Origin of the sequence: Aquitalea magnusonii (assembly GCF_003202035.1) — a bacterium.
Classification (GTDB): domain Bacteria; phylum Pseudomonadota; class Gammaproteobacteria; order Burkholderiales; family Chromobacteriaceae; genus Aquitalea; species Aquitalea magnusonii.
Map to the genome: position 1 here is coordinate 1 of NZ_QJKC01000005.1, position 113193 is coordinate 113193.

The 113193-nt window shown below is 59.0% G+C and carries 118 protein-coding genes, 6 tRNA genes and 1 riboswitch (1 of these 125 only partly in view); of the genes, 51 read left to right on the forward strand and 73 right to left on the reverse strand.

Annotated elements, in window-relative coordinates; all coding sequences use genetic code 11:
- Window positions 1–466 precede the first annotated feature (466 nt).
- Window positions 467–2047: an L-aspartate oxidase gene (nadB, locus tag DFR38_RS06405; protein WP_059287580.1), complete on the forward strand. Its 1581-nt coding sequence runs from the start codon at window positions 467–469 to the stop codon at window positions 2045–2047.
- Window positions 2048–2091: 44 nt separating this feature from the next.
- On the opposite strand, the gene DFR38_RS06410 is transcribed toward nadB, so the two are convergent.
- Complete coding sequence (locus DFR38_RS06410; RefSeq protein ID WP_244909890.1) at window positions 2092–4389, reverse strand: PAS domain-containing sensor histidine kinase; 2298 nt, start codon at window positions 4387–4389, stop codon at window positions 2092–2094.
- Between the two features lie 159 nt (window positions 4390–4548).
- Here DFR38_RS06410 and DFR38_RS06415 point away from each other — a divergent pair, with 159 nt between their 5' ends.
- The 6 genes from DFR38_RS06415 (at window position 4549) to DFR38_RS06440 (ending at window position 11328) form a co-directional block, all read left to right on the forward strand.
- A complete protein-coding gene (locus DFR38_RS06415) occupies window positions 4549–5553 on the forward strand; it encodes a TRAP transporter substrate-binding protein (RefSeq protein ID WP_199052147.1) in 1005 nt (334 codons plus the stop codon).
- Between the two features lie 65 nt (window positions 5554–5618).
- Window positions 5619–6212 (forward strand): TRAP transporter small permease, encoded by a 594-nt coding sequence (locus tag DFR38_RS06420; protein WP_059286264.1) that lies wholly within the window; start codon window positions 5619–5621, stop codon window positions 6210–6212.
- On the forward strand, window positions 6212–7540 hold the full coding sequence (locus DFR38_RS06425; protein ID WP_059286265.1) for a TRAP transporter large permease: 1329 nt from the start codon (window positions 6212–6214) through the stop codon (window positions 7538–7540). The genes DFR38_RS06420 and DFR38_RS06425 overlap by 1 nt, the downstream gene beginning before the upstream one ends.
- Before the next feature lie 147 nt (window positions 7541–7687).
- A complete protein-coding gene (locus tag DFR38_RS06430; protein WP_059286266.1) occupies window positions 7688–9973 on the forward strand; it encodes an NADP-dependent malic enzyme in 2286 nt (761 codons plus the stop codon).
- Window positions 9974–10049: 76 nt separating this feature from the next.
- Complete coding sequence (locus tag DFR38_RS06435; protein ID WP_059286267.1) at window positions 10050–10301, forward strand: PhaM family polyhydroxyalkanoate granule multifunctional regulatory protein; 252 nt, start codon at window positions 10050–10052, stop codon at window positions 10299–10301.
- A gap of 106 nt (window positions 10302–10407) precedes the next feature.
- Window positions 10408–11328, forward strand: a complete 921-nt coding sequence (locus DFR38_RS06440; protein WP_059286268.1) for a VirK/YbjX family protein — start codon at window positions 10408–10410, stop codon at window positions 11326–11328.
- Window positions 11329–11398: 70 nt separating this feature from the next.
- On the opposite strand, the gene DFR38_RS06445 is transcribed toward DFR38_RS06440, so the two are convergent.
- Window positions 11399–12001, reverse strand: a complete 603-nt coding sequence (locus DFR38_RS06445; RefSeq protein WP_059286274.1) for a flavin reductase family protein — start codon at window positions 11999–12001, stop codon at window positions 11399–11401.
- 150 nt (window positions 12002–12151) lie between these two features.
- On the opposite strand from DFR38_RS06445, the gene dnaE reads away from it, so the two are divergent.
- The 9 genes from dnaE to DFR38_RS06490 all read left to right on the forward strand — a co-directional run bounded on the left by dnaE (window position 12152) and on the right by DFR38_RS06490 (window position 24365).
- Window positions 12152–15586 (forward strand): DNA polymerase III subunit alpha, encoded by a 3435-nt coding sequence (gene dnaE, locus DFR38_RS06450; RefSeq protein WP_059286269.1) that lies wholly within the window; start codon window positions 12152–12154, stop codon window positions 15584–15586.
- Between the two features lie 298 nt (window positions 15587–15884).
- The gene (locus tag DFR38_RS06455; RefSeq protein WP_059286270.1) at window positions 15885–17672 is read left to right on the forward strand and encodes an ABC transporter ATP-binding protein/permease; all 1788 of its coding nucleotides are present in this window, start codon (window positions 15885–15887) and stop codon (window positions 17670–17672) included.
- Between the two features lie 211 nt (window positions 17673–17883).
- A complete protein-coding gene (locus tag DFR38_RS06460) occupies window positions 17884–19503 on the forward strand; it encodes a methyl-accepting chemotaxis protein (protein ID WP_059286271.1) in 1620 nt (539 codons plus the stop codon).
- Window positions 19504–19757: 254 nt separating this feature from the next.
- Window positions 19758–20360, forward strand: a complete 603-nt coding sequence (locus DFR38_RS06465; protein WP_059286272.1) for a DJ-1/PfpI family protein — start codon at window positions 19758–19760, stop codon at window positions 20358–20360.
- A gap of 88 nt (window positions 20361–20448) precedes the next feature.
- Complete coding sequence (locus DFR38_RS06470) at window positions 20449–21552, forward strand: PfkB family carbohydrate kinase (RefSeq protein ID WP_110313164.1); 1104 nt, start codon at window positions 20449–20451, stop codon at window positions 21550–21552.
- Window positions 21549–22475 carry a pseudouridine-5'-phosphate glycosidase gene (locus tag DFR38_RS06475; protein ID WP_059284559.1) on the forward strand — a complete coding sequence of 309 codons (927 nt, stop codon included), beginning with the start codon at window positions 21549–21551 and terminating at the stop codon, window positions 22473–22475. Before DFR38_RS06470 ends, DFR38_RS06475 begins: the two co-directional genes overlap by 4 nt.
- Before the next feature lie 87 nt (window positions 22476–22562).
- Complete coding sequence (locus tag DFR38_RS06480; protein WP_059284558.1) at window positions 22563–23246, forward strand: HD domain-containing protein; 684 nt, start codon at window positions 22563–22565, stop codon at window positions 23244–23246.
- Between the two features lie 139 nt (window positions 23247–23385).
- Entirely contained in the window at window positions 23386–23829 is a 444-nt protein-coding gene (locus DFR38_RS06485) for a VOC family protein (protein WP_059284557.1), read from the forward strand.
- Window positions 23830–23993: 164 nt separating this feature from the next.
- Window positions 23994–24365 carry a VOC family protein gene (locus tag DFR38_RS06490; protein ID WP_110313165.1) on the forward strand — a complete coding sequence of 124 codons (372 nt, stop codon included), beginning with the start codon at window positions 23994–23996 and terminating at the stop codon, window positions 24363–24365.
- Window positions 24366–24467: 102 nt separating this feature from the next.
- Here the strand turns inward: DFR38_RS06490 and DFR38_RS06495 are convergent, their stop codons facing one another.
- The 37 genes from DFR38_RS06495 to DFR38_RS21845 form a co-directional block, all read right to left on the reverse strand.
- The gene (locus tag DFR38_RS06495) at window positions 24468–25277 is read right to left on the reverse strand and encodes a MetQ/NlpA family ABC transporter substrate-binding protein (protein ID WP_059284555.1); all 810 of its coding nucleotides are present in this window, start codon (window positions 25275–25277) and stop codon (window positions 24468–24470) included.
- Between the two features lie 83 nt (window positions 25278–25360).
- On the reverse strand, window positions 25361–26047 hold the full coding sequence (locus tag DFR38_RS06500) for a methionine ABC transporter permease (RefSeq protein WP_059284554.1): 687 nt from the start codon (window positions 26045–26047) through the stop codon (window positions 25361–25363).
- Window positions 26047–26784, reverse strand: a complete 738-nt coding sequence (locus tag DFR38_RS06505) for a methionine ABC transporter ATP-binding protein (RefSeq protein WP_059284553.1) — start codon at window positions 26782–26784, stop codon at window positions 26047–26049. Before DFR38_RS06505 ends, DFR38_RS06500 begins: the two co-directional genes overlap by 1 nt.
- A 350-nt stretch (window positions 26785–27134) precedes the next feature.
- Complete coding sequence (locus DFR38_RS06510; RefSeq protein ID WP_110313166.1) at window positions 27135–27881, reverse strand: endonuclease/exonuclease/phosphatase family protein; 747 nt, start codon at window positions 27879–27881, stop codon at window positions 27135–27137.
- A gap of 198 nt (window positions 27882–28079) precedes the next feature.
- Window positions 28080–28562, reverse strand: coding sequence for a hypothetical protein (locus tag DFR38_RS20920; protein WP_146215931.1), 483 nt, complete (start codon window positions 28560–28562; stop codon window positions 28080–28082).
- Window position 28563: 1 nt separating this feature from the next.
- Window positions 28564–28830, reverse strand: a complete 267-nt coding sequence (locus tag DFR38_RS06520; protein WP_110313167.1) for a hypothetical protein — start codon at window positions 28828–28830, stop codon at window positions 28564–28566.
- Window positions 28831–28839: 9 nt separating this feature from the next.
- A complete protein-coding gene (locus DFR38_RS20925) occupies window positions 28840–29424 on the reverse strand; it encodes a transglycosylase SLT domain-containing protein (RefSeq protein ID WP_146215932.1) in 585 nt (194 codons plus the stop codon).
- Between the two features lie 17 nt (window positions 29425–29441).
- Complete coding sequence (locus DFR38_RS06525) at window positions 29442–29741, reverse strand: hypothetical protein (RefSeq protein ID WP_110313168.1); 300 nt, start codon at window positions 29739–29741, stop codon at window positions 29442–29444.
- Window positions 29742–29959: 218 nt separating this feature from the next.
- Entirely contained in the window at window positions 29960–31279 is a 1320-nt protein-coding gene (locus DFR38_RS06530) for a hypothetical protein (RefSeq protein ID WP_146215933.1), read from the reverse strand.
- A 6-nt stretch (window positions 31280–31285) separates the two neighbouring features.
- Window positions 31286–32377, reverse strand: coding sequence for a hypothetical protein (locus DFR38_RS06535; protein WP_059284548.1), 1092 nt, complete (start codon window positions 32375–32377; stop codon window positions 31286–31288).
- A gap of 10 nt (window positions 32378–32387) precedes the next feature.
- The gene (locus DFR38_RS20930; protein ID WP_146215934.1) at window positions 32388–32726 is read right to left on the reverse strand and encodes a hypothetical protein; all 339 of its coding nucleotides are present in this window, start codon (window positions 32724–32726) and stop codon (window positions 32388–32390) included.
- Window position 32727: 1 nt separating this feature from the next.
- Complete coding sequence (locus DFR38_RS20935; protein WP_153010707.1) at window positions 32728–33330, reverse strand: hypothetical protein; 603 nt, start codon at window positions 33328–33330, stop codon at window positions 32728–32730.
- Window positions 33331–33361: 31 nt separating this feature from the next.
- Complete coding sequence (locus DFR38_RS06540) at window positions 33362–34048, reverse strand: hypothetical protein (protein ID WP_059284546.1); 687 nt, start codon at window positions 34046–34048, stop codon at window positions 33362–33364.
- Between the two features lie 12 nt (window positions 34049–34060).
- Window positions 34061–35368, reverse strand: coding sequence for a hypothetical protein (locus DFR38_RS06545; protein ID WP_059284545.1), 1308 nt, complete (start codon window positions 35366–35368; stop codon window positions 34061–34063).
- 79 nt (window positions 35369–35447) lie between these two features.
- Entirely contained in the window at window positions 35448–35771 is a 324-nt protein-coding gene (locus DFR38_RS06550; RefSeq protein ID WP_193394261.1) for a hypothetical protein, read from the reverse strand.
- Between the two features lie 5 nt (window positions 35772–35776).
- Window positions 35777–36166 carry a hypothetical protein gene (locus DFR38_RS06555; RefSeq protein WP_059284543.1) on the reverse strand — a complete coding sequence of 130 codons (390 nt, stop codon included), beginning with the start codon at window positions 36164–36166 and terminating at the stop codon, window positions 35777–35779.
- A 2-nt stretch (window positions 36167–36168) separates the two neighbouring features.
- Window positions 36169–38184 carry an Ig-like domain-containing protein gene (locus tag DFR38_RS06560; protein WP_110313170.1) on the reverse strand — a complete coding sequence of 672 codons (2016 nt, stop codon included), beginning with the start codon at window positions 38182–38184 and terminating at the stop codon, window positions 36169–36171.
- A 219-nt stretch (window positions 38185–38403) separates the two neighbouring features.
- Window positions 38404–38916 (reverse strand): hypothetical protein, encoded by a 513-nt coding sequence (locus DFR38_RS20940; protein WP_146215936.1) that lies wholly within the window; start codon window positions 38914–38916, stop codon window positions 38404–38406.
- Between the two features lie 35 nt (window positions 38917–38951).
- Entirely contained in the window at window positions 38952–42119 is a 3168-nt protein-coding gene (locus DFR38_RS06565; protein WP_059284541.1) for a tape measure protein, read from the reverse strand.
- 117 nt (window positions 42120–42236) lie between these two features.
- Complete coding sequence (locus DFR38_RS06570) at window positions 42237–42584, reverse strand: hypothetical protein (protein WP_110313171.1); 348 nt, start codon at window positions 42582–42584, stop codon at window positions 42237–42239.
- 46 nt (window positions 42585–42630) lie between these two features.
- The gene (locus DFR38_RS20945) at window positions 42631–43311 is read right to left on the reverse strand and encodes a J domain-containing protein (RefSeq protein WP_146215937.1); all 681 of its coding nucleotides are present in this window, start codon (window positions 43309–43311) and stop codon (window positions 42631–42633) included.
- A 78-nt stretch (window positions 43312–43389) separates the two neighbouring features.
- The gene (locus DFR38_RS06575; protein WP_146215938.1) at window positions 43390–43917 is read right to left on the reverse strand and encodes a hypothetical protein; all 528 of its coding nucleotides are present in this window, start codon (window positions 43915–43917) and stop codon (window positions 43390–43392) included.
- 57 nt (window positions 43918–43974) lie between these two features.
- Window positions 43975–44394, reverse strand: a complete 420-nt coding sequence (locus DFR38_RS20950) for a hypothetical protein (RefSeq protein ID WP_059284538.1) — start codon at window positions 44392–44394, stop codon at window positions 43975–43977.
- Window positions 44391–44879 (reverse strand): HK97-gp10 family putative phage morphogenesis protein, encoded by a 489-nt coding sequence (locus DFR38_RS06585; protein ID WP_158527700.1) that lies wholly within the window; start codon window positions 44877–44879, stop codon window positions 44391–44393. Before DFR38_RS06585 ends, DFR38_RS20950 begins: the two co-directional genes overlap by 4 nt.
- Window positions 44857–45192, reverse strand: coding sequence for a head-tail adaptor protein (locus tag DFR38_RS06590; protein WP_158527701.1), 336 nt, complete (start codon window positions 45190–45192; stop codon window positions 44857–44859). The genes DFR38_RS06585 and DFR38_RS06590 overlap by 23 nt, the downstream gene beginning before the upstream one ends.
- Window positions 45185–45739, reverse strand: coding sequence for a head-tail connector protein (locus DFR38_RS06595; protein WP_059287571.1), 555 nt, complete (start codon window positions 45737–45739; stop codon window positions 45185–45187). Before DFR38_RS06595 ends, DFR38_RS06590 begins: the two co-directional genes overlap by 8 nt.
- Window positions 45740–45791: 52 nt before the next feature.
- Window positions 45792–46214: a hypothetical protein gene (locus tag DFR38_RS20955; RefSeq protein WP_146215939.1), complete on the reverse strand. Its 423-nt coding sequence runs from the start codon at window positions 46212–46214 to the stop codon at window positions 45792–45794.
- A 56-nt stretch (window positions 46215–46270) separates the two neighbouring features.
- On the reverse strand, window positions 46271–47473 hold the full coding sequence (locus DFR38_RS06605; protein ID WP_110313177.1) for a phage major capsid protein: 1203 nt from the start codon (window positions 47471–47473) through the stop codon (window positions 46271–46273).
- Window positions 47474–47540: 67 nt separating this feature from the next.
- A complete protein-coding gene (locus DFR38_RS06610; protein ID WP_110313178.1) occupies window positions 47541–48332 on the reverse strand; it encodes a head maturation protease, ClpP-related in 792 nt (263 codons plus the stop codon).
- Window positions 48295–49560 carry a phage portal protein gene (locus DFR38_RS06615; RefSeq protein WP_059286204.1) on the reverse strand — a complete coding sequence of 422 codons (1266 nt, stop codon included), beginning with the start codon at window positions 49558–49560 and terminating at the stop codon, window positions 48295–48297. The genes DFR38_RS06610 and DFR38_RS06615 overlap by 38 nt, the downstream gene beginning before the upstream one ends.
- Complete coding sequence (locus tag DFR38_RS06620) at window positions 49560–51170, reverse strand: terminase large subunit (RefSeq protein ID WP_059286207.1); 1611 nt, start codon at window positions 51168–51170, stop codon at window positions 49560–49562. Before DFR38_RS06620 ends, DFR38_RS06615 begins: the two co-directional genes overlap by 1 nt.
- Window positions 51171–51262: 92 nt before the next feature.
- On the reverse strand, window positions 51263–51760 hold the full coding sequence (locus tag DFR38_RS06625; protein ID WP_239688678.1) for a P27 family phage terminase small subunit: 498 nt from the start codon (window positions 51758–51760) through the stop codon (window positions 51263–51265).
- A gap of 800 nt (window positions 51761–52560) precedes the next feature.
- A complete protein-coding gene (locus DFR38_RS06635; protein WP_059286203.1) occupies window positions 52561–53058 on the reverse strand; it encodes a hypothetical protein in 498 nt (165 codons plus the stop codon).
- Between the two features lie 119 nt (window positions 53059–53177).
- Window positions 53178–54134 carry a hypothetical protein gene (locus DFR38_RS06640; RefSeq protein WP_059286202.1) on the reverse strand — a complete coding sequence of 319 codons (957 nt, stop codon included), beginning with the start codon at window positions 54132–54134 and terminating at the stop codon, window positions 53178–53180.
- Window positions 54134–54391 carry a hypothetical protein gene (locus DFR38_RS06645; RefSeq protein WP_059286201.1) on the reverse strand — a complete coding sequence of 86 codons (258 nt, stop codon included), beginning with the start codon at window positions 54389–54391 and terminating at the stop codon, window positions 54134–54136. The genes DFR38_RS06640 and DFR38_RS06645 overlap by 1 nt, the downstream gene beginning before the upstream one ends.
- 180 nt (window positions 54392–54571) lie before the next feature.
- A complete protein-coding gene (locus tag DFR38_RS06655) occupies window positions 54572–55060 on the reverse strand; it encodes a hypothetical protein (protein ID WP_059286199.1) in 489 nt (162 codons plus the stop codon).
- Window positions 55061–55267: 207 nt separating this feature from the next.
- Entirely contained in the window at window positions 55268–55456 is a 189-nt protein-coding gene (locus tag DFR38_RS21845) for a helix-turn-helix domain-containing protein (protein ID WP_082693466.1), read from the reverse strand.
- A gap of 48 nt (window positions 55457–55504) precedes the next feature.
- On the opposite strand from DFR38_RS21845, the gene DFR38_RS06665 reads away from it, so the two are divergent.
- Window positions 55505–55882: a helix-turn-helix domain-containing protein gene (locus tag DFR38_RS06665; protein ID WP_110313179.1), complete on the forward strand. Its 378-nt coding sequence runs from the start codon at window positions 55505–55507 to the stop codon at window positions 55880–55882.
- A gap of 261 nt (window positions 55883–56143) precedes the next feature.
- On the opposite strand, the gene DFR38_RS06670 is transcribed toward DFR38_RS06665, so the two are convergent.
- Window positions 56144–56515 carry a helix-turn-helix domain-containing protein gene (locus DFR38_RS06670; protein ID WP_059286197.1) on the reverse strand — a complete coding sequence of 124 codons (372 nt, stop codon included), beginning with the start codon at window positions 56513–56515 and terminating at the stop codon, window positions 56144–56146.
- Between the two features lie 150 nt (window positions 56516–56665).
- On the reverse strand, window positions 56666–57022 hold the full coding sequence (locus DFR38_RS06675) for a helix-turn-helix transcriptional regulator (RefSeq protein WP_059286196.1): 357 nt from the start codon (window positions 57020–57022) through the stop codon (window positions 56666–56668).
- 644 nt (window positions 57023–57666) lie between these two features.
- Here DFR38_RS06675 and DFR38_RS21215 point away from each other — a divergent pair.
- Window positions 57667–57834, forward strand: coding sequence for a hypothetical protein (locus DFR38_RS21215; protein ID WP_158527702.1), 168 nt, complete (start codon window positions 57667–57669; stop codon window positions 57832–57834).
- A gap of 14 nt (window positions 57835–57848) precedes the next feature.
- Here the strand turns inward: DFR38_RS21215 and DFR38_RS06680 are convergent, their stop codons facing one another.
- Window positions 57849–58067 carry a hypothetical protein gene (locus tag DFR38_RS06680; RefSeq protein ID WP_059286195.1) on the reverse strand — a complete coding sequence of 73 codons (219 nt, stop codon included), beginning with the start codon at window positions 58065–58067 and terminating at the stop codon, window positions 57849–57851.
- A gap of 120 nt (window positions 58068–58187) precedes the next feature.
- Between DFR38_RS06680 and DFR38_RS21685 the strand changes: the two genes are divergently transcribed.
- The 15 genes from DFR38_RS21685 to DFR38_RS06740 all read left to right on the forward strand — a co-directional run bounded on the left by DFR38_RS21685 (window position 58188) and on the right by DFR38_RS06740 (window position 65439).
- Window positions 58188–58316, forward strand: a complete 129-nt coding sequence (locus DFR38_RS21685) for a hypothetical protein (RefSeq protein ID WP_275576149.1) — start codon at window positions 58188–58190, stop codon at window positions 58314–58316.
- A 31-nt stretch (window positions 58317–58347) separates the two neighbouring features.
- On the forward strand, window positions 58348–58701 hold the full coding sequence (locus DFR38_RS06685; protein ID WP_059286194.1) for a hypothetical protein: 354 nt from the start codon (window positions 58348–58350) through the stop codon (window positions 58699–58701).
- Between the two features lie 113 nt (window positions 58702–58814).
- Window positions 58815–59117, forward strand: a complete 303-nt coding sequence (locus DFR38_RS06690) for a hypothetical protein (RefSeq protein WP_059286193.1) — start codon at window positions 58815–58817, stop codon at window positions 59115–59117.
- On the forward strand, window positions 59110–59352 hold the full coding sequence (locus DFR38_RS06695) for a helix-turn-helix domain-containing protein (protein WP_059286192.1): 243 nt from the start codon (window positions 59110–59112) through the stop codon (window positions 59350–59352). Before DFR38_RS06690 ends, DFR38_RS06695 begins: the two co-directional genes overlap by 8 nt.
- A complete protein-coding gene (locus DFR38_RS06700; RefSeq protein WP_059286191.1) occupies window positions 59349–59621 on the forward strand; it encodes a hypothetical protein in 273 nt (90 codons plus the stop codon). The genes DFR38_RS06695 and DFR38_RS06700 overlap by 4 nt, the downstream gene beginning before the upstream one ends.
- Complete coding sequence (locus DFR38_RS20960) at window positions 59618–60220, forward strand: hypothetical protein (RefSeq protein WP_146215940.1); 603 nt, start codon at window positions 59618–59620, stop codon at window positions 60218–60220. Before DFR38_RS06700 ends, DFR38_RS20960 begins: the two co-directional genes overlap by 4 nt.
- Window positions 60221–60230: 10 nt before the next feature.
- Window positions 60231–60881 carry a ParA family protein gene (locus DFR38_RS06705; protein WP_158527703.1) on the forward strand — a complete coding sequence of 217 codons (651 nt, stop codon included), beginning with the start codon at window positions 60231–60233 and terminating at the stop codon, window positions 60879–60881.
- 107 nt (window positions 60882–60988) lie between these two features.
- A complete protein-coding gene (locus DFR38_RS06710) occupies window positions 60989–61243 on the forward strand; it encodes a hypothetical protein (RefSeq protein WP_059286189.1) in 255 nt (84 codons plus the stop codon).
- A gap of 70 nt (window positions 61244–61313) precedes the next feature.
- On the forward strand, window positions 61314–62234 hold the full coding sequence (locus DFR38_RS06715; protein WP_059286206.1) for a DNA cytosine methyltransferase: 921 nt from the start codon (window positions 61314–61316) through the stop codon (window positions 62232–62234).
- On the forward strand, window positions 62231–62491 hold the full coding sequence (locus DFR38_RS06720) for a DUF2786 domain-containing protein (protein WP_059286188.1): 261 nt from the start codon (window positions 62231–62233) through the stop codon (window positions 62489–62491). Before DFR38_RS06715 ends, DFR38_RS06720 begins: the two co-directional genes overlap by 4 nt.
- A 42-nt stretch (window positions 62492–62533) precedes the next feature.
- Window positions 62534–63304, forward strand: a complete 771-nt coding sequence (locus DFR38_RS06725) for a hypothetical protein (RefSeq protein WP_146215941.1) — start codon at window positions 62534–62536, stop codon at window positions 63302–63304.
- Window positions 63301–63561 (forward strand): hypothetical protein, encoded by a 261-nt coding sequence (locus DFR38_RS20965; protein ID WP_059286186.1) that lies wholly within the window; start codon window positions 63301–63303, stop codon window positions 63559–63561. The genes DFR38_RS06725 and DFR38_RS20965 overlap by 4 nt, the downstream gene beginning before the upstream one ends.
- Window positions 63554–64009 carry a hypothetical protein gene (locus DFR38_RS06730; protein ID WP_110313181.1) on the forward strand — a complete coding sequence of 152 codons (456 nt, stop codon included), beginning with the start codon at window positions 63554–63556 and terminating at the stop codon, window positions 64007–64009. Before DFR38_RS20965 ends, DFR38_RS06730 begins: the two co-directional genes overlap by 8 nt.
- Before the next feature lie 73 nt (window positions 64010–64082).
- Window positions 64083–64367, forward strand: coding sequence for an excisionase (locus tag DFR38_RS21850; protein ID WP_082693463.1), 285 nt, complete (start codon window positions 64083–64085; stop codon window positions 64365–64367).
- A complete protein-coding gene (locus DFR38_RS06740) occupies window positions 64324–65439 on the forward strand; it encodes a phage integrase Arm DNA-binding domain-containing protein (RefSeq protein ID WP_082693462.1) in 1116 nt (371 codons plus the stop codon). Before DFR38_RS21850 ends, DFR38_RS06740 begins: the two co-directional genes overlap by 44 nt.
- Window positions 65440–65728: 289 nt before the next feature.
- On the opposite strand, the gene DFR38_RS20970 is transcribed toward DFR38_RS06740, so the two are convergent.
- A complete protein-coding gene (locus tag DFR38_RS20970) occupies window positions 65729–65947 on the reverse strand; it encodes a hypothetical protein (protein ID WP_146215942.1) in 219 nt (72 codons plus the stop codon).
- Here DFR38_RS20970 and DFR38_RS06745 point away from each other — a divergent pair.
- The gene (locus DFR38_RS06745) at window positions 65946–68105 is read left to right on the forward strand and encodes a methyl-accepting chemotaxis protein (protein ID WP_244909891.1); all 2160 of its coding nucleotides are present in this window, start codon (window positions 65946–65948) and stop codon (window positions 68103–68105) included. The two genes, DFR38_RS20970 and DFR38_RS06745, sit on opposite strands and share 2 nt — an antisense overlap.
- A gap of 4 nt (window positions 68106–68109) precedes the next feature.
- Here the strand turns inward: DFR38_RS06745 and DFR38_RS06750 are convergent, their stop codons facing one another.
- Window positions 68110–68403, reverse strand: coding sequence for a metal/formaldehyde-sensitive transcriptional repressor (locus DFR38_RS06750; RefSeq protein ID WP_059286205.1), 294 nt, complete (start codon window positions 68401–68403; stop codon window positions 68110–68112).
- Window positions 68404–68477: 74 nt separating this feature from the next.
- Between DFR38_RS06750 and DFR38_RS21690 the strand changes: the two genes are divergently transcribed.
- A complete protein-coding gene (locus DFR38_RS21690) occupies window positions 68478–69647 on the forward strand; it encodes a HoxN/HupN/NixA family nickel/cobalt transporter (RefSeq protein ID WP_110313182.1) in 1170 nt (389 codons plus the stop codon).
- Window positions 69648–69715: 68 nt separating this feature from the next.
- On the opposite strand, the gene DFR38_RS06760 is transcribed toward DFR38_RS21690, so the two are convergent.
- A complete protein-coding gene (locus DFR38_RS06760) occupies window positions 69716–70318 on the reverse strand; it encodes a phosphatase PAP2 family protein (RefSeq protein WP_059287596.1) in 603 nt (200 codons plus the stop codon).
- A gap of 154 nt (window positions 70319–70472) precedes the next feature.
- Between DFR38_RS06760 and chrA the strand changes: the two genes are divergently transcribed.
- On the forward strand, window positions 70473–71807 hold the full coding sequence (gene chrA / locus DFR38_RS06765) for a chromate efflux transporter (protein ID WP_110313183.1): 1335 nt from the start codon (window positions 70473–70475) through the stop codon (window positions 71805–71807).
- Between the two features lie 7 nt (window positions 71808–71814).
- On the opposite strand, the gene nudB is transcribed toward chrA, so the two are convergent.
- From nudB to DFR38_RS06800, 7 genes are all read right to left on the reverse strand, one after another.
- The gene (gene nudB, locus DFR38_RS06770) at window positions 71815–72267 is read right to left on the reverse strand and encodes a dihydroneopterin triphosphate diphosphatase (RefSeq protein ID WP_059286721.1); all 453 of its coding nucleotides are present in this window, start codon (window positions 72265–72267) and stop codon (window positions 71815–71817) included.
- Window positions 72257–72892 carry a response regulator transcription factor gene (locus DFR38_RS06775; RefSeq protein WP_059286720.1) on the reverse strand — a complete coding sequence of 212 codons (636 nt, stop codon included), beginning with the start codon at window positions 72890–72892 and terminating at the stop codon, window positions 72257–72259. Before DFR38_RS06775 ends, nudB begins: the two co-directional genes overlap by 11 nt.
- Entirely contained in the window at window positions 72889–74196 is a 1308-nt protein-coding gene (locus DFR38_RS06780; RefSeq protein ID WP_059286719.1) for a mechanosensitive ion channel family protein, read from the reverse strand. Before DFR38_RS06780 ends, DFR38_RS06775 begins: the two co-directional genes overlap by 4 nt.
- Window positions 74197–74223: 27 nt before the next feature.
- Complete coding sequence (lolD, locus tag DFR38_RS06785; RefSeq protein WP_059286718.1) at window positions 74224–74913, reverse strand: lipoprotein-releasing ABC transporter ATP-binding protein LolD; 690 nt, start codon at window positions 74911–74913, stop codon at window positions 74224–74226.
- Window positions 74906–76153 (reverse strand): lipoprotein-releasing ABC transporter permease subunit, encoded by a 1248-nt coding sequence (locus tag DFR38_RS06790; protein ID WP_059286717.1) that lies wholly within the window; start codon window positions 76151–76153, stop codon window positions 74906–74908. The genes lolD and DFR38_RS06790 overlap by 8 nt, the downstream gene beginning before the upstream one ends.
- Before the next feature lie 13 nt (window positions 76154–76166).
- Window positions 76167–76379 carry a hypothetical protein gene (locus tag DFR38_RS06795; RefSeq protein ID WP_059286722.1) on the reverse strand — a complete coding sequence of 71 codons (213 nt, stop codon included), beginning with the start codon at window positions 76377–76379 and terminating at the stop codon, window positions 76167–76169.
- 75 nt (window positions 76380–76454) lie between these two features.
- A complete protein-coding gene (locus DFR38_RS06800; RefSeq protein WP_110313184.1) occupies window positions 76455–77243 on the reverse strand; it encodes a C40 family peptidase in 789 nt (262 codons plus the stop codon).
- 84 nt (window positions 77244–77327) lie between these two features.
- On the opposite strand from DFR38_RS06800, the gene DFR38_RS06805 reads away from it, so the two are divergent.
- The 3 genes from DFR38_RS06805 (at window position 77328) to DFR38_RS06815 (ending at window position 80213) form a co-directional block, all read left to right on the forward strand.
- On the forward strand, window positions 77328–78986 hold the full coding sequence (locus DFR38_RS06805; protein ID WP_425320048.1) for an ABC1 kinase family protein: 1659 nt from the start codon (window positions 77328–77330) through the stop codon (window positions 78984–78986).
- A complete protein-coding gene (locus DFR38_RS06810) occupies window positions 78987–79766 on the forward strand; it encodes a hypothetical protein (protein ID WP_059286716.1) in 780 nt (259 codons plus the stop codon). It begins immediately after the preceding gene.
- 93 nt (window positions 79767–79859) lie between these two features.
- Window positions 79860–80213, forward strand: coding sequence for a DUF2325 domain-containing protein (locus DFR38_RS06815; protein WP_059286715.1), 354 nt, complete (start codon window positions 79860–79862; stop codon window positions 80211–80213).
- A gap of 49 nt (window positions 80214–80262) precedes the next feature.
- On the opposite strand, the gene DFR38_RS06820 is transcribed toward DFR38_RS06815, so the two are convergent.
- The 8 genes from DFR38_RS06820 to hpnC all read right to left on the reverse strand — a co-directional run bounded on the left by DFR38_RS06820 (window position 80263) and on the right by hpnC (window position 86872).
- Window positions 80263–80442, reverse strand: a complete 180-nt coding sequence (locus tag DFR38_RS06820) for a zf-HC2 domain-containing protein (protein ID WP_059286714.1) — start codon at window positions 80440–80442, stop codon at window positions 80263–80265.
- Window positions 80439–80999: a sigma-70 family RNA polymerase sigma factor gene (locus DFR38_RS06825; protein WP_059286713.1), complete on the reverse strand. Its 561-nt coding sequence runs from the start codon at window positions 80997–80999 to the stop codon at window positions 80439–80441. Before DFR38_RS06825 ends, DFR38_RS06820 begins: the two co-directional genes overlap by 4 nt.
- A gap of 2 nt (window positions 81000–81001) precedes the next feature.
- Window positions 81002–82366 carry a DNA repair protein RadA gene (gene radA, locus DFR38_RS06830; RefSeq protein ID WP_059286712.1) on the reverse strand — a complete coding sequence of 455 codons (1365 nt, stop codon included), beginning with the start codon at window positions 82364–82366 and terminating at the stop codon, window positions 81002–81004.
- Between the two features lie 21 nt (window positions 82367–82387).
- A complete protein-coding gene (locus tag DFR38_RS06835) occupies window positions 82388–82996 on the reverse strand; it encodes a hypothetical protein (protein ID WP_059286711.1) in 609 nt (202 codons plus the stop codon).
- Window positions 82997–83051: 55 nt separating this feature from the next.
- Entirely contained in the window at window positions 83052–83810 is a 759-nt protein-coding gene (locus DFR38_RS06840) for an SDR family oxidoreductase (protein ID WP_059286710.1), read from the reverse strand.
- Window positions 83811–83829: 19 nt separating this feature from the next.
- Complete coding sequence (hpnE, locus tag DFR38_RS06845) at window positions 83830–85134, reverse strand: hydroxysqualene dehydroxylase HpnE (protein WP_110313186.1); 1305 nt, start codon at window positions 85132–85134, stop codon at window positions 83830–83832.
- A 7-nt stretch (window positions 85135–85141) separates the two neighbouring features.
- Complete coding sequence (hpnD, locus tag DFR38_RS06850) at window positions 85142–85987, reverse strand: presqualene diphosphate synthase HpnD (RefSeq protein WP_110313187.1); 846 nt, start codon at window positions 85985–85987, stop codon at window positions 85142–85144.
- A gap of 72 nt (window positions 85988–86059) precedes the next feature.
- Entirely contained in the window at window positions 86060–86872 is an 813-nt protein-coding gene (gene hpnC / locus DFR38_RS06855; RefSeq protein ID WP_059286089.1) for a squalene synthase HpnC, read from the reverse strand.
- A 130-nt stretch (window positions 86873–87002) separates the two neighbouring features.
- Between hpnC and DFR38_RS06860 the strand changes: the two genes are divergently transcribed.
- From DFR38_RS06860 to DFR38_RS06880, 5 genes are all read left to right on the forward strand, one after another.
- A tRNA-Ala gene (locus DFR38_RS06860) sits at window positions 87003–87078 on the forward strand.
- Window positions 87079–87107: 29 nt separating this feature from the next.
- A tRNA-Glu gene (locus DFR38_RS06865) sits at window positions 87108–87183 on the forward strand.
- Between the two features lie 22 nt (window positions 87184–87205).
- Window positions 87206–87281, forward strand: a tRNA-Ala gene (locus tag DFR38_RS06870).
- A 51-nt stretch (window positions 87282–87332) separates the two neighbouring features.
- Window positions 87333–87408, forward strand: a tRNA-Ala gene (locus DFR38_RS06875).
- Window positions 87409–87460: 52 nt separating this feature from the next.
- A tRNA-Ala gene (locus tag DFR38_RS06880) sits at window positions 87461–87536 on the forward strand.
- A 47-nt stretch (window positions 87537–87583) separates the two neighbouring features.
- On the opposite strand, the gene DFR38_RS06885 is transcribed toward DFR38_RS06880, so the two are convergent.
- The 7 genes from DFR38_RS06885 to DFR38_RS06915 form a co-directional block, all read right to left on the reverse strand.
- Entirely contained in the window at window positions 87584–88246 is a 663-nt protein-coding gene (locus tag DFR38_RS06885; protein ID WP_059286075.1) for a hypothetical protein, read from the reverse strand.
- 178 nt (window positions 88247–88424) lie between these two features.
- The gene (gene ribA, locus DFR38_RS06890; protein WP_059286076.1) at window positions 88425–89048 is read right to left on the reverse strand and encodes a GTP cyclohydrolase II; all 624 of its coding nucleotides are present in this window, start codon (window positions 89046–89048) and stop codon (window positions 88425–88427) included.
- Between the two features lie 83 nt (window positions 89049–89131).
- On the reverse strand, window positions 89132–89839 hold the full coding sequence (locus tag DFR38_RS06895; RefSeq protein ID WP_059286077.1) for a GAF domain-containing protein: 708 nt from the start codon (window positions 89837–89839) through the stop codon (window positions 89132–89134).
- 204 nt (window positions 89840–90043) lie between these two features.
- Window positions 90044–91135 carry a polyamine ABC transporter substrate-binding protein gene (locus tag DFR38_RS06900; protein ID WP_059286078.1) on the reverse strand — a complete coding sequence of 364 codons (1092 nt, stop codon included), beginning with the start codon at window positions 91133–91135 and terminating at the stop codon, window positions 90044–90046.
- A gap of 196 nt (window positions 91136–91331) precedes the next feature.
- Window positions 91332–92213: an Hsp33 family molecular chaperone HslO gene (hslO, locus tag DFR38_RS06905; RefSeq protein WP_059286079.1), complete on the reverse strand. Its 882-nt coding sequence runs from the start codon at window positions 92211–92213 to the stop codon at window positions 91332–91334.
- Window positions 92210–92806, reverse strand: a complete 597-nt coding sequence (locus DFR38_RS06910; RefSeq protein ID WP_059285798.1) for an Ntn hydrolase family protein — start codon at window positions 92804–92806, stop codon at window positions 92210–92212. The genes hslO and DFR38_RS06910 overlap by 4 nt, the downstream gene beginning before the upstream one ends.
- Window positions 92807–93065: 259 nt before the next feature.
- Window positions 93066–93968, reverse strand: a complete 903-nt coding sequence (locus tag DFR38_RS06915) for a L,D-transpeptidase (RefSeq protein ID WP_082693416.1) — start codon at window positions 93966–93968, stop codon at window positions 93066–93068.
- 138 nt (window positions 93969–94106) lie between these two features.
- Here DFR38_RS06915 and rlmD point away from each other — a divergent pair, with 138 nt between their 5' ends.
- Together rlmD and DFR38_RS06925 are read left to right on the forward strand one after the other, a co-directional pair.
- Window positions 94107–95696 carry a 23S rRNA (uracil(1939)-C(5))-methyltransferase RlmD gene (gene rlmD, locus DFR38_RS06920; protein WP_059285799.1) on the forward strand — a complete coding sequence of 530 codons (1590 nt, stop codon included), beginning with the start codon at window positions 94107–94109 and terminating at the stop codon, window positions 95694–95696.
- A gap of 407 nt (window positions 95697–96103) precedes the next feature.
- Window positions 96104–96194, forward strand: a riboswitch (cyclic di-GMP riboswitch).
- A 57-nt stretch (window positions 96195–96251) separates the two neighbouring features.
- Entirely contained in the window at window positions 96252–99584 is a 3333-nt protein-coding gene (locus DFR38_RS06925; protein WP_082693417.1) for a putative Ig domain-containing protein, read from the forward strand.
- A gap of 107 nt (window positions 99585–99691) precedes the next feature.
- Here the strand turns inward: DFR38_RS06925 and DFR38_RS06930 are convergent, their stop codons facing one another.
- The 6 genes from DFR38_RS06930 to DFR38_RS06955 all read right to left on the reverse strand — a co-directional run bounded on the left by DFR38_RS06930 (window position 99692) and on the right by DFR38_RS06955 (window position 109675).
- Window positions 99692–101050: a TolC family outer membrane protein gene (locus DFR38_RS06930; protein WP_059285802.1), complete on the reverse strand. Its 1359-nt coding sequence runs from the start codon at window positions 101048–101050 to the stop codon at window positions 99692–99694.
- Complete coding sequence (locus tag DFR38_RS06935; RefSeq protein ID WP_082693418.1) at window positions 101051–102424, reverse strand: HlyD family type I secretion periplasmic adaptor subunit; 1374 nt, start codon at window positions 102422–102424, stop codon at window positions 101051–101053. It abuts the gene before it with no gap.
- The gene (locus tag DFR38_RS06940) at window positions 102421–104178 is read right to left on the reverse strand and encodes a type I secretion system permease/ATPase (RefSeq protein WP_059285803.1); all 1758 of its coding nucleotides are present in this window, start codon (window positions 104176–104178) and stop codon (window positions 102421–102423) included. Before DFR38_RS06940 ends, DFR38_RS06935 begins: the two co-directional genes overlap by 4 nt.
- Before the next feature lie 222 nt (window positions 104179–104400).
- A complete protein-coding gene (locus DFR38_RS06945; protein WP_059285804.1) occupies window positions 104401–106020 on the reverse strand; it encodes a methyl-accepting chemotaxis protein in 1620 nt (539 codons plus the stop codon).
- A 397-nt stretch (window positions 106021–106417) separates the two neighbouring features.
- A tRNA-Asn gene (locus DFR38_RS06950) sits at window positions 106418–106493 on the reverse strand.
- 86 nt (window positions 106494–106579) lie between these two features.
- Window positions 106580–109675 (reverse strand): Rne/Rng family ribonuclease, encoded by a 3096-nt coding sequence (locus DFR38_RS06955; protein WP_110313188.1) that lies wholly within the window; start codon window positions 109673–109675, stop codon window positions 106580–106582.
- A gap of 519 nt (window positions 109676–110194) precedes the next feature.
- On the opposite strand from DFR38_RS06955, the gene DFR38_RS06960 reads away from it, so the two are divergent.
- The 5 genes in view from DFR38_RS06960 to motD are tightly spaced (at most 41 nt apart) and all read left to right on the forward strand, a layout consistent with a single transcriptional unit that may run on beyond the window.
- Window positions 110195–111130: an RluA family pseudouridine synthase gene (locus DFR38_RS06960; protein WP_059286156.1), complete on the forward strand. Its 936-nt coding sequence runs from the start codon at window positions 110195–110197 to the stop codon at window positions 111128–111130.
- Window positions 111130–111789 (forward strand): HAD-IA family hydrolase, encoded by a 660-nt coding sequence (locus DFR38_RS06965; protein ID WP_059286155.1) that lies wholly within the window; start codon window positions 111130–111132, stop codon window positions 111787–111789. The genes DFR38_RS06960 and DFR38_RS06965 overlap by 1 nt, the downstream gene beginning before the upstream one ends.
- Entirely contained in the window at window positions 111765–112124 is a 360-nt protein-coding gene (locus DFR38_RS06970) for a Rieske (2Fe-2S) protein (protein ID WP_059286154.1), read from the forward strand. The genes DFR38_RS06965 and DFR38_RS06970 overlap by 25 nt, the downstream gene beginning before the upstream one ends.
- Before the next feature lie 41 nt (window positions 112125–112165).
- Window positions 112166–113104 (forward strand): S49 family peptidase, encoded by a 939-nt coding sequence (locus DFR38_RS06975; RefSeq protein ID WP_059286153.1) that lies wholly within the window; start codon window positions 112166–112168, stop codon window positions 113102–113104.
- 25 nt (window positions 113105–113129) lie between these two features.
- Window positions 113130–113193, forward strand: the beginning of a protein-coding gene (motD, locus tag DFR38_RS06980; RefSeq protein WP_059286152.1) for a flagellar motor protein MotD. 758 nt of this gene lie beyond the right edge of the window; the window shows 64 of its 822 coding nt (coding positions 1–64); its start codon is at window positions 113130–113132; the stop codon falls past the right edge of the window.

The following is a 113193-nucleotide window of genomic DNA, read 5'->3' on the forward strand; positions in this document are numbered from 1 at the left end:
CCTATCGGTTATTCTGTTTTTTAAAGAGCGGTGCAGGTCGCTGCGTTTCGTTTCCGTCGCTGCGTTGTCTGCTGAGGAGGCGAACTATACCGCCCTGACCCACCCTCGTCAACACTTTGTGCGAAGAAAAGTGCAGATTTTGCTGAAACCCCGGCCCGCTACGCGCTAAGTAACTGAGCAACAAGCAACTATGCCGAGGGGGTTTTATTGCATCGCAGCAGCGATCTGCCCCGCCGTCTCAACCAGGTCGACATTGCGCATCTGCTGCGTCGGCTTGATCGCCCGGATCATCCATATAAAACGGCTGGCTGGGCAGCCTGCGGAGAGACTTAATCGAACCCGGCCATGCCGGGCGGGATGGGCGGACACATATATATAGAGCCAAGGCTGATGCCGCCCGACGACTGTTCTGCTACTCTTTAGCCTTCTGCAAACTGCCCTACTCCGCCTGACGGCGGCATCTGCCATGCTCAAGTTTGATGTTCTGATTATCGGTAGTGGTCTGGCCGGCATGACGCTGGCCCTGCATCTGGCTGCTACTCGCAAAGTTGGCCTGATTACCAAGCGCGATCTGCTGGAAGGCAGTTCGACCTATGCCCAGGGCGGTATCGCCGCCGTGCTGGATACCGAGGATTCGGTTGAGGAGCATATCCGCGATACGCTGATTGCCGGTGCCGGGCTGTGCAATGAGGAGGCGACACGCTTTATCGTGGAGCATTCCAAAGAGGCGATTGACTGGCTGATCGCGCTGGGTGTGCCGTTTACCCGTGACGATACCCACAAGACCGGCTATCACCTGACGCGCGAGGGTGGCCACAGCCATCGCCGCATCATCCACGCGGCTGATGCGACCGGTGCTGCCGTGACTTCTACACTCGGTCAGAAGATCAAGGCGCATCCGAATATCACGGTACTGGAAGATTTCATTGCCATCGACCTGATCACTTCACGCAAGCTGGGCCTGGAGGGCAAGCGCTGCTACGGCGTGTATGCGCTGGACAAGACGCTGGACCAGATCGTCACCATTGCCGCCAAGCACACCATGCTGGCTTCCGGTGGGGCGGGCAAGGTTTACCTCTACACCACCAATCCGGATACCGCGACCGGTGATGGCATTGCCATGGGCTGGCGTGCCGGTTGCCGGGTGGGCAATATGGAGTTCATCCAGTTCCACCCCACCTGCCTGTATCACCCGCACACCAAGTCTTTCCTGATTTCCGAAGCGGTACGTGGCGAGGGGGGCATTCTGAAGCTGCCAGACGGTACCCGCTTCATGCCGGATCACGACCCGCGGGCGGAACTGGCACCGCGTGATGTGGTGGCACGTGCCATCGACTTTGAAATGAAGAAGCATGGCCTGGACTGTGTCTATCTGGATATTTCCTACAAGCCGGCCAATTTCATCAAGGAACACTTCCCCAATATCTACGCTCACTGCCTGGAACTGGGTATCGACATCACGCAGGAGCCGATTCCGGTGGTGCCGGCCGTGCACTTTACCTGCGGCGGCCTGGTGACCGACCTGACCGGCCATACTGATGTAGACGCGCTGTATGCGGTGGGTGAAGTGGCCTGTACCGGTCTGCATGGCGCCAACCGTCTGGCCAGCAACTCGCTGCTGGAGTGTCTGGTGATTGGCAAGGCAGCCGCCGAGGACATTCTGGCCGCACCGGACATCACCCTGCCGCCGATTCCGGACTGGGACGACAGCCAGGTAACCGATACTGATGAAGAAGTGGTGATTTCACACAATTGGGACGAGCTGCGCCGCGCCATGTGGGACTATGTCGGCATCGTGCGTACCAATAAGCGGCTGATGCGGGCACTAAGCCGGATTCGCCTGCTGTCCGAGGAAATCAACGACTACTACAGCAACTTCCACGTCACCAACGACCTGATCGAGCTGCGCAATCTGGTGCAAACCGCCGAGCTGATCGTGCGTTCGGCACTGCTGCGCAAGGAGAGCCGTGGCCTGCATTACAGCCGCGACTACCCTGACATGCTGGAAGAAACACAGGAAACCATCCTGCAGCCCAGTCAACACTAGGTACTGGCTGGCGATGTGACAACGGCACCCACGGGTGCCGTTTTTCATGTGCCGTCGCTGCTGCGCCGTAGCGGCAGAGTGAACCAGAATACGCAGCCGCCCGCCACCGTGGAATTGACGCTGAATTCGCCACGATGAAACTCGACGATGGAACGGCAGATATTCAAACCAATTCCCATGCCATCAGGCTTGGTGGAATAAAACGGGGTAAACAGCTCTTTCTTGATATTGTCGCTCAGGCCAGGCCCGTTATCTGCCACCTCCACCCGCCAGAACGCTGGTCCCACCGTGGTGCGCACCACGATATGCGGCCGCCGGGTTTGCGCCTCGACCATGGCTTCGATGGCGTTCTTCATCAGATTAAGCAAGACCTGCTCGATCAGTACCGGGTCCATGTCCAGCCGGCAGTCTGTGCCGTCCTGCTCGATCACCAGCTGCACGCCGGCCTTGAAGGCCATCATCTCGGCCAATCCTGCTGCCCGCGCCACCACGCGCGCGGGATCGACATTCTCCAGCTGCGGCTCGTGTTTTTTGACAAAGGCGCGGATGCTTTTGATGATCTGCCCGGCGCGTTGCGCCTGCTGGCTGATGGCCGCCACGGCCTCGCGCACGCCGGATGGCAATTCCAGCCGCTCCGGCAGGCGGCGCGCCAGCCCGGCCGAGTAAGTACTGATGGCGGTGAGCGGCTGATTCAGCTCATGCGCCAGGCTGGAGGCCATCTCGCCCATGGCAATCAGGCGCGAGGTAGTCTGGAAGCGCTCCTGCTGCGCCTGCGCCCGCCCTTCCCGTTCGCGCTCTTCGGTGACATCGGTCAGAATCACCAGCCAGGCGGGCTCGCCACTGACCCACTCCAGCCGGCGCCGGTGCATCTGGAACCACTGCGCGCCATCTTGCAGGGTGAACTCGCTGGCCAGATCATCCTGCTCCGGCTCATCGCGCAAACCGGGCAACAGCAGGCAGCACGGCGCATCCGGCTCGTCGGCCAGCCACAAATAGGAAAAGGTGGGATTGCCGTATAACAGCTGCCCGCTGAGCTGGCTGACCACACAGACACCCGCCTGCATGCCGTTAAGCACGGTGAGGAAGCGCTGGTGCGAGGCATTCAGCGCCAGCCGCTGGCGTTTGCGCTCGGTAATGTCGAACAAGGCGGCAATCCAGCCACGATGGCTGCCATCGCGCTCGATCAGCGGCGTGGCATACAGCCGCACCTCGACAAATTCGCCATTCTGGCACTGAAAGCGCAGCTCGAAACCCTGCTCTGGCTGCATGCCGTGCCTGACCGCATCCATGGCCGCACGCATTTGCTGATGATCGGCACTGGGCCAGAAGACATGGGGCGGGCGCTGGCCCACCAGTTGCTCCGGCGCATAACCCAGCATTTCGCAAAATGCGCGGTTGACCCGCAGTATTTCCCCTTCCAGGCTGATGGCGACCAGGCCACTTTTCATGCAGTCCTCGATGGCCTGGCGCAGCGACACTTCGGTGGCCAGCGCATGTTCGGCACGCGAGCGTTCACGCATGTGGCGACGAATGCGCCAGATGGAGTACAGCAGGGCTGCGGCCAGCAGCATGATCAGCCCGGTCAGCACCGGCAGGGTCAGCCCCAGCCCGGAACGATAGCTGACGGCACGCAGATACACGCCAAAGCCTGGCGGGTCGAAGCTGGTCTGGTGGGAAATGGTGCCGGGGTGTTCGGAAGGGTCGAACTTGCTGGCCAGGGTGCGGCCGCCGACATCGACAAAGCTGATGTAGTTTTTCGAGGCGATCCACCACGGCACCTGGCGGTGCAGCAATTGATCGAACTGATACACCAGGCGGATGCTGCCCAGATATTTCTCGTTGGCAATGATGGGCACCGCCAGGTCGAAGCGGTACTTGCCATCAGCACGGCGGTAGGGTTGGCCATAGGACGCGCGGCGCAAGCGCGAGGCCCGCCACACCGCGTCGAACTCGTCGCCATGCAATACCTTGCCGGGAGCGACCTGTCCGTGCTGGTCGCGTATCAGCATGCCGTTCTGGTCGAACTGCTGCACCTGCAGTACTTCCGGGCTTTCCCGCATGAAAAATGCGGCCGAGGGCACAAAACGCTCGGGCTGCAGCTTGCCAGCGGCGATATCCGCCGCCATGCCCTCGGCCCACTCCTGCTGCGCCTCCATGTGCAGGCGCATCGACTGTTCCAGCCACAGCACTTCCTGGATGAGGTTGTCGTGCTGTTCATCCACCCAGTCGCGATACACCAGATAAAACAGCCCCCCCAGCGCCATGACCAGGGCAATGAGAGTCAGCGAGGTGCCCAGCCATAACAGGCGGGGGGAACGGCGGCGGGCAAGCAGATCAATCACGTGCATAAGCGGGTAAGGGAAAACCCCAATGATGAAGTCCCCAATGGCATGTTGTTGGCGCGCCTTCTACTTTACACGGTATTAACAGCCCGCAGACAAGGGCTGTAATACAAAGCAAAAACATTCAACGCAAACGGAAACAGAAACGGAGAGACTCATATGAAACTGAAAATTGCTGCCCTGCTGATTGGCGCTTCCTTCGGTGTGGCCGGCATGGCCCAGGCTGCTGGCGAAATCGTCATCAAGTTCAGCCACGTGGTATCGCCGGACACCCCCAAGGGCAAGGCCGCCGAATACTTCAAGAAGCTGGCGGAAGAGCGTACCCACGGCAAGGTCAAGGTTCAGGTCTACCCCAACAGCCAGCTGTACAAGGACAAGGAAGAGCTGGAAGCCCTGCAGCTGGGCGCGGTACAGATGCTGGCCCCGTCGCTGGCCAAGTTTGGCCCGCTGGGCGTGAAGGAATTCGAAGTTTTCGACCTGCCTTATGTGTTCGACAACTATGACGAAGTGAACAAGGTGATGCACGGTGCCATCGGCAAGCAATTGCTGGGCAAGCTGGAAAGCAAGGGCATCAAGGGCCTGGCTTACTGGGATAACGGCTTCAAGAACTTCTCGGCCAACAAGCCGATCAAGTCGCCGGCCGACCTCAAGGGCCTGAAGATCCGTATCCAGTCGTCCAAGGTACTGGAAGAGGAAATGCGCTCGGTAGGCGCGCTGCCGCAGGTGATGGCCTTCTCCGAAGTGTACCAGGCGCTGCAGAGCGGCGTGGTGGACGGCACCGAACTGGAAGCCTCCAACCTGTACACCAGCAAGGCCTACGAAGTGCAAAAGCACCTGACGCTGACCCAGCACGGCTTCCTGGGCTATGCCGTGATCGTCAACAAGAAATTCTGGGACGGCCTGCCGGCTGACGTGCGTACCCAGCTGGATGGCGCCATCGTCGATGCGTCCAAGTACGCCAACGACATCGCCAAGAAGGAAAACGACCGCTCGCTGGCCGCCATCAAGGCTTCCGGCAAGACCCAGGTCTACACCCCGACGGCCGCTGAACGTGCGGCCTTCAAGAAAGCCATGCTGCCGGTTCACGCCAAGATGGCCGAACGCATCGGTCCGGACCTGCTGAAGGCGATCTACAAAGAAACCGACTTCCACGCCAACAACTGATCGGCCCATGCATGGAGCGTGCGTGCTGCGGCACCCACGCTCCTTTTTGCTGAAAGAGAACAATCATGCTGAAATTCCTCGATCACCTTGAGGAGTGGATGATTGCCCTGCTGATGGGAAGTGCCACCCTCATCACCTTTGCCGCAGTATTGCACCGCTACGGCTCGGGCATCGACGCTCTGCAACCCTATCTCGCCCACATCAACATGGCCTGGGCCCAGGAACTGACCATCTACCTGTTTGTGTGGATGGCCAAGTTCGGTGCGGCCTATGGCGTGCGTACCGGCATCCACGTGGGCGTGGATGTGCTGATCAACCGCCTGTCGGACAAGAACCGCGCCAAGTTCATCATCTTCGGCCTGCTGGCCGGTGCCCTGTTCACCGGGGTCATTGCGGCACTGGGCAGTGATTTTGTCTGGGAAATCGCCCATACCGACCAGACTTCGCCCGATCTGGAAGCACCGATGTGGCTGGTTTACCTGGCCATTCCCTGCGGTTCCACCCTGATGTGCTTCCGCTTCCTGCAAGTGGCCTGGAACTTCATCAAGACCGGCAGCCTGCCCAAACATGATCACGGCCATGTCGATGGCCTGGAAGAAGGTGCCGAGGATCTGGACAATCTGCACCCGCATGACCTGAACCACGGAGGCAAGCACTAATGACCACGCTCATCATTTTCGGTCTGCTGCTGACGCTGATGCTGACCGGCATGCCGATTTCCATCTCGCTGGGTCTGACGGTACTGACCTTTCTGTTCACCATGACCGAAGTACCGATCCAGTCGGTAGCGCTCAAGCTGTTTACCGGCATCGAGAAGTTCGAAATCATGGCGATTCCCTTCTTCATCCTGGCGGGCAACTTCCTGATGCACGGCGGCGTGGCCAAACGGATGATCCGCTTTGCCACCACCCTGGTGGGCCACTGGTATGGCGGCCTCGGTCTGGCTGGCGTGGTGTCCTGCGCCCTGTTTGCCGCCATTACCGGTTCCTCGGTTGCCACCGTGGTGGCCGTGGGTTCCATCATCCTGCCGGCCATGGTCAAGCAGGGCTATCCGCAGCGCTTTGGTGCCGGTGTCATCACCACCTCCGGCGCACTGGGCATTCTGTTTCCGCCCTCCATCAACCTGGTGATGTACTCCATCGCCACCGCCGGCATGGATGTCACCGGCCCGGATGGCTCGCCGGTAAGCACCGCCTCGGTCGGCCAGCTGTTCATGGCCGGGGTATTGCCCGGCCTGTGTCTGTCGGTATTGCTGGGCCTGACCACCTGGTATCGCGCCAAGAAGTTCGACTACCCGCGCCTGCCGCGCGCCAGCTGGGGCGAGCGCCTGCAAGCCTTCCGTGAATGCGTGTGGGGCCTGTTGCTGATCGTGCTGGTGATCGGTGGCATTTACAGCGGCATCTTCACGCCGACCGAAGCCGCTGCCATGGCCGCGGTCTACGCCTTCATCATTGCCGTGTTCGTCTACAAGGACATGGGGCTGAAGGATGTACCGCGCGTGCTGGTCAATGCCGCGTCGATGAGCTCGATGCTGCTGTACATCATCACCAACGCCGTGCTGTTCTCCTTCCTGATGGCATCGGAACAGATCCCGCAAGCCATGGCCGCCTGGATGACGGCACAAGGTCTGGGCATTGTCGCCTTCCTGCTGGTGACCAACATCCTGCTGCTGGCAGCCGGCAACTTCATGGATCCATCGGCCATCGTGCTGATCATGGCGCCCATCCTGTACCCGGTGGCGGTCAAGCTGGGGGTCAACCCCATCCACTTCGGCATCCTGATCGCCGTCAACATGGAAGTCGGCATGTGCCACCCGCCGGTGGGGCTGAACCTGTACGTGGCCTCGGGCATCACCAAGATGGGCATTACCGAGCTGACCGTGGCGGTATGGCCATGGCTGCTCACCATGCTCGGCTTCCTGATCGCAGTAACATATATTCCTGGCATCTCGCTGTGGCTGCCGCGAATGTTAGGTATGATGCAATAACAGCAGGACAGGGCCAGCTACGCGGCAGGGATGAACACCCTCGCCGCGTAGCTTGTCTGACAGGACCATAGCCCCGGTAGAGGGTTAGCCCTTATAATATTGAGCTAAATTCAAAACGACCATAAGAAACCACCCAGGAGTTCACGAATGGACGAGCAACTGCGCCAAGCCGCACTCGATTTCCACCAGTTCCCTCAGCCCGGCAAGATTCAAGTATCCCCGACCAAGCCGCTGGCTACCCAGCGAGATCTGGCCCTTGCCTACTCCCCCGGTGTGGCCGCCCCGTGTGACGCCATCGTGGAAGACCCGCTCAATGCCTACAAATACACTGCCCGCGGCAATCTGGTAGCCGTGATCACCAACGGCACCGCCGTGCTGGGCCTGGGCAATATCGGCCCGCTGGCCGGCAAGCCGGTGATGGAAGGCAAGGGCGTGCTGTTCAAGAAGTTTGCCGGCATCGACGTTTTCGACATCGAACTGAACGAAAACGACCCGGACAAGCTGGTCGACATGATCTGCGCCATGGAGCCGACCTTCGGCGGCATCAATCTGGAAGACATCAAGGCCCCCGAGTGCTTCTACATCGAGAAGAAGTGCCGCGAACGCATGGGCATTCCGGTCTTCCATGACGACCAGCACGGCACCGCCATCGTGGCCGCTGCCGCAGTACTGAACTCGCTGCGCCTGGTCGACAAGGACATTGCCAATGTCCGCGTGACCGCATCCGGTGCCGGTGCGGCCGCCATCGCCTGCCTCGACCTGCTGGTGGCGCTGGGCGTGAAGCGCGAAAACATCACTGTCTGCGACTCCAAAGGCGTGATCTACCAGGGCCGTGACGAAAAGCTGGACGAATCCAAGCAGCGTTACGCCATTGCCGACAACGGCAAGCGCAAGCTGGCCGACGCCATGGTTGGCGCCGACATCTTCATGGGTCTGTCCGGCCCGCGCCTGGTGACCCAGGATATGGTCAAATCCATGGCCCCGCATCCGGTGATTCTGGCCATGGCCAACCCGGAACCGGAAATCCTGCCGCCGCTGGTCAAGGAAGTCCGCCCGGATGCCATCATCGGTACCGGCCGTTCCGACTTCCCCAACCAGGTCAACAACGTGCTGTGCTTCCCCTTCATCTTCCGTGGTGCGCTGGACGTGGGCGCCACCACCATCAATGAAGAAATGAAGCTGGCCACCGTGCGCGCCATTGCCGACCTGGCCATGGCCGAGCAGTCCGACGTGGTGGCTTCCGCCTATGGCGACCAGGAACTGTCCTTCGGCCCGGAATACGTGATTCCCAAGCCCTTCGACCCGCGCCTGATCGTCAAGATCGCCCCGGCCGTGGCCAAGGCAGCCATGGACTCCGGCGTGGCCACCCGCCCGATCCAGGATTTCGACGCCTATGTCGATCAGCTCACCCAGTTCGTGTACAAGACCAACCTGTTCATGAAGCCGGTGTTCTCGCAAGCCAAGAAGGAAAGCAAGCGTGTCGTGCTGACCGAAGGCGAAGACGAGCGCGTGCTGCATGCCACCCAGGAAATCGTGCTGGCCGGCCTGGCCAAGCCCATCCTGATCGGCCGTCCGAGCGTGATTGAAAAGCGTATCGAAAAGCTGGGCCTGAAGATGGAGATCGGCAAGGACTTCGAGCTGGTCAACAACGAATCCGACCCGCGCTTTGCCGAATACTGGAAGGACTACTACAACCTGATGAAGCGCAAGGGCGTTTCGCAGGAACAGGCCCGTCGCCGCGTGATTGGCAATACCACGCTGATCGGCGCGCTGATGGTCCGTCGCGGTGATGCCGATGCCATGATCTGTGGCACCTACGGCACCTACCGCCAACACTTCGAAATCGTGGAAACCGTGCTCGGCTACAACAATGCCGACAAGGTGGCCGGTGCGATGAATGCGCTGATCCTGCCGACCGGCAACATCTTCATCACCGACACCTATGTCAACGCCAAGCCGGATGCCGTGCAGCTGGCAGGCATCACCAAGATGGCTGCCGAAGCCATGAAGCGCTTTGGTATCGCACCGAAGGCCGCCCTGCTGTCCAACTCCAGTTTTGGCACCATCAACGGCGAATCCGCCGACAAGATGCGTACCGCACTGGAGCTGATCCGCGAAGCCCAGCCTGATCTGGAAATCGATGGTGAAATGCAGGGCGATGCCGCCCTGGTGGAAGCCATCCGCACCCAGGCCATGCCGGACACCACGCTGAAGGGCTCGGCCAACCTGCTGATCATGCCGAATGTGGAAGCCGCCAACATCAGCTACAACCTGCTGCGTGTATCGGCCTCCGACGGCGTGACCATCGGCCCCATCCTGATGGGCATGACCAAGCCGGTGCACATCCTGACCCCGATTTCCTCGGTGCGTCGCATCGTCAACATGGTGGCCCTGGCCGCCGTGGATGCACAGGTAGCAGCCAGCAACAGCTAACTGCTCATCTTTGGTCTTATACTGAACGGGCAAGCAGGCGCTTGCCCGTTTTTTTATATGACAAGGAGAGCCAGCCATGAGCGCCGATTTCAATCCTGCCGATCCATTCGCCATGTTCCGCCAGTTCTGGCAAACTGCCACCCCGGCCAGCGCCCAGCCTTTCCTGCCGCCGATGAGCGAGGAGGAAATCGACCGCAAGCTGGCCGAGCTGCGCGTGGTGGAAGGCTGGCTCACCATGAACCTGGGCATGCTGTCGATGCAGATGAAAACCCTGGAAATGCAGCGCGCGGCCATGGTGGCACTCAAGCCGCGTGACGAGAAAAAGTAAGCTGTCACAAACGGTCACCACCCAGGGACAAGCCGGCCAAAGACGCCGGCTCCCGGATCAACAATAATGCTGCTCCGTGCATGAACGGCTTTTAGAAGAACTCTGCGTGAAATCAATCGAATCGGCTTCGGGGCCACACCCCGCCCGCCTGCTGGGCCAACTGGCCAGCGGGACATTCTCCCGCCGCGACTATCTGGACGAAGGCAAAAACCGTATCAAGCTGGCACTGCGCACCCTGCTGACCCTGCCGGCCAGCTACCGCTGGATGGGCTTTCTCGCCAGCCAGCCATTAATGCTCGACTATCTGCGGCTGGCCCCGCGCCTGGCACAAAAGCTGCACCGCCCTTATCTGCACCGCGGACTGGGCAACGCCGCCAAGGCCGCCATGCTGCAGCAACACTACAGCCGGGTGCTGCAACTGCCCGCCGGCTTGCGCGGCAAGCTGCTGTCACTGGACAACCTCAGGCTGGCCAGCGTCAGCGGCAAGGACGACAGCCAGTTTGGCTGGGTGCTGGGCCATAACCACACCTTCGACAAGGAAGGCGAACTGTCGCTGCAGTTCGTCGACGGCCAGCAGGTGGCGCTGGCCACCCTCACCTTCACCCTGTGTCAGTACCAGGGCCAGCACGTGGCGCTGGTGGGTGGCCTGCAAGGGCCGCGCAAGGAATTCGGCCACGAATGCATCCGCACCGCCACCAAGGCTTGCCACGGGCTGTTTCCCAAGCGGCTGGCGCTGGAAGCCCTCACCGTCATTGCCCGCGAAATGGGCTGCCAGCAGGTGCTGGCCGTGTGCAAGGACAGCCATATCTACAGCTCCTGGCGCTATCGGCGCGAATTCCAGGCCGATTACGACAGCTTCTGGCTGGATATCGGTGCCGAGAAAATCAATACCGAATATTTCCGCATCCCCTTCCCCATCCCGCGCAAACCGATGGAAGAGATTGCCAGCAAGAAGCGCAGCGAATACAACCGTCGCTATGCCTTGCTGGACGAGATGGCCAGCCAGATCGTGCAGTCGCTGCACTGACACCAGCCGGAACAGCCACAAAAAAAGCAGCCTTGCGCTGCTTTTTTGCTGGCGGATGCCAGAGCCGCGCTCAGGGGCGGGCCAGGGCGAAGTCCTCATGCACCAGGGTATAGCCATCGCCAGCCAGTTTGCCGATGGGATGCAGGGCCTGCAGATTGATCCGGCCGGCCTGGTATACCGCATCATCCACATGCACATGGCGGATTTCCCCCAACACCAGCGTGCTGCCAGCGGCACCATGGCCCAGATCCAGACAGCTATGCAGGGTACATTCATAGCGCACAGGTGAACGGGCCACGCCGGGCGCTTTCACCAGCTTGCTGCGCACTTTTTCCAGCCCGGCCAGATCAAACTCGTCCACTTCCGCCGGATAAGCCGCACAGGACTGGTTCATTTCCTCCACCAACTCCTGGCTGACAATATTCACTACAAACTCACCGGTGGCGCGGATATTGGCCAGGCTGTCCTTGTCGCTGCCATCCGGCTTTTTCAGGATGGTCACCGCCAGCATGGGCGGATTGAGCCCGGCGACGGTAAAAAAGGAAAACGGCGCCAGGTTGGCCACGCCTAGCAAATCCTGCGTGCTGAGCCAGGCAATGGGACGCGGCAGCACACTGCCAGTCAGTAATTTGTACAGGCTGGTGCCATCCAGCTCCCTGACATCACAATCCATATCGCTCACCGCTTGACTGAGTCTGCAATGCCACCATTCTAATGCTGCGTCGCAACACAAGAAAAGACCCAATGACCGCCCGTTACCGCCCGCGAGGATAATCTTGCCGCGCACATGGTGCAGATGCCGCGCTGCCGGTAAAATGCCGGGATGAACGCACCCCGCTTTATTCATCTTCGCCTCCATTCGGAGTTTTCCATCACCGACGGCATTGTCCGCCTCGACGACGCGGTAAAGCGTGCGCAGAAGGACAATATGCCTGCCATGGGCATGTCGGACCTGATGAATCTGTTCGGCATGGTCAAGTTTTACAAGGCCTGCCGCAGCAAGGGCATCAAGCCCATTGTCTCGGCCGATATCTGGCTGGAAAACGAAGAAGACCGCGACAAGCCCACCCGCCTGCTGCTGACGGTGAAAAACCGCGAAGGCTATCGCCGCCTGTGCGAGCTGCTCACCATGGCCTTCACCCATAACCAGTACCGTGGCCGCGCCGAAATCAAACGCGCCTGGCTGGAACAGGGCGACAACAGCAATCTCTTGTGCCTGTCCGGTGCACAGCACGGCGATGTGGGCGTGGCACTGGCCATGGGCCAGCGCGAAGAAGCCATGCGCCGGGCGCAATACTGGGAAAGCCTGTTTCCCGGCAGCTTTTATCTGGAAATCCAGCGCGTCGACAACCCGCAGGTGGAAAGCGTGCTGCAGGCCACGCTGTGGCTGGCGGGTGAAACCGGGCTGCCGGTGGTGGCCACCCATCCCATCCAGTTCCTCGATCCGGACGACTTCAAGGCGCACGAGGCACGGGTGTGCATTGCCGAGGGCTACACCCTGGGTGACAAGCGCCGCCCGCGCAATTTCTCCGAATGCCAGCATTTCCTGACCACCGAGCAGATGCTGGAACGCTTTGCCGACATCCCGGAAGCGCTGGAAAACACCGTGGAAATCGCCAAGCGCTGCAATATTTCCGTGGTGCTGGGCAAGAACTACCTGCCGCTATTCCCCACCCCGGAAGGCATGACGCTGGATGACTTCCTGGTATACGAGGCCAAGCGCGGGCTGGAAATGCGGCTGGAACAGCTCTATCCCGATCCGGACGAGCGGCTGGCGCGCCGCCCGGAATACGATGCCCGGCTGAAGTTCGAATGCGACACCATCATCCAGATGGGCTTTCCCGGTTACTTCCTCATCGTGGCGGACTTTATCCAGTGGGGTAAGGCCAATGGCTGCCCGGTGGGGCCGGGCCGGGGTTCCGGTGCTGGTTCGCTGGTGGCCTACAGCCTGAGCATTACCGACCTCGACCCGCTGCGCTACGCCCTGCTGTTCGAGCGTTTCCTGAACCCGGAACGGGTATCCATGCCCGACTTCGACGTCGACTTCTGTCAGGAAAACCGCTGGCGCGTGATCGAATACACCCGGCAGAAATACGGCGAAGAAGCCGTCAGCCAGATTGCCACCTTCGGCACCATGTCGTCCAAATCGGTGATTCGCGACGTGGGCCGCGTGCTGGACCTGCCCTTCGGCCTGTGCGACCGCCTGTCCAAGCTGATTCCGCTGGAGGCCAACAAGCCGCTGGGTCTGGAAAAGGCCATGGAGGTGGAGCCGCAGATCGGCGAAGTGATCGAATCCGAAGGCGCGGGCGAACTGATCGAACTGGCAATGAAGCTGGAAGACCTCACCCGCGGCATCGGCATGCACGCCGGTGGTGTGCTGATTGCCCCCGGCCGGCTGACCGACTTCTGCCCGCTGTATATCGCCAGTGCCGATGGCGCTTCGCCGGTATCACAGTTCGACAAGGACGACGTGGAGCAAATCGGCCTGGTGAAGTTCGACTTCCTGGGCCTGCGCAACCTCACCATCATCGAACTGGCCCAGCGCTACATCAAGCAGGTCAGCAATGAGGACGTGGACGTTGCCCACCTGCCGCTGGACGATGCCGACGCCTACAAGATTTTTGCCAGTGCCAACACCACCGGCGTATTCCAGTTTGAATCCTCCGGCATGAAAAAAATGCTGGTGGAGGCCAAACCCAGCAAGTTCGAAGAAATTATCGCCTTCGTGGCGCTGTACCGTCCGGGCCCGATGGACCTGATTCCCGACTTCATCCAGCGTATGCACGGCGCCAAGTTCGAATACCTGCACCCGCTCTTGGAACCGGTACTGGCACCGACTTACGGCATCATGGTGTATCAGGAACAGGTGATGCAGTCCGCCCAGGTGATTGGCGGTTACTCGCTGGGCGGTGCCGACTTGCTGCGCCGCGCCATGGGTAAGAAGAAGGTAGAGGAAATGGTGGCGCAGCGCGCCATGTTCGTGCAGGGTGCCGCCAAGCAGGACATTCCCGAAGCCAAGGCCAACGAAATCTTCGACTACATGGAGAAGTTCGCCGGCTACGGCTTCAACAAGTCGCACGCGGCGGCCTATGCGCTGGTGGCTTACCACACCGCCTGGCTCAAGGCCCACCACTGCGCCGCCTATATGGCGGCCACCATGTCCACCGAACTGGACAACACCGACCAGCTCAAGGTGTTCTACGACGACGCCACCGACGCCAAGAACGGCCTGCGCTTCCTGCCGCCGGACGTCAATCACAGCTATTACCGCTTTGTGCCGGTCAGCCGTCAGGAAATCCGCTACGCGCTGGGCGCGATCAAGGGCAGTGGCGAATCGGCGGTTGATCACATCGTGGCGGTGCGCGAAGCCAGCGGCCCCTACACCAGCCTGTTCGACTTCTGCCAGCGCACCGACAAAAAGCTGGTCAACAAGCGGGTGATCGAGGCGCTGATCCGCGCCGGTGCCTTTGACAGCATCGAAGCCAACCGCGCCAAGCTGTTTGCCAATGTCGGCCTGGCCATGGAAGCCGCCGACCAGGCTCACGCCAATATCAATCAGGGCGGCCTGTTCGACATGTTCGGCGACGATGTGGCGCCGGCGGTGGAAATGGTGGAAACCCGCCCCTGGAACGACGCGGTCAAGCTGGCGGAAGAAAAAGTCGCCATCGGCTTTTACCTGTCCGGCCACCCCTTCTCGGCTTATGCCCAGGAAGTGCGCGCCTTCATCAAGACCACGCTGTCGCGCCTGTCTCCACGCAAGGAGCCGCAGCTGCTGGCCGGCTTTGTCACCGGCATCCGCGTCAAGATGGGCAATCGCGGCAAGATGGCCTTTGTCGAGCTGGACGATGGCAGCGCCAAGCGCGAAATCAGCCTGTTTGGCGACAGCTATGAAAGCAATCGCAACCGGCTGAAGGAAGACATCGTGCTGGTGGTGCAGGGCAAGGTGACGGAAGACGCCTTCTCCGGCGGCCTGCGCATCATGGCCGACCGCCTGTACGATCTGGGCGAGGCGCGCAGCCGCTTTGCCCGCGGCCTGTCCTTGCAGATGAACGGCAATGCCGATGTCGGCAAGCTGAAAACCCTGCTTGGCCCTTACCGCGACGAGGAAAACGGCTGCCTGGTACGCATCAGCTACAGCAATGCCCAGGCCCGTGGCGATGTCGCCCTGCCGCAAGCCTGGGGGGTGCGGCTGGATGACGGCCTGCTGCTGGCCTTGCAGGACTGGCTGGGCGAGCAGTGCGTCAAGATGCTGTGGTAGTCCGCCACTGAGCAGACAGGCCCGGCCATGCCGGGCCCGCTCATCGCTGGCTGGCGCGCCGCGCGCCGCCCGCCGTCTTTTTCCAGCCGCCCGCAGCACTTTTTCATGACTTGGCAGACGAAGGTGATTGGCGTGGTGGCTGGCGCAAAGTATGCTGGGGCCTCGCCATGGCCTGCGGATACGCATGACGGGCCAGGCATGCCGCTGCACCGCCAGACCGGGACAAGATGCTGTAGCGCAGCGCCCGGCCTCCGGCAGCCAGGCATGGGTTGGCTGTGAGTTTGACTGAAGGGGAAACATGAACTGGAATCAGGAACTGAGCAATAGCCTGCTGTGGATTGCCAAAGCCTATGGCCTCACCTGCCTGTTGTTTGTGCTGACGGTGTGGGCGCTGGTACGGCTCACCAGTTGGGGGCGGCAATTCTGGCAACTGAGCGGCAGCTATTTCAGCCTGCGGCGCAGTGCCAAACCGCTGCTGGGATTGGCCTTGATCCTGCTGCTGACCCTGGCGGGCGTACGGCTGGACGTGGTGTTGTCCAACTGGAGCAACGGGCTGTATACCTCGCTGCAGCAGTTGAATGAAAGCCTGTTCTGGAGCTTTGTCCGCATTTTCTGCATCCTGGCCAGCATCCATGTGCTGCGCAGCCTGTTCAGCTTTTACGTCAACCAGAGCTTCTCCATCCACTGGCGCGCCTGGCTGAACGAGCAATTGCTGCAGAAACTGCTGCAGAACGACTCCTTCTACCGCCTGCAATACCTGCCGCAGCGCAGCGACAACCCCGACCAGCGTATCCAGCAGGATGTGAGCAGCTTTGTCAGCAGCTCGCTGGGCTTGTCGATGGGCGTGGTCAGCTCGCTGGTCTCCACCCTGGCCTACACGCTGATCCTGTGGAACCTGTCCGGCCCGCTGCACCTGCTGGGGGTGGACATCCCGCGCGCCATGGTGTTTGCCGTCTTCCTGTATGTGCTGATCGCCACCGTGCTGGCGGTGAAGATCGGTCGTCCGCTGGTGCGGCTGAACTTCCTTAACGAACAGTACAACGCCAATTACCGTTACCTGCTGGTGCGCTTGCTGGAGTATGCGGAAAGCATCGCATTTTATGCCGGTGAAAAAGTGGAAGGCATGCTGCTGCGCAGCCGCTTCGGCCAGATCATCCACAACAACTGGCGCATCGTGTTCCGGTCGCTGAAATTCCAGGGCTTCAACCTGATTGTCAGCCAGACCGCGGTGGTGTTTCCGCTGATCGTGCAGGCGCACCGCTTTTTCTCCAAGCAGATCACCCTGGGCGACCTGATGCAAACCTCGCAGGCCTTTGGCACCCTGCATGACAATCTGTCTTTCTTCCGCAATGCCTACGACGACTTTGCCGGCTACCGTGCGGTACTGAACCGTCTGTCCGGTTATTGCGACTCCATGCAGGAAGCCGCCGCCCTGCCGCGCCCGGACATACGCAGCGACGGCACCCGGCTGGCACTGGAAAACTTCAGCCTGCAAGCCCCGGATGGCCGTACCTTGCTGGAGCAGGTCAATCTGGACATCGCGAGCGGCAGCGCCCTGCTGATCCGGGGCGCCTCCGGCAGCGGCAAGACCACCCTGCTGCGCAGCCTGGCCGGGCTGTGGCCTTATAGCAGCGGACAGATCATCCGGCCACAGCAGGGGCTGATGTTCCTGTCGCAAAAGCCCTACCTGCCGGGCGGCACGCTGCGCGATGCACTGTATTACCCCGCCAGCGCGCCGGCTGCTGCCGCACAGGAAGCCGCCATGGTGCTGCAAACCGTGCAGCTGGGCCATCTGCAGGGCCGGCTGGATGAAGAACGCGACTGGAGCCAGACCCTGTCGCTGGGCGAGCAGCAGCGGCTGGCCTTTGGCCGCTTGCTGCTGAACAAACCGGCCATCGCCTTCCTCGACGAAGCCAGCTCGGCGCTGGATGAAGGGCTGGAAGACGCCATGTACCGCCTGCTGCGCCAGCAATTGCCCGCCACTACCATCGTCAGCGTGGGCCACCGCAGCAGCCTGTTGCAACACCACGGGCTGCAATTGCAAATCCTGGAAAATAGCCGCTGGCAATTGGCCAGTACCCACTAAAGCCAGCGCAGTCCGCCACCCACGCCAGACCGCACCGCCAGATGGTGCGGTCTTTTTTTGCCGCTTGACCGGGCAGGCGCCAGCCCGTAGGCTCTGCCTGCGTGAAAAAACCCTACAAATGTCATGAATCGATGCTATACGTATAGCTACGTAGCAAGAATACTTGGTCGTTGCCACGGCAAGCGGCCCTTAACCTAGCAAGGACTTTCCCATGACCATCATCAGACGCCTCATGCTGACCCTGGCCATCGCCCTGCTCGCCCTCTTGCTGGTGGGTGGCTTTGGTGTGTACCAACAAAAACAAGCCAGCAACCGTTTTGAAGACACCATCAGCAACCTGGCCCCCAGCGTGCGCGACCTGAATGGCATGGTATATGCCTTCATGGATATCAAGAATGCCATTACCAAGCATTCGGTTTCCCATACTCCAGGTGAAAAAGCGGCGGCAGAAGCCATGTCCGGTGAAGCCGACAAGAAACTGGATGACCTGATCAACGACTACGAGAAAAACCTGATCTCGGACGATCACGACCGTCAGCTGCTGCAGGATGACAGGGTCAAACTGGCCGCTTATCGTACCGAACGCAGCAAATTCTTCGAACTGGACAAGGGGGGCAAAGAGGATCAAGCCGATGCCATGCTGCGCGACGGCCCCTTGGCCATCGCCGGCATAGAATTGCGCAAGGCCTTCATTGCCCACACCGAGTACAACCTCAAGCTGGCTTTCGACACGCTGGAAACCAACAAGGCTGCCTACAACAGCGCCTTGCTGCAAACCGGTGGCGTGATTGCTGTTGTCCTGCTGCTGGTGCTGTACATGGGCGTGGTACTGTTCCGCACCATCAGCCGCGGCCTGTCGTCCATCCAGAGCACCATGCAGCAGGTCAGCCAGTCGCTGGACTTCACCCAGCGCGCACCGCAGGTGAGCAAGGATGAAATCGGCCTGACCGCTGCCGCGTTCAACAGCCTGCTGGATGGGCTGCAACGCAATCTGAAATCGATACTGGATGGCGCACGCTCGGTGGCCGATGCCTCGCAAGGCCTGTCGCAGACCGCCACCCAGGTGGCTGCCGCCGCCGACTCGCAGTCGGCCTCTTCCGCCAATATGGCGGCCACCATCGAACAGATGACGGTCAGCATCAACCACGTAGCCAGCCGCGCCAGTGAATCACGCGATCTGGCCCACAATGCCGGCACGCTGGCACAGCAGGGCTCCAGCACCATCTCGCAAACCATCAGCGACATCCGCGAGATTTCCCAGGCGGTGGACAGTGCCGCCGGCAGCATCCGCGAACTGGATACCTACAGCGCCCAGGTGGATACCGTGGTGGGGGTGATCAAGGACATTGCCGACCAGACCAATCTGCTGGCACTGAATGCCGCCATCGAAGCAGCCCGCGCCGGTGAAATGGGCCGTGGTTTTGCCGTGGTGGCCGACGAGGTACGCAAGCTGGCCGAACGCACCAGCAGCTCCACCCAGGAAATCTCCTCGACCATCAGCGCCATGCGTGACCGCTCGCGCCAGGCCACCGAGCAGATGCACTCGGCCGAAGAACTGGTGCGCAACGGGGTCAGCCGTGCCGACCATGCCGATGGCGCCATCAAGCAGATCGGCGAAGCCACCGGCAATACCGTGCACATGGTCAGCGAGATTTCCGATGCCATTACCGAACAGGGCAAGGCCACCAACAATATCGCGGTGCAGGTGGAGCAGATTGCCCAGATGACCGAAGAGTCCTCCAGCGCGGCACAGGAAGCCGCCAGCAGTGCCCGCCATCTGGACGAACTGGCCCGCCAGCAAATCAGCACCCTCAGCCAGTACCGGCTGTAAGCCTCCCCGCCATGGCCGCCATGCTGATGCTGGCGGCCATGTACGCCCCCCGCTGCCACGCAGCTTTATGACCCGATTTCCCGCCCGGCAAGATCTTTATCGCCAACAATCGATAACAGCAGCATAATCCTGTCTCCTGCCCGCCAGACCAACAGCATGCCGCAGCCCTTGGCCCCGCTGACAAAAGCCCTGCGCAGCAATGCCATGTCATTTTGTCAGCGACCGTCCGCCGGCTGCGCGCCTAAGGAGACAGCATGAAAATCGCCATCGTCACGTTTCAGGGTTTCAACGAGCTGGACTCGTTCATTGCCGCCGGCATGCTTAACCGCATGCAGCCACATGGCTGGGAAGCCTGCATCACCAGCCCGAGTGAACAGATCACCTCGATGAACGGTGTCACCGTGCGCGCCCAGCAACCGCTGGAGTTTGCCAACCAGGCCGACGTGGTGCTGTTTGGCAGCGGCGTCATGACCCGTGACTTCGCCAACGACCCGGAACTGCTGGCCCGCCTGCAGCTCAATCCGGCCCGCCAGCTGATTGGCGCACAGTGTTCCGGCACCCTGCTGATGGCCAGGCTGGGGCTGATCGACAAGCTGCCGGCCTGTACCGACCAGCGCACCAAACCCTGGGTGGAACAGGCCGGCATCGAAGTGCTTGACGCACCCTTCCATGCCAGCGGCAATCTGGCCACGGCCGGCGGCTGCCTGGCGGCGCAATACCTGGCCAGCTGGGTGATGCTCAAGCGCAGCAGCGAAACCGCCACCCGCGAAGCATTGGATTACGTGGTGCCGGTAGGGGAAAAGGCCAGCTATACCAACAAGCTGCTGGACACCGTGCGCCCCTTCATCAGCGGCTAGCGCGCGCGGCCAGACCGCCCGGCGGCTTGACCCGGGCCGGTGACTGCGACACAATCAAACAAAGGTTAGCATTACGGACATTTGTTTGATGACACAACGTGAGCAGGAAATCCTGCAACTGCTGCGCCAGAACCCGCTGATCCCGCAGCAACAGCTGGCAGACCAGCTGGGCATCAGCCGCTCGGCGGCAGCCGGCCACATCATGAAGCTGATGCAAAAAGGCCATATCCTGGGCAAAGGCTACATCCTGGCCGAGACCCGCTATGTGGTGCTGCTGGGCGGGGCCAATATGGACATTCGCGGCAGCACGCCGGCCAGCCTGCGCTTTGGCGACTCCAATCCCGGCCAGGTCAGCTGCTCGCCCGGAGGCGTGGCGCGCAATATTGCCGAGAATCTGGCGCGGCTGGGAGCGGATTGCCGGCTGCTCAGCGCCGTGGGCGACGATCTGTATGGCCGCTCGCTACTGGACTCCACCCAGCGCGCCGGGGTGGATGTGCGCCCGGTGCTGGTGCTGCCGGACGCCGCCACCTCCACCTATCTGTCCATCCACGGCCCGGATGGCGACATGGCCATCGCCATCAACGACATGCAGGTGCTGAACCGGCTGGATGCCGCCAGGCTGGCCCCGCAGCGCGAGCTGGTCCGCCATGCCGGCCTGATCGTGGCCGACGCCAACCTGTCACCCGACGCACTGGCCTGGCTGTTTGCCGAAGCCGAACAACAGCCGGTGTTTGTCGATACCGTGTCAGCCTTCAAGGCCGAACGCATCCGCCCCTGGCTGGGCCGCATCCACACCATCAAGCCCAATCGCCTCGAAGCCGCCACCCTGTCCGGCCTGCCACTGGCTGGCCCAGCCGATGCGCCGGCCGTCGCCGACTGGTTTCACCAGCAGGGCGTGCAGCAAGTCATCCTCAGCCTGGCGGGTGACGGCGTGTTCTACAGCAGCGCCGCAGGCCAGGGCTGGAGCCCGGCCCCGCAGGTGGACATCGTCAACGCCACCGGCGCCGGCGATGCGCTGATGGCTGGCCTGGCCTGGGGCTGGCTGCAACAATTGCCGCTGGCCGAAGCGGTATGCCTGGCCCAGGCCTGCGCCGCGCTGACCCTGAGCTGCGCCGCCACCAACAACCCTACCCTGTCGCTGGCCGCCATCCAGCAGCTGTGCCCAACCCTGTCTTACCCGGAGCCATCATGACCCAACACGCTTACCTGGACATCCATCCCGAAGTCGCCGCCGCCCTGGCCGCCGGCCAGCCGGTGGTGGCACTGGAATCCACCATCATTTCGCATGGCATGCCCTATCCGCAGAATGTGGAAACCGCCCTGCAAGTGGAAGCCGAAGTGCGCGCCCATGGCGCGGTGCCGGCCACCATTGCCATCATCAATGGCCGGCTGAAAGCCGGCCTCAGCCGCGCAGACATCGAAGTGCTGGGCAAGAACGGCCGCGAGGTGGTCAAGGTCAGCCGCCGTGACATCCCCTTTATCGTGGCAGCCGGCCAGACCGGTGCCACCACCGTGGCCTCCACCATGATCGTGGCCGCCATGGCCGGCATCCGCGTGTTCGCCACCGGTGGCATTGGTGGTGTGCATCGCGGTGCGCAGCAGAGCTTCGACATTTCTGCCGACTTGCAGGAACTGGCGCAGACCCCGCTGGCCGTGGTGTGTGCCGGGGCCAAGTCCATTCTCGACCTGGGCCTGACCCTGGAATATCTGGAAACCCATGGCGTGCCGGTCATCGGCTATCAAACCACCACCCTGCCGGCCTTCTTCAGCCGCGACAGCGCCTTCAAGGTGGACTACCGCCTGGATAGCCCGGCCGCCATCGCCGCCGTGATGAAAGCCAAGTGGGAGCTGCAACTGCAAGGCGGCATGGTGGTGGCCAACCCGATTCCCGCGCAATACGCCCTGTCCAGCGCCAGCATCGATGCCGCCATCGAACAGGCCCTGGGTGAAGCCAGCGCACAAGGCATTGGCGGCAAGGAATCCACCCCCTTCCTGCTGGCACGGGTATGCGAACTGACCGGTGGCAACAGCCTGGCCGCCAATATCCAGCTGGTGCTGAACAATGCCCGGCTGGCGGCCGCCATTGCCGGCGACTACTGCCGTCTGCACGGCTGAGCCACCTGCCCGCCCCTGCTGCCGCCATGGTTGACGCCGGCTGGCGGCAGGGGTGTAATCAACGGCCCGCCAAACCAATACCCTGCCATGAACGCTCCCTCTGCCCCCCTGCCCCTGTCCGACACCCCGCTGCTGCAATACTGGCAACAACAGCTGATCGCGCTGCTGCAACAGCAAGCGGCCGACGATGATGGCGCGCATGACCTCAGCCATTTCCATCGCGTCTGGGCTGCCGCACGGCACATCCTGCAACAGCACAGCGAGGCCGATGCCCTGGTGGTGCTGGCTGCCTGCTATCTGCATGATCTGGTCAATCTGCCCAAGAACCACCCGCAGCGCGAACAGGCGTCGCGCATGGCCGCCGCCAAGGCCGGCCCGCTGCTGCAGGCGGCCGGTTTTCCTGCCGACAGACTGCAGGCCGTGGCCCACGCCATCGAGGCACACAGTTTTTCCGCCAATATCACGCCACGCACGCTGGAAGCACAGATCGTGCAGGATGCCGACCGCATGGATGCGCTGGGAGCCATTGGCCTGGCGCGCATGTTTTACACCTCCGGCCGCATGGGTCGCCAGCTGGCGCACGCGGATGATCCGCTGGCCAGCACACGCCAGCTGGACGACCGTGAATACGCGCTGGATCACATCGAGGTCAAGCTGGAAAAGCTGCCGGCCATGATGCAGACGGCAGCCGGACGTGCCATGGCGGAAGAACGCCTGCAGCGGCTGCGCACCTTTCGCCAGCAGTTTGTCGAGGAATGGCTGGCCCGCTGAATGCCGTACTTCACCGGATGGGCAGCGCCAGCACTGCGGCGTATGATGGGACAAAAGTCGTCAAGAAAAGAAGCGCCCTGCCCGGCGGTTTTGCATCAAACCACGGCAGGCCATGGCGCTTCCATAGAGGAGATGTCCCATGGAATACCATTACGGAAGACTGCTCGACCATGTTCACCTTGTCGTGTCCGACCTGCCGGCCAGCAAGCGCTTTTACCGCGCCGTGCTGCAGGCCCTGGGACGTGAACTGACCGGTGAAGGTCCGGATTATTTCTGGGCCGACGAACTGTTTGTCTCCTGCGGCAGCCCGGCCAGCCGCAGCCATGTGCATCTGGCCTTCCAGACAGCCGATCCGGGCCGGGTGCAGCGTTTTTATCAGGCCGGGCTGGCCGCCGGCGGCAGCGACAATGGCCAGCCGGGCGAACGCCCCTACCACGGTGGCTATTACGCCGCCTATCTCACCGACCCGGACGGCAACAATATCGAAGCAGTGTTCCACGGCCCGCACTGGCGCAGCGCTGCCTCTATCCAGGTGCAGCCGCGCTGCCAGGATGTGGCGGCACCGTTTACCGTGTGTGAATAAGCCGCCGACAAGCGCAACCGGTTTGGCCTGCGCCGGATGATCAGCGCCTAGTGCCGGCCGGCATGAGACAGACGGCAAGACCAGCCATGCCCATGGCGCAGGCGTTTTCAACGCCGCATCACCGCAGCACAGCAAACGATGAAGGACTTTTTCAGGAGAACATCATGATTGGCTACGTCACTCTCGGCAGCAACGACCTGCAGCGCGCTGCCGCCTTCTACGACACCTTGCTGGCCGGCATCGGTGCCAGCCGCCTGTGGGAAATGGACCGTGGCATCTGCTGGGGCACCCATCCGGAGCGGCCACAACTGGCCATCATGCGGCCATTCAATGGCGAGCCGGCCACGGCAGGCAACGGGGTGATGGTGGGCTTTTATCTGGACAACCGTGCCGACGTCGACAAACTGCACGCTCATGCACTGCAGCTGGGCAGCCAGGACGAGGGCGCGCCCGGCCTGCGCGGTGACGACTTCTACGGTGCCTATTTCCGCGACCTGGATGGCAACAAGCTGTGTTGTTTCACCATGGTCAAATAAAAAAACGGAGGGCCATGCCCTCCGCACAAGTCTTGTAGCCAGGAGTGTTACAAGAAAACCGTATCCGGGCCGCCCACCAGGGCGGCCCTTTGCATGGCCGGCTTATTTCCAGCCCTGCGGGAATTTGTAGCCTACATACTTTTGCTTGGCCCAGTCGCTGAAGGCGCGGGAGTTGTAGGCGGCAATCACATCACGCGCCCACGGCTTGCCGGCATCGGCCGCCCGCACCACACCCCAGTTGACATAGGCATAGCTCTTTTCCTGATAGATGGCCTCGGTCAGCTTGATGCCGGAGCTGGTGGCGTAGTTGCCATTGATCACGGCAAAGTCGACATCATTGCGCGAACGCGGCAGCTGGGCAGCTTCCAGCTGGACAATCTTCAGCTTCTTCACATTCTGGGCAATATCCCGCTCGGAGGCGGTCAGCGGATTGATGCCCGGCTTGAGCTTGACCCAGCCCAGATCGTTCAGCATCACCAGCGCACGGGCAAAGTTGGACGGATCGTTTGGTGCGGAAACCGTGCTGCCATCCTTCACGTCCTTGAGCGATTTGAGCTTGCCCGGATAAATGCCCAGCGGAGCGGTCGGCACCTGGAACACTTCCTTCAGGCTCAGCTTGTGTTCCTTGACGAAGCTGTCCAGGTAAGGCTTGTGCTGGAACACGTTCACGTCCAGCGCGCCTTCCTGCAAGGCCAGATTGGGACGCACATAGTCTGTGAATTCCACCAGCTTCACGCTATAGCCCTGCTTTTCCAGGATGGGCTTGATCGACTGCTTGACCATGTCGCCAAAGTCACCCACGGTGGTGCCAATCACGATTTCCTTCTTGGCCGGGTCGGCAGCCAGGGCAGAACCGGCCACGGCCAGGCCCAGCAGCGAGGCGGCCAGCGCCTTGATGACAAATCTACGCATACGAACTCCTTGCGATATACAGGTAGGGGAAAATGCCGGGCTGGGCTGGACAGGCCAGCCCGCCCGGTCTGGAATCAATCCGCTCAGCGCTTGTCCAGCCGCGCGGCCAGACGGTTGCCGACAAACTGGATGATCTGCACGATCAGCACCAGCAGCAGCACCATGGCCACCATCACGTCGGTCTGGAAGCGGTAATAACCATAGCGGATGGCCAGGTCGCCAATGCCGCCACCACCCACCACCCCCGCCACGGCGGAGTAACTCAGAAAACTGATGGTGAGAATGGTCAGGCTGGAAATCAGCCCGGAGCGCGCCTCGTTCAGCAGTACCTTGACGATGATCTGCAGCGGGCTGGCGCCCATGGCCTCGGCCGCCTCCACCACCCCGCGCGGGATTTCACGCAGGGTTTGCTCCACCAGACGGGCGAAATAGGGAATGGCGGCAAAGGACAGCGGCACGGCAGCGGCCACCGGGCCGATGGTGCTGCCGACGATCAGCCGGGTCAGCGGCACCAGCGACACCATCAGGATGATGAAGGGGAAGGAGCGCACCAGGTTCACCGTCCAGCCCAGCAGGCCATGGACCCAGCGGTTGGCAAACAGCTGCCCCGGCTGTGACAGGTACAACACGATGCCCAGCGGGCCACCCAGGGTAATGGCGGCCGCCAGCCCCACCGCCAGCATCAGCGCCGTTTCGCGGCAGGCCTGCCAGATTTCCGGAGCCATGCTGGCCAGATCAGCCAGCGCAGCGGCAAAAGTCAGTTCTTCCATTACGCGGCCTCCAGCAGCGAGCGCGCCAGCGCCGAGCGGGCATCCACTTCTGCCCCGTTGACTTCCACCACCTCCACCACGCGACCGGCATCCAGTACCGCGGCACGATGGCAGATGGAGCGCACCACATGCATTTCGTGGGTGACAATCACCACCGTCACGCCAAAGCGTTGATTGATATCCTTCAGGCAATCCAGAATGGATTGGGTGGTCTTGGGGTCGAGTGCGGAGGTGGGTTCGTCCGCCAGAATCACCTTGGGCCGCGGCGCCAGCGCACGGGCAATGCCTACCCGCTGCTTCTGCCCGCCGGACAGCTGCGCCGGATAGTGCCCGGCCCGGTCGGTCAGGCCGACAATCTCCAGGCACTCGGCCACGCGGCTGGCGATGTCTGCAGCAGACCAGCCGGCAATTTCCAGCGGAAAGGCGATATTGCCGGCCACCGTGCGATTGGCCATCAGGTTGAATTGCTGGAACACCATGCCCAGTTGCTGGCGCGCCCGGCGCAGGGCCTTGGCATCCAGCGCGGTCAGGTCCTGCCCGGCCACGATGACGGCACCGGAATCAGGCCGCTCCAGCAGATTGATCAGTCGCAGCAGCGTGGATTTGCCGGCACCGGAAAAGCCGATCAGGCCGAACACTTCGCCGGCAGCAATCGACAGCGAGGTATCGCAAACAGCATCAAACCAGCCGCCGTCGGGGCGGCGAAAGCGCTTGCAGATATTTTGCAGATGAATCATTCAAACACTCCAGAATGCAGAAAGCCCGCCAATGACTGCGGCGGGCTGGGCATGGAATCTTTGAATGCTTGGTAAAGATTATATAAGCAGAAGAGAGTGCATCGGGGTCTGCTTACCCACGCTTTAGCTGTTTTACGCCCGCAAGCTGTGTCAAATCGGCGATCAAGTTTGGATGTATTTGAACATGGATTTTCATATTGCGTCAAGCCCAATGCAGCATTCCTGCCATGAATAGACATTTTTTGCAGGAAACCGGCGTTATTACACCAGAATACTCAGGAATCAAGCAGTGATTGATCAATCGGCAATCGCCGATATTCCAATGCGAAAACAGCCCCCCCCACGCCTGCTCAGGCAGGCAACAAGGAGGCGCAGATCGGCAGGTGGTCGGATAACCGCGACCAGGGCCGGCCATGCTGCACTTCGGCACTCACCACCTGCAGGCCGCGCACATAGATGCGATCCAGCGGCAACAGCGGCATGCGCGCCGGAAAACTCAGCGCATAGCGCCCGCTCTTTTGCTGGAACACCTCCTGCAGGCCGGCCTCCTGCAGGCAGTGGCTGGCCTCGCCCTGCCAGTCATTGAAGTCGCCGGCCAGGATGATGGGCACATCCGGCGCAATGGCAGCACCGATGTAATGCACCAGATTGGCATATTGCTTGCGGCGGTCGCGCGCCAGCAGATTGAGATGGGCACACAAGGCCACCACCGGCTGCTGCCAGCCCTTGGGCAGCATCACGCAATGCAGCACGCCCCGGCTTTCAAAGCGGTTGACCGAGATATCGCGATTGCACCACTCGATGATGGGATAGCGTGACAGCAGCGCATTGCCATGGTGGCCATGCTCATACGCCGCATTCAGCCCGTAGGCCACCTTGTGGTCCAGCCGCCGTGCCAGGTAGTGGTGCTGCGGCAGCAGCGGCCAGCCCTCATGACGCAAGGCGCGCAGCAGGTTCTTGCCCTGTACCTCCTGCAAGAACAGCAGGTCGGGGGACAGTGTCTCCAGCGCCTGGGCAATTTCTTCCACGCGCAGGTGACGGTTAAGCGGCGACATGCCTTTGTGGATGTTATAGGTAGTGACCTTGAGGGGATTCATTTAAAAATCAATCACTTAAAACAAAATCACACATGAAAAAGCAGCAATAAAAGAAAAATTTCGTCACTGAAAAATCAAAGACTTAGCAACGAATATCGGGATAAAGATCACCACTGTCACATGAGGTAAGCTCATTAATCTACAGCATTATGGACAAATGAAAGCCCCATTGACAGGGCTTTCATTTTTTAAAAATGTTTAATTGTTAGAATTTTCGCGGCCACTAGAAACCACCACCTGGCATGCCTGCAGCTGCTTTACAACATCATCCGCCTCAGCGGCTAGTCGTAGAGCAGCGTCTCCATGCGCCGCAAGAAAGTCGCCTGGCGCGGATGCATCACGTCGGCCGGAGCCGGCGATAGCTGCGGGCAGCTTCCCGGCGCGGACGGCAGCGAGCTGCTGGTCACGCAGCCGGGCAGCAGCACGCAGCCGAGCAAGAGCGCCATCAAGATCTTTTTTTCCATCACTCAATCCCTTCTGATATTCAGCACTTGCTGCAGCATCACTTGCTGCAACCTTATGCTCGATGACACGCGCATTCTGTACTGCAACAGTTACGCCACGCGCAGCCGAGACATCCGCCTTTGCACTAGCAATCACAGGTCGATCTACTGCACCACGCACCCACACCCCAACACCAACCAGGGCAGCAATAACACCAACGACGATAAATACCCGCATATCAACCACCCTTTAACCGGGCCAGCGTGACGATCCCCGCCCATATCGCCGCCAGCAAACCAACAATCAGCCCCGTAACAAGACTGGTGATGATCTTGTCACTGATGCCATCCACACGCTTTGCCAGGCGAACAGCACCATCAACCCCAGCCTCACGTAGCGCTTTTTCCGCCCCCTGCTTCGCCGCCTCCTCCAGCAACTCAGAAAACTGCTCACGCGGCAGCACAACAACGTCGTTGGGCATTGCGCAATGGTTATCACCGGACATGAAAGACCCCTATTCTTTGAAGTAGATTTTGTATTTGGGACGGCGCACGACCATGACATTCCGGACATGCGTATTTGTGATATCTGCGAATGACTGGCCATAACCAGCTACACGCGACTTGCTTTGCGTACTTGAGCGCTCCATATGGCCAAACCAGCGGCCCGCAACACAACCAGGCATTGCCTTACACTTTGCCCGGCGCTTCATCACTGAGCCCAAACCGGAGTTATAAGCGGCATCCATCATCGCCATACGATCCTCAGGCGATGCCGCCCAGCCTATCGCCCGGTACGATGTGCGATTTTTCAACACCACCGCCGCGAGCTGAAAGCGTGGATCATATGCATTCGCCCACGACCAACCCCGTAATTCAGGATGAGCAGAAGCCAACTCAGCAACTGCATCAAAGCGTACCGAACCATCAGCCCGGTACGCTCGCGTAAATTGCCCCAGGCCGGCACCAAGCTCCCGGCTTGTCCGAAGCGTGGCAGCAGCCTGCCAGCCACTCTCTTGCTCAACCTGAGCCGCCAAAACAGATCTGGCCGGAATATCCGGCCAGTATTGTTGAATCGACGTTGAGAGCAGAGGCAGCAATGCCAACGCACTTGCAGCTATCGGCCCAGCCACAGCACTGTACCGATGATGATTGCGGCTACAAAAATTCGATCAGCCAGTACAACCAGCGCTGCACCAATAGGGCTTGCTATTGCCAGCTCAGCGACAAGCGACATATCGACATGAAACATGATTTTTCTGAGCAGCAAAGATAGGCCAACAACAGCAGGAATAATCAGGAGCAGTGCGCCCCAGGTAGATGCCAAAACTTGATCAAAACACACAAGACCAAGCACAGCAGGAACAATAAGCAGGAAAAGACGCAAATCAACAAATCGGCGAAGAATAATAAGCATGCTGCCTCCACAAATAAAAAAACCCGCGATTGCGGGATATTTAAAAAATAAAATGCTTAACTACCACTCAACATCACCCTTAATTTCAAAGGATGATTTCCTTCACTGACCCAACCAACATATGCAACGTATGTCAGGATCATTTGCCGACTGGCACGGGGCCACTACACTGCACTCCTGGCAGATGACTTCATCGGCGCTCAAAGTGATCATGCATATCAGAACTCCGTTTCCGCATACATGGAGTGTAAATCCAACCCGACTGCAAGCGCTGTGGCGTTATTGCAGCGCCAGGCGCGAGGGGCGAGCAACGTAGCGTTAGCCGGCAGCGTGGCGCCCGCAGTACCTGGACCAACAGACCCTTCCACGAAAGTACCGGTGTCCCTGCGCTCAAGGCGGTAATACACGACCCCATTGGCGCTCGACGGGCTGTATAGCGTGAAATCGTAGATCGGGCCACCCGTGATGCCTGTATTGGACATCGGTGGAAATCCCGTGCCCAAAGCGATTGCCGTTTGTGCAGCACTGCCGCCGTACACGATATACAGCTGAGTGGCATCTGCGGACAGCTGCGCGAGGCCGATAGAGTTTGTAAGCGTATTTGCTTCTACGTTTGTCGGAGGCGACACGTTGCTAGACATGCCCACGAATGCACGCGCCCCAGACACAGCCGCCGGATCAGAGAAATTCAGCCGCCAGGTGAACTGGAAACCACCATAACTGCCATTGCCCAGTGCGTACTGAGCTGTCGCGGTGTAGGTGCCCGACAATGAGCCGGCGGTCGTAGCACTGGTATAGCCGAGCCGGGTAGCCATACCCACCATGGTTCCTGCTGTTACAGTGCGTGGCGTTGCTGCACCCACGCGAGTCTGCGACGGGAAGTTACCGTAGAACACACCGCTGGAGTCCACGTTGCCAGAAATCCAGCCACCTATCTTGCGGTCCCATTGGGCTACTTGTGATATGGCGCGATGACCCATGCTAGGCAGGTTTGCGTCGAGCGTGCGGCCGGCTATCGTCTGCCCGTATGTAAGCGCGCTGCCGGCGGCAGGAGCTGTCGGGATCGATGCCGCAAAGCGCACTGCGGAAGTCGCCGTGCTGCCGTTGACTTGCAGCTTGTCAGTTCCGTTGTCCGTTGCGGTGTTCAGCAATAGATTCCCGCTGGAAGGCAGGGACATTTGCAGCGCCCAGGTTACGGCAGAACCTGCAGCGCCAGGAGCGGAGTAGTACCACGCATGCACGCCGTTAGATACTGAGTACAGTGACGCGGGGTTAGCGGTTTTCAGGGTCCACCCACTCGCCCCTACATAGGCGTTTTGCGATACCTGAAACGAAAGCACATTCTGCGAAATAAATGCTCCGCCTAGCAGTTCCATAGCACCCACGGAACTGCGCCAAGCACTGGCGGTGGTGCCCGCCGATATAGCTCCACTTGCGTTGAGGTTTCCAGCCACCTGCAGCGCGCTGGCACCATCGTCTGATGTGCTGGCACTGCCACCTACAAGCAGGCGGCCCAGCAGCCTTTTTAGTGTGGCCATATCTCGTTACCCGTGGACAACTACGCGCAGCGAGTTAGCTGCCGGTGCGGTGGGGAAGTTGAAAGTGACCACCGAGGTGCCGGTGGCCGTCCAGTCGGCTTCATACGCCTGGTTGGTGCTTGCGTCGCGGATAGACACAGTGATGTCCTGAGTACCCAAGCCGTGTGCAACAGCGATGCTGACAGAGCTGCCATCACCGATAGTCGCCGCGTACTTCCGAGCAGCCACCGCGGCGTCCAGATACACGCCAGTGCTGTCGGACACGATGCCTCCACCAGCTTTGGCGTTTACTGCGAACGATGCACCAGTCAGCGTCAAGCCGTAGCCCGCGCTGTATGCACTACCTGCGCCGAACTGCACGATGGACAGCGAGGTGGTGCCGAGGGTGATAGTACCGGTGGTGCTTACCTTCCACTGGCTCCCCCCGTAGGTAGTGCCCTGTTCAACCAGCCAGAACGCCTGCGGGGTGATAATGTCAACATCACGAGTCCATGCGCCGGCGGCCACCACATACACGCCGTTCTGGGTTGCTGCGGTCTGGCCAACCAGCAGCAGGCGCTGGCCTGCAGTCATCGCCACCCCGTCGACAGTCGGCAGACCAGACAGCGAGGCAATGTTGCTGGCAGCCAGCGCCACAACAGACGGCTTGTTATCGATACCGGCAGCAGATGCTTGAATCTGCGCCTGCACCCAGCTGTACTCAGCTGCATGTCCAGCCGCGGTAGGCGTGGCCAGTCCGGTCAGGGTGAAGCCAGCCATCGGGATGTTTGCAGACGGTGCAGCAAAGTCGCTGAGCTTATACGCTTTGACCGTCGTTGCCAGATCGCTGATGGTGCTCGAAAGTTGAGTGCCGGTATGGTTCGCCCGTGACAGAGGGTTAGTAGCCAGTGCGCTGATCTGGATAGAACCGTCAGTGAGCTGTGCGGCATCCGTGGGGCGCCATGCGGCGCCGCTCCAGACGTATGCCGTGCCAGTTGCAGTATTAGTGTAGACCTGGCCTACACCCGGGCTGGATGGAGCCGACGCAAGCGGGTGCAGCAGCGCGTTCTGCAGCTGCAGCTTGTTCAAATCGACGTGCGCGAGGTACTTGCGAGACATGGTTTACTCCTTAACTAAGATACGCTTCACCGCTGAACGGCGCTGCAAATGAGACGACTACAACTCCAGGCTCGGGATAGGTTACTTCCCCGAAGACTTCATCCCCGGCGCTATCGATAACCCGAACTCCAGGCTTGAACGCAAAATCGTGTGAAATTACCCACTCAGAAAGCAGGCCATCCTGTATGAATCGAACAGTAGATGCTGCTGTACCGGATACCCCAGGATCACCCTGCCTGCCCGGCGACCCCGGCGGCCCCGGAATACCCTCAACCACATGGCAAGGCTCCGGATCATCAACAATTGCAGTAATGACAAGCTCTTGCTCAACAACAACTGGTATATCCATATCAAACCTCTACAACCTCGAATGAACTACCCAATACCGTCCGCACCACTCCATCAGTCCAGCGCAACACCAACTGAAACAGCAAAGGGCCAAGCGGCCACTGCCGTGTATCATCAGCAGACACGGTCACTAGAAATCCACCATCCTGCTGTGCAATGACTGCAGGGACTGCAAGTACCGGCCCACCAGGGCGGAAGAAGCGCGCTGATGCAGTTACACCAGAAAGATCCAGCGGCTGACCAAACTGCACTACCGCACCGCTGGTATATTTCGGCCAACCAATCCCAGAAAGATTGCTCAACTCCAGCCAGTCAGCATCTATTGCCGTTACCTGATGAAAGTCATCACCCAGCGGCGGGCGATTACGGGCAGTCAACCCAGGAAGGCTGACCCCAATGAATGCGACTCTCCAAACCGGAGGCAGCCCATGGTTTGGAATTTTCAACCGCGCACAGTCACTTGAAGCATCCACGCTAATAACTGCTCGTGACTGCAACTTCCCCGACTCCAGTCGAACATGCCGGCGGAAGGTATCTCCGCGAAGATGTTTCATGAGTACCCTTAAATAAAAAAGCCCGCTTTTGCGGGCCTCTAAATAAGACAAAATTACTATTCCATCATGCTAGCCAGCATAATCAACTAGCCACCACGCGCACCTCACTCATGATGTATGCCACACAGTTCATACGATCCAGAAACGCATCAAAGTGCCATGTAACAAGACCGCCCGTACCCATGGTCGGCCAGTTCACTGCACTACCATCCTTCATTTTCCAGCGGCCTGCAGTACCGCCAATCTGAACAGGGCTTCCGCCATTGCGAACCAGGGTCACCCGGAAACGGTCACCCGGAAAAATTGAATCAGGTGACAGCATTAAAAAGACCGGGTCCGGGCTATCGTATGCGCTGAGATCAATTGATTGTGCTGGCCAGTCGATCTGCAGATTGGACTGATACATGCCTGCCCCGACCCAGTGTGGATAACCCATGGCGGCTTGCAACATCGCGGCCGTCACCGTCACAAACACCCGGCAGGGTATGGCGTCCCAGCTGATGGAGTTTTGGTCCACCCAGTTGCCGGACAGCATGACCGGCTCGACCCCACGGATGATCTGGTCTTCAGATACCCGCAGCTCAATGATTTCGCGCTGACTGCCGTCAATGGCTTCAATCGCTACGCGCATCGCGGTATGCCCTACAAGCATCTCACGCGTAGGGCTGGCATTCGGCCACACCGCAGCCACAAAGTTACTAGCGTTGCCAAAGGCCTGCTGATCCAGCCCGGACAGGGTCACATCAGAGTTGTTAAACATCGAAAACATATAAACCTCCCGTTAAACCCAACACAGCTGTTCTGCAAGCGTACTGCCGGCAGCTGGAACACTGACCGCAACTTGCCCGGTAACCGGGTGCTTGCTGGCGTAGACAAACTGAAACTTGTTCCCTTGCTGAAATGACAACCGCTGAGCCTCGCTGAGGCTCCCCTGGTTCAGCTTCTGACCGGTCACAACATCGACAAGCTGCCATTTTGCGGACTCATTATCCGACCACGCTGCAACCAGCAGATCCCGCGCTAGTGAGTAGCACCCCATCCATACAACGGCATCATCCCCATAATTAAGTCCGCCGCCGGCCTGCAGGGGCTTACCATTACTATCGGCATCAACACCAGTCGCGCTCATGACCACCCAGCTGTCCCAAATATCCTTATCCCACACAGCGCTGATGACCTCTGCTCCCCCAAACGTGATCCTTGTAGTCACCCGGCGATGCACCTTGTTGCTGACACGGACAGACCAAAGTTTGGTTTCAAGGTAGGAGTAAGGTACACAGGCATAGTCTTGCGTCAGAACGCTATGGGCCTCGCAGGTGATCGGCTGTGGCTGATCATCCCGGTAGGCATAGCCGACGATGCGACTATAGGTATGATCATGTGGGTAATAAGCGGTGACGTTGGTTGCCATCGGCTGGATAGCTAAGCGATTGGCCGTCATGCCGTATTGCGCATCACAGGAGCGTGCGGGCTGCGTATAGTCCCGTAGCTCAAGTCCACCGCCCTCTACAGGTACAGCTTGAGTGACCGTAAAGCTATTAAACTGCGTGGGAAGGCTGCTCGTATTCGGCAGCTCTGCCATGGATATCTGTGGCGTGCCACCGACTGGCCAGGTCACCGTCATTTCAAAAAAACGGCACTCTGCAGACCACAATTTCATGCCGATGTTATCGCCACCCAATACCGTGCTGGCCGCAAACACAGCACGGTGGCCAGCTACGTCCAATAGTTTCCAATAGAGCGGCTCATTGATTGCCGGAATACCGGTCACACTATGTATTTGTTGCGACGGCCAGATCGTCCACCAGATTGCCTTTATGCCACCACCCGGGATGGTGATCGCAAGATTCCGGTTGGTGCCAAAACTCATGAATACCGCAGCATCACCGCGATAGCCGGGCTCAGTCATCAGCTGCTGGCCATACAGCTGCCCACCCGACACGATGGCATAAGGCAACCAGTAGCGGCCGGCAGCCTGCTCAGTAGCGGCATCGGGATCGGTACCTGCAACAAAGCCAGGCACCGATACGGCATAGCAAAAACCTGTCCCAGGGAAAGCATAGCCATCCTGCTGCAGGCCATTAGCCATGGTGACCGTGCCGTTTTTACACAGCCCGTGTACGGCATGTCCGAGGCGATTAATCTGCAGCGGCAGGGGGCCGCCAAGATCAGGAGGCGGTAGGCTGGGCATAGTTAAACACCACCTCCCTGGCAGATTTATCTTTCATCACAACGCTTTTGATTGGCTGATATGCAATCTGCAGCAGCCCATCCGACGTGACTGCCTGCACAGTCGGCCAGTAGCTTCTGGACTGCTCGGTCAGCGGCGAGTCAATCCCACCGCTGCCAGCCGTACCAGCCGGCTGAGTGGCGGTTCCTTTTGCAGTGGCACCGGGAATCCCTCCCCGCGCCGGCAGCGCCGGTAGCCGCTTGGCTGAGGCAGCCGGCTGCTGCAGCGCCTTGCCGATAATGTCGGCGTCCTGCTTGCTCATCCCGCTCATAGCGACACCTCTTTCACTTCGCTACTGCTGATCGTCAAGCCGGCATGAGAGCCCGTGCTGAGACCAGCACAATCCACCTGCAGCCAGATAGCGACCAGGTCATCCAGTTGGGCAGCCAATGCCAGATCGGCACCCGGCACTGCGCTGCTGAGATCCGCTTGGGTTAGTGCCAGCCGAAACGCGGCAGGCTGGACGTCGCCAGTCGAGACGACAGATAAGCGGATCGGCTGGCCATCCGTCGACATTGTCCGCACGCCAGCAGCCGGGCCAACATACAGCCGCTGCTGGAGTGGACTGGCCAGGGTATCGTTAATACCAGCTAGCGCCAGCTGGGTCACTGGCTGGGTTCGGGCGGCGTCGTAATACAGTGCAAAAGAGAGCGACATAGCTACCTCAGTTCAAAAGGGTCAACCGGTATGGCCACACTGATCTCATAAGACATCGGGCGGTCAATCGGGTCGGTCATGTATGGATGGATAGCATTAGTGGTCAGGGCTACCGAGCGCGGATATTGCGAAGTCGCGTCACCGGTCGCACCCGTAGTCCACGACGTGCCTGCAATCAGGTCGCCTCGCCCTTCCCACGCGCTCGGGACCGGCACCGTAGCCGATTGCGACAGATTGGCCGCGCCGGTAATAACTGGACTCTGCAGCGGTTCATCAGGGGCGGTGCCGACACCCACAAGCGCACTGATGGCCAGCTCGATGTCCGTCTCAGCCCTGCCGCTATCGATTGCGTAGCGCTCGACAAACCGGGCAACTTTGCCGATAGCGTGCAGGTCAGAGGAGTCCACCTGCAGGCGCTGCGATAGATCCAGTGTTGCGCTGGCCACAGTGGTGAATGTCACCCGGCTGGCGCGGTGGCTGGCCAGTATCTGACGGCGTGCTTTTGCCGCCAGGCAAACCAGCGCAGCATCGATATCGGCGCGGGACACCGTCGGCAGACTTGTGTAGTCAGTACTGGCCTTGATGACCGGTTCGACATTCAAATCCTTTTCCCATGCATCGGCATTGAAGTTGCTAGTGGCATCGATAGCAGCCGTTGCCCCTTGGGTTTTGCGAGCGCCGAGAGCCGCGACAGAGTCCGGCGCGGATACTGTGACACGCCAGCGCTCAGTCACCGGCTGAGCAATGCGACGATGCAGCCACAGAGTTGCCGACTCACAGCGCGGATCTGATGCCGGGTCTCCGGTGTACTCGTTCTTGAAGATCAGCATTTCAATGACATCGGCTGCCGGGCCAGGTGCACCATTGATCACGTTGCCATCCCGGTCGATATAGCCAACGACTGCACTACCTTGCTTGGGTGATGTGTATGTCGTCTTGTCGACGATCCAGCCTGACTGACTGGCGGCCGATTCAAAGAGCGAACGTTCTGGCAGGATAAAAGCATGGCCATTGCGACCGAGAACAAGCTCCGGGTAGGAAATGCCCATCGACCACTGGTAAATCGTTTCGGCAAGATGCAAGCGTGGATAGCGGTATTCCAGCGTGCAATCGGTGCTGGCCACTTTTTCGCTGGCTGCAGACGATACTGCCCCTTCGTTCGCCTCGGCAGCTGTGGCCACGGTGAATGAGGTTCCCCATGCCTCCCACGTCCAGCTGCTGGTCACCGTGATATGCGGGGTATGGATACCAGGCGCCAGCGCATACGGGGGCTGCACCGCAAAATAGCCCGTGGCCGATGCCGTGGTAACCACACTCTGACCACCAATCGTCAGAGTGACAGTTGCACCTGGCTCAACCGTTCCGCCGATTAACGGTCTAGCATTTGCGGTCAGGTTATCGGTTGCAGACTTGCCGGTATCGTTTGCGCTGTCGTGAATCAGGCCGCAAATACTGGTCGTTGATACAGCCCCCAGGCCAACGGTGTCATTTGTGACCAGGTTGGTGACATCGCTCAGTGCTACCGGCCGGACCTCCAGCGAACCATCCTTGATATCGTCGTCAGTCACCGTCGCAGCCTGACCAGTCCCGGCCCAAGCAGTTAGTCGTGGATTGCCGTAGGCATCCAGATCAAAGCTGCCCGCGACGGTAGCTAGCCGACCTTCGGCATACTGCAAGCTGTTGGCAGCTTCACCGCCTACATGGTCGGACCAGTACCCACCGAGCATTGCGGCCAGGGCGGCGCGGCTGGATTGCGCCAGTAAATCACGCCGACTATCAGCAGCATGCAAAGTAACCCGGCCCGACTCCAAATCGAACTGGGGCAGCACAATCTGGCCGGTAAATCTGCGGACCCACGCACCATTGGCAATCGGCTGGACATCGATAACGAGGCTTTCCCCACTAAAGCTAGCCAAGCCATCACCGGCGGCAAGGCTTAGCACAACCGAAGCAATACGTGCAGCGCCTTCCTCAGCCTCAATTTCAACAACACCCTCAACTCGATCCGACAGCTCCACCCCACCTACTAATACCCGAACATTCCACCCCTCTGCCGGCAGAGATACCGGTAGTACATTCAGGCTAATTGGTACTGATATAGAGCCAGAAGGTAGCGTAGTAACCGTCAATACAACAGGAACAGAAAGCCTATCAGCCTTCGATATAGGGGAACTGCTACCGGCAGATGCATTGATTGCCGCACTATTTATAGCTGAGCCATTAATCATTACATCCCCTTATTTTTCCTCAAACACTAGCTCCCACCCCCAAGAAGCTGCCATGGGATTGCCAGAACTAGAAGCAGTTACAAAACCCACAAGACGAGGCCAGTAAGTCAACTGATACTGCTGCGCGCCAGCCACATCAGATATCGTGGCCACTCCACCTGAAATAGAAACATCCGCAGGGACAAGCTCACTACCAACAACCGCATGACCACATGGCGTAATATCTAAACGATGTGCTGGAATAGCGATCATTCGAGATGGACTAGCTATAACCCTCGGAACGATACAATCCAGCTCATGCGAAATTGACTGATCTAACTGAGCCAAACCAGCTGGCATCCAGCCCGTACCAGAAAGGGTAGTTTTCAGCTTTATCCAATTTGTTTGCTTTCTTGCAGCCCCGCTCCGCGCTCGAAAGATACTGCTCCCACCTTCTACCGCCGCATAGGTTTGCGATATTTCTAAACCAGCCAGCAAGGGGATAATCAACCCGTCTACATAAACATGATGCTCAGGCGACATATTTCCCCCCAAATAAAAAAGCCCACCGAAGTGGGCTATCCATGTTTTAAATTAAATTTTCGCGCAGCATCTAACAATTGCGAAACAGAACTGCCAGAACCGTGTAGCTTTACCGGATCAGACATCCCGGGCAAATATAGATTTACTGGCGACCCCATCGATACATCCGCAGGCGAAGTTGATAGCGACGGAATATTCAGACTACCGGCAACCGATGGGAAATCAGCGCCAACCAGACCACCCACGTCATACCCACGCAGATCCTGAACAGCCCTCATCCCTCGCGCATGAAAATCCTGCATAAACTCCAGCGCACCTGGCTCACGCATTCTGTATTGCGGCTGAACATACTCGCCACGATGCACAATGCCAGCAGGCTCTTTAACACCTCCATCACCGGTATAGCCACCAGAATCATAGCCAGGCGTCGTAACCCCAACAGCAGCCCGCGCATCTTGCAACAACTTTCCATCGGGCCCAACATACTGCACCGGAATGGTTAGCGGCTTCGTCCGCGCCTTTTCCTCGATCTGCGCCATGAATTTTTCAAGATCAAAAATGCCCTTTTCGGTATCAAAACCAATCGGCATGTTTTTGACTGCATCAGCAGCCCGCTTCAGCGCCTCTACCTTTTCCATGGCCTTCTGCAACTGATCCTTACCAACCTGCTCCCGGCCAGCATCCATACTATCCTGCGATCTACCGGCTTGATCATTGAATAGCTTGAATTCACCTTCAGTGATCTTTCCAGCACTACGCAGCTGGTTGATAACCTCCATCACACGACTGAATGCAGCCTCAGCAGCAGTGGCGTCCCGCGTAGCTTTCTGAAAATCACTATCCAGACCAGTTGCCCCAGCAGTCTTTTGACTATCAGCAGCCTTACGAGAAAGCTCCTCAGCCTTCCTCAGACTCTCGTAATAGTCGGTTACCCCCTGCGGGTCAGTATTTTTCGCTGCTGGATCAACTGCCTTATTGCTGGCCCAGGCATTCTGATGCTTTAGCCGCTCATCAGTCGCTTTTTTTAGATCATCATTAGCCCGGTCATATAACTTCTGCTCTTTAGCCAGATCAACAGCTAAATTTGCAAGAGCGCCATTACGGATAGCATCAACATTCTTATTGAACCGGTCTTCTGCTGCAGTCCTTCGCTGCGCATACCCCGAAAAGCCATCCATGGCTTTTTGATAGGCCAGCATTTCACGGGCCAATTGCCTGGACTGCTGATCTGCCAATACATTTCCACCGGCATTGGCAACAGCCTCAGCATGGCGCTGCAACATCTGCTGTTTATTCTCAAGCGAGCGCTTAAGGTCATCGCCATATTCAGCAATCTGTTCTTTACTCATGCTATTTAGCTGTTCATCAGTCCTGATGCCAACCTCCGTCCTCCCTGACGCCATAAGTGATGAAATTCGTGCCGACTGCGCCATTGCACGTTCAATTCTGCGATTATGCATTTCAAGCTGATCATATGCGACTTTTGCTGCAGCCGCTGCTAAAAGACCAGCTATGCCCAATGTTGCGGCAGTCTTGAAAGTAGCAACCTCAAATGTCAGGGCTTTAATTTTTTCTGATATGGCACCAAGCTTATCTAAAGCGCCCGCACCAAATACCAAATCAGCAATTGTTCCAACAGAACCCAATGCTAACATTGAAATCTTCAATGAATTAAACCCATTATCAACAGCAGAAATCCACCCAATAACAGACCTTAAAATAACCAAACCAGCATAGCTACCTGCCAGCAGCTTGATTGCATCAGCATGCTCACGAATAAAGCCCACTGTTGACTCAACAACAGACCCGATAGCACTGATGATATCGGCCATGCGCCGGCCCATTTTCTCCGCAGTACCGTCAGCCATTGCCGTGCGGATCATCTCAGTGAGCTTAGCAACCTGCTCCTTGGCAACATCCATCAGGCCGGCATCAGCTAGCTGCGCCTTGAACTGCTCCCAGATATCTGACAACTGAGATAATGCCCCCTGCCAGGTAGAAACCTGACTGGCTGCAGCCCCTTTTGCATCAGCCTCCATTGCCTGAATAAGCTTGGTGATCTCATTCCGGCCCAGCTGCCCAGCTTCTGACATTTTCTGTAGATCTGCAGTGGTCTTATTGAGCGCCTTGCCGAGCAAATCCCACACAGGAACACCGGCATTGATCATCTGCAGGATGTCATCACCTTGTAGCTTTTGCTTACTCCAGGCTTGACCAAGTGCCAGGCCAATGCTGGTCAACTTCTCCTGACCACCACCCAGCCTTGCAGACTGATCAACAATTGCTTGCAACGAACCGGCCATGGGATCAAGACCAAAGTTCCGAAGCTGGATATATGACCCAGTCAAATCCTTTACGCCAAATGGTGAATCAAGCGCCAGTTGCTTCATGGCAGCAAATGCATGATTGCCAACAGTTGCAGATTTTTCGACCGCAACCAGTTGCACTTTCAACGTTTCAAACTGCCCCGCCGTATCAAGTACAACATTGGATGCCGAATACAAGGCCGCAGCCAGGGCGGTCAGCGCAGCAACAGCACCAACTACCTCACCACGCATACCAGACAAGAAACCTGCACCAACAGGCGTAGAAGCCTGGCCATGAAGCTCAGCAAGCTTTACACGCAGCTGCTCAGCCGCCTTAGCCTGCTCCTGATAGGATAGCTTCCCACTTGCAAGAAGCCTGTCATATGCCAGCTGTAGCTTTTCGACCTTTCCCTGCATCTCAGCAGGATCAACCAGCCCCAACTCAGCACGCGACGAGGAAACCGACTTCTCTCGAATGGCCCCCACGCTGACATCACGAACTTTGCTTTGTATCTTCTGCTGAGCAGCCGGAAGATTGGCGATATCAACACCTGCAGATGCTAATTCCTTTTTGACATCGCGCCAGGCAGATATCTGCTTCCGCATCCGATCTTCTGCTTTTTTGAGCGCCTTTTCCGTCTTGCCCAAGCCGGCCTCAAGATCAGCAGTTGGCCCAGTAGCCTGACTGATAGCAGTACGGTATCCCTCAGCCTCCTTTTTCAGCCTGAAAAACTCGCCAGACGCTGCTTTCGCATCCTTCTGCAGCTTGCCAAATATTTCCACCTGAGCAGACTGCCGGGCCATACCCTGCAAAGCAGAACCATATTTCTTTTCCGCTGCAGCCACTTCAGATACCCAGCCACTGGCATCACCTTGAAGCGCCAGGCGGATCAGCATGTCATTACTTGCCACTGGATGCCTCCTTGCAGGCTACTGAAAACAGGGAATAGGGATACGTCAAAACATTTGTATGGCCCAGCGTCACCAGCGCACAGATCGCACGATCCAGTGATGCTATTGCACTCTCTCGACTAGCTTTCCGAGACGATCCCGTATTCCGAAAAAAAGCGGATTTACCTCTTTTGCCGCGATGCACAGCATATCCAGATCAGAACTTGTCGCATGCAGTAGATCATCAACCAGCATCCCCGCCATAAATGCCAACTCGCTAAGAGTAATATCCTCAAGAATAAGCGCATCAATATAATCAACAGGCTTAATGCTTAGCAAATTACGAACATCAGAAACATTAAGTTCCTTAAAGACAATTTCACTGCCATGCAAGTTGACAATTTTACATTTCTTTGACATATATTCACCAAATAAAAAAGCCCGGCTTCCCGGGCTTATATTAACTAGCATGTCTATATGGAACTATGAATATTCCACTTATGCGCGCACCACTATTTCAAGGCACAACACCGCCCTGATTAATTATCAACTCCTTCTGCTTAGCGATAACATCACTGACAATCCTGTCAGACCTAACAGCAGGGTAAATAAATAAAAATAGAGAAATTATTGATATAGCAATTGGCATAAACAGCATACCTCTCAATCCATACCGACTTCTGCAAGACATGTACCAAACATATCCAACAGGAAATACCACCATTATTACTAAAAATATTAAAAAACTTGGTAATGGATCATCGCTTTTGCTATTACCATAAAGCTCTCTTGCCGCAATTACTCCAACAATAGCAGACATAACGCCATACATAGCTATTGCAACTGCTTTTGCAATAACCATCAGCGGGCCAATTGCAACAAAAAGCATAATTGGTGCAGAAAGTGCAATTGGCAATGTGACCAACAGTACACTACTGTCAATCCTTCTCAAATCATCTTGGCAGGATATATTCGATATATTTCCATCACTGATTAATTTTTCTCTTTGACGCCGATCATATTCAATTCTTTTTTCTGGGAAAAGTAATATTTCAGCACATAAAGAAAGCATTCTAGCTTGCGTAGCATCAGCCCCATCAGCTCTATGCTTTTCAGCTATAGAGTTAATTGCAGATCTTATTGCCTCAGGAGCTGCATTATTTTGCACTCCTAAAAAATCATATAGTGACTGACTCATGTCATGAACCTTCTTGAAAAATCCATGACATCAGACTATCACATGAACTGCTCCCGGTCGAACCGGGAGCAACACATGCTAGACCTTGGTATCCATCTCGATCTTGAAGTACTGGCTCTTGCCAGCGGGCTTGGACGAATCCGCCAGGATCGCACCCTTGACCTTCAAGGTCGAAAAATCATCGCCGATCAGATCAAGACTGTCCGCTGGAGACACCTTCAGTCGATAGACCTCAACAGTAACAGATGCACCGCTCTGGGCTTCATTCAGACCCTCAAAGCGCAACGAGTACTCTTTCCCGACCTGTGTCAGTGCCTCAATAGAAGCCACCCCAGTTGCATTGTCAACGCTATATCCACCGGATGTAGCCAATGCCAGATTTTCCGGAGATAGCTCACGCAGATCCATTTCAGCTGTTATATCATTGATACGATAAACCGTATTCTGATTACCACCACCGGCAGTTTTATAATTTGCCAGTTTCTTTTCATCGATAGACAACTTAAATGACAGAGAGCTGCAGTTACCCATCGCATGTTCTACTGCCCCATCGATCAGAATAACCATACCCTTACCGATAAAGCTATACTCTTGAATCGTACTCATATCGCCTCCCATTAGGCAAAAAAAATCCTGCCGAAGCAGGGACATTAAATACTGATATCACGGCTCCTCAGCCGCTCGTCGGTGGCGGATACGAATATCCAAATGAATCATGTAAATCATTTCATCTCGATTGAACTGGTAAAGAGTCCTACGCTCCCTCAATGAAATAATATGCAGAACACCATTTAGATTATGAGTTGCAAAAAGCGCCTTACGCAAACGCATTTGATGCGGTCTAATTCTGCTATAAACCTGGCCACCCTCAGCATCAATAAGCGTAGTAATACGCATATCAACCTGATCATTACGAACTGCCATGCCCTCCTTGTCCTCAGGCACAGATTCATCCAGGTGAATAACAGAGGCTGGTTCGCGAATATCCTCAGGCTTCACTACCAGATCACCGACGGTAACGCGATCCCCTAAAACCGAGCCAAGAACCTGCTCAACGGCATAGGCAAGATCAAAATCTTTCACAGCTTTGCCTCCATCAATTGCAACAGCACCATCCGCGCCCCCGCCATTACGGTTTCTGTTGCCTGCTCACCTACACGCTCGACAGATGGAGACATGAAAGGCTCAGCGGCCATTTTCTCAGTCCCCTCTTCCAGAAATCGCCCATAAAATGCCGTCACCACTACTGATGAACGGCCCTTGCTGGCCTTGTCTGCCAAACGCTGAGCTTTTAGCTGGCCGTTTCGCATTCTCTTGGCTCTTGTTGCCACCGTCACAAAACCAGTCAGCGGCGCATCAGTCTTTCTCCAGTTTGTCCACGCAATGATCTGCGACCGAAGAAAACCACTATCACGCGGAGCCAGTTGCTTTGCCTCGCGCTGAATGATCTGCACCCCGGCCAGCAGAGGCTTTGAAAGCGCCCGCCGATCAGATACCGAATCACCCAAGCTGCCAAGCCGTAAAAAAACACGCTGCTGCTGATCGTCAGCCGTTACCTTGATGTCCATGGTCGTACTCCAGTAGCAATTCCATATCCCGGCGCTGGCCATTTTTATCAATAGGCGGTGCAACGATTCGATACGTGCGCCCGCGCCATACAACACGCATGTCAGCATCCACACCATCAACCCAACTACAAAAGCCTCGCGCATCGGCAACATAGTTTGTCGAATCGCCTACCCGCTCCCGACCAGTCAAGTCACGCACATCCATCCAGCGCCGCGGACCGACACGCTGCCAGACATCAACAGATTCACCCGCGCCATTCTTCCCCTTTACCCGCTGCTGAATCTCCCCCTTGCACACACGATCACTACGCATAGCGCCTCCACGGATCAAGCAGGCCATCCACATGCGAACGCGGCAGCATAGCCACCGCAGACGCCCCCTGAATAACCTCCTCCGAATTCCGCAAAGCCGTGGCCACACGGATCAGCACCCATTGCCTGATTGCATCCGGCACCGTGCTAACCGTCCAGGCACCACACGAGAAGGAAACATCCACCTCGACTGCATCAGCAGGCCAGCCGTCAAACAGGATCAAGTCCTTGCCCCGTGCCAGACGCCAAGCATGCATAGGAAGCGGAGTTTCAACACCCGATGCATCACGCGCAACAATAGACGAAACCGCCAGCACATCACTTCGCAAGGCCAGCAGTGCAACACCAACATCATCAAAAGTGCGGCACCAGGACTGAGGCAGAATTGGCCGCTGCATTTCATGCTCTGCCGTGGCCACCGCTGCTGATACAAACAGCGTCAGCAAGCCATCAAGATCAGTCTCATCCTCATCAATGCGGCACTGAGTGCGCACCATCGACAAATCGGAAAACAATGGAGCCGCCGCAGCGACCAATTTTTCACGCATAGTTCACCCCCTCGCTGATGCGGCATATCGCTATGCCGCATCGACCAGGAAATTACTTCTTACTGGAAGCGGCCTTCGCTTCAGTACCGGCTTGTTCATCCGTACTGGCCTGAGTATCAACGCCAGCTTGAGCATCCGCAGTAGCCTGGACATCAGCACCAGCTTGGGAATCAGCTCCATCCTGAACATCAGCACCTGCCCGAATATCAGCACCTGCCTGAGCGTCAGCAGCTGCCTGAACAGCTGGACTCTGCGCCAACAGGTAATCAGCACCGCCCAGGCCACGCGCAAACTCGACACCGGCAGAATCAGTGCAGTACAGATCCGGGCTGGCCAGGATGGTGGACGGATCACCAGTGACAAGATCATTCGGGCGCACCATCACTTCTTTCGGGTCAGGTTCAGCGACCACAAAAGCCATGTGGGAATACAGAACGCGGGCAACCAGCACACCCAGCTTCGATTTAGTTGTCATGCGACACCTCAAAAGAAAAACCCCTCAAAGGAGGGGCTTTCGTGAATGAAGGCCGATTAGGCCGCTGCTTGCTGGAAGGTTTTCACAGCACCACCAATGTCCAGCATATTGCCGTCATGACGAGCCAGCGCATGGAAGCCGACCAGACCTTGCTCGTTGTATTTCGAGTCAGTATTGCGATACAGCACGGTATCCAGCACATCGCGTATCAGATATTTGCCGTGATCACCGAAGCTGATGGTTTTGGCATTGGCCGCAGGAGCTGGCATATGCTGATTGATCTGATACGGATAACCAGACAGAGTATCCGGAGCCTTGACTTCCAGACCAGGCATCCAGAGCGGACGGCCCATACTGTCCTTCATTTTCTTCAGGACACGCAGAGTACTGTCATGCAGCATCCAGCTGGCATTAGCCCGATAAATCGGGTCAACACTGTGCTCCAGATCAACCAGATCATCATAGAGCACAGTTGCAGTCTGACCGGCACCAGCCACCTTGCCCACCGGGGCGGCAGTAATAATGCCCTTCGGCTGGCCAATGCCTGTACCGACAGTAAAGTGGCGGTTCGTGATACGGCCCAAACGCATACCCAACAGCTGAACAACATACGACTCAACATCAAAGGCAGCGTCTTGCAGCAGCTCGATGGACAGGGCAACCGTTTTGCTGGAGTACTTATAGGCATTCAAAGAAGCCTGGCCAAAAGTTGTATCCTGAGCATTTGCCGGGACATTCTCACCAATGATCTCCCCCTCTTCGGAAGTAGCATCGGTAACCGGGAAAAGCAGGCCAGCACCAGTCTGCGTGCTTACCACAGTTGCCAGATTGCGCATCCCGCCAAACAACTTCATTGCTTGAAGGATGGAGCTGTACATCTCATTCGGCACCAGGTAGCCACCGCCAGCCGGAGCTGCAATAGTTTGCGCATTGGTAAAGCGCGGATCTTGTTGCAGAGCACGCACACCATCACGACCATCACGAAGGAAGGCAACCAGCATTTCACGGCGCAGCTCAGCCGCATTCTCCAGGATCACACCACGGAATTGACTGGTAGCCTGGTCATTGGCGGCGATACCTTCCTGAACAGTCAGCGCAGCCTGAATGGCATTGATCTGCTGGTCAATCTGTTCAACTTCGGTTTGCATTGCTACAAACTGAGTCTGACGATCAGAATTCCATACGCCATCAGCATCAACCAGCGCCTTCATCTTGTTGGCGATTTCAACACGCTTTTCACGCAGAGCTTGCAGCTTCATATAGGGTCTCCAGAAATGAAAAAACCCGCCATTGGCGGGTATTAGGGTTTGTCGCGGAAGCCCCGCGTCAGCAATTCAGATTGAGCAGCACCAGTTGGCGCTTGGCAGCCTCACGGCCATCATCAGAAGCAGAGTTTTCAACAGGATCAACAACTGGCTCTGCGACAGGCGCAGGCTTGACTACCGAAGCAGCTGGCGCAGCAGAAGGCTGCAACAGTGCCTTGGGCGCATTCTTGCAAGATGAGAAATCCCAGCAGCTATTATCGACAGCTGCTGAACCAGCACCATCAATCGCATCGACAAAGCCAGCTGCTTTTGCCTCATCTGCTGTGAACCAGGTTTCCGCCTCCATCCATGCAGCAACCTGCTCAGCCGGCTGGCCGGTCTTACGCACGTAATCAGCGCAGATCGTGCTATCGACCTTATCAAGCAGGTCAGCAACCTGCCGCAAATCCTCAGCATCACCAGCAGCGACCGTTGCGGCCTGATGGATCATGAACATGCCACCATCCGTAATCCGCACTTCATCGCAATTCACTGCAATGAAAGTTGCCGCCGAAGCAGCCAGGCCATCGATATGCGCGATCACCTTCGCACCAGAAGCGCGTAAGGCGGCGATGATGGCGCGTGCGCCGAATACGTCACCGCCCGGACTATTGATACGCAGATGGATGGCTTCCACCCCGATCATTGCGGCGATTTCCTGACACAGCTGGCCAGGATCAACGCCGCACCATTCGTCGATAATGTCATACAGCCAGATCGTTGCCTCAGCACCACCCGGCGCAACCTCTGCACGCGGACAAACAGGCCGGGCAGCTTTAGCCTTGGGCCGGATCAGAAGGTTTTTGATTGCCATTCCCACTCCCTGCTTTCACGATTTCCCCCCCATCAGGATCAGGAGGCAGATTCTTGATATGCCGGACTTCATTGATCGTCATCCAGCCCTGCGAGCCCGGCCCACCCAGCGCCTTACTGAAGTACGCAGCCTGGGCGGCACTATCACCCTCAAGCAACGTATCAAGCCCAAACTCACAATAAACACCAGGCTTCACAAACAGCTTGCGATTCGCCTCCTGCTGAATGGCCATGAGATGGCGCTTGAGCGTGAACTTTACAAAGCCCTGCGTCATCGCCTCCAGCCCCGTCCCCCAGCTTGTCGCTTTGTCAGTCGCACCGATCATGTGCGGCGGAACACCGTAGATCCGCGCAATCTCGACCACTGAAAATGCACGCCCTTCCAGCAGTTGCATATCGACTGGAGAAATCTGCAACCGATCAAGCTTCCAGTCAGCACCAGATAGCACCATCGGGCGGCCAACATTCGCCAGCCCGTGCGCTCGCGCCTCAACTTCAGCACGAATATCCCGCTTCTGATCTTCATTCAGCTTTCCAGCAGTGCTGATCAGATACGATGCGCCAGTTCCCTGCCCAAATTGGCGCTCGCTGAACTGCTGCTGGCCAAGTGCAAGGCCGATGGTCTGATTAGCATAGTGACGAACCGGGGAAAGCGAACGAAGACCGTTATAGCCAAGACCAGGAACATGGATGATGTCATCCTCATGCACGCTATGAACCTGCCCAGTAGGTAGCCAGAATGTGTAGCAACGCCAGCCGCCCTGATCAAGCATCCGCTGCACTGTCGTAGCTCGCGGATTCAGCGGCTGGATACCTACCGGATTACCCCGCCTATCACGCATGATCCAGGCAACAAAATCACCGTCCAGCAACCGGGACTGCATCCCGTATTCCCACATAGCTGATGCCGTGTATTCATTCGTCGCAGATTCGTTGAACAGATACCAAAAATCATGATCAATCGGCTTACGGCCAGATGGAGTCTTCTGAAAGAACTGCAGCGGCAGCGTACTGACAATACCGGCGAGCAACTGGACACAGGCATAAACAGCACCAACCTGCATTGCAGTCGTCTCATTGACCGGAACTCCCGTAGCAGACGGCATGCCGAATACCTCGCCAAACCCGCCAGAGCCCTGGCCAAGATTCTGGACAGTAGGCTCTTTTCGCTGCTCAGTATCAGCAGCTGGCGGAGACTTACCCGCCCAAAACCGGTCAAAAAAGCCCATCAGCAAATCACCTCCACCTCTGTTTCATCATCCAGATATGTCATGGCCCGCGTTGCTGCCATAGAAAGCGCCACAATCGGATCAATACGGCCCTGACTACGCTTTTTGTCCGGCTTGATGTTTTCGTTACTGTCCATCAGCAGCGTCACATTCCCAGCGCACCAGCGGAGCAACGGATTTCCACCATGGCGTAGCCGCTTGCTGTAAACCAAGCGCTCAAGATGCTTCGCACCAGGTGACAGACCGGCAAAGTTTTGCGGTAGCTTTACCATCGGCACGTCCTTTTCCAGCAGCTGGTTCGCCAGGTGCGTGCTATTCCATGTGTCGAATGCGATTTCTCGCACATCAAAATCACGGCATGCCTGCTCAATGACTTCCCGAATTGGGTCGTAATCGGTTACATCACCCTCTGTAACGGTCAACCAGCCCTGCTTTTCCCACGCCTTGTAATCAGATCCGTTGTCTTGATCAGCTGCATCGACCTTCGCCTGAGGAACCCAGGCCCAAACCAGTACATACCATTCGCCATCCTCATCGCCAGGCGGCGGCGGGAACAAAAGCACAAAGGCCGTGATGTCTCGCGTACTGGCTAAGTCGAGTCCGCCGAAGCATTCACGGCCTTGCAGCATGCAAGGATCGAATTTCTTCTTTCCCTTGTCCCAAACCAGCATGTCAAACCAGGACAATGAGTCACCGACAAACACATTCAGGTCTTTTGTCAGAAAGTTTGCCCTGGCCGAAGGCATGATCTTCGCCTTAGCGGCCTGCGCTTCCATATATGAGTAGGTTTTTGCAGAACCCAGCGATGGATTGGCTTTTGGCCAGTTTTCCGACGAAAAAGGGTCATCCCCCTCATCAATCGTGTAAATCACCCCAAAAAAGCTGTCATCCTGCACCTCACCGCGCAGAATTCGCACCAAATACGACCGAATTTCGATGCAAATTCCGTCCAAAATGAACCCGGCAGTGGTGATTGCATTGATCAACGGCTGCGTCCGCGCCCCCAGCGCTGACTCCATCACATCCCAAACCTCGCGGGTTTTGTGCGCATGCAGCTCATCAACCAGACAGGCATATGGGTTTAGGCCATCAAGCGACTCCGCATTTGCTGGAAGCGGCTTATAAACGGACTCACCAATCGACATTTTTTCTTGATTGGCACCGTCAAAAATCCTGACTGACTTAGCCAGCCTGGGCGACTGGCGGCGCAGGCGCTTGATATTGTCGAATGCCGGCTTGAACACAGACATGGCCTGCTCACGCGTCGTCGCAATCGAATAAACCTCAGCACCGCCCTCACCGTCCATCATCCACAAGTACGAACCAATCGGCCCCCACCAGGTGGACTTGCCATTTTTGCGGGCAACCTCTTCATAACCCGTCCGGAAGCGGCGGCACCCATCCGATGCCCTCCGCCAGCCGAAGATAACTGCCGTCCAGAACAGCTGCCAGCCATCAAGCATGATCGGCTGCCGGGCAAGCGGCCCTTTGATATGAACAAACCAGCCCTGTACATAGTTGATGACATGCCAGGCATGGCCAGGACTGAAAAACAACCCGCGCTTTGCACCTTGTTGCAGATCACGATAATGGCGCTCAACTGCCAGCATGGTCAGCTGACCAACAACGATTTCACCGCGCAGTACAGGCACACCATAAACCCGATCCCACTCTTGCCAATCAGCCTCAGCCGGAATCAGCTTTAAGCGGCTGACGGGTGGCTTTTTGCGTGACCGACCAGACCGTCGAACAGATCGTCTTGCGGCGTTGCCGCTGGAAGCTTGGCTTTTACCGTCGCCACTGACGGCAGAGTCAGGCAGCATTCCGGTAGCCATTGCAGCAGCTCCTTTTTCAGATTTCGCGCAACATAGAAAATGGCATGCGGCTGCTGGTGACCATTCGGCGTGGTCACCATGTAGGAACCACGATTTTTTTCCATCAGATCCGCCAACTGGTTCTCAGCGTCCTGCCACTGAATCCATGTCCGCACCACAACGCTGATGGCCAGGCCGCCAGTCATGTGCTCGATACCAGCCAGGCGGAGGCTTTCACAGATGTAGTCCCATGCCTTGCGCTCCCGACTATTGAAATTGACACCCGGCGGCGAGGACGGGCTGTCAATTCCATTGCCAACGGCACCAGTTGCCGCCTGTCCACCACCACCAGGAATTACCGTAAAAGGCGGCTTTTCCTGACTCACTACGCGCTCCAATCAGTTGCACATACGAAAAAAGGCCTCCGACACCGTAAAAACGGCTCAGAAGCCTTCCATTTCTTAACCCCCCCCTGCTTAAAAACAGGTGGCCATAAAAATTCGGACTTAGGCACGCGGTTCTGATCGGTCGGCCTTGGACTTTTGGACACCCCCCGCCCAAAAACCGCACCACTTCGGTGCGCCGCACCCCTTTTCCCGACCCATCTCATTCAGCCGGTCGTACGCTTTCGATTGCCGAAACCGCCATCCTCTGCCGCTGTTTTCTTGTCATGACAGCGCTTTGCCATCGGCATCCAGTTTGCTGTATCCCAGAACAGCGCTTGCGCTCGCCGGATTGCCTCAACATCACCGCTATCCAAGGCATCTTTCAGCCGGTGCGGTTTGATGTGATCGACCACCTCAGCCAGAGTCAGAAGCCCTCGACCCTTACAGTCCGGACACTCACACAATGGCCGCTCGCGCAGAAATGTTGCCCGCGCCTTTGCCCATCGCCCGTCATACCCTCGACTAGCAGCAGACCCGCGCCGCTGATCAACCTCTCGCCGACTCTCTCGCAGATGCTCTTTACAGAATCCCTTCCCATCACGCACCAGGACACGGCAACCGCGATGACGGCAGGGAGTTGGTGCAGCTTTAGGCATGGCGAATCCAGAAAAAGAAATGCCCCGACCGAAGCCAGGGCATTTTAAACAAGAGGAGAAATAGCAGAGACAAGCACAAACCGCACCCAGAAATGCAAAAAGCCCTGAGAGTTTCTCAGGGCTTTTAGGCATGACAAAGATGGCTTATGCCACCAGCTTCTCACGCCATACGGCGGGTTCACGACCATGTGAAGCGGATGATAGGCGGTTTGCATTTTCTTTGCAAGCGATCATTGCAGCCAACTGCTCAATCTCTTTCGCTGTGCGCAACAGCTCATACCAGAAAAAACGGCCATCCCGGCCCGATTTCTTTACTAACCTACTTTGGGATATCTGGAAGCAAAAATAATCCCGCAGCTGCAATTTTTCCCGGCTTAGCCGACCGCCGGACTTTACCCAAGCCGCTTCTATAATCTCAGCATCAGCAATATCAACCGCGCCGGACTGCTCAGGCAAGTATCTGCAACTATCGCAAGGGACTTCATCCTCAAAGCAGTATTCACACCTGTTCGATCTGAATTTCCCTTCTAGCCCACCTGCCCGGCCATCCTGTCTGGAGTACGAACTCCACCGGCCCCAATTCTTCAAGCGCGCATAAAGATACTCGGGAAAATCATCCTTTTTTACAATTTCAAACGACATCTTGAATCCTCCGGATACTGTCCTGAAGAATCCCCTAGCCCAGTCAATGCCGGGCTTTTATATGCTGCAATTTTACCACGCAAACCACACCATGCACGCTATGCGAACATGGATAACCACTAGATATTGCTCTTTGCAAACTCCTCATGCCCCTGTCGAGCCAGCCAGGCACGAATGCGGCGAACACCCGCACTGATACCCTGCCGGGTTTGAACAGGAGCTGGCTCAGCTGGCTGTGGCATTGGCGTAGGCCGTGTCTGCTCAATAACCTCAGCAGGCTGCGGCCACCCATGCGATTTAGTCCCCTGCAGACGCTTTTCTATCGTTCCCTGAGCAACCACCCCGACCGCATAGGAAACAACTGATCGCACGCCCCGGATGCGGCGCGCCATCGCAATGCATAGCGACAACTCTTGCTCAGAGACTGGCCGCTTTTTCATGATGTCCGCCAACCGGCCAGCGGCATGCAACAGGCCACAATCCCCCATTTCATTATCAGAAAGCTGTTTTTTCAGCAGTTTGCCCGCCGCAGCAATCCACGGATCAGAGTTATACACAACACTATCAGTGCGCGCCCCTCTTTTATCTATGAATTGCCCCGATGGCTGGGGCTCAGACCCATATCCAGCAGCCAGTTTCCCGGCTTGCTGAACACCCGCATATTCTTTGCTGGCGCGGCTTTTAGCCTGACATCCAACAGACCCAACATTGTCACGATTTACGCGGGGCTCCTCATTTGAACGGACTTTTGCCAGCAGCAGGCGATAGCAGAAAACAAAGCGGGCAAGGCCAGTCCGCACAACACGCTTGATCAGACCGCGGCGCGACAGTCTCGCAATAGAAGCACGCAGAACATCGTCAGAGCGCACCGTCGGCGCTGCCGTCGACCCGCGCTCTCGATGCACCTCCATCCACTCGCGAAACCGCCGATAGCTGATGATCGCGCCCGCAGCACCGCCAACCACGCCAGTGGCCAGATTCATCCACCGGCGCATCAGCACGTACATGCGAAAGTCTTGGTCAGGCAACCCCTCCAGCGCTTCCAGCTCACTACCTGTCAGGTAAATACCTTCCATTACCGCTTTCCTAAAATTTCACGCGCCGCATGCATAGCATCCTGACGACTCATTACCGGCCCGGCGGGCGCTTCGCTAGCTACACCACCATCTGCAAGCACACGCTCAACATTCATCCGGTAGCCCTGGCCATAAAGCTCAGCCAGCCGGCGCAATTCCCGCTGCCGCAGAGCAACACCATTTTTCATGCCACGCAGCGAGGCCAGATACCGGGCATCGGCTGCGGCATCGCCAGACACATGCACCCACTCAATCACCGCGCTCCCTCCTTCTTTCGTCCGCCTGCCGCATCCGCGCATCGAGCAGATCCAGCAGCGCCCGCAAGCACTGCTGACCACGCTCACGCTTTTCTTCGCGGGTGGACCGCTTCACTCGGTATGCCTTGCCGACAGCCAAGCGGAAGCGGAAGGATTCACCAGGCGGGAGCGCCGGCATCATCAGCCACCACGCCCCAGGCGCTGCCGGATGAATACAGCAGCATCCTGATGCGCTGCCGCGCCTTCTTCGATCTCAACAAGCGCCCGCGTCAATTCGTCATGAGTGCAGCGATCAGCCAGCAGCGCAAATGCAGCCATGCCCTCACCGCTTTCCTTGGCCAGCGCCGACATCAGGGCCGCGTGACTATCAGTTACTTCATCAGCCATGCGCAGAGATACATCGATACCAAGCGGCGTAAATGCCTCCACCAGCACCTGCAGGCGTAGGTCTGGCGGCATGACTTGCAGCAGCATCGGGACGAAATTGGCCGACATCAGATTGGTATCTTTGGTCTGGTCATCCAGCCAACGCGTGATGCGCTCACAGTTGGTTTTCATCACGCGTACTACATCACCACCCGGCTCATGCCGATGAAAATCGACCAGCCAGACCACATCCAGACCCTGCTGGTAATAGCGCTGGACGATCTCATTTGCAACGACCTCCATAGACCATCTTTCGCGCTGCCGCCATGTATGCACGGCATCACGAAGAACACCGATCATGGTTTTGTGTGGGCGATTCCGCATGCCATTCATATGACGTCTCGCTATAGTGAAAGCAGATGCTCGACAGGCATCAGCGGTGAATAAAAAGTGCCGGGGACAAGCCGGCAAAAGCCAGCACGGACAAGGTGCAGGCGGGGAAATCAACAACTAGGGAACGCCCAACAAGAACTTCATCGGGATTTTTGTTGCGCGATGAACCGCTGCAATGCAATGCCGGGGAATCGGTCTCTTACCTGTCTCCCATAGCGAATAGCAGCTTTGATTTGTTCCTATGCGCGCAGCAGCCTCCGACTGTGTTAGCCCGCGTCGCTCGCGCCACGTCCGTAGTTTCGTCATGCCGGGAGTTTATTGCGTTACGCAATCAAATACAAGAAGGAAGTGCGCATGCAAATGATTGCAATACATCGATCATTGAGCGCTCAGCGCAACGATAAAATTTTATGTATGGAGAACTGGCAAACCAGAGCACGGCGCGTGATGGCCGAAAAGAAGCTCACCCAACGAAAAGTTGCAGACCTGATGAGCAGGTCTCAAAGCACTTTTGCATGCTGGCTAAGCGGAAGAAACACCCCAAATCTTGACGATATTCAAGCACTATCCAATGCGCTTGGAGTAAGTCCTGCCTGGCTTGTATATGGGGTTCAGTCCAGGGAAAATCCGATAGTTGGCCGCATCCTCAGCGTACTTCAAGAACTCCCCGAGGAGGATGCAGCCAAGTTGGCTGATGTTTTTGAAACATTAGCCGGTGCGACTAAGCAGTAGCTGATCCGGCACTAGCACGAAACAGTGCACTAAACTCACTCATGGCATGAACAATTAAATCCATACTTCCCCCACGCTCCAGCCGAATACTTCCATCCTTCCTAACAGCCATAAAAACAAACGCCGGGAAGTCATCACCAACGATGACAGACGGCCTCGCCTGCCCACATTTCCCACATTTTGCTGTACTCATTTTTTCATCTTTTATGTTAAGCGAAGTGAGGAAATGTTAGTTTTTATGATTACGTGCTGAAATGCGTACTACCGCTTCGGTAACATACGTAATGTGACAAGAGAGTCCTCAAGATTCCGGATTTTTTCACTTGCATTGAAAAATTCAGTGGCAATTTTTAACAGGATGCATAGCTCTGTATCACTTAAATTAACCGCCAAGTCCATCAGCTGCCTTATCGCCTGGCGACGGACATACTCAGCAACACCACCAGCAAGCTGGCCCTCATCAATACCTAGCGCCTCCGCAATATCATGAATATGCTCAGCATTTGGCAATGACTCACCATTAAGCCACCGATACACGGTCTGCCTACTTACATTGCAACCTGATGCAAGATCGGAAACACCCTTATCACTAAGAGCCATCAACCTACGCAGCGTTACCGAAAACTCTTCCACCGAAAAACCCTAAGTAAAATTACTAGGCTTTGGTATGCGTTAACGTAACACTTTTGGCAACTAGACGTGACAGATCAGACACAATTTACCCATGCATCATTTGCCGGATGCATAGCAAGGCAAAACGCATCAAGTAATTGCCAGATAAAACTACTTCGCAGCCTTTGCGGCAATGATTGCCATCAGGCGGCCAATCTCATCAGGGCCTTTCGCAAGGAGCCTATCAGCCAACTCTTCCAACCCTCCAACGGAAGGAAGATAGCCGCCTCCACCGGGCGGCGGATACCTATCACCAGCACCAGTTTTTAGCCATTCTGCACTCACTTTGAATGCACGCACAAAACGGAAAAAAACATCAGTTGTAGTATCTGCCTCACCACTCTCAATCATTGATAGAGTTGATCTAGCAATACCAGCCTTTCGCGCCAGCTGCTCCTGAGTCCAGGAACGACTTTCGCGCTCTTGCCTTATTCGATCACCCATTTTCATCGCAGCATAGTGAGCCATAGGCGCGTCACTATGCTGACGCATACCGTCGGTATACAAGACACAAATTTCTGCCAGAAGCCCCGCCAAATATAGCCATTAGACAATCGGCACTGGTAATTCGATTACCCTGCGCAAACAATGAACCAAAATTATTGCATTTCGCAATTGACATTGATGATTGCGTATCGCAATATTCACTCATCCGCCAGCTCACCGGCGCTGCTCCCTAACAACCTATGAATGCGCCACCGGCTCGCTTAGCCGGGTAACAACGCCATGCATGCGCCCATGCCAAAGGCTGCCACAGCCGCAGCCCAGCAGATGACGACGCAGCCCTGCACGCAATACCGCAGCGCACGCACGGAGAGCCCAACTGATCAGGGTCGTATGGTCAGCATCTCGCAGCGACTCGGAAACGGGGCGCTGCAGGATGAATTCAGCAGGAAAACAGCACGGAGGAAAAACCATGAAATAGCGACCACCACCACACCAAGCCACCGCAGCAAATAGGGGGATGTGATAGGCGAGTTACTGGGCATCAGGCCATCGGCACCAGGTACTAAGGGCATGGCAACCCCTGAACGCATCAACCGGCCCACTTAATGACAGAAGCCATGCCGCCCAGGCACCGGGGCGGCATGGCTTAACAACAGGAATGCACGATGGAACAAACCAATAACACGAACGAAATGCAGCCACTGACAAGTGATGACAAGCAAATGATCAAAGAAGCCATTTGCAGCCAAGCACCAGCGCTTGCCGCTGGCACCGATGCCACTCGCCTAGCCAAATCGCTTATTCAAGCCTTTTCCGTCGTGAACAATACCTAGAGAGTTGGCAATAACTAGGCCCGCTTTAAGGCCGAGTGAATTTGAGCATAAATGACATCGTCAACGATGTCAGCTTGCAGTCGCGCAGACAATTGCTTGATGAAATTAGCCAAGTGATCGGCATTTTCGGCAGGCGTAACTCCGTCCTTGTAAGAAAAAATTGCCGAAACATCATTTTGCAAAATCTGCGTAGCAATCAAAATCGACGTGGCATCTGCATCAAATTTCTTCATTTCATCCCTTTCATGTTGCGCGTTGATTGAAGTTCAAATTTATCCGAATCGCAGCCCTCGAACATCCGCAACAACACCTACAAAACCCCATTACGACACGGCGAACTCAAGGAGAAAGCAATGGGAAAAATCAACTGGCTTAAAGAAGAAGTGATTACCGGCGACATTGGCGAAGCCCTTGCCGCCGAACTGAAACAACGCGGCCACCCGAGGGCGTTTTTTTGGCCTGCCATTATCCGTTTTGGATAGAGACGGGCCAACAAAACCACCGGAGAAAGCCATGCCCAAAACCGACTACGGCCAGATGCTGGCCGATATCCACAAGCAATATGCTTCCTGCATCAAGAAAATCACGCCGGACCTGGCAAGAAATATCAACATGATCGCCATTGAGTTAGGCGGGGAAGTGAAGGCCGCTCCCAAAGGCGACCGACTTGAAATCCAAATCGAAGCAGACGCTGGCCACGATAAGGAAATGCTGCAGCTGATCAGCAACAAGTACATATCTGACATTGAGTATCAGCACGCATGGATAAATGAGAAATACCAGATTCATGCCTGCTCAATCACTACAAGCAATCTTGTTGAAATTCTGGTGACTAGCTACCCCGCAAAGGAAAAGCATGCTGCTTGAAGTCCTCACCCACATTTTCAGCCGCGCCATTCTGATCAGCCTTGGCAGCGCCGCCGCATTTGTCCTGATGGACTCCATCGCCGAAGCCATCAGCCGGATGTAAGGACACTCACATGCAACTGCAAACACCACTCGCCGGCATCGTCCCCCAGCTGCTGCTCTGCCGCATGGAGCCACCCATTGCGGATACCACCCCCACCGGCAAACGGATGCGCCCGACCGCACTGCTGAAAAAACGGCTGGAGACCGTTGGCCAGCGCTTCACGGCAGACGATCTGGCCACGGCAACCGGGCTCACTCGCGAAGGCGCGAAGGGCATCATTTCCGACTCGCAGCATGCCGGACTGATCCGCCGCACGACCAAGCGCAGCTGCCGCGCCGCCGTTTACGAAAAGCTGGAGGCGCTAAATGAATAACCTGCAGCGCCGCCGCGAACTGTTTAGGGCCGGTGATTACGGCCTGCTGCGCCAGCTGCTAGGCATGAGCCAAGCACAATTCTGGTCAGCGATTGGCGTCAGCCAAGCCGCGGGCAGCCGCTACGAAGCTTCCGGCTTCGCACCGGAGACGATCACACACGCACTGCGGCTGACACATGTCGAAAACATCGATTTTCGCACCGTCAGCGCCGACAACATCCGGACTACAGCATGAACCCTGGCACCGCAGAGCAGCTAGAGGCTGCAAAAGAAGATGCCCGGCTCATTCCGTTTGCCACCCTGTTTTCAGTCAACAGTGATGGGGACTGGAAGCACCTGGCCGGCCAGACCGTCACGCGACGGCGCAACGGCGGAACGTGTGAGAAAGAGGCGGTATCGATGATCCTGACCGATTCCAGCACCCATAAAACCATAGCAGCCTCAGCAACCGACCTTGCTGCATTCGGAAAGCCCGGCCAACCCAACTTGGATTTTGAGCCATGACCAAAGACGACCTCTTGAAATTTTGCACCCCAGGAAAAGTCCGCCTGTATCCACACAGCGATGGAGTAAATACCTATTGCAGTAACGGCATATTAGCCATCCGCGTCGCTGAAGCCATCAAGGGAGCCTATACATGCCTACCAAACGAGTCCCCAATTCCTGCCATGCTTGAGAAACATACGGACGGCCATGGTAATTATGAGTATGTGAGCCTCCCCTTCATTCCCAGACCAAAAAACTGCCGTCACTGCAATGGAACCGGAATAAGACATGACTGCACCGAATGTAATGGCGTAGTTATATTCCCTCCAGATGAGGATGATGAATTTTGCTCCAAGTGCGGAGGAACCGGAATGGCATCAAACACAGCTGACTCCATAGAAGTTAACTGTAGATGTTGTGATGGAACAGGAGAAATGCCTAACCATGCGGTAAGGATGCCCAATGGCCAATGGATGGCCAGGCGGTATCTGGCTCTTATTGCAACACTGCCAAATGTAACCGTTAGCACCCGCCCAGTGCCTGATGATAGCCAATATCATGCACTGCACTTCATTTTTGATGGTGGCGAGGCTATTTGCATGCCTCTTAATCCCTGAGGACCACTCAATGATCATCGCAATCGCAAACACGAAAGGCGGCTGCTGCAAGACAACGACAGCAGTCAATCTGTCGGCAGAGATTGAGCGCAGGGAAATACATACCGTCCTGCTCGATGCTGACCCGCAAGAAACCTCATACAAATGGGCATTACGGAGACTTGGCCCGCGACCAACCTCAACCCATTTACTTGCGATCCACGAAACATCGAAAGTGCTTGAAACCGCAACTGGCTGGCCACCACACATAACGGTAATTATCGATGCTGGCGGCTGGGATAGCCCACAGATGCGCGAGGCCATGGCTGCAGCCGACATCATGATTATTCCCATGCAGCCCAGCCAGCCTGACCTTGAAGCACTGGAGTCGCTGACTACCATCATTGCCGAGGCCAAGCGGAGCATTAATCCCAACCTGCGCCCCGCTATCCTGCTCACCAGGACACCTACCAGCCCGCAGAACCGGGAAACAGCCGATGCCCGCGCCGCCCTGGCCGACTTCGGGCTTATCCCGGTACTGCGCAGCCAGATCCGCGACCGTCCACTGTATCGACACCTGTTTGCAGACGGCCTTGCGGCAGCAGATACCACGGCAGCAAAAGCCAGCGCAGCCCGCGCCGAGATACAGCTGCTGGCCGATGAAATACTTGCAATGAAATGAAGTTAATTAAATCACTCTGATTCACTTTACTTCATTTCACTCACTTCACTTCATGCCAGTTAATGTCATTGCATGTGACGGCGCTGCATTTCAGATGGAATGAATCAATGAAAATTGATCGAGACAAGATTGACCGGCAGGCGCTGGAACACTTCACTTCACAGGCAGGAAAGCCAAGTACGGCAGAACACACCAACAATGCCCCCTTCATTAGCAATGTGTCGTGGCGCTTCAATCAGGCCACGGCAGATCTACTGGAAGAAGTGTTTACAGGCAGCACAGTCAAGAGCAAGCAAAAGCTGCTCGATGACATCCTTATCCCTGAGCTGCTACGCCGCCGCGACCAGATCAGGAACAAATAGACCACCAGCCCCAGCAGCTGGAGAACACAAGGCCCAGGTAGATACCGGGCCTTTTTCTATGGGAGACATCATGAAAGTTGCAGATGGATTCGCAGGCATTGGCGGATCTAGCGAAGGCGCAAAGATGGCTGGAGCGGAAATAGTGTGGACTGGAAACCACTGGCAGGAAGCTGTCGCTATTCACGCCAGAAACCACCCTCAGGCGATGCATACATGCCAGGACATGCACCAGGTCAATCCAGCCCTTATTCCGCAGCATGACATTTTCCTTGCAAGCCCCTGCTGCCAAGGACACAGCCCAGCAAGAGGAAAGGCCAACGGAAACCCGCAGCATGACAGCAGCCGAGCAACAGCATGGTCAATCCTGAGCATTGCGGAGTACCACAAGGAAGATGTCATTATCGTTGAAAACGTACCGGCATTTACCAAGTGGGCGTTGTACCCAGCATGGCGGCAGGCGCTTCATGCACTCGGATATGCAATCTCACCCTACATCATCGATGCCGCCGACCATGGCGTACCCCAGAACCGAGAGCGCCTCTATCTGGTGATGACCAGGAGCAAGCACCCTATTGAGCTGACCCTGCCCCACCGGCCACACGTAGGCGCTGACAGCTTCATTGATTTTAGCCATGGCAGCTGGAGCAAGATCGACAGACCGGGCCGCAGCGCCGCAACACTGAGCCGCATAGCCGCAGGCCGCCGCCGCTTTGGCGACCGATTCCTTGCCCCTTACTACGGTACTGGGTCTGGCCAGACTGGACGAGACATTGCCCGGCCAATCGGAACAATCACAACACGGGATAGATGGGCAGTGATCGATGGCGACCGCATGCGTATGCTCACCAAGCACGAATGCGCAGCCGCCATGGGATTCCGACCCGACTACATCCTTCCAGAGCAACACACTCTTGCAGTCCACATGATCGGCAATGCCGTCTGCCCTGTAGTCATGTGCGACCTGATCAACTCCATCAAGGAGGCAGCATGAGCGCCGAAAACGAGAACATCCTCCGCAAGATCAAGAAATGCCTAAAGCTGGCTGAGAGCAGCAACGAACATGAGGCTGCCGCAGCTATACGCCAGGCTCAGGCACTGGCCAGGCAGCGCATTCACACCATCTACATTCTCCAAGTTGCCGGCTGCACTTACATGGCGTGGCTTGGAAGGGGCATGCAGCCCCGCTGGGTAAAAGAGTGGGTAGCGAGCGGCGGAACGCTTGAGCAACTAAAAGCCAACATTGAATAGAACGAGGCCCACGCGATGGGCCTCAATTTTTGGAGCATTGCAATGCAAAACCGCATCAATGAAATCGAAGTAGCAGTAGCCACCGGAACCATGAGCGCAAGCCAGTGCTTTACCCAGATGCGCCAGCTGCTGCCGCCCAACAACCCCTATTTGTCTGAATACCCGATAAAGCTGGTATGCAACGCACTCATTACCATCGTCACCCACTCGGGCGATCCGGAAGGAATGGCCGAAGCCCTCAAGCCATGGCGTACACGCGCCGAGGCGCTGATCATGCCCGGCAAGCAGCAAGCGACCCCTGATGACGAGCAGTCTGCCGTAACTACCAAAGAATGTTGCAGCAACTGCAATACCTTCTTCGGCTGGGATATGGCCCGTGCCAAACCCATGGATCGGATCACATGGGGCATGGACAAGCAGTCTATCCGCCTGCTAGCAGCAGAGCTTATTCGCGGCGCTGACTGCATAGGCGATGACGAGACGGAATTTGTGCTGGAAGTACGAGCATCCGGAACGGTGAAAGATGACGATGACAGCCTGAATGCTGGCCCGATACTGGCAATTCTCGACGGCGAATACCCAGAAGAAGGCGTCTACCCGATTGACCCACATAACCCGACAGCAGGCCGCGAACCAGAAGCTGCCCCTCAGCAGAAGGGAGATGCAACTGGAGATGCTTTCGCCGCAGCCATAACCGACGAGCTACTGGATAAGATCATGGACCATGTGCGCCACCGCAACATGTTCAAGTCTTGCAAGTCAGAGCTGCGCGCACTGCTCGCAGCTGCCACACAACAGAGGGGAAAGGCATGATGCGCTGGCTGGCATGGAAGTTGAAATGGGCATTTGCACGCCGCGAGCTTAACCGCCTACACCATCTTCAATCTGACCTGATGTTATGTCGCCGCTGGCTTGCCGAGTTCGATGATGTAGCACTGATGCTGGATGTACTGGCAAAACACCACGGGCTGCCCGCCGGCGGCTTTGATGACGTACCAAACATCAGCATCCAAGAACTTCGCCACAAAATGCGCCAGCTTCGGACAAAGGAGATCACCCGCCATGACTGAACGGACCTACGGAAAATATGGCGTGACGCTCGATCAAGTCCGGGCAGCCATCCCGACCATGGGCATTCCATTTCAAACGGCCCTGGCTGAGATCCTGCTGGAGCTGGAAGAGAAGCAAGCCGGACTGCTGGCCCGGAAAGCCGCCCAGTCGGTTATTCAGCAAACTATCTGGGCGCTGCAGTCCATCGACGCAAGCCAGCGCTGCATCAATCGGCTGGAAGCGCTGGCCAGCCGGCTACGGCAGCACGGCATACCCGCCACACCCCGGACCAACTCTTATGGCAGCGACCTGACAATCATTGTTCATGGCCCGCTGCGCGATGCCGTGCAGCTGATCAAGCTGGATCACCAAGTGACCGGCAATCCAGAACAATGGCCACTTATTCACTGCGATCTATATCCGAACGCCATGCCGATCACATTGATAGCAGATCCAGCAATGCAATAACTCCGCATAGCGGGCAGCACCCTTACAACGCACGGCACTGACCGTGCGTTGCCTATTTCATGAAGGAACACGCATGAAACAGTCACTGGAAGAATGGGCAAAAAACCAATTCGGCAAGCATACCCCTTGCCTAGCAACGCTCAGAAGATGGGCGCGTGATGGCTATATCCTACCGGAGCCACTCAAGGTCGGTCGCAAATGGCTCGTCAATGCTGATGCCTCATATGTACCACCAGGCCGATTACAGCCTAGCCGGCCGACAATGGAACAAATAAGCAGAAACCCACTGATCCGCAGAATTATGGAGAACAACAATGGGACGCCGCAGAACCGCAGCAAATCGAGGGCTACCGCCTAATCTGTATCAACGTCGCGGGTATTACGCCTGGCGCGATCCGAGAGACGGAAAAGAATACGGGCTTGGCCTTGATAAAAAATCTGCCATCAGCCAGGCCATCGAAGCCAACCTACTGGTCACCGGCCACTACAACCATCACCGACTGATTGACCGCGTGACTGGTGCAGCAGACAGAACATGCATCGACTGGCATCAACGCTACATGCACATACTGGAAGCAAGAGACGTAAAGCCCCGCAGTATCGTTTCGGCCAAAGATCAGCTACGGGCAGCAATGAAGAAATGGGGAAACAAACCGCTTGAACACATCACTGTGCTGGATGTTGCGGATCTGCTGAAAACATGGACGGATGCCGGGAAAATTCGCATGGCCAGCAGCGTGCGCAGCCGGCTTGTTGATTTTTTCCGTGAAGCCATAGCGGCTGGCTGGACAATATCAAATCCAGCCGATGCAACAAAAATTCACGGGCTTAAAACAAAGCGGGGGCGGCTGGGGCTGGATGGCTTCAAGGCGATTCTGGCATCAGCAGAGAAGGATACAAAACGGAAGTGGGCTGGAACAGCGATAAAGCTGGCAATTCTGACCGGACAGCGCCGGGATGACATTAGCAATTTCAAACCGACTGATGTCTATGATGGCTACTTGCACATCATCCAGGAAAAGACCCAGACGAGGCTGAGATTGTCTCTCAGCCTGAAACTGAAGGAATTTCCCTGGACGCTGGGCGATGTTATTGACGAGTGCATGAAAAGCGGAGTTAAAAACCCTGAAACACTGATTCACGCTAGGCAGTTTGCCTACCGGATTAGCGCGGGGTCAAAGCTGCGGCCTGAACTACTAACTCGGGTATTTGCCGACCATCGTGATACCGCTGGACTAGGAGATGGCCCCAATCCGCCGACATTCCATGAAATACGGTCACTATCTGGCCGGCTGTATGAGGAGGCATACGGCGAACGCTTTGCGCAGCAGATACTTGGACACCGCAGGGCCAGCACAACAGCTATCTACCTTGATACTCGCGGATCAGAATGGACTACGGTTTCCCCACCCAACCAGTCAGCAAAATGACAAACCCCGCCTTGCGGGGTTTTTTTTCATCCATTCACTTTGCTCATGCTGACATGGCTAGACTGATATGTGCTTTTCGGGAAAGTATAGGGATTATTTTGTGATGCGAGTGCAAGAGCGCCGCAAACAAAGGCTCTCAGCCCGACGCGGGCATATGGATGTTGTAAGTCGTTACGTGCAGAGGTTTCATGACTCTATCCATAGCCTACTCAGGCAGGGCAGCGCCAGCCCCCAGCGCAGATGAAGTGAAAAAAACCGCTGACAGCGCTTTAGCCGGTGCAACAGCTGGTCAGCGCATGCCTCGTAACAGGGCATTCCCGCACCCAAACAGGGCGGGCCATCCAGAATGGTGCAATAAAACCGGCATATTGAATACAATATCTTTCAAATCAATCGATTCTGTGTAATTCAACACTTTAATTTCTTGCACCACAGGCATGCATCTTGCATCACGCAGGGGGAAAGTTTGTCGGGCTTGCTGCCCATCACCCCATCTGGAGATGTCCATGAGTCTGATCAGCCATCGCATGGCCCTGAGTGCGGCAGAAAAACGCTGGCTACCCTGGCTGGGCCCCAGCGGCAAACTGGCCATGGGCCTGGCCTGTGCCTATAACCGTGACCGCTACCCGGCGCTGGAAAGCATTTTTGACAACTTTGGGCGCTTGCGGGTGCTGATACTGCAGCAATGGGCGGAGCAGCAATGGCGGCAGCTGGAAGGTCTGGCCATGCGGCTGGGCAGCATGGCGCCGGAACAGCTGGCGAGCGAACTGGCGTCACGCCTGTCCGAGCTGCCGGATGTCACCGAGCTGTTCATCCTGCTTCCGGACAACCGGGTGCTGGCCTCCAGTGCCGGCAGCCGCGCCTGCACGCAGGGACCACATGCGGCGGCGCTGGCACAGGGCTTGCAGCAAGCCTTTCTCTATGGTCCCTACCGCGACCCGCAAACCCTGCAGCTGGGCCCGCGCAGCTCCAGCTTTCACGATGCCGTCACCTTGCTGTTCATGCGTCCCTTGCGCCTGAACGGACAGCAACAGGCCTGCCTGTGCGCGCGGGTGCCCAACGATGTGGTGGGCGACCTGATCCAGCGCGAAGCCGGCCATATTTTCCATGAGTCCGGCGACAATTATCTGTTCATGGTGCAGTCCCGCTTCGACCCTGGCATTGCGCCGGGCACGGCCTTGTCGCGCTCGCGCTTTGAAGACCGTACCTTCAGCGGCGGCGACAATCTGAAAGACGGGGTCAAGACGGCCTACGGCGTGGTGAAGGTTGCCCAGCACACCGAGCTGGAACTGGTGTTCAATGATCCGGCCACCGGCCAGTTGCACCCCGGCGTGCGTGAAACCATACGTCACGGGGAAAACCTGTTCGTCACCTATCCGGGCTATTCCGACTACCGTCACATCCCGGTGATCGGCAAGGGCATCCGCTTCCAGATGCCCGGCTCTGCGGATGTGTGGGGCATGATGTGCGAGGCCGATCTGGCGGAAGTCTACCGCTATCGCTCGGTCAGCCAGCGACTGATGCGTGGCTTTGTCGGGGTGCAGCTGCTGCTGCTCGGCGTGGGCTATGCGGTGCAGACCCTGCTCGCCCCGCCGGCCGGCCTGCAGCTCTTGCTGAACCTGCTATTGCTGGTGGCGGGGGCCGTGGTGTTTCGCCAGGCCTTTACCCGGCCGCTGGCCTTACGACTGCGCGGCATGAGCGGCATGATACGCAATATTGCCGAAGGCGATGGCAACCTCACCCTGCGGCTGGACCGCAGCCAGCTCAGGTCGGACGAAACCGGGGTGATGGCACAATGGGTCAACAGCCTGATCGACCAGTTCGACCGCACGCTGGGTCAGGTGATACGGCTGAGCCAGTCGCTGCAGCAGCGCAACCACGACATGGCCGCGCACAATATGGCCACGGTGACGGCTGCCAGCCAGGTATTGAGCACGGTACAACGCACCCAGGACGGGCTGAGCCGGCAGCAGGAAACACTCGACACCGCCAATCACAACGCCAACGGCATGGAACTGGCCATGCAGCAGCAACAGTTGCTGGCCCGCCAGCAACTGGACACGGTCAGCCAGAGTACGCTGGGCATCCGCGAGACGGTCGGACACTCGGCACAGACCATTGCCCAGCTCAGCGACAGCACCCGCGAAATCGAACAGGTGGTCAGCCTGATTCAGGAAATTGCCAAGCAGACCAATCTGCTGGCGCTCAATGCCGCCATCGAAGCGGCACGGGCCGGGGAAAGCGGCCGTGGCTTTGCCGTGGTGGCCGACGAAGTGCGCAAGCTGGCGGAACGCACCAGCAAGTCGACGCTGGAAATCGACGGCATGATCCAGCGGGTGCAGCACCAGGCGAGCGAGGCGGTGAATACCATGCAAAGCGGCATGCAGCACCTGGAACAGGGCTTGCAGCTGGCCGAGGCATCGGCCGGAGAAAACATCGAAGTACAGCGCATTGTCAGCAGCCTGCTTGGCACCATCGGCCAGCTTACCGATTCCGGCCAGGCCCATGCCAGTGCCACGGCAGAGATCGGTACCGTGGCCAGCTCCATGCACCTGGCACAGCAAAGCCTGTCCGACTGCGTGGAACAGACCCGTCACACCATCGGCCTGCTGGGTTTGCTGGCCGGACGTTTCCGGGTCAGCGAGGCCATGGGCAAAGGCCGCTGAGCGCTTATTTCAGGTAAGAACGCACGATCCGCATCACCTGATCCACCTCTTCCTGCCGGGCCGGATGCTGTTCCGGCCCATCTGCGGCAGGCTGCTGTGTTAGCAGATGCTCACGCAGATGGCCTTCCAGCACCTCGGCCATCAGTCCGTTCACCGCCCCGCGAATGGCGGCGATCTGCTGCAACACCGCCATGCATTCCTGCCCTTCCTCCAGCGCACGCTCGATGGCCGCGGCCTGGCCCTTGATGCGCCGGACCCTGGCCAGTAAAGGCTTCTGACCCTTCATGGTATGTCCCATGCTGCTATTTTCCTTCTCCAAACATACTGGGGGGTAGTATATTGCGGGCAATTGCCAACACGAAGTCCGTCATCATGCCAGCTCTTTCCGAACTCATACAGCAAGGCTCGACCAATCTATGGTTGTTCATTCCATCCGCCATCCTGCTCGGTGCGCTGCATGGACTGGAGCCGGGCCACTCCAAGACGCTGATGGCGTCTTTCATCATCGCCATCCGTGGCAGCATCGCCCAGGCAGTCTTGCTGGGCCTGTGTGCGGCACTGTCGCATTCGCTGGTGGTATGGCTGCTGGCATCCACGGCACTGCATTTTGGTAACCAGCTGCTGGTGGAGCAGGCCGCACCTTGGCTGCTGCTGCTGTCCGGCCTGATCGTGCTGGGCATTGCCGGCTGGATGTGCTGGCGCACGCGGCAGGACAATCTGGCGGCCCGTGCCTGCCAGCATGCACCGCACGGCGGCAAGATCATCAACACCGGCCATGGCCTGGTGGAACTGCTGATCAGCCCCGGCCAGCCGGCGCATCTGCAGCTTTACTGCTACAACAACCAGCTGCGCCCGCGACCACCACAGGCCGACGTACGCTACCAGCTGCAGCTGCGCCGTGATGATGGCCACAGCGAAAGCCATGATTTGCTGCCACATGGCAAGGTCTTGCAATCGGCCCAGCCGGTGGCCGCGCCACACCAGTTTGATGTCACGCTGGACATGCGCCACGGCGACCATGGCCACCAGTTTGCCGTGCGCTTCGGCCCGCCGCCGACCCGGCGCTATCGTAGCCAGGCCGCTCCGGCAGCAGGCGGGCGTGGCCAGTTTGCCGCCAGGCGCCCGCAGCAAGGCCATGCGCAATCGGCAGCCAGTGTCGGCTATCAGGATGCCCACGAACAAGCCCATGCCGATGAAATTGCCCGCCGCTTTGCCGGCAAGCCGGTGAGCACGGCGCAGATCGCCCTGTTTGGCCTGACTGGCGGGCTGATGCCCTGCCCGGCCTCGGTCACCATCCTGTTGCTGTGCCTGCAACTGAAACGGGTGGCGCTGGGCCTGACCCTGGTGGCGTCTTTCAGCCTGGGGCTGGCGCTGTCGCTGGTCAGCGTGGGGGTGCTTGCCGCCTGGGGTGCCCAGCAACTGGGCCAGCGCCTGGGTAATCTGGATGGCCTGGCGCGGCGGCTGCCCTATCTGTCCAGCCTGCTGATGCTCGTGATCGCACTGGTGATGATGGTGCAGGGCTGGCGGCAACTGGCGGCCTGAGCCGGCCCAGACAATAAAAAAACGAGGCCGCAGCCTCGTTTTTTTTATTGCTCCAGCCATCAAAGGCATCAGGCCCTGATCCAGCCCAGCGCGATCGGCTTGGCCAGCAACAGGCGATACGCCTCGTTCAGCGGCGGCAACAGGCGCGCACCACAGGCCGGCCAGGCCAGCGCCAGCAGCCAGCAGTACAGCAAGGGCAGCAGCAGGCCGCCCAGGATGTCCAGCGGCCAGTGCACCCCCAGGTAGACCCGCGACCAGCCTACCGCCAGCGTCAGCAGCAGCAGGACACGGCCAAGGCGGGCCTTGCCGGCCAACCAGAAGGCATAGGCGGTGGTGGCAAAGATGGTGGTGTGGTCGCTGGGAAAGGAAGGATCGGCCGCGTGGGCGATAAAGCGGTAGCCCAGACCGATGGCAAAGGGGCGCGGGTGATCCCAGGCCAGGCCGATCAGCTGGTTGCACAACAAGGCCAGCCCGACACTGAGCAAGACCCGCAAGGCTCGTTCGCGCTGCGCTTGTTCGCCCCACAACCACATGCCCAGCAGCAGCAAGGGAATCAGCAGGATCAGGTATTTGGCCAGCACGATGGCCAGCATGATCAGTGGCGCAGGCGAGGCCGGCGTGGCATTGACGAGCAGGAACAGGGCCTGATTGATGCTTTCCAGTGCGGACATGACAGTTTGATGACGAAAATAAGAAAACCGGATTGTAACGGGCAGCAGGCGCGCTGTCCTTGCTTGTTTTGTGACGAAGCATGTCTTTGCCTGCCCATGGGCCGGACTGCGCTACAGTAGCGCCTTGTCCAGCCACCCAACACGCAGGAGTGCCATGTCTTCCAGTCCGCCCCCAGCGCCCCCCGCCGCAGTCAGCCTGCGACAAGCCTTCGCCTTCTGGCTCAAGCTGGGCTTTATCAGCTTTGGCGGCCCCGCCGGGCAAATCGCCCTGCTGCATCAGGAGCTGGTGGAAAAACGCCGCTGGATCTCGGAGCGGCGCTTCTTGCATGCGCTCAATTACTGCATGCTGCTGCCGGGGCCGGAGGCACAACAGCTGGCGACCTATATCGGCTGGCTGATGCACCGCAGCTGGGGCGGCATCATCGCTGGCGGCCTGTTCGTCCTGCCTTCGCTATTCATCCTGAGCGGGCTGTCCTGGCTGTATCTGGCGCTGGGCCAGCTGCCCCTGGTGGCCGGGCTGTTTTACGGCATCAAGCCGGCCATTGTCGCCATCGTGCTGCAGGCCGCGCTGCGCATTGGCCAGCGCGCCCTGAAAAACCGGCTGCTGTGGTCGCTGGCAGCTGCCTCCTTTGTGGCACTGGCGCTGTTTGGCCTGCCGTTTCCGCTGATCGTGCTCGGTGCCGCCGCCATCGGTTATCTGGCCGGACAGCGCCATCCGGCGCTGTTTGCCGCCGCCAGCAGCAGCCATGGCCAGCGTGCCACGGCCAGCGGCCCGGCACTGATCGACGATGACACCCCCACCCCGGCGCATGCCCGTTTCAGTCTGGCACGCCTGCTGCGGGTGCTGCTGGCCGGCGGCCTGCTATGGGCCGTGCCGCTGCTGGTGCTGCTCGGCCATTATGGCTGGCAGCATCCGTTTACCCAGATGGGCTGGTTTTTTACCAAGGCAGCCTTGCTGACCTTCGGTGGTGCCTATGCGGTCCTGCCCTATGTCTATCAGGGCGCGGTCAGCCACTATGGCTGGCTGAGTGCCGGGCAGATGATGGACGGGCTGGCGCTGGGCGAAAGCACGCCCGGGCCGCTGATCATGGTGGTGGCCTTTGTCGGCTTTGTCGGCGGCTATCAGCATGTGGCTGGCAGCACGCCCTGGCTGACCGGTGTCATGGCCGCCTGCCTGGTCACCTGGTTTACCTTCTTGCCGTCTTTTCTGTTCATTCTGGCCGGCGGGCCACTGATCGAGCGCACGCACGGCACGCTGTCGCTCACCGCACCGCTCACCGCCATCACGGCGGCCGTGGTCGGTGTCATTGCCAATCTGGCATTGTTCTTCGGCTGGCATGCACTTTGGCCGCAGGGTTGGCAGGCCGGGCCGGACTGGCCGGCCGTGCTGCTTGCGCTGGCGGCGGCGCTGGCGCTGTTGCGCTACAAGGTGGGGGTGATCCCGGTTCTGGCAGCCGCCGCGCTATGCGGCTGGCTGCTCAGGCTCTGAGCAGGGCCTAAGCCGATTCGAGGCCGAGGCGGGATGGCAGCAGGCGGATGGCAGCGGCATTGGACGGAGAAAACACCAGCTCGGCTGCCTGCTGCCAGGGCAGCCACTGCTGGGCGGTGTGTTCGCCGGGGGCCAGCTGCACGCTGAGCGGCTGTGCCAGCTGCAGGCCGAATACGTATTCGTCGTTATGCGTTACCCCGTCAGGATAACGGTGCCGCCAGTGCGGGTAGATTTCGTAGCGGTTGTGCAGCTGCCAGTCGCTCAATTGATGCTGGCTGGCATCCAGCCCGGTTTCCTCCAGCAATTCGCGGCAGGCGGTTTCGCGCAGGCTTTCCTCGCCCTCGCGGCTGCCGGTGACCGATTGCCAGTAGCCGGCCTTGTCGGCGCGTTCGATCAACAATACCTGGCCGTCGGCAGTGTGAATCACCACCAGTACTGAAACCGGCTGCTTAGTGCCCATCGCCACGACTCCCGCCATGCTCGGACTGGCTGGCAGCCAGCAGGCCGGCCAGCTCCACCGCCGATTTGACACCCATTTTCTCGAATACCCGCGAGCGGTGTACTTCCACCGTTTTCATGCTGATGGAAAGATCCTCGGCAATCTGCTTGTTGAGCTTGCCCAGCAGGATCAGCTGCATGACTTCCCTTTCCCGCTCGGTCAGCAAGGCCAGCAAGGCGCTGACGCGCTGGCGGCGGCCGTGGGCGGCGCGGTTGGCTTCATCCTGGCGCAGCATCTTTTCCACCCGCGCCAGCAGCACCTCGTCATCAAAGGGCTTTTCCATGAAATCCAGCGCCCCCAGCTTGATGGCCGCCACCGCATGCGGCACATCGCCGTGCGCGGTGAGCATGATGGCCGGCGGGCAATAAGCCAGCTCGGCCAGCCGCTCCAGCAACATGATGCCGGACATGCCGGACATGCGCAGGTCGACGATCAGGCCATTGAAACCGGCATCCGGCCCGGTGGCCAGAAACTCCTCGGCACTGTCAAAACCACTGACCTGATAACCCTGGCCATCCAGCAGCCAGATTAATGCCTGCCGCACCGCGGCATCGTCATCCACAATCGCCAGTCGTTTGCCGCTCATGCCTGCCCTCCCCGGCCGGGCAGTGCCCCAGCCACCTCGCTGACAATACGCACATCCCGCTGCGGGTAGGGAATCTCGATGCCGAGCTCCTTGAAGCGCCGCCAGATGGCCAGATAGATTTCCGATTTCAAGCCCATGAAGCCGTTTTCCGGGTCTTTCACCCAGATGCCCAGTTCCAGATTGATGCCGCTATCGGCAAAGGCCGTGACAAAAGCCGCCGGTGCGGGGTCGGTCGGCACCCGTGGGTGCACGGCGGCTTCACGCAGCACGGCCAGCGCCTGCTCCAGATCGGTGGCGTAATCCACCTGGATGGGCAGGCTGATCCACATGGCCTTGTCCGAATAGGACTGGTTGATCACGGTATTGGAAATCAGTGCATCGTTCGGCACCAGCGCCTCGGAGCCATCGGCACTTTTCAGCACCACATAGCGCGAGGTGATGCGGGTGACATAGCCCACCCGGTTATCCACCATCAGCCGGTCGCCGATGCGGATGGAGCGGTCCAGCAGGATGATGAAGCCGGAGACATAATTGCTGGCAATTTTCTGCAAGCCAAACCCCAGACCCACACCCACCGCCCCGCCAAATACCGACAGTACGGTCAGGTCTATCCCCACCACCGGCAGGGCAATCAGTACCGCCACGACAATCAGCAGGGTGCGCGCCATCTTGGCAAACACGATGCGCAGCGACAGGTCCATGTGCTTGAGCCCCATCACCCGCGCCTCGATCACCCGGCTGATCCACAAGGCCACCACCACGATGATGGACACCCACAACATGGCATTGAGGATGGTCAGCAGGTCCAGATGTGTCTTGCCCACGCTGAAAGACACCGACTGCAGCCAGTCCAGCATCACTTCATCGAAACCGATGGCCCAGCTGACAAAACCCAGCCACAGCACAGTGGCAATGAAATGCTCGGAGTTACGTTCGAACTTGCCTTGCGGCAGGGCCTGACGCATTACCGCGGAAAACAGCCGGATCACCCCCAGCCAGAACAACATGGCGGTAAACAAGGGCAGCAGGTGCGGACGCGTGTGCAGCACCAGCATCCAGCCCATGATGCAAAACAGCATGGAAAACAGGGAGACCAGCGGCAAGACCAGGCGGAAGGCGGTGTAGGGAATGAAGCGGTCGTAACGCTCGGGGTGATGCTGGAACCAGCGCCGGAACGCCTGGCGCGCGGCAAACACCCCCAGCAACAGGCATAGCACGCCCAGCAGCAGCTGGGTCAGCCCGGGGCCGGTCTGCAGCGCTTGCAGTACCACGTCAAAATCCATTTCTTCACGCACAAACAGCATTGTTTTCTCCGTATCGCGCCTGATGGCTCAGGCGCTCAGCCCTGCGTCCTGCAAACGGCCTTCCACCAGCCGCAGTGTGCGTTGCGCCCGGCCGGCCAGCTCCAGATCATGGGTGACGATGATCAGGCTGGTGCCCAGGCCCTCGTTCAGCTCCAGCATCAGGTCGAACACCTGGCGGGCGGTCTGGTAATCCAGATTGCCGGTCGGCTCATCGGCCAGCAGGCAGGCCGGCTGTGTCACCAGTGCCCGGGCAATGGCTGCACGCTGGCGCTCACCGCCGGACAATTCGCCCGGCTTGTGCTGCAGGCGTTGTGACAGGCCCACCCGCTCCAGCATGGCAGCCGCCTGCTCGGCAGCCTCCTTGCGCGGCAGGCGGCGAATCAGCAAGGGCATCATCACGTTTTCCAGTGCCGAAAATTCCGGCAACAGATGATGGAACTGGTAAACAAAACCCAGCGACTGGTTGCGCAGTACGCCCCGTTCGGCCTCGGACAGACTGGCCAGATCGCGCCCCAGCACTTCCACCACGCCCTGGCTGGGCGTATCCAGCCCGCCCAACAGGTGCAGCAGCGTGCTTTTGCCCGAACCGGAAGCCCCGACAATGGCCAGCCGCTCGCCCTTGTCCACCCGGATTGTCACATCCGCCAGCACGGTCAGGTTGAGCCGGCCTTCGCTATAGGTTTTGCCCAAATGGCGGCAGTTCAGCACATTACTCATAGCGCAGCGCCTCCGCCGGCTGGGTGCGCGCAGCACGCCAGCTGGGATAAATGGTGGCCAGCAAGGCCAGCAACAGGGCAATCACGGTAATGGTGCTCACGTCGCCCAGCTGCACGTCGGATGGCAGGTAGTCGATCATGTACACCTCGCTGGACAAGAGCTTGGTGCCCAGCACGCGTTCGATCAGCGGCACGATCACATCCAGGTTCAGCGCCACCAGCACCCCGCCGGCCACGCCGGCCAGGGTGCCGCTGACCCCGGCCACCGAGCCCTGGATCATGAAAATCTTCATGATGCTGGATGGTGACGCCCCCAGCGTGCGCAGAATGGCAATATCGGCCTGCTTGTCGGTCACCACCATCACCAGGGTGGACACCAGATTGAAGGCCGCCACCGCCACGATGAGGGTGAGGATGATGGTCATCATGCGCTTTTCGATTTGCACGGCACGGAAGTAATTGGCATTGGTGTCGGTCCAGTCGGTCACCTGATCCTGCTGGCCCAGCGCCTGTTGCAGATTGGCCTTGACCAGCGGAGCCAGCATCGGGTCATCCAGCTTCAGGCGCACGCCGCTGACCGTATCGCCCAGCCGCGACAACACCTGGGCATCCTGCAGATGGATCATGGCCAGCGAGGCGTCGTATTCGAACATGTCCACCTTGAAAATGCCGATCACGGTGAACTGCTTGTAGCGCGGAATCATTCCCGCCGGGGTGACCGTCCCCTCCGGGGTAAACAGCGTCACCTTGTCACCCATGCCCACATTCAGCTGCCGCGCCAGCTCCACCCCCAGCACGATGCCGAACTGGCCGGGCTTGAGCGCCTCCAGCCGGCCCTTCAGCATGTGCTGGCCCACATCCACCACCTTGTCTTCCAGTACCGGCTCGATGCCGCGCACCAGGCCACCGCGCACATTGCCATAAGCGGAAAACAGGCCCTGGCCATTGACGAAGGGGGCGGCAGCCAGCACGTGGGCATCGCGCTCGGCCACCTTGGCCACGCCCTGCCACTGCGGCAGACGACCATCAAAGGCGGAGATTTCCACATGGGAGGCCACGCTGAGGATGCGGCCACGGATTTCCTTCTGGAAACCGTTCATCACCGACAGCACGATGATCAGTGCCGCCACGCCCAGCGCGATGCCGACAATGGATATCAGGGAAATGAAGGAGATAAAACCATTGCGCCGTTTGGCGCGCAGATAACGCAGCCCGATCAGGACTTCAAAAGGCCATTGCATGCCGGTCTGCCTTTCAGGGCTGATAGGGGTTGTGCAGGCTTTGCATCAGCCGCACCAGGAAATCCTTGACCTGCTGTTCGTCACAGCCCATCAGAATGGCATCTTCCAGCGCGTCCTGCGCCATTTGCTGCAATTCCTCCAGGTTTTCGTTCATTACCTTGATTTTTTCCACACAGGCGACAATGCCGCCCTGCGGATCTTTCCATACCGGAATGTCAATATTCATGGCCATGCCTGGCTAATCCTGAAAACGCAATGCCCGCCAAGGCGGGCATCGTGATGATGGTCAGCCGCCGACGCGTCAGTCGGCGACCTTTTTCTTCTTGCCGTGGCCGGACTTGCCGGCGTGGGCAGGCTTGTCAGCGCGGGCCGATTTGCCACTCTTGCCGGCTTTCTCGGCCTTGCCGCCTTTTTTCTTGCTGGCCGGTGCTTCGGCCACGGCCTTGCACTTCCTGCCTTTGCGACATTTTACCTTGGGTGCAGCCGCGGCACTGTTGTCACGCGACTTGGCGGCAACCGCATCGCTGCCCCCCGGCAGCTCGTCCGCGGCCTGCACATTGGCATTATTGCGGTTGATGCGGCGTGCGCCATTCCAGCGGCTTTGCCAATAGCTCTGGTTCAGGCTCACCACTTCGACATTGCGCCCGGTGCGCGGCGCATGGATGAACTTGCCGTTGCCCATATACATGCCAACATGGGAATAGGCAAAACCGCGGGTATTGAAGAAGACCAGATCACCGGCGACCAGTTCACTTTTATCGACAGCCTTGCCGATATGCGCCATCTCGGCCGAGGTTCGCGGCAAATTGACCTTGAGGGATTTCTGGAATACATAACGGACAAAACCGCTGCAATCCAGACCACTGACCGGCGAATTGCCACCAAAACGGTAGGCCACACCCAGCAGGCTCATGGCCTGCAGCAGCAAATCACCTACAGCATCCTCGCCGGGCGAGGCATACTTGGCAATGGGGTCTTCCGAGGCCTCGACCTTGGGCCGTGCATCCTGCACATTCTTTTCCGGTGCGGCCTGGGCAAAAACCATGACGCCAGCAAGCATCACGGCGAGTAATCGGAGTTGCAATTTCATAGGCCGCACTCTATCGGACAGGGCCGGGAGTGTAAAGCCAACTTGGACACCAGATAGCCCATGCTCAGAGAAACTCTTGTTGCAATGCGCGACCTTCCGCGCCTGAAGGAAATCAGCGGCATCCTCATTCGCCATGGCCTGGGAGAATTCGCCCAGCGCCTGCGCCTGCCACGCGCCATGGAAAAAGCCGGCGAATGGCTGAACCTGCACCTGCCGGATGCCGATGCCGGCCTGCCCACCCCGGTGCGGGTGCGACTGGCCTTCGAGGAACTGGGCCCCACCTTTATCAAGCTGGGGCAGATCCTGTCGACGCGGGTGGATGTCTTCCCGGCCGAGTGGATTGCCGAATTCGAAAAACTGCAGTCCACCGTGCCGCCGGTCGACCCGGCCTCGGTACGGCTGCTGGTGCAAAAGGCGCTGGGCAAGCCGCCGGAAGAGCTGTTTGCCAGCTTCGAGGAAAAGCCCATCGGTTCGGCCTCCATTGCCCAGGTGCATTTTGCCACCCTGCACGATGGCAGCCAGGTGGCGGTCAAGCTGCGCCGTCCCGGCATCGTGGAAAAGGTGGATGCCGACCTGCGCATCCTGGCGCACCTGGCCACGCTGATCGAAATGGAGTTCCCGGATGCGCGGCGCTTCCAGCCGGTGGAAATCGTCAGCCAGTTTTCCCGCTCACTGAAACGCGAGATGGATCTGGCGGTGGAAGCGCGCAATATGGAACGCTTCGCCCGCGATTTTGCCGATGACCCGCAAGTGGTGGTACCCAAGGTGTATTGGGACTACACCAATCCTGCAGTGAATGTGCAGCAGCATATCGATGGCGTGCCGGCCAGCCGCCTCGACCAGCTGGCCGCCAGCGGCCTTGACCCGGTGGAGCTGGCCAGCCGCGGGGCCGACGCGGTGTTGAAGATGATTCTGCTCAACGGTTTTTTCCATGCCGACCCGCACCCCGGCAATGTGTTCTTCCTGCCGGAACACCGCATCGCCTTTATCGATTTCGGCATGGTGGGCCGCATCAGCCATGGCCGGCGCGACGAGATCGTCGATCTGCTGGCGGCACTGGCCGAACGCAACGAACACGCGATGATGGACGTGTTGATCGAGTGGACCGGCAACACCCCGGTGGATGAACAAAAGTTCGCCTACGACATCAGCGAATTCATGTTCCAGTACGAACATGTACCGCTGAAAGATCTCAACATCAGCCAGCTGATCACCGACATCATGGCGCTGATCCGTGACCACGGCATTTTACTGCCGCCGGACATGGCCATGCTGTTCAAGGCACTGATCACGCTGGAAGGACTGGGCCGCCAGCTCGATCCGGACTTCCAGCTGGTGGAGCACATCACGCCCTTTGTGCGCGAACTGCTGCTGGCGCGCTACCACCCGAAAACCCTGCTCAAGCGCGGCAAGCTCACCCTGCAGGAAACGCTGGGCATGCTCACCGGCCTGCCGCGCGACATCCTGCGGCTGTCCAAGGACATCCGCCAGGGCAAGTTCCGCATCCAGCTGGACCTGCAACGGCTGGACAGCTTCGGCAAACAGCTGGACCGCAGTACCAACCGCCTGACCATGGCCATCGTCACCGGCTGCCTGATCATCGGCTCCTCCATCGTGATGACGGTGAACGCCGGGCCCAAGCTGTTCGGCCTGCCCTTCTTCGGCTTCATCGGTTTCATGATCGCCCTGTTCAACAGCGTGTGGCTGATCTGGTCGATCTGGCGTTCCGGCAAGGAGCTGTAAATGCGCTGGCTGTTACTGGTGTCGCTATGGCTGGTCAGCATCACTGCCCAGGCTCTGGAAGTGGTCGAACTGAGCTGGCGCGCCCCCAGCGAACTGCAAGCGGCGCTGCAGCCGCAACTGCGGCTGGATGAGCGGCTCAGCAGCATGGACAACAAGCTGATCATCGACGCCAGCCCGCCACGGGAACAGCAGCTGGCGGCACTGGCCAGGCAGCTGGATGTGCGCCCACTCAGCCTGCGGCTGGAAGTGAGCCAGTCCGGCAGCAGCCTGCAGAGCCAGTCCGGGGTGCAGCTGCAGGGCGGCATCAGCATTGGCCGCATCATGCCTGGCCAGCCGGGTAGCAAGCTGGCCTTGTCCGCCGGGCAGGACAGCCGCAGCCAGTCCGGCCAGAGCTTGCAAAGCCTCACCCTGCTGGACGGGCACAGCGGCTTTATCCAGCTGGTGCAAAGTCGTCCCCTGCCCTGGCTGCTGCTGACAGCACAAGGCAATATCGTGCGCGGCAGCAGCTGGCAGGAAGCCGTCAGCGGCTTTTATGCCCTCCCCCGGCTGCAGGGTGAACGGGTGCTCATCGAACTGGCAGTCAGCCAGCAGGCATTTGCCGGCAAGCAGCGCGCGGGCAGCCAGCTTTCCACCACCGTGGCCGGGCGCCTGGGTGAATGGATAGAGGTGGCCAGCATAGGCCGTGACCAGCAAGGCCAGCACAGCTTGCTGCTGGGCAGTGGCCGCCAGTTGCTGAGCGAGCAGCAGTCGGTACGCATCCGCGTGCAGCTCCTGCCCTAGCCGCTTGCCAGCCGGGCAAATCTGCGCTGAGGGGTCTTGTCTTTGTAAATAATAATGATTATCATTTGCAAAACATATTGATCAGGAGCTGTCATGAATGCAATGCTGGTAGGCGCGGATACGCTGGGCAATATTCCCGAGGTGCTGCAAGAGTTCGGCATCACCATTCACCGCCACCTGAACGGGCGCAACAGCTCGCATCAGCGCAAGAGCGACCGTCTGCCGGCCGGCACCGATCTGCTCATCCTGTTCACCGATTTTCTCGGCCACAATGTGATGCGCCATTTCCGCGCCCTGGCGGCGGAAGAACAGGTCCGCTTCATCGCCTGCCGCCGCTCGGTCTGTGCCCTGAAACAGTCGCTGGACTGCGCCGGCCTCTCCAGCAAACAGTGTGGCAGCTGCCCGCAGCGCTGCCAGCCTGCGGCCAGCAGCAAGAAACGCCATTAAGCAAAAAGCCGGGCATGGACCCGGCTTTGGCATAACTGCGGCAACAGGCTTACTCGCCGCGCCCGGCCTTGCGTGCGGCCTGCTGCAACAGCTGCAGTTGATGAGAAAACTGGCGGCAGTTGCCGCACATCCACAAATGCACCCGCAGGCGCACGTATTGCCATTGGTTCAAGGGCTGGTCCAGCCCCTGTGATATCAGGCGACTGGCCTGCCGGCAATTGATCTTCATGCCTTGGCCTCCCCGGTCCAGCGTATTTCGAAACATTCGCGCAAGCTCATGCGGGCGCGATAGAGCAGTACTGAACAGTTAGTCGCGGTCACATCCAGATTGTTACAGATTTCGGCAATGTCCAGCCCCATCACCTCGCGCATGACAAAAGCCATGGCAGTGCGGCGCGGCATCACCTCGGAACAGCGCTCGAACACTTCCCAGAACTGACGGGACATCAGCGACTCTTCCGGCCCGCTCCAGGCCTTGATCTTGTCCTGCCAGTGGCCATCCTTGCTGAACAGGCCGTCAAAGTCGCTGTCATCGGTTTCATCCTCCAGCGATTCGAACAGCACCTCCTTGCCCTTGCGGCGCAGCCGGTCAATCAGCTTGAAGCGCAGGATGGAAGTCAGCCAGGTCCGCAGACTGGACTTGCCGCTGAAGCTGTCGCCCGACTCCAGCGCGGCCAGCACGGTTTCCTGCACGATTTCATTGGCCGCATCGCGGTCGCGCAGCTGCGCCAGCGCATAGCGCTGCAGATAGGCCAGTTCGGCTTCCAGATCGGCGTGGGCAATCATGCTCAGTCTCCTCGGCAATAATCGACCGCATGTTCCAGCCGGTCGACGGTAATCACTTGCAGCCCTTCGATAGGCTGGCGCGGCTTGTTGGCCGTGGGCACGATGGCGCGGCCAAAGCCCAGCTTGGCGGCTTCCTTCAGCCGCTCCTGTCCGCGCGATACCGGGCGCACCTCGCCGGCCAGCCCCACTTCGCCAAACACCACCAGCTTTTCCGGCAGGGGCTTGTTACGCAAGGACGATACCATGGCCAGGATCACTGCCAGGTCGGCGGCCGGCTCGCTGATCTTGACCCCGCCCACCGCATTGAGAAACACGTCCTGATCAAAGCAGGCCACGCCGCCGTGGCGGTGCAGCACGGCCAGCAGCATGGCCAGCCGGTTCTGTTCCAGCCCCACCGCCAGCCGCTTGGGCTGCATGCCGTGGCAATCGTCCACCAGCGCCTGGATTTCCACCAGCAGTGGCCGGCTGCCCTCCTGGGTGACCAGCACGCAGGAGCCGGCCACATCGTCCCGGTAGGACGACAAGAAGATGGCCGAAGGGTTGGACACGCCCTTGAGCCCGGTTTCGGTCATCACGAACACGCCCAGCTCGTTGACGGCGCCAAAGCGGTTCTTGATGGCGCGGATCATGCGGTAGTTGGAGTGGGCATCGCCCTCGAAATACAGCACGGTGTCCACCATGTGTTCCAGCACGCGCGGACCGGCCAGCGAGCCTTCCTTGGTGACATGGCCGACCAGCAGGATGGTGGTGCCGGTCTGCTTGGCCATGCGGGTCAGCTGGGCGGCACATTCGCGCACCTGTGACACCGAGCCGGGGGCCGAGGTCACCTGTTCGGTGTAGAGGGTCTGGATGGAGTCGATCACCGCCACTTCCGGCTGCTCCTGCTTGAGCGTTTCCAGAATGGCTTCCAGGCGGATTTCCGCCAGCAGATTGACCTGGCTGGGGTCGACCGCCAGCCGCGAGGCACGCAGGGCGATTTGCTGGGGCGATTCCTCGCCCGACACATACAGCACCTTGCGCCGCTTGCCGATCACCGCCAGTGCCTGCAACAACAGGGTGGATTTGCCGATGCCGGGGTCGCCGCCAATCAGGATGACCGCCCCGCGCACGATGCCGCCGCCCAGTACCCGGTCCAGCTCGTCAATGCCGGAAGGGTCACGCGGGACTTCCTCGGTCTTGACCTCGGACAGCACTTGCACGCGGGCATTGGTGGTGGACCAGGACTGGAAACGCGGGTTGCTGGCGGCCGGGGTGGCCACGGCTTCCACCAGGGTGTTCCAGGCAGAACAATGGGGACACTGGCCCTGCCATTTCGGCACTTGGCCGCCGCACTCGGTGCAGCTGAAAACAGTTTTGGTTTTTGCCATCAGGAAAAGCGCAGGAAGGATTCAACCGGGATTGGCGTTATTGGCATTCTCGGCCGGGGGCTGGCCGTTGTCGGCAGGTTTGTTGCCATTGAGTTGCTGGATGATGTTGAGCAGGCGTTTCTGGTCAGGTTCGCCGGCAGTGGCACCGCCACCGGCCTTGGACTTGGCTTTGTCGCCACCACCATTATGGCGGATGGCGGCCAGTACGGCCGCCACTTGCGGATCGGTCTTGGCAGCCTTGTCGGCTTCCTCGCTGCTCAGCGGTGGCGGCGCAGCCGGGCCGGGCGCGGCACTGGAGGACTTGCCCTCCGCTGCCGGTGCCGCGGTGGAGGCACCTTCACGCGCAGGGGTCGAGCTGTCGGCATGGGCTTTGGGCATGTCACCGGCCGGCGGTTCCATGGTTTCCAGCTTGTTCTTGGCCATGTACTCGTTCATCTCGCGCCAGCCGGCGTAAATGGCCGCGGTATCGGCATCCGGATTGCGCTTGAAGCACTCTTCCAGCGAACGGCCGGTCTGGCGGCAGGCAGCGCCCAGCGCCTTGTGTGCCTCCTTGGACAGGCCGGACACATTATTGACCCAGTTGCAGCCGGCCAGCAGCACCAGCAAGGGCCAGATCCACAGACTCTTCATGCTCTCCCCCATAGACCATCTGCCGGCCACCGCATGATGGCCGGCCTTGTGCTGCTTATTCGCCCTTGCGGCTGCGCAGGTCCAGCTCGACGATTTCGCCGCTCTGCCCCTTGCTGGACTCACTCATCCAGTGCAGCAGATAGGGCATCAGCGTGGCCAGATCAGCGCGCTCGCTCTTGGCCTCGCCCGGATGGGTGCGGTTGCGTTGCGGCGAATTCACCGGCCCCGGAATCAGCAGGTTGACTCGCAGGTTCGGATACACCTCCCACTCGTCGGCGGCCACGCGGGTCAGGTAATTCAGGCCGGCCTTGGACGCGCCAAAGCCACCCCAGTAGGCGGCCGGGTGCAGCGAGTGGGTTTCTCCCATGAACAAGACCGAGGCGTCCGCCGATTCCTTCAGCAGCGGCAGGCAGGCGCGGGTCAGCGCAAACGGTGCCACGGTATTGATGCGGTACTGGTTCATCCACTCGTCTATGCCCTGGTTGGACAGTGGCGACAAGGCATAAAAATGCGAGGCGCAATGCACGATGCCATCCAGCTGGCCCATCTCGCGCTTGATCTGGAAGGCGGCATTGCTCAATTGTTCGTCAGTGGCCGTCAGCAGATCCAGCGGAATGGCGGCCGGCTCTTTGCCACCGGCGGCCACGATTTCATCGTAGACCTTTTCCAGCCCCTTGACGCTGCGCGCCAGCAAGACCACCGCCGCACCATGCGCGGCAAACGTCAGCGCAGCTTCCCGACCTACCCCCTGCGTGGCCCCCGTCACCAGAATGACGCGGCCAGCCAGACAATCTTTGGCAAATGTTTGGTTCATATTGATTTTCTGCTGTGAGTCACCCAGCGGTAACCCGTGATGATGACAAATCCTGCAATAGCTGGCGGGCGGCGGTCACACCGCTTTGCACCGCACCTTCCAGCGTGGCGGGGTAGTCCGGGCACAGCCAGTCTCCCGCCAGAAAAACCGATTGTACCCTGCTACGGCAGTGTGGTCTTGTCAGTCCCACGGTGGAGGCAAAGGTGGCGCGCTTTTCCACGATCAGCTGCGCGGCGCTGGGCTGCAGACCATTCAAGTCCGGCAGCAGCGCACCGATATCCACCTCGATCTTGCGCAGCAGCGCTTCGCGGCTCAGCGCCTGCACGGCCAGCGGTGGTGCGCTGATGACGGCGGCCAGCAAGCCACGCTCTCCCGACAAGGCCTGACGGTCGAACAGCCAGTCCAGCGTGCCGCCCTGCAAACCCATCATCGGCAAGGGCATGGCGATGTCGGCGTCGTAGCGCAGATATGCGGTATATATCGGCCAGTACTGGAAAGCCTTGACCTGGGCTTGCAAGCCGGGCTCTTGCAGCAGGGCGGCGGCGTGATAGGGCGCCAGCGCCACGATGGCAGCATCAAACCGCTCCCCTTCCACCAGCACGCCGTGCGGGACGGCCTGCAACTGCTCCACACGCAGTCCGCCACGCCACTGCACGCCCTGCTCGGTCAGCCAGCGCAAGGCCGGGGCCGGAAACAGCGCGGACAGGTCCTGCCTGGGCAGCAAGAGGTCGCTGTCGGCACGACGGCCGCCCAGGCTGTCGCGCAGCGTGGTGGCCAGAATCTGCATCGACGCCTGCTCCAGCGGGGTATTGAGCGCCGACAGCACCATGGGCCGCCAGAATTGTTGCACCAGCCAGTCCGACTGGGCCTGCTGCCGCAACCATTGCTTGACCGTGCAGTCCCTGGCCAGCTGCCAGCCCTGCCGCTTCAGGCTTTGCAAGGCGCGGGCCAAGCGCCACTTGTCCTGCCAGGCCAAGCCCTTGGCCGACAGCAGGCCGGCCAGCACATGCAGTGGTGCCGGCCAGCGCGGGCAGTGCATGCGTATGCCATCCTGGCGATGCCAGCTCAGGGGCAGGCGCTGCATGGCCTGCTCGGGGTCGACACCCACCTTGCGCATCAGCCGCAGGCACTGCTGATAGCCGCCGATCAGAATATGCTGGCCGTTATCCAGCTGGCTGTCGCTGGCACTGATGCGGCGTGCCCGCCCGCCCGGCTCGCGCCCGGCTTCAAACAGCGTCAGCTCGGCATGGCCAGCCAGCTCGACCGCAGCCGCCAGGCCGGCCCAGCCGGCGCCGATGATGGCAATGCGTGGAGTGCGCGCCATGTCGCGATCAGGCCCGGTAGCCCAATACCCAGGTGCGCCAGGCCAGCCACAGCTTGCGCAGCGGCGTCAGCGACAGGCGCTGGTTGAGCACCTTGGCCGGGCCGTCCAGCTGGATTTCCTCCAGCGTGGCGCGGTAGATGGCCGCCATCAGCAGGCCGGGGCGCTGGCTCTTGCGGTCCACGGCCGGCAGCAGCTCCCAGGCGCGGCGGTAGTATGCGCGGGCGCGCTCGATCTGGAAGCTCATCAGTGCGGCGAATTCGGGGGTTTCCCGGTAGCTGCTCAGATCACTGGCCGGGACATTGAAGCGCTGCAACTCTTCCACCGGCAGGTAGATGCGGCCACGGCGCACGTCTTCACCCACGTCACGGATGATATTGGTCAGTTGGAAGGCAATGCCCAGTTCGTGGGCGTATTTCAGGGTCTGCCGGTCCTGGTAGCCGAAAATCTGCGCCGCCAGCTGGCCCACCACGCCGGCCACCCGGTGGCAGTACAACAGCAAGTCCTGAAAACGCTCGTAGCGGGCGAAGTCCAGGTCCATCTGCATGCCGTCGACGATTTCTTCCAGCAGGTTTTGTGGCAGGTCGAGCGCTGCCACATGCGGCTTGAGCGCCTGCATCACCGGGTGTTCAGGCTGGCCGTGGTAGAGCTTTGCCACCTCGCCACGCCACCAGGCCAGCTTGGCACGGGCCACGCCCTCGTCGTGGCATTCGTCCACCACATCGTCCACTTCACGGCAAAAGGCATACAGCGCGGTAATGGCGTCGCGGCGGTCGGCCGGCAAAAAGCGGAAACTGTAGTAAAAGCTGGAGCCGCTGCTGGCGGCCTTGTCCTGACAATACTGCTGCGGCGTCACTCGCCTCTCCTCATCTGCCATCGGGCCGGCCGGAGCGTCCCGAAGTATGGTTGTTATTGTCTGTACTGGTCATCAGCGGGCGCGCAGCGCACGCCACAACATATAGATCCAGTCGCGCCAGGTCAGCACCGGGCGCTGGCGGAACACATCGCCGCCACTGTCGTGCAGCTTTTTCAGAATGCGCTCGCCGCCCATGATGACCAGCCGCAATTCCAGCCCCAGCCGTCCCTTGAGCACCTTGCCCAGCGGCGCACCGGCCTGCAGCATTTTACGGGTGCGCTCGATTTGCGCCAGCATCATCGGCCGCCACAGGCCGCTGGCATCGCGCCCGGCGATCTGCGACTCGCGAATGCGGAATTTTTCCAGGTCATCCAGCGGGATATAAATGCGGTCCTTGTCCCAGTCGATGGCCACGTCCTGCAGGAAGTTGATCAGCTGCAGTGCAGTGCAGATGCCATCGGACATGGCCAGGCTGCGCGGGTCGTTTTCTCCATACAGCGCCAGCATCAGCCGCCCTACCGGATTGGCCGAACGGCGACAATAATCCACCACTTCGGCAAAATTCTGGTAACGCTTTTTCACCACATCCTGGCTGAAAGCCGACAGCAGATCGTAAAACGGCTGCATGGGCAGCGCATGGCTGCGAATGGCTGCCGCCAGATTACGCATCAGCGGCATGGCCGGCGTGCCGCCATCGCGGATCACGTCCAGCTGCTCTTGCAGCTGCGCCAGCTCGCGCAGCCGCTCTTGCGGCTGCTGGTCGCCCTCGTCGGCCACATCATCGGCATAGCGGGCAAAATGGTAGATGGCATGCACCGCCCGGCGCATGCGGCGGGGCAGCAAAATCGAACCTACCGGGAAGTTTTCATAATGGCCAACCGACATCGGCATTCCCGCACAGTCATTGCTAAGCCGTCGATTATAGCGCAGGCCGCGCAGCAAAATTTTTTTCTCAGATCCCTTTACAGCCAACGGCAGCCTGTCTATACTGCGCCCCACTGTGAACGACACACACGGGGCTATAGCTCAGCTGGGAGAGCGCTTGCATGGCATGCAAGAGGTCAGCGGTTCGATCCCGCTTAGCTCCACCAAACCGTTCCAGTCGGATAAAGTTCTTAGGGTCCCCATCGTCTAGTGGCCTAGGACATCGCCCTTTCACGGCGGTAACCGGGGTTCGACTCCCCGTGGGGACGCCAGAGTACCAGACGTAGTACCCGTGGGGGTATAGCTCAGCTGGGAGAGCGCTTGCATGGCATGCAAGAGGTCAGCGGTTCGATCCCGCTTATCTCCACCACAATTCAGATACTGATGACATCGCCTGACGGGTTTCATCAGTCCAGCATTCGGGGGTATAGCTCAGCTGGGAGAGCGCTTGCATGGCATGCAAGAGGTCAGCGGTTCGATCCCGCTTATCTCCACCACTACACAGTCAGCTGGCCGATGGCTCCAGACCACGGACAGACAAAGCATCACGGGGGTATAGCTCAGCTGGGAGAGCGCTTGCATGGCATGCAAGAGGTCAGCGGTTCGATCCCGCTTATCTCCACCAAATCGAAAGCCGGAATCTGACGATTCCGGCTTTTTTCATTGAGCACGCTATAAATTGCCCTGCTCCGGGCCTATCAGCTGGTTGATGCGCAACTCCTGCCCTGCCGCCTGCAGCAACAAGGGATGCTGGGCCATGCCGAAACCGTCGCGCACCAGGGCCATGACAAAGCGCATGCCATGCAACACCAGCCGCGCGGCGTGCTGCTCGTCCGGATGCAGCACATTGCCCACCCCCCTGGGCCGCTGCCGCCGCTCACGCCCGGCCGTCATCAGCCGCAAGCCCTCTGTCGGTGGCGCCTGCCGGCTATACAAGCGATAGGGCAAGGGCCATTCATCCACCACGGGTGGCTGACGCCCGGTCAGCTCCTGCACCACCTGCTCCAGCTCGCCGGCCAGCCGCAGCAGCACCTCCAGCCCGGCCTTTACCTGGCTGCGCCCGCCCTGCATCATCTGCTCGTGCAGCAACAGCACGCGACGGTGCAAAAAGCGCAGCTTGGCCAGCGCCAGCCGCCGTCCTGCGTCGTCCTGCCCTTCCCTGGCCTGCCTGGCCAGATCATCCAGATAGGCCACCCAGTCCAGATACTCGGCCAATACCTCGCTGCCAGGCTGAAACTCGGCCGCCTGCTCCACGGCAGGGGCTGCACGGTAAGCCGGCGGCGGATTCCAGGCCGACGCATTCAACAGCACATTCTGCTTGGGTGTGACTTTCACCGTGATTCCTCATCGCCTTGCTTGCCAGCCCCAGGCAATTAAAACCATACGCTTATTTTATTTTAAATATATCGACAAATTATGCCCAAACTTTAACCGCCGCCATAGCCCGCGCGGCAGCCATAAAAAATGCCAGAGCAAAAGCTCTGGCATCGGGGGATGACAAGCAAGCAGCCACTCAGGAAAACAGCATATGCCCCAGCTTGGCCGCCTTGGTATCCAGGTAATGGTCATTGTGCGGATTGCGCCCCACCATCAGTGGTACCCGCTCCACCACATCGATACCGGCGTTTTTCAGGGTCTCCAGCTTGCGCGGGTTGTTGGTCATCACCCGCACGCTCTTGATATTCAGCGCATCCAGCATGTGACGCGCCACGCGGAAATCGCGCATGTCGGCCGGGAAGCCCAGCTGTTCGTTGGCTTCCACGGTATCGGCGCCGCCATCCTGCAGCTTGTAGGCACGAATCTTGTTGATCAGGCCGATACCGCGCCCTTCCTGTCGCAGGTAGAGCAAGGCACCGCGGCCCTCCTTGGCGATGGCATCCAGCGCCGCCTCCAGCTGGAAGCCGCAATCGCAGCGCAGCGAAAACAGCGCATCGCCGGTCAGGCATTCCGAATGCAGACGGGCCAGCACCGGCAGACCATCGGCCACATCACCCATGGTCAACACCACATGTTCGCGGCGGCTGTCCTGCTCTTCAAAGCCGTGCATGGTGAACACCCCGAACGGCGTAGGCAGCTTGCAACTGGCCACGTAATCAACAACGGGTTCAATCTGCGGGTTGGGGTATTGCACGGCCATGCTTGCTCCGGAATCTGTTCGGGAAACTTCGCGCTTGCTATGCGAAGCCATGTGGAGGGGAATATTCCCTAACTGAGGGCAATTTACGCCTTTTCAAGCGGCGTCATGGCAGCAAACGGTGCGGCCAGCACAATCGCCAAGGCCGCCAGCCATACCAGACGGCTTTCATCGAAGAAACCGGTCTGGCTGGCTTCGGCATCCAGAATACCCAGCACGCGGTCGTGCTCGTCCACCACCGGCAGGCAGACTTCGCTTTTGACCTTGGGATCGCATTCGTAATAGCCCCCACCTTCGGCACGCCACACAGCCACATCTTCAATCAGCACGCCCCAGCCGGTCAGCCCCACCCGGCTGTTATTGCTGGTTTCGGCAAAGGCTTCGGTCAGCGGAAACTCGGCCCGGCTGGGCAGGCCCTGATAAGCCAGCTTGACCAGCCGCGCGTCCTTGCCTTCGCCGGCGCGGCGATAAATGCCCAGCCAGTCGGCACCGATCTTGTGATTGACCGAATCCAGCAGCGCATGCAGATTGGTCAGCAGACTGCGGGCCGGCTCGCTCTCACCGCCAAACCAGGGCGCCAGGTCGTACGGCTCGTCAGCCAGTTCCTCGATCAGCGAGCAGCTACCGTCCTCGCTCAGCTTGGGCACCGGATAGCGGAACAGATCGCGCTGCAGCGGCGACTTGTCCACATCCAGCACCGCCTGCAACGTCATCACGGCAATTTGCAGTTCGGTACGATCAAGCTTCAAACCCTGTTCGCGCACATAATCATTAAGCTGGCGGTTGGGTATCATCAACACTCCTGGCATTTGCATAAACTTTTGCCGGCAGCCGCCTGGCCGTCGACAATATCGAACCTGCAAGGATACCAAGACCACCGGCAAAAGTCGCCCCGGTCACCAGCGTGGTTTCCCGTCTTTCCCGGATCAGAGCCCCGCGCCGGACATGAAAAAAGCTCCCTCACGGGAGCTTTTGCTGTACGGCATCAAGCAACAGGATCAGCCGGCGCGGCCCAGCTTGAAGTTCTGCCACAGACGCGAGTAAACACGCAGGGTTTTCGGATCCACCGACTTCATGATGAAGCCTTTTTTCACATCATCCGCCGTCGGGAAGATGCTGCGGTCAGCCAGATATTTCTTTTCCACAAAGGGACGTGCAGCCAGGCTGCCCGGTGCATAGGTCACCTTGTTGGCATTGGCAGCGGCCACATGCGGGTCCAGCGTGTAGTTGATGAAGGCCAGCGCATTGGCCACATTGGCCGAATCCTTCGGAATGGTCATGCTGTCCACCCAGAAAGCCACGCCCGAAGACGGCATCAGTACCTTGATGTTGACGCCGCGCTTGGCTTCTTCGGCACGGCGCTTGGCAATGTTCAGGTCGCCGCCATAACCCATGGCCAGGCAGACATCGCCATTGGCAATATCATTGATATAGCCGGAGGAGGAGAACTGGGTGATGCTGCTGCGGATCGCAGCCAGCTGCGGGGTAACCGCCTTGTAGTCGGCCTCGTTATTGCTGCCCGGCTGCTTGCCGTAGTAGTGCAGCACCTTGGGCAGTACGTCGGAAGCGGAATCCAGAATGCTGACGCCGCAGGACTTCAGCTTGGAAACGTATTCCGGCTTGAACAGCAGATCCCATTCATTGGCCGGCAGCTTGCCGCCCAGCGCCTTTTTCACCTTGTCTTCATTGATGCCCAGGGTGATGACGCCCCAGAAATACGGCACCGCATACTTGTTGCCCGGATCGGATGCTTCCATCAGTTTCAGCAGGGCCGGGTCCAGGTTCTTGTAATTGGGGATCTTGCTCTTGTCCAGCGGCTGGAACAGGCCACCCTTGATGCCCACTTCCAGCACATTGTTGGATGGTACGGTGATGTCATAGCCGGAATGACCTGTCACCAGCTTGGCATTCAGCGTCTCCATGCTGTCATACACGTCGTAACGCACCTTGATGCCGGTTTTCTTGCTGAAATCAGGCACCGTGGTCGGTGCTATGTAATCGGACCAGTTGTAAATGTTGACAACCGGTGCGCCAGCCTGAGCAGCCAGTGCAGATGCAGCCAGCAGGCCGCCTACAAGCATTTTTTTCATTGTTTTCCTACTCCTTTGATACAGGTTTGATGCTGCGTGCCCGTTTAGAATATCAGTACATTTATGATCAAATCTACTATTTCCTTAAACAGCCACAATTGCCAGACCCCTCACGGCCTAGCAAAAGCTGCGGCAAAAATGCAAAAACCGCCAGAATATGGCGGTTTTGACACTGGCAGGCAAGACGGTGCCAGGACTAGTGACGTGCCTCGCGCACGGCAGCGACCAGATCGTAGTCGAACAGCGCATTGGCGTCTTCTTCATCGAAAACATAATGCTGGTTGCAGTAATCGCAGACGATCTCCACGCTGCCCTGCTCCAGCAGCACTTCGCCCACTTCCTGGCCGCCCAGCATTTTCAGCATATTGCCCACGCGCTCCTGACTGCAGTTGCAGGCAAAACTGACACCCTCCGGCTCGAATACCCGCACCGTTTCCTCATGGAACAGCCGGTGCAGGATCTCCCCTGCCGACAGCTCAAGCAGCTCTTGCGCCTGCAAGGTGCGCCCCAGAATGCTGATGCGCTCCCAGCCCTCCGGCTCGCCGTGGCCTTCCGGCAGGCGCTGCAACAGCAAGCCGGCAGCCGTGCTGTCGTTACAAGCCAGCACCAGCCGCGTGTCCAGCTGCTCGGAGCGCTGCATGTAGTTTTCCAGCATCTGGCCGATAGTGTCGCCTTCCAGCGCCACAATGCCTTGCCAGGTTTGCGCCTTGTCATGCCGGGGTTCCAGCGTGATGACAAACTGGCCGCTACCGCCCAGCAGCTGCAGAATGGCAGCGTCGTCCGCCAGATCGCCATCCCACTTGGCGGTGGCGCGCACCGTGCGGTCGTGGTTGCACTCCACCACGGCCAGGCGCAAGGGGCCGTTGCCATGCAGCTGCAAGATCAGCGCACCTTCAAACTTGAGGTTGGCGGCCATCAGCTCGGCCGCTGCCATCATTTCGCCCAGAATGGCTTTCAGGGCTGCCGGATAGGCCCGGCGTGCCAGCACCTGCTGCCATGCGCCATCCAGGCGCACCAGCGCACCGCGTACCGGTGCACCATCAAACAGGAAGCGTTGCAAAGTATCGTGTTGGCTCATGCTGTTGTTTCCTTGGCGGCGTCCTCGGCCACTTCTACGGTATAGACGGTCATCGGCAGGCAGGAATTGACATCAAACTCGCAACCGGCTCGCACGCCGATCTCTGCGATTTCCCGTGCACTCAAATCCTGCTCGTAAGCGGCAAACATCGCTCCCATGGCGAATTTGCGCCCCGAACCTATCGCCCAGAAACGCGAGAACTGGTAGATCTCGCGCATGGGATAGACACCGAAAATACCGTGGGCATTGGCGATCACCACCATCATCTGACTGGATTCATAGGGATCTTCCTCGTCCTCTTCCGGACGCAGGTAAAACCCGTCTTTCAATTTGGGATGCAGCTTGCGAAAGGTATCGAAAATACCCTTGCGACTGGTGAGATCCTTCTTTTTCAGCTCTTTCAGAGCGCCTTGCAATACCAGGTCGTGGGCGGCAGAACCGGAAATGGCCAGATAGCTGTCGCCATGCTGGAAGATCTTGTTATGGAAACAATCGTAACCGGCCAACAGCTTCTGGTCGTCGCCAAAGGTGGTCTGGCTATCGGCGGCAATAGCAATCTGATTGCCTTTTCTCACTGCCACAATGGTTGTCATTACTGCGCTGCCTGCTTGCAAGGGAAGGGGCTAATATAGGGCCGCAGCGCAAAAATGCAAGCCTGCGGCCACCACAAGGCAAGCAGCCGGCAGCAAGCCGGCTGCTGTCCGCCACAGGCTTGCTCCGGCCTGATCGGACAGGGCGCGGCACATGGCATGTTTCACCGCACCAGACACAGCCCCCTGCCCTGCCATGGCAGCAGGGCAACACACTTTCCTGGCGGGAAATACGGGAAATAAAAGCAGGACTGCGCCGGCGCTACAGCAGCACGGCCGGTTTCTTCGCCGGCTTCAGCTTGTTGCCAGCCGAATTGTAAGACTGGGCCGCCGGATCTTGCGGCACCGCCTGCTGCTCTACAGGAGCCCCGCCCTTGGGCGGCAAGGACAACCAGCGCACCGCAGCCAGCTCGCCCGGATTGGCCGTACCGCTCTTGCAGGTCAGGCATACCGGCTTGCCGCTGCGCTCTTTCAGCGCCTGATCGACCCGCTTGCCCACCACCGCCACCGCATGGCTACGCTGCCACTCCAGCAGGCTGTCAGCCAGATGGGGGAAGGACGGGTCATCCTGCTTGTAATGATTCTTGTAAGCAGTCAGCCACAGCTCGCCAGCGCTGTCTTCGTTTAGCAGGACAGTCTGGTAGGCCACGGTAACCGCCGCGCCTTTCTGTATCGTATCGGCCAGGTTCAAGGCATCCGGATTCTTCAGCCGGATGCAGCCATGGCTACGAAAACCCGGCACCGAGGCCGGCGCATTGGTGCCATGAAAACCCAGCCCCAGTTTGGCCTCGCCAAAGCGGATGAATACCGGACCCAGCGGATTGTCCGGGCCTGGCGGCACCACGGTCAGCACCGGCTTGCCCTGGTTTTTCTGCTCGTCCTGGATGGATTTGGGAACATGCCAGCTGGGATCGCGATACACGCCGGTAATGGCATAGCTGCCAGTCGGCGTCTGGGTCAGCATCTTGCCCACCGCCACCGGATAGATTTTTTGCAGACGGCCATCCTGATATAAAAACAGCCGCGCTTGCGGCAGATTCACCACCAGATGCTGGCCGGTCTGACTGATCAGGATATCCGGCTCCGGCATGCTGGCAGCCTGGCTGATCATGCTGCCCAGCAACAGAACCACACCAGGTACAAGAGTAAAAACCGACTGCTTCATCGCGCACCAAACCAATAGTTTTTGATTGAAGGCATCATAACAGAAACCCGATAATCACCGCTCTGGCAAAAATCGCTGCGCAGCGGCGCATATTTTGAGAAAATCACGCTTTTCCGCCTGACTTACCACACGAATACAATGACTCAGCAACAGACCATTGCTCTGGTCGAATCACTTGACCACGAAGGCCGCGGGGTCGCCCACGTCGACGGCAAAACCATTTTCATCGACGGCGCACTGCCCTATGAAAAGGTAATATACAGCGCCTATCGCAAAAAGCCCACGTACGAAAACGCCGACACCACCGCCGTGCTGAAGGAAAGCTTCATGCGCGCCACGCCGTCCTGCCCGCACTTCGGCACCTGTGGCGGCTGTTCCATGCAACACGTCGAATTTACTGCCCAGGTCGCCATCAAGCAGCGCGTTCTGGAAGACAACCTCAAATTTATCGGCAAGGTGAAGGCCGAGCGCATTCTCACCCCGATTGCCGGCCCGACCTGGCATTACCGTCACCGTGCCCGCCTGTCGGCCCGCATGGTGCCGAAAAAAGGTGGCGTGCTCGTGGGCTTTCATGAAAAGCACTCCAGCTATATCGCCGAAATGCGCGAATGTCACATCCTGCCCAAGAATATTTCCGACCTGATCATGCCGCTGCGCGAGATGATCGCCAAGCTGTCGATCAACAGCCGCATGCCACAAGTGGAAGTGGCGGTGGGAGACAAGGTGGACGTGCTGGTATTCCGCAATATGGATGCCATCAGCAAGGCCGACGAAAAGCTGCTGCAGCAGTTCGCCGACCAGCACCGCCAGCCGCAGCGACCGCTGCAGATCTGGCTGCAGCCGGCAGGCCCGGATACCTGTTATCCCATCTATCCGCTGGATGCCCCGCGCCTGAGCTACAGCATCCCGCAATATGGCGTGGAAATGCCCTACTACCCCACCGAATTCACCCAGGTGAACCCGCAGATCAATGCGGTGATGGTGGCACGCGCCCTCAGCTTCCTCGATCCGCAACCGGGCGAACGCATTGCCGACATGTTCTGCGGCATCGGTAACTTCACCCTGCCCATTGCCCGCTCCGGCGCCACGGTTCACGGCATGGAAGGCAGCCAGGCCCTGGTGAAGCGTGCCGTGGAAAATGCCACCCACAATGGCTTGCAGGACAAGGTGAGCTATGAAATGGCCAACCTGTTCGAAGTCACCCCGGCCAGTTTTGCCGCACTGGGCAAGTTCGACAAAATGCTGGTAGACCCACCGCGAGATGGTGCCATCCAGCTGCTCAAGGCCATGACCGACGACACCGCACCGCAGCGCATCGTCTATGTGTCCTGTAATCCGGCCACCCTGGCCCGGGATGCCGGCGTACTGGTCAACACCAAGGGCTACACCCTCAAGGCCGCAGGCATCATTAACATGTTCCCGCACACCGCCCACGTCGAGTCCGTTGCCTGGTTCGAAAAAACCGGCCCGGCCAAGAGCCTGAAGGAAGTGGCGGACATGGAAGCAGCGGAAGAAGCCATCCGCGAAGCCAAACGTCAGGCCCGCAAGCAGCAGGAAGCCGAGGCAGAAGCCCGTAAACAGGCGGAACTGGCGGAAAAAGCCGCGGCCAAGGAAGCCCGCCGTCAGCACTATCTGGCCAACAAGGACTACTACGACGCCCGTAGTGCTGCCCAGCAGCAGGCACGCGATGCCGCAGCCGCTGGTGAGGAAGCTTCCAGCAAGGAATAAGCTGTTTTAGGTGTTTGCCTGTAGCGTTCGACCCCAGTTGTCACCCCGGAACGAACGATGCAGGCGCACCTGACCGACAGCTATATAGCCAGAATCAAAACCCCGGATTCACGTGTTGAAGTCAAGGACACGCGGATACCGGGGTTAACTTTGCGCGTGGGAAAGCGCGCCAGGGTGTGGACTTCCACAGCACAGTAAGCTCTTACCTCTCCAGCCTCAACCGATTGCAAAGTAACGGCACTTGCCACCCCCTGCTTCATCGGTAGAAACCCGGCACACCGGGGAAAGCGGGGTCGGGTTTGCAGGTAACGGGAAGCAGTGCTTAAACAGATAGTTAAGCACTGTAGCGCCAGCGATACATAAGGAAAATCCACATTGCAATACCGGTATTTTCAACTGTAAAATTAGGAAACTTATGGCAAAGCCGGTGAAAGCCGGTGACGCAAAACTAAAGGGACTACCGGACGCCTAGCGTTCCCATGTCAGCCAGTTGCCTGCTACCGCCCGGTAGCTGACAGCGCCTTTAGCTTTGCTTTGGATCCCCAAAGGAAAACGATGAGCGCCTCAAACACTCTCCCCCGTCAGCAAGACAATGTGCTGGCAAATGCGACCTCCGCCAAGGCGGCCGACGGTTTGCTGTCTGATGCCGGTTTTCCGGGGCAAAGCAATGTTTCTGCATCACCGACCTTGCCTGTCTATCAGTCGGCCCTGCCCAACAGCCTGCTGGCCGCTACGGTCAGTGCAACGGCTGCCAGCACGGCAGCGCTGTCCAATACCGCATCCACTACAGCGATCAGCAACAGCACGCTGAAGCTGAGCTCGGCCACAACGGCACCATCGTGGATTGCCACGCTGTCCGACTCGGTGTTGAAGGCTGACATGAACGCCATGTCCGGTACCGTGACCGAAGCCGGGCTGGCCAAGCTGGTGACTGATTTGTCCGCCGAGCTGACCAGCAACAAGACCACGCTGTCCAGCAGCCAGTTCAATGATCTGAAAAGCATTGTCACCAACCTGAATGTTGGTGAAACGGCGTCGTCCTATTCCCAATACACCCTGAATGCGCTGGTCAACGGCAATGCCGCCAATGCCTCCTGGACGGGTGGCAATGCATCCAGCAGCAGCCTGGGCAATCTGGCTGTCGGCTCCAGCGCTGCCCAATTGAGCAATCTAAACGGCAAGTGGTTGCAGGGTGCGGACCTGCCCTCGTCCACCGTCACCGTCGATGGCTCCACCTCAAAAATCACCTACAGCACCAGCACTGCTTCCCTGTTTGGCAGCAGCGGCCCGCTGGCCAGCGATATCAATCAGGGCAAACTGGGTGACTGCTACTTCCTGTCGTCGATTGCCGAAGTGGCCAGCCAGAACGCCGGCATCATCAAGAACATGATTACGGAGAACGGTAACGGTAGCTATGGCGTGGCCTTCCACTTCCATGGCAGCACCGAGTACGTCACCGTCAACAATGTGCTGCAAACCGGCTGCAACTCTGGCAGCAATATGTGGGCGACCCTGCTGGAAAAAGCCTATGCCCAGCTGCAGGCCATCAATGTGACCACCGGCAACAGCTACACCGGCAACAGCTTTACCGCCATCGGCAATGGCGGCCTGCCGGAATATGCCTTGGAGTCGATTACCGGGGCATCGCAGATCACCGACTTCTGCGCCAGTGGTTCCAGCTGGCTGTGCCGTACCTATAATGCATCGCTGTCCGGTACCGGTTCGCAAAATGGCCTGAGCAATGCCACGGTATTAAGCTCACTCAAAACCCATCTCGCGGCCGGGGATGACCTGGTGTTGTCGTCCAACACCTGGAGCTATGACGCTGGCGGCAAAGTGCAGCTGGTGGCCGGCCATGCCCTGTCGATCTATGGCATCGATGCAGCCAATGGCAATCTGGAAATTCGCAATCCCTGGGGCAGCCAGAGCGGTCAATACTGGAACACCACTTTCGAAGTCAGCCTGGCTACCCTGCTGGCCGCCGGCGATACCATCACCGTGGACAATGCCGGTGGCACCGTGCCGCTGGTGCCCAAAGCGCCGGTAATCAGTGCCCAGACCGCCAACCAGACCGTTGCCGCCAACCATGCCTTCTCGCTGTCGCTGGGTAATGTTTTCAGCGACCCGCAAAACCAGACGCTGAGCTACAAGGTAACCCAGGCCAACGGTCAGGCCCTGCCGTCCTGGCTCAGCTTCAATGCCAGCACCAACACCCTGTCCGGCACCACGCCGCTGACTTCCAGCTCGACGCAGGTGCTGGTAACTGTGACCGATACGTCCGGCCTGTCCGCCAGCGAAACCTTTTCCATCACCGATACCGCACTGGCACCAACCCTGGCCAAGGCCACGGCAACTCAGCTGGTTACCCCTGGCCATAGCTTCAGCTTTGCCCTGCCGACTGGCACCTTTACCGATCCGCAAGGTGAAACCCTCAGCTACAGCGCCAAGCTGGCCAGTGGCGCGGCCCTGCCCTCCTGGCTGAGTTTCAATGCGCAAACCCAGACTTTCAGCGGTACGGCACCCAGCGCCAATACCACGCTGGCGCTGCAAGTAGTGGCCACCAACCAGGCTGGCCTCAGCACATCAGAGAACTTCACGCTGAATGATGCCTACGCCGCTCCGGTTCTGAAGGCGCAGACCGCCAACCAGACCCTGGCTGCCAACCATGCCTTCTCGCTGTCGCTGGCCAATGCCTTCTCCGATCCGCAAGGCCAGACCCTCAGCTACAAGGTGACCCAGGCCAATGGCCAGGCCCTGCCGTCCTGGCTCAGCTTCAATGCCAGCACCGACACCCTGTCCGGCACCACGCCGCTGAGCTCCAGCTCGACCCAGGTGCTGGTGAAAGTAACCGATACGGCTGGCCTGTCGACCACCGAAACCTTTACCATCAGCGATACTGCCTACGCTCCGACGCTGAACAAGGCCACCGCGGCCCAGCAGCTCCCCCCCGGCCACAGCTTCAGCTTTGCCCTGCCGGCTGGCACCTTTACCGATCCGCAAGGTGAAACCCTCAGCTACAGCGCCAAGCTGGCCAGTGGCGCAGCCCTGCCCTCCTGGCTGAGCTTCAATGCGCAAACCCAGACATTCAGCGGTACGGCGCCCAGCGCCAATACCACGCTGGCGCTGCAAGTGGTGGCCACCAACCAGGCTGGACTGTCCACCTCGGAAACCTTCAGCCTTAACGATGGCTATGCCGCTCCGACGCTGCATACCCAGACTGCCAACCAGACCATCAATGCCGGCAAGGCTTTCAGCATCAGCCTGCCCAGCACCACCTTTGTCGATCCGCAAGGCCTGGCGCTCACTTACAAGGCCGCGCTGGCCAATGGTCAGGCTTTGCCCAGCTGGCTGAGCTTCAATGCCCAGACCGAAACCTTCTCCGGCACGGCACCGACCACGGCTGGCACTTTCGGCATTACCCTGACCGCCACCGACAGCGCCGGCCTGTCCGCATCGGAAACCTTCTCCCTCAACGATGTGGCGAGCGTGCTCAAAGCCCCGGTGGTGAACCAGCTGCCGCTGGCCATCAGTTTCAATGCCAATGGCACGCTGAACATCAGCGTACCGCAAGGCACTTTTACCGATCCGCAAGGGCAGACGCTGACCTACGGTGCCACGCAGTCCAATGGCCAGGCGCTGCCCAGCTGGATTACCTTCAACGCCAAAACCGACAGCTTTGTCGCCACACCGGGCAGCCAGACCGAATCGGCCACCATTACCGTCAAGGCCACCGACACCTCCGGCCTGTCGGCCAGCGAAACCTTCTCCTTGTCCTTGGGTGGCACCGGAGCCGGGGCGCACGGCCTGACTCACGACAGTGCTCCGGCCATCTCGCTGGTGGGTGTCAACCTGTCGGCCGCCGCGCTGGCCGAGCTGCATCTGGCCTAATTGTTCAGCACAACACAACAGCGCACTGCCTTGACCGGCAGTGCGCTGTTATCATTGCTACTGTTTTTTCATTGCGATGGAGCAAACGCCGGCACGGCTGCAAGCGGCTAGGGCTGCCCGGCCTGTGCGGAAAAATTGCGATCCAGCAAAACCATGTCTTCGCCACGCAAGGCCCCGCTGTCGGCACGCAGGGCAATCCAGCTGACCAGCTGGTTGTATTGTGCCAGCAGCAAATCACGGCGTGCCTGGTATAGCTGCTCCTCGCTATTGAGGACGTCGGTCAGGGTCTTGACGCCGGCCCCCAGCCCCAGCTTGCTGGCCTTGACCGTTTCCTCGCTGGAGATCACGGCTTTTTTCAGTGCCGCCACCTTGCGCGCACCATTGCTGACACCATAAAACTGCCTGGTCACCTCCAGCTCTACCTGCGTTCTGGCATTGTCCAGCTCGGCCAGGGCCTGCCGGTGTTGCGCACTGGTTTGCACGATCTGCGCCGAATTATAGCCGCCGTTGAAAATGGGCAGGCTCAGCTCGATGCCGATCGCATTCTGGGTGATGCGCTGATTGATGGTGGAGACGGAACTGGCGCTGGAGCGGTCCTTGCTGGCGACCAGATCCAGCGTGGGATAGTTGCTGGCTTTGGCTTTGCGCAGTTCCTGTTCGGCGATCTGCACATTCATCTGCGCCGCGCGGATGTCCGGGCTGTACTGCAAGGCCTTGTCGCGCCAGTCGGACACCGTACCTTCGGCACCCAGATATTGCCCGATATCACTGCCCGGCTCGGCCAGCCCGGTTGCCGGTGTGCCGGTCACGGCCAGCAGGCTGCGCTCGGCGATGAGCTGCATATTGCGGGCCTCGATCAACTCCGACTCGGCCAGCGCCATGCGCGCCTCGGCGTCGTGGATGTCGGTCACCGTGCCATCGCCCTGCTCGAACAGTTTCTGGGCCTGCTGGCGCGCGCTGCTGAGCGCATGCAGCTTGGCCTCGCTCAGCGCGATGTTTTTCTGTGACAGCAACAAACCCAGATAGGCCGACAGATAACGCACGGCCAGTTCGTTTTCCTTGCGGGAAAAAACCGCCTCGCTGTAGTCGGCGCGGGCATTGCCCTGCTGGTAGATGGCCCAGCGTTGCAGATTGAACACCGGCTGGCGCAGCTGGATGGCCGCGTCCTGGCTCATGTACTTGAGCGGCGAGGTGGACAGCGTGCCAAAAAAATCGGGGGCGGTATCCGAACCGGTGACCTTGCTGCGGTTGAAGCTGGCACTCAGTGTAGGCAGCAACTGCGCCTGCCCCAGCTGGCGGTTGGCGGCGCCGGCTTCGCGCTCGGCGCTGGCAGACTGGTATTGCGGGTCGTTCTGCCGCGCCAGCTGAAACCCCTCCAGCAAACCATAAGCCTGGGCCAAGGCCGGCAGCAGCAAGGCCGGAAGGGTGAGCAGCGCATAAAGACGACAAGGCCTGCGTACGGCCATTCAGCTCTCCTTGAAGGCGAGGTTCATGCGATCCAGGATGGGCTTGAGCAGATAGCGCAACATGGTGCGCTCGCCGCTCTTGATGACGATGGTGGCCGGCATGCCAGGCTTCACCTGCTGATTGCCCAGCAGCTGCATGCCAGCCGGGGTGACCTTGATTTGCGCCAGATAATAAGGCGCGCCGGTTTTCTGATCCAGCAAGCGGTCGGCGGAGAAAGTGGCCACCACGCCGGGTATCACCGGGGTGCTCTGCTGGTTCAGCGCCGGGAAGGTAATGTCGACCGGCAGGCCGGGATGCACCTTGGCGCTCATGGCCGGGTCGACCGTGGCTTCGATCAGCAAGGGCTGATGGGTTGGCACGACATCCATCAGGGGCTGACCCGGCTGCACCACGCCACCAACGGTATGCAATTTCAAGCCCACCACCAGTCCGTCAATCGGCGAACGGATGATGCTGTTGGCCACGGCATAGCGCTGGGCGGTAAGCCGGTCGCGCAAGGCGTCGGTTTCTTTCTGGATATCCGTCAGCTGCGACTCGACTTCTTTCTGGTAATCCTGCTGGCGCGCAATGCGGCGCAGCCTGGTTTCGGCAATGCTGTCCTGCACCCGGCCGATACTGGCAATGGTATCCGCCAGTTCGCCCTTGATTTCCGCCGCCGCCCTTTCCAGCTGGTACAAGCGGTTTTTCGGCACATAGCCACCAGCAGCCAGTTCGCGTATGCCCTCCAGCTCCTTGTCCTGCCACTTGCTTTGCTCGGCGCGGGCGGCCTTTACCCCCTGGAATCCGCGCAGCTGTTCTTTCAGCCCGTTAATGTTTTCATCCTGGGCCTGCAATTCGTTGTGCAAGGCAGCGCGGCGGGTATTGAACAGCTGGGTCTGCAGCAATTTGGCCTGCGTCACCCGCGGGTCACTGGCCAGCGCATCCAGCTCGGACGAAAAAACCAGCGTCGGCTTGCCATCGCGCTCGGCCAGCAGGCGGTCCTCGATGGCACGGGCGCTGATGAACTGCGCCAGGGTGCTGCCCATCTGCGCACGGGCCTCGGTATCGTTCAGCACAATCAGCGACTGGCCTTTTTTCACCAGCGCCCCCTCGCCTACCAGCAGCTGTTCGATGCTGCCGCCCGTCAGGTGCTGCACGGTCTGGCGATTACTGGCCACGGTGACGCTGCCATTGGCCGTGACCCCTTCATCCAGCGGTGCCAGTGCCGCCCACAGCATGAAGCCGCCAAAACCGACCAGCAACAGCTTTACCCCGCGCCGGCCTATGCGGCCATCATCGGTATCCACCCGGCCAAACGGCTCGATGCCCGGCTTGGCGGTGTGCTCCGGCGGCGGACGGCGGAGGGCGGCGGTCAATTTGTGGAACAGATTCATGCCTGGTTCTCGTTGGAAGTGTGGCCGGCCTGGTCCTGGGCGGCTGCCTGCTGTTGTTGCAGCGCCTGCTGGGCGGCCTGGTTCAGCGCATACAGCACCTGATCGCGCGGGCCGAACAGGTGCAACTGGCCATCGCGCATCACCAGCAGCTTGTCCACCGCATTGAGAATGCTGGTGCGATGGGTGATCAGCACCACGGTGGTACCGTGTGCTTTCAGGTCCATCACGGTGTGGATCAGTGCCTGTTCGCCAACATCGTCCAGATTGGAATTGGGTTCATCCAGTACCACGAAAGCCGGGCTGGCGTAGATGGCACGGGCCAGGGCGATACGCTGCTTCTGCCCGCCGGACAGCATGCTGCCGCCATCGCCCAGCCGGGTATCGTAGCCCTGGGGGAAGCGCAGAATCATCTCGTGCACACCGGCCCTGGTGGCGGCCTCGATCACCAGTTGCGAATCGATATCGCCAAAGCGGGCGATGTTCTCGGCAATGCTGCCTTCAAACAGCTCGATATCCTGCGGCAGATAGCCGATATGCGGGCCCAATTCGTCCTTGTTCCACTGGAAGATATCCGCGCCATCCAGCCGCACCTTGCCGGATTGCGCCGGCCAGATCCCGACCAGCAGGCGTGCCAGTGTTGATTTGCCCGCCGCGCTGGGGCCGACAATGCCGACGATATCGCCATGCTGCATGGCGCAGCTGATGCCCTTGAGAATGGGCGCATGGCCGCCCGGCGCACCGGCCACCACTGCCTCGACCTGCACATTGCCCTGCGGCCGTGGCAGGCTCATGCCACTGAGGCGGGCCGGATACTCGGCCAGCAGATCATCCAGCCGTTGATAGGCGCTACGTGCGCCGATGAGTTGCTTCCAGGTGGCGATGGCCATTTCCACCGGCTGCAGCGCGCGCCCCATCAGGATGGAGCCGGCAATCATCATGCCGGGAGAGATTTCATTCTGGATGGCCAGCAAGGCCCCGACGGCCAGCACCAGCGACTGCAGCGACAGCCGTACCAGCTTGGAAATCGCCCCGATACGCGCGGCCTTGTCCGATGCCTCGGTCTGTTTTTCCAGCACCCGGCTCTGAAACAGGAACCAGCGCTCGCGCAAGGCGGGCAACATGCCCATGGCCTCGATCACTTCGGCATTGCGCAGATTGTTGTTGGCGTAATTGCCAGCGGCAATCGCCGCCTGATTGGCCTCGGCCAGCGGTTTGCGGGTGGACAGCTCGGTCAGCCAGGCCAGCGCACACAGAATAAGCATGCCCCCCAGCACAAACAGACCCAGTATCCAGTGAAACATAAAGGTAACGGCGAGGTAGATGGGCGCCCAGGGGGCATCAAAGAAGGCGAACAGCCCGTTGCCGGTAAGAAACTGGCGCACGCTGGTCAGATCATGCAGGGCCTGGCCGGCATTGCCGTTGTTCCGGCGCAGATTGCGCTCGAAAGCGGCCGTGAACACACGAAAGTTCAGCTGCATGTCCAGACGGTTTCCCACCCGTATCAGTACTGCAGAACGCACCAGCTCCAGCAGCGACATCAGGCCGTACAGGCCCACCACCATCAGCGTCAGCATCAGCAGCGTGGTTTCGTTGCGGCTGTGCAGCACCCGGTCGTAGATCTGCAGCATGTAGATGGAAGGCAGCAGCATCAGCAGATTGATCACGGCACTGAAGCCCGCCAGCTGGTAGAAGGTTTGGCGGAAGGTCTGCAAAACCTGGGAAAGTTCGGAACGGGACTGTAACAGTCGTTTCATCGGCAAAAGGCTCTGGGTGATCTACATGGAAGCAAGCGCAGCGGGCGACGCAGTTGGCCTCAGCCTGTAAAAATATGTCAGCGATTTTATCACAGCGCCCGGCAGCCATGATGACGTCTTCAAGCCATGCCGGCACTGCGCTGCAGCGCTTGCCAGCACCCAGGACAGCACGCGGGGCCAGCCACCCACACGGTGAATGGCCCTCAGCCGACCGGGTACTGTCTATAGCTGGTACTGGGCGATGATCTGCATCTGGCGCTCGGCCTGACCGCGCAAGTCCTTGGCACTGCCAGCCGTTTGCGAAGCGGCCGAATTGGCCTGCTCCGACATCTGGGCGATGCGCTCCACCTGCTGGGCAATGCTGTTGCTGGCCAGGCCCTGCTCCTTGATCGCCACCGAGATGTCCGCCACCATGCCGGTGGTGCTGGCAGCCGCCTCCCCTATGCTCTGTATGGCACGGTCGGCTTCATCGGCGCGGCTGACACCGCCCTCCACCAGCATTTCCGCATTTTTCATCTGCTCCACCACCGCTGACGAGGCCTGCTGCATGGCCTGCAGGCTGGCGGATATTTCCTGGGTGGAACTGGCCGTGCGCTCGGCCAGCTTGCGCACCTCGTCGGCCACCACGGCAAAGCCGCGGCCCATCTCGCCGGCGCGCGCCGCTTCGATGGCGGCATTGAGTGCCAGCAGATTGGTCTGGTCTGCCACATCACGGATCACCTGCACCACCGACACGATCTGGCTGCTTTGCGCATTCAGCCCGCGCAAGGCGTCGCTGGCACTGGTGATGGCAGCGGAAATATCGCGGATATCGCTAATGGTCTGACCGATGGTCACCGAGCCGGCTTCGGCCTGGCGGCTGGAGGTTTGCGACAGCAGCTGTGCCTCGTCGGCACGCTCGGCCACATGGTTGACGCTCACCGTCATCTGCTCGATGGTGGCCGCCACCGCGGCAGAGGACTCGCTCTGCGCCGATGCAGCCTGGTAGATGTCATCGGCCGCTTCATTCATCTTTTGCGAAGAAGCCATCACATCCTGTGCACCATGGCGCAGTTGCAGCAGGTTTTGCTGCAGGCTGTCCAGCAGGCTGTTGAAGGCAGCGGCGGTGCGCCCCAGCTCATCCTTGCTGTCACTGCTGACCCGCAGCTTGAAATCACGCTGCTGGCTGACCCGCTCCATGGTGAGCTGCATGTCGGACAGCGAACGGGTGATGGCACGGATCAGCAAGCAGCCACCGCAGGCCGTGCCCAGCAACACGACAAGGGCCAGCACGGTCTGCAACCATTTGGCCGCATTGTAAGCGCTGTGGTTTGCCTCGTTTTGCTGGTTGCCCAGCTGATAGTTGTAGCTGATCAGCTTGTTCAGATCGGCCTCCAGCTTGCCGGACAGCTGGAACAGGCTGCCGCTTTCCAGCATGGCGGTCGCCACCGACATGTAGTTGGAGCGCGAGTTATTGAAAAACTCGTCCATTGCCGCGCGGTATTGCGCCATGTCCGCCTTGGCCTGCTTCACCATCTGGCGGTCACTGTCATCCACCGCCAGCTCGGTTTCATACAGGCTGACCGCCTTGTCAAACTGTTGCCGGCTGCTTTCGATGGCCTTTTCGTCTTCCAGCTTTTTTTCCTGCTGCACATGCGACACATGGTTGCGCAGGGCCGCACGCATGCCGTACATGGCGGTTTGGGCGGTTTGCAGGGCTTTCAGACTGGGAAAGGTATTGCTGCTGATGTATTCGAAACGGCTCTGGGCTGCACTGAGCTGCCACAGACCGACACCGCTGACCACCAGCAAGGCCAGCAAGGCGATGGAGAGCAGCAGTGTAAACTTGAGCTTGATGGTCATCCTCTGACTTCCTATGAGTTTGTTTTTATTGGATGAGCTTCTGGTCTGGTCCTGTCCCGTCTGAAAAATGCGGCGCACCCATGGTGGTCACATCTGCGCGGAACTTGCTGTTTTATACATCAAAGCCGCCAGCACGGCCAAGATTGCCGCTTGCCAATGAAAACAACACAGCCCGGCACGACAGGGCAACTGTCGGCCGGGCTGCTGCCGGCATGCCGACAGCAAGCCGGCAGGCCAAAAATACCGTTTCAACATCACTCCACCAGCCAGTCCCCCTGCCCCCGCACGCGGCTGCACCGCTGATGATCATCTCTGCGAAAGCTGCGCCGTACGCTGCCCCCGGGAGGGATTCGCCAATGCAAAAAGCCCAGTCATTGCTGACTGGGCTTTGAATGCTTGGCTCCCCGAGCAGGGCTCGAACCTGCGACCTGCGGATTAACAGTCCGTCGCTCTACCGACTGAGCTATCAGGGAATTGCCTTGAGAGAACGCAATTCTATAAAAACCCGACCTGGCCGTCAAGCCCCTGAATTGAATTTTCAGAGGCCCGACGGAATACATCAGTTATTGCGGGTTTCCACTTGCTGCAAGGCTACCGCCACCGGCGCTGCCTGCTCGGCAGCCTGACGAACCACATCGCGTCGACGCGGACCGGCCGGCACTTCGATTTGCGGCTGTTCCTGCTGTACCACGGCCTTGGTGGCCACCATGACCAGACCACCCAGGTCGGCCGGAACTTCCGGCTTGGTTTCCACAGCAGTCACTGCCGGGGCAGCCTGTACTTCGGCCACCGGCGCAGCGACCACTTCCACCACTTGCTCGACCACAGCCACCACCGGCTCTGCCGCAACCGGCTCGGCTACTACAGCCACCTCGGCCACGGCAGGCTCAATGCTGAGCGGCTGCACTTCGACGACCGTGCTGACTTGCTCCAGCACCACCGCAGCAGCAACCACCTCTACCGGGGCCTCCACCACTGCCGGGGCTTGTTCGGGCAGTTCCGTTACCGCAACGGGCTCCGGCACAGGCTGCTCGACCGCCACTGCTGCGGCTTCCGCCACCACAGGCTGCGCTTCGGTCTGGACAGGCGCCTCGGCTGCGACGGCCACCTCGGCTACCACCGGCTCGACCGCAGGCTGTGCCAGCGGCTCTACCGTCACGGCTGCCACTGGCTCGACCGGCTGCACGGCTTCCGGCTGCGCAGCAGCGTCCACGGCAGCAAGCGCTTCTGCAGCAAGCACACCGCTTGCAGCGGCAGCAAGCACTTCGCCGGCTTCGCCCAGCGCTGCAGTGTTTTCACCTTCCAGCGGCTCACGACGACGGTCACGACGACCACGACGACGACGACCACGCTCGCCACGCTCTTGCTGTTCAGCCGATTCGGCGGCAGCTTCCACGCCTTCGGCGCTGTTCAGCTTGAGTTCTTCTGCTGCATTGGCCTGCGGCTTGTCGGCTTCATTGCGCTCGGCTTGCGGCTGACGACGACGCGAGGACTTTTCCGCGGCTTGCGGGGCGGACGGCTGCTCGCCACGTTCTTCCGCTTGCGGACGCGCATTCTGCTCACGCGGCTCGCGGTTTTCACGCGGTTCGCGTTCACGGCGCTGACGCGGCTCGCGTTGCGGCTGTTCGCCACGCTCGGCACGTTCGCCACGCTCCGGACGTTCGGCGCGCTCGGCACGCTCTACGCGCTCCGGACGTTCCTGACGATCAGGGCGCTCATTGCGCTGCTGACGGCGGCCATCCTGACGCTCGCCATCCTGGCGGGCTTCGGCCGGGCGTTTGCCGGCTTCTTCGCCCTGACGACGCTCATGATGGTCACGTCGTGCCTGGCTGCCCGGACGACGTTCGTTATTGCGCTGGCGGTTGCCATTACGCTGACCGTCACGCGGCTGCGGCGCAGCTGCCGGCTTTTTCTTTTCGGTTTCCTGCGGTGCCGCTTCCGGCTCGGCAAACAGGCTCTTGACCCAGCCGAAGAAACGGCCGATCACACCCTGCTCGGCCACCACCGGGGCTACCGCTGCCGCGACTTCGGGCTGGCTGGACACCGGAGCCGGCTGTTGCGGCGTGATGCCCTTGACGGCGGCTTCCTGACGTTCGACCTTGGGCTTTTCCTGACCGAAGTTGGTGATGATGTCTTCTTCCTGCACTTCCACGCGCAGATAGCTCGGGCCATCGCCCAGCTCGGCCAGATCATCGTGACGCACGCGCACGATCTTGTAGTGCGGGGTTTCCAGATGGATGTTGGGAATCAGCACCACATCCACATCCAGGCGTTCTTCGATGGAGTGGATTTCGGCACGCTTCTCGTTCAGCAGGAAGGTGGCCACATCCACCGGCACCTGGGCGTGTACCGCACCGGTGTTTTCCTTCATCGCCTCTTCCTGGATGATGCGCAGGATGTGCAGGGCGGAGGATTCGGTACCACGGATGAAGCCGATGCCATGGCAGCGCGGGCAAGGCTCGTGGCTGGTTTCACCCAGCGACGGTTGCAGACGCTGACGCGACAGTTCCAGCAGGCCAAAGCGGGACAGCTTGCCCATTTGCACGCGGGCGCGGTCGTGCTTCAGCACATCGCGCAGCTTGTTTTCCACTTCGCGCTGGTTTTTCGGGTTTTCCATGTCGATGAAGTCGATCACGATCAGACCGCCCAGGTCGCGCAGACGCAGCTGGCGGGCGATTTCTTCGGCGGCTTCAACGTTGGTGCGCAGTGCGGTTTCCTCGATGTCGGCACCCTTGGTGGAGCGGGCGGAGTTGACGTCGATGGAGACCAGTGCCTCGGTGTGGTCGATCACGATGGCACCACCGGACGGCAGCTGCACGCTGCGCGAGAAGGCGGTTTCGATCTGGTGTTCGATCTGAAAGCGCGAGAACAGCGGGACGTGATCCTTGTACAGCTTCACGCGGTGCACCATATTGGGCATCACGTGGCTCATGAACTGGCGGGCCTGTTCGTAGATTTCGTCGGTGTCGATCAGGATTTCGCCGATATCCGGATGGTAGTAGTCACGGATGGCGCGAATCACCAGGCTGCCTTCCTGCAGGATCAGGAAAGGCGCATTCTGCGAGCCGGCCGCACCTTCGATGGCGCGCCACAGCTGCATCAGGTAACCCATGTCCCATTGCAGTTCTTCCAGATTGCGGCCGATACCGGCGGTACGGGCAATCAGGCTCATGCCATTGGGGACTTCCAGCTGGGCCAGCAGGTCTTTCAGTTCCTGACGCTCTTCACCCTCGATGCGGCGCGATACGCCACCACCACGCGGGTTATTGGGCATCAGCACCAGATAGCGGCCAGCCAGACTGATATAGGTGGTCAGGGCTGCACCCTTGTTGCCGCGCTCGTCCTTTTCGACCTGGACCACCACTTCCATGCCTTCGCGCAGCACGTCCTGAATGCGCGGACGGCCACCGTCATAGCCCTGGAAATAGGAGCGGGATACTTCCTTGAACGGCAGAAAGCCGTGGCGCTCGGTGCCGTAATCGACAAAGCACGCTTCGAGGGAGGGCTCGATACGGGTGATGATGCCCTTGTAGATGTTCCCTTTGCGTTGTTCTTTGCCAACGGTTTCGATATCGAGGTCGACCAGCTTTTGCCCGTCGACGATGGCAACGCGCAGCTCTTCAGCCTGCGTTGCATTAAACAACATGCGTTTCATAAACGTTCCCTGCGCGGCACTCACGCAAGGGATGCAGCCAGTATTTGACGGCCCAGAGGCTATTGATGGGCGCTTTCCGAAAGAAGTGTTGGTATAAAGATCATTACAACCGAGATATCAAGCCTACTTCCTGACTAAATTCACACGGGCCCGAGGGTTTGAGCGCATTAGCGCATCGGAAATTTTCTTCCAGCCCGCCATCGCGGGCGAGCTGGACAAACTGGAGGGCTGCGTGCCGGGTCAAACTTTGCTGCAAGATCTCCTGACTGGCTCTGCATCAGGAAATGGAATACTCGTGAGTGCGTTATGCGACTAAATGCATTACCATCGCTGCTTTTTGGTGAGCGAGTTAACCTTGGCTGCGGCCGGTTGACGCGGCATCAGGTCAGGGTCAACACCCTGCCGGCCGGTTCACTTTCCCGCAGCAGCATCACGCGGCAATACTGCCTGTGACCATGGCTTTCCGGAACGCTGTCATCGCACTGAAATGTGCGGTCGAGCGCACGAAGTATAAGCAATATGACTGACATTCGCAAAGACTCCGTCACGTTTCTTGACGTGGACGATGGAGATTCCGGCCAACGGCTGGACAACTTCCTGGTACGCATCCTCAAAGGCGTGCCCAAAAGCCATATCTATCGCATCTTGCGCTCGGGTGAAGTCCGGGTGAACAAGGGCCGGATCGATGCGTCCTACCGCATCCAGGCGGGCGACCAGATCCGCATTCCGCCCATCCGCGTGGCCGAGCGCCCGGTCAATGAGGTGCCGCCTGGCAGCTTCCCGGTGGTATACGAAGACAATGCCTTGCTGGTGATCGACAAGCCGGCCGGCGTGGCGGTGCATGGCGGCAGCGGCGTGTCCTTTGGCGTGATCGAACAACTGCGCAAGGCCCATCCCGACTGGAAATACCTGGAGCTGGTGCACCGGCTGGACCGGGAAACCTCCGGCCTGCTGATGCTGGCCAAGAAGCGCTCGGCACTGGTCAAGCTGCACGACATGATGCGTGCCAATGTGCCGGACAAGCGCTATCTGGCGCTGGGGCTGGGTTCCTGGGACCCGAGCAACAAGAGTGTCAAGCTGCCCTTGTTCAAATTCCACACTGCCGACGGCGAACGTCGCGTCAAGGTGGCCGAGGGCGACGATGGCCAGTTTGCCCACACCAATTTCAGCGTCATCGAACGCTTTGCCGACTTCACCCTGGTGGAAGCCCATCTGCGTACCGGCCGTACCCACCAGATCCGCGTGCACATGCAGGCCAGCGGCTGCCCGATTGCCGGTGACGAAAAATATGGCGATTTCGCCTTTAATAAAGAATTGGCCAAGCGCGGCCTGAAACGCATGTTCCTGCATGCGCGCAGCCTGAGCCTGCCCCACCCGCTCACCGGCGAGCCACTGAAGCTGGAAGCGCCGCTGCCGGCTGAGCTGGAAGGCTTTCTGAAGAAACTGAGAAACTGATGGCACGCCACTACGACCTGCTGGTATTCGACTGGGATGGCACGCTGATGGACTCCACGGCGCACATCACCCATTCCATCCAGAATGCCTGCCGCGAACTGGGCTTGCCGGTGCCGGAGCGCCAGGCCGCCAGCCATGTCATCGGCCTACGGCTGGACCAGGCGCTGCATCTGGCCTGCCCCGGCCTTGACGATGCCCAGCACAAGGCACTCACCGAATGTTTTATCCGCCATTACCGCAGCAGCGATGATGGCGTGACGCTGTTCGACGGCGTGCGCGAGGGCCTGCACGCCCTGCGTGAGCGTGGCGTATTCATGGCGGTGGCCACCGGCAACAGCCGGGTGGGCCTCAATCGCCTGCTGGCGGAAACCGGGCTGGGGCCGCTGTTCGACACCACCCGCACCGTGGACGAATGCCATTCCAAACCGCACCCGGCCATGCTGCAGGAAATCAGCGACGAACTGGGCGTGGAACTGGCGCGCACCGTGATGATTGGCGATACCAGCCACGACCTCAACATGGCACTGAACGCGCGTGCGCATGGTGTTGGTGTGAGTTATGGTGCGCACGATGTGCAGCTGCTGCAGGCGTGCCAGCCGCAGGCCATCGTCCACAGCTTTGCGGAGTTGCAGCAATGGCTGCTGACACGGCTAGACTGATCTGCGCCAGCGCGGACTTGCAGGATAGCGGCCGCGCCGTGCGCTTCACGCTGGACGGTGCGGATGGCAAGCCGCTGTCCGCCCTGGCGCTGCGCTACCAGGGCCGGGTATATGGCTATATCAATGCCTGCCGCCACATCCCCATCGAGCTGGACTTGCAGGACGGCAATGTATTCGACCTGTCCGGCCAGTATCTGGTGTGCAGCATGCACGGCGCGCTCTACCTGCCCAATAATGGCCGCTGCGTTGGCGGCCCCTGCCGCGGCCACGGCCTGCAAGCACTGCCGCTGCATGAAGCAGATGGCCAGGTGTGGCTGAATGTCATGCCGGCCTGATTTTTGCTAGACTCCCGACATTCGCACTCAGGGCAAGCACAATGAACGACACACCGAACTGGGAACGCCAGCTGGTCGAAAAACTGGCCATGGCCGCCGTGGTGGAACAACGCCGCGCCCGCCGCTGGAAAATCTTTTTCCGTCTGGTGTGGCTGGGCATCATCGGCAGCCTGCTGGCCTTTGCCTTTATGCGCAATGAAGACAAATCGGCCGAGGCCCTCACTGGCAGCGGCCACACCGCCGTCATCAGCCTGGATGGCGTGATCGACAGCGACAACAACACCGCCGAAAAACTCAGCGCCGCCCTGGAAGACGCCTACACCGACCGCGGCACCCGCGGCATCATCATCGAAGCCAACAGCCCAGGCGGCAGCCCGGTGCTGTCCGGCATGGCCTATGATGAAATCCGCCGCCAGAAAAAACTGCACCCGGCCATCCCGGTGTATGTCACGGTGCAGGAAGTGTGCGCCTCCGGCTGTTACTACATCGCTGCGGCTGCGGACAAGATCTTCGTCGACAAGGCCAGCATCATCGGCTCCATCGGCGTGCTGTCCGACGGCTTTGGCTTTACCGGCCTGATGGACAAGCTGGGGGTGGAGCGCCGCCTGAAAACCGCCGGTGAAAACAAGGCGATGGGCGACCCCTTCTCCCCCACCAATCCCAAGCAGGAAGCCATCCGTCAGCAGTTGCTGGATGACATCCACCAGCAATTCATCAAGGCGGTACGCGATGGCCGCGGCAGTCGGCTGAAAAACGACCCGCAGCTGTTTTCCGGCATGGTGTGGATAGGCGAAAAGGGCATTCCGCTGGGACTGGCCGACGGCCTTGGCAATACCCGTTCGGTGGCGCGTGACATCATCAAGGCGGAAAAGACGGTGGACTACACCCAGCAGGATGACCTGTCCAGCCGTGTGGCGCGCAAGATAGGCGTCGAATTTGCCGGGGGCGTGCGCAGCCTGTTCAATACCCGCCTGTTCTGACAACAGCCCTTATCGCGGAGCACACATGGCAAGCAGACGCCGCCGACAGGAAGAAGAACACGAAAACCATGAACGCTGGCTGGTATCCT

Coding starts and splice junctions, on each gene's coding strand:
- nadB (WP_059287580.1), top strand. CDS start 467: ATGCTCAAGTTTGATGTTCTGATTATCGGTAGTGGTCTGGCCGGCATG.
- DFR38_RS06590 (WP_158527701.1), bottom strand. CDS start 45,192: ATGCGTAGTGATCGTGTGTGCAAGGGGGAGATTCAGCAGCGGGTAAAG.
- DFR38_RS06745 (WP_244909891.1), top strand. CDS start 65,946: ATGAGTCTGATCAGCCATCGCATGGCCCTGAGTGCGGCAGAAAAACGC.
- DFR38_RS21850 (WP_082693463.1), top strand. CDS start 64,083: ATGAAACAGTCACTGGAAGAATGGGCAAAAAACCAATTCGGCAAGCAT.
- DFR38_RS06960 (WP_059286156.1), top strand. CDS start 110,195: ATGACTGACATTCGCAAAGACTCCGTCACGTTTCTTGACGTGGACGAT.
- DFR38_RS06425 (WP_059286265.1), top strand. CDS start 6,212: ATGACCACGCTCATCATTTTCGGTCTGCTGCTGACGCTGATGCTGACC.
- DFR38_RS06595 (WP_059287571.1), bottom strand. CDS start 45,739: ATGCGTGAAAAATTGGTCGCTGCGGCGGCTCCATTGTTTTCCGATTTG.
- DFR38_RS20945 (WP_146215937.1), bottom strand. CDS start 43,311: ATGAGTCAGTCACTATATGATTTTTTAGGAGTGCAAAATAATGCAGCT.
- DFR38_RS06420 (WP_059286264.1), top strand. CDS start 5,619: ATGCTGAAATTCCTCGATCACCTTGAGGAGTGGATGATTGCCCTGCTG.
- DFR38_RS06525 (WP_110313168.1), bottom strand. CDS start 29,741: ATGCTTATTATTCTTCGCCGATTTGTTGATTTGCGTCTTTTCCTGCTT.
- DFR38_RS06775 (WP_059286720.1), bottom strand. CDS start 72,892: ATGAGCGGCAAACGACTGGCGATTGTGGATGACGATGCCGCGGTGCGG.
- DFR38_RS06510 (WP_110313166.1), bottom strand. CDS start 27,881: ATGAATCCCCTCAAGGTCACTACCTATAACATCCACAAAGGCATGTCG.
- DFR38_RS06955 (WP_110313188.1), bottom strand. CDS start 109,675: ATGAAACGCATGTTGTTTAATGCAACGCAGGCTGAAGAGCTGCGCGTT.
- DFR38_RS06720 (WP_059286188.1), top strand. CDS start 62,231: ATGAGCGCCGAAAACGAGAACATCCTCCGCAAGATCAAGAAATGCCTA.
- DFR38_RS06750 (WP_059286205.1), bottom strand. CDS start 68,403: ATGGGACATACCATGAAGGGTCAGAAGCCTTTACTGGCCAGGGTCCGG.
- DFR38_RS06605 (WP_110313177.1), bottom strand. CDS start 47,473: ATGAAGCTGCAAGCTCTGCGTGAAAAGCGTGTTGAAATCGCCAACAAG.
- DFR38_RS06655 (WP_059286199.1), bottom strand. CDS start 55,060: ATGGAGGTCGTTGCAAATGAGATCGTCCAGCGCTATTACCAGCAGGGT.
- DFR38_RS06900 (WP_059286078.1), bottom strand. CDS start 91,135: ATGAAAAAAATGCTTGTAGGCGGCCTGCTGGCTGCATCTGCACTGGCT.
- DFR38_RS06505 (WP_059284553.1), bottom strand. CDS start 26,784: ATGATTCATCTGCAAAATATCTGCAAGCGCTTTCGCCGCCCCGACGGC.
- DFR38_RS06800 (WP_110313184.1), bottom strand. CDS start 77,243: ATGAAATTGCAACTCCGATTACTCGCCGTGATGCTTGCTGGCGTCATG.
- DFR38_RS06790 (WP_059286717.1), bottom strand. CDS start 76,153: ATGCAATGGCCTTTTGAAGTCCTGATCGGGCTGCGTTATCTGCGCGCC.
- DFR38_RS06945 (WP_059285804.1), bottom strand. CDS start 106,020: ATGACCATCAAGCTCAAGTTTACACTGCTGCTCTCCATCGCCTTGCTG.
- DFR38_RS06820 (WP_059286714.1), bottom strand. CDS start 80,442: ATGAAGATCAATTGCCGGCAGGCCAGTCGCCTGATATCACAGGGGCTG.
- DFR38_RS06935 (WP_082693418.1), bottom strand. CDS start 102,424: ATGAATCTGTTCCACAAATTGACCGCCGCCCTCCGCCGTCCGCCGCCG.
- DFR38_RS06760 (WP_059287596.1), bottom strand. CDS start 70,318: ATGTCCGCACTGGAAAGCATCAATCAGGCCCTGTTCCTGCTCGTCAAT.
- DFR38_RS20940 (WP_146215936.1), bottom strand. CDS start 38,916: ATGTCGCCTGAGCATCATGTTTATGTAGACGGGTTGATTATCCCCTTG.
- DFR38_RS06825 (WP_059286713.1), bottom strand. CDS start 80,999: ATGATTGCCCACGCCGATCTGGAAGCCGAACTGGCCTATCTGCAGCGC.
- DFR38_RS06585 (WP_158527700.1), bottom strand. CDS start 44,879: ATGGACATCAAGGTAACGGCTGACGATCAGCAGCAGCGTGTTTTTTTA.
- radA (WP_059286712.1), bottom strand. CDS start 82,366: ATGGCAAAAACCAAAACTGTTTTCAGCTGCACCGAGTGCGGCGGCCAA.
- DFR38_RS06815 (WP_059286715.1), top strand. CDS start 79,860: ATGAATGCAATGCTGGTAGGCGCGGATACGCTGGGCAATATTCCCGAG.
- DFR38_RS06710 (WP_059286189.1), top strand. CDS start 60,989: ATGAAAATTGATCGAGACAAGATTGACCGGCAGGCGCTGGAACACTTC.
- DFR38_RS06495 (WP_059284555.1), bottom strand. CDS start 25,277: ATGCGTAGATTTGTCATCAAGGCGCTGGCCGCCTCGCTGCTGGGCCTG.
- DFR38_RS20955 (WP_146215939.1), bottom strand. CDS start 46,214: ATGACAACTAAATCGAAGCTGGGTGTGCTGGTTGCCCGCGTTCTGTAT.
- DFR38_RS06740 (WP_082693462.1), top strand. CDS start 64,324: ATGGGACGCCGCAGAACCGCAGCAAATCGAGGGCTACCGCCTAATCTG.
- DFR38_RS06975 (WP_059286153.1), top strand. CDS start 112,166: ATGAACGACACACCGAACTGGGAACGCCAGCTGGTCGAAAAACTGGCC.
- DFR38_RS20960 (WP_146215940.1), top strand. CDS start 59,618: ATGACCAAAGACGACCTCTTGAAATTTTGCACCCCAGGAAAAGTCCGC.
- DFR38_RS20965 (WP_059286186.1), top strand. CDS start 63,301: ATGATGCGCTGGCTGGCATGGAAGTTGAAATGGGCATTTGCACGCCGC.
- DFR38_RS21685 (WP_275576149.1), top strand. CDS start 58,188: ATGGGAAAAATCAACTGGCTTAAAGAAGAAGTGATTACCGGCGACATT.
- DFR38_RS06810 (WP_059286716.1), top strand. CDS start 78,987: ATGCGCTGGCTGTTACTGGTGTCGCTATGGCTGGTCAGCATCACTGCC.
- DFR38_RS06500 (WP_059284554.1), bottom strand. CDS start 26,047: ATGGAAGAACTGACTTTTGCCGCTGCGCTGGCTGATCTGGCCAGCATG.
- DFR38_RS06965 (WP_059286155.1), top strand. CDS start 111,130: ATGGCACGCCACTACGACCTGCTGGTATTCGACTGGGATGGCACGCTG.
- DFR38_RS06545 (WP_059284545.1), bottom strand. CDS start 35,368: ATGGCTAATGGCCTGCAGCAGGATGGCTATGCTTTCCCTGGGACAGGT.
- lolD (WP_059286718.1), bottom strand. CDS start 74,913: ATGAGTAATGTGCTGAACTGCCGCCATTTGGGCAAAACCTATAGCGAA.
- hpnC (WP_059286089.1), bottom strand. CDS start 86,872: ATGTCGGTTGGCCATTATGAAAACTTCCCGGTAGGTTCGATTTTGCTG.
- ribA (WP_059286076.1), bottom strand. CDS start 89,048: ATGGCCGTGCAATACCCCAACCCGCAGATTGAACCCGTTGTTGATTAC.
- DFR38_RS06915 (WP_082693416.1), bottom strand. CDS start 93,968: ATGAAGCAGTCGGTTTTTACTCTTGTACCTGGTGTGGTTCTGTTGCTG.
- DFR38_RS06700 (WP_059286191.1), top strand. CDS start 59,349: ATGAACCCTGGCACCGCAGAGCAGCTAGAGGCTGCAAAAGAAGATGCC.
- DFR38_RS06695 (WP_059286192.1), top strand. CDS start 59,110: ATGAATAACCTGCAGCGCCGCCGCGAACTGTTTAGGGCCGGTGATTAC.
- DFR38_RS06910 (WP_059285798.1), bottom strand. CDS start 92,806: ATGACAACCATTGTGGCAGTGAGAAAAGGCAATCAGATTGCTATTGCC.
- DFR38_RS21215 (WP_158527702.1), top strand. CDS start 57,667: ATGGAACAAACCAATAACACGAACGAAATGCAGCCACTGACAAGTGAT.
- hpnE (WP_110313186.1), bottom strand. CDS start 85,134: ATGGCGCGCACTCCACGCATTGCCATCATCGGCGCCGGCTGGGCCGGC.
- DFR38_RS06530 (WP_146215933.1), bottom strand. CDS start 31,279: ATGGCCACACTAAAAAGGCTGCTGGGCCGCCTGCTTGTAGGTGGCAGT.
- DFR38_RS06575 (WP_146215938.1), bottom strand. CDS start 43,917: ATGAGTACGATTCAAGAGTATAGCTTTATCGGTAAGGGTATGGTTATT.
- DFR38_RS06455 (WP_059286270.1), top strand. CDS start 15,885: ATGAACTGGAATCAGGAACTGAGCAATAGCCTGCTGTGGATTGCCAAA.
- rlmD (WP_059285799.1), top strand. CDS start 94,107: ATGACTCAGCAACAGACCATTGCTCTGGTCGAATCACTTGACCACGAA.
- DFR38_RS06475 (WP_059284559.1), top strand. CDS start 21,549: ATGACCCAACACGCTTACCTGGACATCCATCCCGAAGTCGCCGCCGCC.
- dnaE (WP_059286269.1), top strand. CDS start 12,152: ATGAACGCACCCCGCTTTATTCATCTTCGCCTCCATTCGGAGTTTTCC.
- DFR38_RS06715 (WP_059286206.1), top strand. CDS start 61,314: ATGAAAGTTGCAGATGGATTCGCAGGCATTGGCGGATCTAGCGAAGGC.
- DFR38_RS06465 (WP_059286272.1), top strand. CDS start 19,758: ATGAAAATCGCCATCGTCACGTTTCAGGGTTTCAACGAGCTGGACTCG.
- DFR38_RS06435 (WP_059286267.1), top strand. CDS start 10,050: ATGAGCGCCGATTTCAATCCTGCCGATCCATTCGCCATGTTCCGCCAG.
- DFR38_RS06415 (WP_199052147.1), top strand. CDS start 4,549: ATGAAACTGAAAATTGCTGCCCTGCTGATTGGCGCTTCCTTCGGTGTG.
- DFR38_RS06705 (WP_158527703.1), top strand. CDS start 60,231: ATGATCATCGCAATCGCAAACACGAAAGGCGGCTGCTGCAAGACAACG.
- DFR38_RS06930 (WP_059285802.1), bottom strand. CDS start 101,050: ATGGCCGTACGCAGGCCTTGTCGTCTTTATGCGCTGCTCACCCTTCCG.
- DFR38_RS06520 (WP_110313167.1), bottom strand. CDS start 28,830: ATGTCCGGTGATAACCATTGCGCAATGCCCAACGACGTTGTTGTGCTG.
- DFR38_RS06675 (WP_059286196.1), bottom strand. CDS start 57,022: ATGGCTCACTATGCTGCGATGAAAATGGGTGATCGAATAAGGCAAGAG.
- DFR38_RS06685 (WP_059286194.1), top strand. CDS start 58,348: ATGCCCAAAACCGACTACGGCCAGATGCTGGCCGATATCCACAAGCAA.
- DFR38_RS06730 (WP_110313181.1), top strand. CDS start 63,554: ATGACTGAACGGACCTACGGAAAATATGGCGTGACGCTCGATCAAGTC.
- hslO (WP_059286079.1), bottom strand. CDS start 92,213: ATGAGCCAACACGATACTTTGCAACGCTTCCTGTTTGATGGTGCACCG.
- DFR38_RS06690 (WP_059286193.1), top strand. CDS start 58,815: ATGCAACTGCAAACACCACTCGCCGGCATCGTCCCCCAGCTGCTGCTC.
- DFR38_RS21690 (WP_110313182.1), top strand. CDS start 68,478: ATGCCAGCTCTTTCCGAACTCATACAGCAAGGCTCGACCAATCTATGG.
- DFR38_RS06570 (WP_110313171.1), bottom strand. CDS start 42,584: ATGCTAGTTAATATAAGCCCGGGAAGCCGGGCTTTTTTATTTGGTGAA.
- DFR38_RS20930 (WP_146215934.1), bottom strand. CDS start 32,726: ATGGATATACCAGTTGTTGTTGAGCAAGAGCTTGTCATTACTGCAATT.
- DFR38_RS06615 (WP_059286204.1), bottom strand. CDS start 49,560: ATGGGCTTTTTTGACCGGTTTTGGGCGGGTAAGTCTCCGCCAGCTGCT.
- DFR38_RS06540 (WP_059284546.1), bottom strand. CDS start 34,048: ATGTTTTCGATGTTTAACAACTCTGATGTGACCCTGTCCGGGCTGGAT.
- DFR38_RS20970 (WP_146215942.1), bottom strand. CDS start 65,947: ATGGACATCTCCAGATGGGGTGATGGGCAGCAAGCCCGACAAACTTTC.
- DFR38_RS06555 (WP_059284543.1), bottom strand. CDS start 36,166: ATGTCGCTCTCTTTTGCACTGTATTACGACGCCGCCCGAACCCAGCCA.
- DFR38_RS06970 (WP_059286154.1), top strand. CDS start 111,765: ATGGCTGCTGACACGGCTAGACTGATCTGCGCCAGCGCGGACTTGCAG.
- DFR38_RS06940 (WP_059285803.1), bottom strand. CDS start 104,178: ATGAAACGACTGTTACAGTCCCGTTCCGAACTTTCCCAGGTTTTGCAG.
- DFR38_RS06460 (WP_059286271.1), top strand. CDS start 17,884: ATGACCATCATCAGACGCCTCATGCTGACCCTGGCCATCGCCCTGCTC.
- DFR38_RS06480 (WP_059284558.1), top strand. CDS start 22,563: ATGAACGCTCCCTCTGCCCCCCTGCCCCTGTCCGACACCCCGCTGCTG.
- DFR38_RS06895 (WP_059286077.1), bottom strand. CDS start 89,839: ATGATACCCAACCGCCAGCTTAATGATTATGTGCGCGAACAGGGTTTG.
- DFR38_RS06805 (WP_425320048.1), top strand. CDS start 77,328: ATGCGCGACCTTCCGCGCCTGAAGGAAATCAGCGGCATCCTCATTCGC.
- DFR38_RS06680 (WP_059286195.1), bottom strand. CDS start 58,067: ATGAAGAAATTTGATGCAGATGCCACGTCGATTTTGATTGCTACGCAG.
- DFR38_RS06470 (WP_110313164.1), top strand. CDS start 20,449: ATGACACAACGTGAGCAGGAAATCCTGCAACTGCTGCGCCAGAACCCG.
- DFR38_RS06445 (WP_059286274.1), bottom strand. CDS start 12,001: ATGGATTGTGATGTCAGGGAGCTGGATGGCACCAGCCTGTACAAATTA.
- DFR38_RS06640 (WP_059286202.1), bottom strand. CDS start 54,134: ATGGAAGGTATTTACCTGACAGGTAGTGAGCTGGAAGCGCTGGAGGGG.
- DFR38_RS20920 (WP_146215931.1), bottom strand. CDS start 28,562: ATGCGGGTATTTATCGTCGTTGGTGTTATTGCTGCCCTGGTTGGTGTT.
- DFR38_RS06925 (WP_082693417.1), top strand. CDS start 96,252: ATGAGCGCCTCAAACACTCTCCCCCGTCAGCAAGACAATGTGCTGGCA.
- DFR38_RS06485 (WP_059284557.1), top strand. CDS start 23,386: ATGGAATACCATTACGGAAGACTGCTCGACCATGTTCACCTTGTCGTG.
- DFR38_RS06665 (WP_110313179.1), top strand. CDS start 55,505: ATGCAAATGATTGCAATACATCGATCATTGAGCGCTCAGCGCAACGAT.
- DFR38_RS06430 (WP_059286266.1), top strand. CDS start 7,688: ATGGACGAGCAACTGCGCCAAGCCGCACTCGATTTCCACCAGTTCCCT.
- DFR38_RS21845 (WP_082693466.1), bottom strand. CDS start 55,456: ATGACGAAACTACGGACGTGGCGCGAGCGACGCGGGCTAACACAGTCG.
- nudB (WP_059286721.1), bottom strand. CDS start 72,267: ATGGGCACTAAGCAGCCGGTTTCAGTACTGGTGGTGATTCACACTGCC.
- DFR38_RS06835 (WP_059286711.1), bottom strand. CDS start 82,996: ATGAAGAGTCTGTGGATCTGGCCCTTGCTGGTGCTGCTGGCCGGCTGC.
- DFR38_RS06490 (WP_110313165.1), top strand. CDS start 23,994: ATGATTGGCTACGTCACTCTCGGCAGCAACGACCTGCAGCGCGCTGCC.
- DFR38_RS06550 (WP_193394261.1), bottom strand. CDS start 35,771: ATGAGCAAGCAGGACGCCGACATTATCGGCAAGGCGCTGCAGCAGCCG.
- DFR38_RS06795 (WP_059286722.1), bottom strand. CDS start 76,379: ATGAATATTGACATTCCGGTATGGAAAGATCCGCAGGGCGGCATTGTC.
- DFR38_RS06620 (WP_059286207.1), bottom strand. CDS start 51,170: ATGCTGGCAGTTGAGCGCCATTATCGTGATCTGCAACAAGGTGCAAAG.
- DFR38_RS06635 (WP_059286203.1), bottom strand. CDS start 53,058: ATGTCGTTTGAAATTGTAAAAAAGGATGATTTTCCCGAGTATCTTTAT.
- DFR38_RS06535 (WP_059284548.1), bottom strand. CDS start 32,377: ATGTCTCGCAAGTACCTCGCGCACGTCGATTTGAACAAGCTGCAGCTG.
- DFR38_RS06725 (WP_146215941.1), top strand. CDS start 62,534: ATGCAAAACCGCATCAATGAAATCGAAGTAGCAGTAGCCACCGGAACC.
- chrA (WP_110313183.1), top strand. CDS start 70,473: ATGTCTTCCAGTCCGCCCCCAGCGCCCCCCGCCGCAGTCAGCCTGCGA.
- DFR38_RS06565 (WP_059284541.1), bottom strand. CDS start 42,119: ATGCTGATCCGCCTGGCGCTTCAAGGTGATGCCAGTGGCTGGGTATCT.
- DFR38_RS06610 (WP_110313178.1), bottom strand. CDS start 48,332: ATGGCAATCAAAAACCTTCTGATCCGGCCCAAGGCTAAAGCTGCCCGG.
- DFR38_RS06840 (WP_059286710.1), bottom strand. CDS start 83,810: ATGAACCAAACATTTGCCAAAGATTGTCTGGCTGGCCGCGTCATTCTG.
- DFR38_RS06780 (WP_059286719.1), bottom strand. CDS start 74,196: ATGCTGTTTGTGCGTGAAGAAATGGATTTTGACGTGGTACTGCAAGCG.